The 85029-nt window shown below is 54.9% G+C and carries 81 protein-coding genes, 3 tRNA genes, 1 pseudogene, 1 riboswitch and 1 other annotated feature; of the genes and pseudogenes, 41 read left to right on the plus strand and 44 right to left on the minus strand.

From position 1 onward, the window contains the following. A pseudogene (locus ABFB09_RS05830) lies at positions 1-923 on the plus strand (hypothetical protein); the annotation flags it as partial. An 88-nt stretch (positions 924-1011) separates the two neighbouring features. Here the strand turns inward: ABFB09_RS05830 and ABFB09_RS05835 are convergent. Then, positions 1012-2595 carry a S8 family peptidase gene (locus ABFB09_RS05835; RefSeq protein WP_347000564.1) on the minus strand — a complete coding sequence of 528 codons (1584 nt, stop codon included), beginning with the start codon at positions 2593-2595 and terminating at the stop codon, positions 1012-1014. A 191-nt stretch (positions 2596-2786) separates the two neighbouring features. Between ABFB09_RS05835 and prfA the strand changes: the two genes are divergently transcribed. From prfA to ABFB09_RS05870, 7 genes are all read left to right on the plus strand, one after another. Next, positions 2787-3857, plus strand: coding sequence for a peptide chain release factor 1 (gene prfA / locus ABFB09_RS05840; protein WP_347000565.1), 1071 nt, complete (start codon positions 2787-2789; stop codon positions 3855-3857). Positions 3858-3871: 14 nt separating this feature from the next. Then, a complete protein-coding gene (prmC, locus tag ABFB09_RS05845) occupies positions 3872-4675 on the plus strand; it encodes a peptide chain release factor N(5)-glutamine methyltransferase (protein WP_347000566.1) in 804 nt (267 codons plus the stop codon). Positions 4676-4746: 71 nt separating this feature from the next. Then, positions 4747-5550 carry an electron transfer flavoprotein subunit beta/FixA family protein gene (locus tag ABFB09_RS05850; protein WP_347000567.1) on the plus strand — a complete coding sequence of 268 codons (804 nt, stop codon included), beginning with the start codon at positions 4747-4749 and terminating at the stop codon, positions 5548-5550. A gap of 66 nt (positions 5551-5616) precedes the next feature. Further along, on the plus strand, positions 5617-6594 hold the full coding sequence (locus ABFB09_RS05855) for an electron transfer flavoprotein subunit alpha/FixB family protein (protein WP_347000568.1): 978 nt from the start codon (positions 5617-5619) through the stop codon (positions 6592-6594). A 44-nt stretch (positions 6595-6638) separates the two neighbouring features. Next, a riboswitch (molybdenum cofactor riboswitch) is annotated at positions 6639-6787 on the plus strand. Between the two features lie 77 nt (positions 6788-6864). Next, the gene (locus tag ABFB09_RS05860; RefSeq protein ID WP_347000569.1) at positions 6865-7782 is read left to right on the plus strand and encodes a substrate-binding domain-containing protein; all 918 of its coding nucleotides are present in this window, start codon (positions 6865-6867) and stop codon (positions 7780-7782) included. 6 nt (positions 7783-7788) lie between these two features. Next, positions 7789-8505, plus strand: a complete 717-nt coding sequence (locus tag ABFB09_RS05865) for an ABC transporter permease (RefSeq protein ID WP_347000570.1) — start codon at positions 7789-7791, stop codon at positions 8503-8505. Between the two features lie 3 nt (positions 8506-8508). Next, on the plus strand, positions 8509-9600 hold the full coding sequence (locus ABFB09_RS05870) for an ABC transporter ATP-binding protein (protein WP_347000571.1): 1092 nt from the start codon (positions 8509-8511) through the stop codon (positions 9598-9600). Positions 9601-9655: 55 nt separating this feature from the next. Here ABFB09_RS05870 and fusA read toward each other — a convergent pair whose 3' ends face one another. The 5 genes from fusA to xerD form a co-directional block, all read right to left on the minus strand. Continuing rightward, positions 9656-11725, minus strand: a complete 2070-nt coding sequence (gene fusA / locus ABFB09_RS05875; protein WP_347000572.1) for an elongation factor G — start codon at positions 11723-11725, stop codon at positions 9656-9658. 142 nt (positions 11726-11867) lie between these two features. Continuing rightward, positions 11868-12419: a stage II sporulation protein M gene (locus ABFB09_RS05880; protein WP_347000573.1), complete on the minus strand. Its 552-nt coding sequence runs from the start codon at positions 12417-12419 to the stop codon at positions 11868-11870. Then, positions 12416-12979: a nitroreductase family protein gene (locus ABFB09_RS05885; RefSeq protein WP_347000574.1), complete on the minus strand. Its 564-nt coding sequence runs from the start codon at positions 12977-12979 to the stop codon at positions 12416-12418. Before ABFB09_RS05885 ends, ABFB09_RS05880 begins: the two co-directional genes overlap by 4 nt. 123 nt (positions 12980-13102) lie before the next feature. Continuing rightward, entirely contained in the window at positions 13103-13384 is a 282-nt protein-coding gene (locus ABFB09_RS05890) for a hypothetical protein (protein ID WP_347000575.1), read from the minus strand. Between the two features lie 26 nt (positions 13385-13410). Further along, positions 13411-14322, minus strand: a complete 912-nt coding sequence (xerD, locus tag ABFB09_RS05895; protein WP_347000576.1) for a site-specific tyrosine recombinase XerD — start codon at positions 14320-14322, stop codon at positions 13411-13413. Between the two features lie 139 nt (positions 14323-14461). Between xerD and uvrC the strand changes: the two genes are divergently transcribed. Then, complete coding sequence (uvrC, locus tag ABFB09_RS05900) at positions 14462-16279, plus strand: excinuclease ABC subunit UvrC (protein ID WP_347000577.1); 1818 nt, start codon at positions 14462-14464, stop codon at positions 16277-16279. A 25-nt stretch (positions 16280-16304) separates the two neighbouring features. Next, a complete protein-coding gene (locus tag ABFB09_RS05905) occupies positions 16305-17138 on the plus strand; it encodes a DUF6544 family protein (protein ID WP_347000578.1) in 834 nt (277 codons plus the stop codon). A 27-nt stretch (positions 17139-17165) separates the two neighbouring features. On the opposite strand, the gene ABFB09_RS05910 is transcribed toward ABFB09_RS05905, so the two are convergent. Then, positions 17166-17999 (minus strand): Cof-type HAD-IIB family hydrolase, encoded by an 834-nt coding sequence (locus ABFB09_RS05910; RefSeq protein ID WP_347000579.1) that lies wholly within the window; start codon positions 17997-17999, stop codon positions 17166-17168. 103 nt (positions 18000-18102) lie between these two features. Between ABFB09_RS05910 and mutS the strand changes: the two genes are divergently transcribed. Next, positions 18103-20667: a DNA mismatch repair protein MutS gene (mutS, locus tag ABFB09_RS05915; protein WP_347000580.1), complete on the plus strand. Its 2565-nt coding sequence runs from the start codon at positions 18103-18105 to the stop codon at positions 20665-20667. A 66-nt stretch (positions 20668-20733) separates the two neighbouring features. On the opposite strand, the gene ABFB09_RS05920 is transcribed toward mutS, so the two are convergent. The 5 genes from ABFB09_RS05920 to pyk all read right to left on the minus strand — a co-directional run bounded on the left by ABFB09_RS05920 (position 20734) and on the right by pyk (position 25832). Continuing rightward, positions 20734-21444: a CDGSH iron-sulfur domain-containing protein gene (locus ABFB09_RS05920; protein ID WP_347000581.1), complete on the minus strand. Its 711-nt coding sequence runs from the start codon at positions 21442-21444 to the stop codon at positions 20734-20736. A gap of 234 nt (positions 21445-21678) precedes the next feature. After that, on the minus strand, positions 21679-21864 hold the full coding sequence (locus ABFB09_RS05925; RefSeq protein ID WP_347000582.1) for a hypothetical protein: 186 nt from the start codon (positions 21862-21864) through the stop codon (positions 21679-21681). Between the two features lie 415 nt (positions 21865-22279). Then, positions 22280-23554: an ABC transporter permease gene (locus ABFB09_RS05930; protein ID WP_347000583.1), complete on the minus strand. Its 1275-nt coding sequence runs from the start codon at positions 23552-23554 to the stop codon at positions 22280-22282. Further along, positions 23544-24224, minus strand: a complete 681-nt coding sequence (locus ABFB09_RS05935) for an ABC transporter ATP-binding protein (RefSeq protein WP_347000584.1) — start codon at positions 24222-24224, stop codon at positions 23544-23546. Before ABFB09_RS05935 ends, ABFB09_RS05930 begins: the two co-directional genes overlap by 11 nt. A gap of 171 nt (positions 24225-24395) precedes the next feature. Next, the gene (pyk, locus tag ABFB09_RS05940) at positions 24396-25832 is read right to left on the minus strand and encodes a pyruvate kinase (RefSeq protein WP_347000585.1); all 1437 of its coding nucleotides are present in this window, start codon (positions 25830-25832) and stop codon (positions 24396-24398) included. Between the two features lie 365 nt (positions 25833-26197). Between pyk and ABFB09_RS05945 the strand changes: the two genes are divergently transcribed. From ABFB09_RS05945 to ABFB09_RS05985, 9 genes are all read left to right on the plus strand, one after another. Next, positions 26198-26428 carry a hypothetical protein gene (locus ABFB09_RS05945; protein ID WP_347000586.1) on the plus strand — a complete coding sequence of 77 codons (231 nt, stop codon included), beginning with the start codon at positions 26198-26200 and terminating at the stop codon, positions 26426-26428. A 9-nt stretch (positions 26429-26437) separates the two neighbouring features. Beyond that, on the plus strand, positions 26438-27004 hold the full coding sequence (locus tag ABFB09_RS05950; protein ID WP_347000587.1) for a YkgJ family cysteine cluster protein: 567 nt from the start codon (positions 26438-26440) through the stop codon (positions 27002-27004). Between the two features lie 122 nt (positions 27005-27126). Continuing rightward, entirely contained in the window at positions 27127-28257 is a 1131-nt protein-coding gene (gene dnaN, locus ABFB09_RS05955; RefSeq protein WP_347000588.1) for a DNA polymerase III subunit beta, read from the plus strand. Between the two features lie 72 nt (positions 28258-28329). After that, on the plus strand, positions 28330-29574 hold the full coding sequence (locus tag ABFB09_RS05960) for an ATP-binding protein (RefSeq protein WP_347000589.1): 1245 nt from the start codon (positions 28330-28332) through the stop codon (positions 29572-29574). Continuing rightward, complete coding sequence (locus ABFB09_RS05965; protein WP_347000590.1) at positions 29567-30151, plus strand: DUF4276 family protein; 585 nt, start codon at positions 29567-29569, stop codon at positions 30149-30151. The genes ABFB09_RS05960 and ABFB09_RS05965 overlap by 8 nt, the downstream gene beginning before the upstream one ends. A 1012-nt stretch (positions 30152-31163) precedes the next feature. Continuing rightward, on the plus strand, positions 31164-31442 hold the full coding sequence (locus ABFB09_RS05970) for a hypothetical protein (RefSeq protein ID WP_347000591.1): 279 nt from the start codon (positions 31164-31166) through the stop codon (positions 31440-31442). A 16-nt stretch (positions 31443-31458) separates the two neighbouring features. After that, positions 31459-32496: a hypothetical protein gene (locus tag ABFB09_RS05975; protein WP_347000592.1), complete on the plus strand. Its 1038-nt coding sequence runs from the start codon at positions 31459-31461 to the stop codon at positions 32494-32496. A gap of 11 nt (positions 32497-32507) precedes the next feature. Beyond that, entirely contained in the window at positions 32508-33803 is a 1296-nt protein-coding gene (locus tag ABFB09_RS05980; RefSeq protein WP_347000593.1) for an MBL fold metallo-hydrolase, read from the plus strand. 328 nt (positions 33804-34131) lie between these two features. Continuing rightward, entirely contained in the window at positions 34132-35205 is a 1074-nt protein-coding gene (locus ABFB09_RS05985; protein ID WP_347000594.1) for a M42 family metallopeptidase, read from the plus strand. A 103-nt stretch (positions 35206-35308) separates the two neighbouring features. Here the strand turns inward: ABFB09_RS05985 and ABFB09_RS05990 are convergent, their stop codons facing one another. Then, a complete protein-coding gene (locus ABFB09_RS05990) occupies positions 35309-35548 on the minus strand; it encodes a hypothetical protein (RefSeq protein WP_347000595.1) in 240 nt (79 codons plus the stop codon). A 284-nt stretch (positions 35549-35832) separates the two neighbouring features. Between ABFB09_RS05990 and ABFB09_RS05995 the strand changes: the two genes are divergently transcribed. Continuing rightward, positions 35833-38709 carry a hypothetical protein gene (locus tag ABFB09_RS05995; RefSeq protein WP_347000596.1) on the plus strand — a complete coding sequence of 959 codons (2877 nt, stop codon included), beginning with the start codon at positions 35833-35835 and terminating at the stop codon, positions 38707-38709. Between the two features lie 26 nt (positions 38710-38735). On the opposite strand, the gene ABFB09_RS06000 is transcribed toward ABFB09_RS05995, so the two are convergent. Continuing rightward, positions 38736-39179 carry a YqhA family protein gene (locus tag ABFB09_RS06000; protein WP_347000597.1) on the minus strand — a complete coding sequence of 148 codons (444 nt, stop codon included), beginning with the start codon at positions 39177-39179 and terminating at the stop codon, positions 38736-38738. Between the two features lie 176 nt (positions 39180-39355). On the opposite strand from ABFB09_RS06000, the gene ABFB09_RS06005 reads away from it, so the two are divergent. The 3 genes from ABFB09_RS06005 to ABFB09_RS06015 all read left to right on the plus strand — a co-directional run bounded on the left by ABFB09_RS06005 (position 39356) and on the right by ABFB09_RS06015 (position 43381). Further along, a complete protein-coding gene (locus tag ABFB09_RS06005; protein WP_347000598.1) occupies positions 39356-40969 on the plus strand; it encodes an AAA family ATPase in 1614 nt (537 codons plus the stop codon). 174 nt (positions 40970-41143) lie between these two features. After that, positions 41144-42661 carry a YifB family Mg chelatase-like AAA ATPase gene (locus ABFB09_RS06010; RefSeq protein ID WP_347000599.1) on the plus strand — a complete coding sequence of 506 codons (1518 nt, stop codon included), beginning with the start codon at positions 41144-41146 and terminating at the stop codon, positions 42659-42661. Positions 42662-42691: 30 nt separating this feature from the next. After that, positions 42692-43381 carry a DUF502 domain-containing protein gene (locus tag ABFB09_RS06015; protein WP_347000600.1) on the plus strand — a complete coding sequence of 230 codons (690 nt, stop codon included), beginning with the start codon at positions 42692-42694 and terminating at the stop codon, positions 43379-43381. Here the strand turns inward: ABFB09_RS06015 and ABFB09_RS06020 are convergent. From ABFB09_RS06020 to ABFB09_RS06090, 15 genes are all read right to left on the minus strand, one after another. Continuing rightward, on the minus strand, positions 43367-43615 hold the full coding sequence (locus ABFB09_RS06020) for a hypothetical protein (protein ID WP_347000601.1): 249 nt from the start codon (positions 43613-43615) through the stop codon (positions 43367-43369). The two genes, ABFB09_RS06015 and ABFB09_RS06020, sit on opposite strands and share 15 nt — an antisense overlap. Before the next feature lie 152 nt (positions 43616-43767). Further along, positions 43768-44145 (minus strand): 50S ribosomal protein L7/L12, encoded by a 378-nt coding sequence (gene rplL, locus ABFB09_RS06025; protein ID WP_347000602.1) that lies wholly within the window; start codon positions 44143-44145, stop codon positions 43768-43770. A gap of 32 nt (positions 44146-44177) precedes the next feature. Then, on the minus strand, positions 44178-44720 hold the full coding sequence (gene rplJ, locus ABFB09_RS06030; RefSeq protein WP_347000603.1) for a 50S ribosomal protein L10: 543 nt from the start codon (positions 44718-44720) through the stop codon (positions 44178-44180). Between the two features lie 16 nt (positions 44721-44736). Beyond that, positions 44737-44879: a sequence feature (ribosomal protein L10 leader region), on the minus strand. Between the two features lie 59 nt (positions 44880-44938). Further along, positions 44939-45652, minus strand: coding sequence for a 50S ribosomal protein L1 (rplA, locus tag ABFB09_RS06035; protein WP_347000604.1), 714 nt, complete (start codon positions 45650-45652; stop codon positions 44939-44941). Between the two features lies 1 nt (position 45653). Beyond that, complete coding sequence (rplK, locus tag ABFB09_RS06040) at positions 45654-46076, minus strand: 50S ribosomal protein L11 (RefSeq protein WP_347000605.1); 423 nt, start codon at positions 46074-46076, stop codon at positions 45654-45656. A gap of 33 nt (positions 46077-46109) precedes the next feature. Then, positions 46110-46643 carry a transcription termination/antitermination protein NusG gene (nusG, locus tag ABFB09_RS06045; protein ID WP_347000606.1) on the minus strand — a complete coding sequence of 178 codons (534 nt, stop codon included), beginning with the start codon at positions 46641-46643 and terminating at the stop codon, positions 46110-46112. A gap of 45 nt (positions 46644-46688) precedes the next feature. Further along, positions 46689-46916 carry a preprotein translocase subunit SecE gene (gene secE / locus ABFB09_RS06050; protein WP_347000607.1) on the minus strand — a complete coding sequence of 76 codons (228 nt, stop codon included), beginning with the start codon at positions 46914-46916 and terminating at the stop codon, positions 46689-46691. Between the two features lie 23 nt (positions 46917-46939). After that, positions 46940-47104 (minus strand): 50S ribosomal protein L33, encoded by a 165-nt coding sequence (rpmG, locus tag ABFB09_RS06055; RefSeq protein WP_347000608.1) that lies wholly within the window; start codon positions 47102-47104, stop codon positions 46940-46942. A gap of 1 nt (position 47105) precedes the next feature. Beyond that, positions 47106-48308, minus strand: coding sequence for an elongation factor Tu (tuf, locus tag ABFB09_RS06060; RefSeq protein ID WP_347000609.1), 1203 nt, complete (start codon positions 48306-48308; stop codon positions 47106-47108). Positions 48309-48342: 34 nt separating this feature from the next. After that, a tRNA-Thr gene (locus tag ABFB09_RS06065) sits at positions 48343-48418 on the minus strand. 58 nt (positions 48419-48476) lie between these two features. Further along, positions 48477-48561, minus strand: a tRNA-Tyr gene (locus ABFB09_RS06070). Positions 48562-48575: 14 nt separating this feature from the next. After that, positions 48576-48648 (minus strand) — tRNA-Thr (locus ABFB09_RS06075). 130 nt (positions 48649-48778) lie between these two features. Further along, entirely contained in the window at positions 48779-49471 is a 693-nt protein-coding gene (locus ABFB09_RS06080; protein WP_347000610.1) for a PIG-L deacetylase family protein, read from the minus strand. Continuing rightward, positions 49464-50693: a glycosyltransferase gene (locus ABFB09_RS06085; protein WP_347000611.1), complete on the minus strand. Its 1230-nt coding sequence runs from the start codon at positions 50691-50693 to the stop codon at positions 49464-49466. Before ABFB09_RS06085 ends, ABFB09_RS06080 begins: the two co-directional genes overlap by 8 nt. Further along, positions 50686-51669 carry a GNAT family N-acetyltransferase gene (locus ABFB09_RS06090; RefSeq protein WP_347000612.1) on the minus strand — a complete coding sequence of 328 codons (984 nt, stop codon included), beginning with the start codon at positions 51667-51669 and terminating at the stop codon, positions 50686-50688. Before ABFB09_RS06090 ends, ABFB09_RS06085 begins: the two co-directional genes overlap by 8 nt. A 156-nt stretch (positions 51670-51825) precedes the next feature. On the opposite strand from ABFB09_RS06090, the gene ABFB09_RS06095 reads away from it, so the two are divergent. Next, complete coding sequence (locus ABFB09_RS06095) at positions 51826-52461, plus strand: DUF4389 domain-containing protein (protein WP_347000613.1); 636 nt, start codon at positions 51826-51828, stop codon at positions 52459-52461. Between the two features lies 1 nt (position 52462). Here the strand turns inward: ABFB09_RS06095 and ABFB09_RS06100 are convergent, their stop codons facing one another. After that, entirely contained in the window at positions 52463-52828 is a 366-nt protein-coding gene (locus tag ABFB09_RS06100) for a Rieske 2Fe-2S domain-containing protein (protein ID WP_347000614.1), read from the minus strand. Positions 52829-53161: 333 nt separating this feature from the next. Here ABFB09_RS06100 and ABFB09_RS06105 point away from each other — a divergent pair, with 333 nt between their 5' ends. Next, positions 53162-54553, plus strand: coding sequence for a cytochrome c biogenesis protein ResB (locus ABFB09_RS06105; protein ID WP_347000615.1), 1392 nt, complete (start codon positions 53162-53164; stop codon positions 54551-54553). A 3-nt stretch (positions 54554-54556) separates the two neighbouring features. Continuing rightward, on the plus strand, positions 54557-55381 hold the full coding sequence (gene ccsB / locus ABFB09_RS06110; RefSeq protein ID WP_347000616.1) for a c-type cytochrome biogenesis protein CcsB: 825 nt from the start codon (positions 54557-54559) through the stop codon (positions 55379-55381). A gap of 118 nt (positions 55382-55499) precedes the next feature. Here the strand turns inward: ccsB and ABFB09_RS06115 are convergent, their stop codons facing one another. Genes ABFB09_RS06115 through rd form a run of 4 tightly spaced genes read right to left on the minus strand, consistent with a single transcriptional unit; the run spans position 55500 to position 58711 of the window. Continuing rightward, positions 55500-55904 carry a CoA-binding protein gene (locus tag ABFB09_RS06115; RefSeq protein ID WP_347000617.1) on the minus strand — a complete coding sequence of 135 codons (405 nt, stop codon included), beginning with the start codon at positions 55902-55904 and terminating at the stop codon, positions 55500-55502. A gap of 10 nt (positions 55905-55914) precedes the next feature. After that, on the minus strand, positions 55915-56793 hold the full coding sequence (locus ABFB09_RS06120) for a thiamine pyrophosphate-dependent enzyme (RefSeq protein WP_347000618.1): 879 nt from the start codon (positions 56791-56793) through the stop codon (positions 55915-55917). Positions 56794-56795: 2 nt separating this feature from the next. Further along, entirely contained in the window at positions 56796-58523 is a 1728-nt protein-coding gene (locus tag ABFB09_RS06125; RefSeq protein WP_347000619.1) for a 2-oxoacid:acceptor oxidoreductase subunit alpha, read from the minus strand. Between the two features lie 26 nt (positions 58524-58549). Further along, a complete protein-coding gene (rd, locus tag ABFB09_RS06130; RefSeq protein WP_347000620.1) occupies positions 58550-58711 on the minus strand; it encodes a rubredoxin in 162 nt (53 codons plus the stop codon). A 469-nt stretch (positions 58712-59180) separates the two neighbouring features. Here rd and ABFB09_RS06135 point away from each other — a divergent pair, with 469 nt between their 5' ends. Then, a complete protein-coding gene (locus ABFB09_RS06135) occupies positions 59181-59579 on the plus strand; it encodes a hypothetical protein (protein WP_347000621.1) in 399 nt (132 codons plus the stop codon). Positions 59580-59657: 78 nt separating this feature from the next. On the opposite strand, the gene ABFB09_RS06140 is transcribed toward ABFB09_RS06135, so the two are convergent. Further along, positions 59658-61787 carry an acetate--CoA ligase family protein gene (locus ABFB09_RS06140; protein ID WP_347000622.1) on the minus strand — a complete coding sequence of 710 codons (2130 nt, stop codon included), beginning with the start codon at positions 61785-61787 and terminating at the stop codon, positions 59658-59660. Between the two features lie 147 nt (positions 61788-61934). On the opposite strand from ABFB09_RS06140, the gene ABFB09_RS06145 reads away from it, so the two are divergent. Further along, positions 61935-63311 carry a TIGR04283 family arsenosugar biosynthesis glycosyltransferase gene (locus tag ABFB09_RS06145; RefSeq protein ID WP_347000623.1) on the plus strand — a complete coding sequence of 459 codons (1377 nt, stop codon included), beginning with the start codon at positions 61935-61937 and terminating at the stop codon, positions 63309-63311. Beyond that, on the plus strand, positions 63295-64275 hold the full coding sequence (arsS, locus tag ABFB09_RS06150; protein ID WP_347000624.1) for an arsenosugar biosynthesis radical SAM (seleno)protein ArsS: 981 nt from the start codon (positions 63295-63297) through the stop codon (positions 64273-64275). Before ABFB09_RS06145 ends, arsS begins: the two co-directional genes overlap by 17 nt. A 153-nt stretch (positions 64276-64428) precedes the next feature. Here arsS and ABFB09_RS06155 read toward each other — a convergent pair whose 3' ends face one another. Beyond that, a complete protein-coding gene (locus ABFB09_RS06155) occupies positions 64429-67017 on the minus strand; it encodes a glycoside hydrolase family 38 C-terminal domain-containing protein (RefSeq protein WP_347000625.1) in 2589 nt (862 codons plus the stop codon). Between the two features lie 203 nt (positions 67018-67220). Between ABFB09_RS06155 and ABFB09_RS06160 the strand changes: the two genes are divergently transcribed. From ABFB09_RS06160 to nifU, 10 genes are all read left to right on the plus strand, one after another. Further along, a complete protein-coding gene (locus tag ABFB09_RS06160) occupies positions 67221-67592 on the plus strand; it encodes a DUF1622 domain-containing protein (RefSeq protein ID WP_347000626.1) in 372 nt (123 codons plus the stop codon). Between the two features lie 154 nt (positions 67593-67746). After that, on the plus strand, positions 67747-71499 hold the full coding sequence (locus ABFB09_RS06165; protein ID WP_347000627.1) for an MASE3 domain-containing protein: 3753 nt from the start codon (positions 67747-67749) through the stop codon (positions 71497-71499). 82 nt (positions 71500-71581) lie between these two features. Then, positions 71582-71989, plus strand: a complete 408-nt coding sequence (locus ABFB09_RS06170; RefSeq protein WP_347000628.1) for a response regulator transcription factor — start codon at positions 71582-71584, stop codon at positions 71987-71989. Between the two features lie 235 nt (positions 71990-72224). Further along, positions 72225-72668, plus strand: coding sequence for an Rrf2 family transcriptional regulator (locus tag ABFB09_RS06175; RefSeq protein WP_347000629.1), 444 nt, complete (start codon positions 72225-72227; stop codon positions 72666-72668). A 51-nt stretch (positions 72669-72719) separates the two neighbouring features. Further along, on the plus strand, positions 72720-74018 hold the full coding sequence (locus tag ABFB09_RS06180) for an O-acetylhomoserine aminocarboxypropyltransferase/cysteine synthase family protein (RefSeq protein ID WP_347000630.1): 1299 nt from the start codon (positions 72720-72722) through the stop codon (positions 74016-74018). Between the two features lie 10 nt (positions 74019-74028). Next, positions 74029-75171, plus strand: coding sequence for a homoserine O-acetyltransferase (locus tag ABFB09_RS06185; RefSeq protein WP_347000631.1), 1143 nt, complete (start codon positions 74029-74031; stop codon positions 75169-75171). Beyond that, the gene (metW, locus tag ABFB09_RS06190) at positions 75168-75761 is read left to right on the plus strand and encodes a methionine biosynthesis protein MetW (protein ID WP_347000632.1); all 594 of its coding nucleotides are present in this window, start codon (positions 75168-75170) and stop codon (positions 75759-75761) included. The genes ABFB09_RS06185 and metW overlap by 4 nt, the downstream gene beginning before the upstream one ends. A gap of 12 nt (positions 75762-75773) precedes the next feature. Further along, on the plus strand, positions 75774-76784 hold the full coding sequence (gene cysK, locus ABFB09_RS06195) for a cysteine synthase A (RefSeq protein ID WP_347000633.1): 1011 nt from the start codon (positions 75774-75776) through the stop codon (positions 76782-76784). A gap of 37 nt (positions 76785-76821) precedes the next feature. Continuing rightward, positions 76822-78003, plus strand: a complete 1182-nt coding sequence (nifS, locus tag ABFB09_RS06200) for a cysteine desulfurase NifS (protein ID WP_347000634.1) — start codon at positions 76822-76824, stop codon at positions 78001-78003. An 11-nt stretch (positions 78004-78014) separates the two neighbouring features. Continuing rightward, the gene (nifU, locus tag ABFB09_RS06205; protein WP_347000635.1) at positions 78015-78446 is read left to right on the plus strand and encodes a Fe-S cluster assembly scaffold protein NifU; all 432 of its coding nucleotides are present in this window, start codon (positions 78015-78017) and stop codon (positions 78444-78446) included. A 109-nt stretch (positions 78447-78555) separates the two neighbouring features. Here the strand turns inward: nifU and ABFB09_RS06210 are convergent, their stop codons facing one another. The 6 genes from ABFB09_RS06210 to ABFB09_RS06235 all read right to left on the minus strand — a co-directional run bounded on the left by ABFB09_RS06210 (position 78556) and on the right by ABFB09_RS06235 (position 81769). Further along, positions 78556-79239 carry a TIGR00730 family Rossman fold protein gene (locus tag ABFB09_RS06210; protein WP_347000636.1) on the minus strand — a complete coding sequence of 228 codons (684 nt, stop codon included), beginning with the start codon at positions 79237-79239 and terminating at the stop codon, positions 78556-78558. Positions 79240-79258: 19 nt separating this feature from the next. Continuing rightward, complete coding sequence (locus ABFB09_RS06215; RefSeq protein ID WP_347000637.1) at positions 79259-79831, minus strand: DNA-3-methyladenine glycosylase I; 573 nt, start codon at positions 79829-79831, stop codon at positions 79259-79261. 58 nt (positions 79832-79889) lie between these two features. After that, positions 79890-80708 carry an AAC(3) family N-acetyltransferase gene (locus ABFB09_RS06220; RefSeq protein WP_347000638.1) on the minus strand — a complete coding sequence of 273 codons (819 nt, stop codon included), beginning with the start codon at positions 80706-80708 and terminating at the stop codon, positions 79890-79892. Positions 80709-80726: 18 nt separating this feature from the next. Next, positions 80727-81101, minus strand: coding sequence for a metallopeptidase family protein (locus ABFB09_RS06225; protein ID WP_347000639.1), 375 nt, complete (start codon positions 81099-81101; stop codon positions 80727-80729). A gap of 55 nt (positions 81102-81156) precedes the next feature. Continuing rightward, positions 81157-81375: a hypothetical protein gene (locus ABFB09_RS06230; protein WP_347000640.1), complete on the minus strand. Its 219-nt coding sequence runs from the start codon at positions 81373-81375 to the stop codon at positions 81157-81159. Positions 81376-81553: 178 nt separating this feature from the next. Then, positions 81554-81769: a copper ion binding protein gene (locus ABFB09_RS06235; protein WP_347000641.1), complete on the minus strand. Its 216-nt coding sequence runs from the start codon at positions 81767-81769 to the stop codon at positions 81554-81556. Between the two features lie 182 nt (positions 81770-81951). Between ABFB09_RS06235 and thyX the strand changes: the two genes are divergently transcribed. Continuing rightward, the gene (gene thyX, locus ABFB09_RS06240; protein WP_347000642.1) at positions 81952-82536 is read left to right on the plus strand and encodes an FAD-dependent thymidylate synthase; all 585 of its coding nucleotides are present in this window, start codon (positions 81952-81954) and stop codon (positions 82534-82536) included. 12 nt (positions 82537-82548) lie between these two features. Here thyX and ABFB09_RS06245 read toward each other — a convergent pair whose 3' ends face one another. Both ABFB09_RS06245 and ABFB09_RS06250 read right to left on the minus strand, forming a co-directional pair. Beyond that, a complete protein-coding gene (locus ABFB09_RS06245) occupies positions 82549-83394 on the minus strand; it encodes a radical SAM protein (RefSeq protein WP_347000643.1) in 846 nt (281 codons plus the stop codon). 76 nt (positions 83395-83470) lie between these two features. Next, complete coding sequence (locus ABFB09_RS06250) at positions 83471-84778, minus strand: radical SAM protein (protein ID WP_347000644.1); 1308 nt, start codon at positions 84776-84778, stop codon at positions 83471-83473. Between the last annotated feature and the right edge of the window lie 251 nt (positions 84779-85029).

The following is an 85029-nucleotide window of genomic DNA, read 5'->3' on the forward strand; positions in this document are numbered from 1 at the left end:
CCACTACCTTCACCGGCAGTTATGCCATCACTCAGGCCGATATTGACGCCGGCTTCGTCTATAACACCGCTACCGTCGATACCGATGAGGATGCTACTGACACCGACGACAACACCGCTAGACTGCCTCAGAATCCGGCTCTGGTCATCGAAAAAGCCACCAATGGTGAAGACGCCGACCTACCGACCGGCCCAGAAATCATCGCCGGTGAAACGGTTACCTGGACTTACGTAGTAACCAACACCGGTAATGTAACGCTTTCAGGCATCGCCGTTACCGATGATAAGGGTGTTATCCCGGTCTACGTCAGTGGTGACGATGGGGATGGTTTGCTGAACGTTGGTGAGTCCTGGACCTATGAAGCCTCAGGTATCGCCGTAGCTGGTCAGTACGCTAACATCGGCACCGCTTCCACCATGTTCAACGATGCTCCTGTCAGTGATACTGATCCGTCCCACTACTACGGCCTACAGCGCTACGATGAGACCGCCTGGGCAGGACCCGGCACAGAAAACAGTTCTGTTGATGGTAATTCATCTACCGCCTGGGGCTGGACCAACGACATCGGAACCGGAGATGGGGAATGGACTTTCGATCTCTGGGCAGCCGCCGGCCAAAACGATACCAGCAAAGGTATTCTGGTTGGTACGGTCACCGTCACCAGAGTCGGCAATACAGTTGAAGTCACCTACGAGATTGACACTTCATTAGATGAAGAATACACCATCATTGAAGCTCATCTGTGGGTTGGCGACACGCCATTGCCGATCACCAAGAAAGGCACTCCTACCTCTTCACCCGGCCAATTCCCATTCAGCCCGTCAATAGAATCTGACGGATTATCGGCGACTTGGTCAGGTACCTTTGACGCGAGTGATGCACTCTACGTGTCAGCGCACGCAGTCATCGAGTGGTACGAGTAAAAACACCCGGAGTACTTAATGTACTCGTAGGTGTAAACCAGAAGGAGGGCTCTTCCGAGCCCTCCTTCTGGTTTAACCTTTGTTTCGGTTACTTGGTTTTTGGCAGTTTGCCAACTACAGAACTGAATATTATTTCATAAGAAGCCTTCACCAACCCATTAGCATAATCCCACTCATACTTCTCAAGGTTCATCTCATTAATCGTTACTACATAAATTCCGGCAGCAGGTTTAATGATGGTAACAGCCAAGCTACCGACGTTATCCGTAATACCATTATATTGCCAGGTGCTATTGCCCATACTAACGGTGAAGCAAATGACAGCACCCGTGACTGGACCAACTTCATTTATCGCCTTGACGCTGATAACCAGATTTTTACCGTTGACAACAAAGCTGATATCGCTAACCCACATGTTTGTAACAACGGGTACTTCCAGTTCAGGAGCCGGTTCGGGTGGTGGTTCCGGGGTTAGCTCGGGAACTGGCTGTATCGGAGTAAAAGTAAATGAAGTGACAGCTGCAGCCGCATTTATGCGTCCGGCGCCGATTCCGTTGACCCCGATATTGTCGGCTGAGGCCTCAATTATGGCACGTATTTCATCGTTCAAACGCCCGTTGCTATTGCTATCGGCGACACTGGATGCGACTAGCGCAGCTAAACCAGATACGAATGGCGCGGCCATAGACGAACCGCTCTTGTACCCGTAACTGCCGTTAATCAGGGTGGCCATGATGCTGGATCCAGGAGCCGCTATATCTACCCAGTCTCCAAAGTTAGAAAAACCAGATAAACTGTCAGTACTATCAGTAGAAGCCACCGCAAAGGCATTAGCATAATAAGCCGGGTAGACCGGCGTAGAATTACCGTTATTACCGGCCGAGGACACCACGACAACACCATTGTTCCAGGCGTAATTAACAGCATTCTCCAACGTTATTGAGGCTGCACTACCGGAGAGACTCATATTAATCACATCAGCGCCGTTGTCCGCCGCCCAGATGATACCGTTGGCAATAGCCGAATATGAGCCCGTACCGTCATCGCCCAACACTTTAACATTCATCAAAGACGTAGCGTAGCCCAAACCAGCGACACCCAAACCGTTATTCGGAATAGCCGCGGCAATACCAGCCACATGAGTGCCGTGCCCTTTCACGTCATCCGAGGTGGTACTGGTGGAATAATTAATGCTGGCCACAATTTTAGCGGCCAAATCCGGATGATCCAGGTCAATACCGGTGTCCAGTATGGCAATTTTAATTGTATTGGATCCGGTATTTACCGCCCAGGCTTCGGCGGCGTTAATTTTTGCCAATCCCCATTGCTGAGCCGTATAGGTATCATCAGAGACCTCATCTGCTGTCGCCGCAGCATCAAATTCCGCGTAGATAACATTCGGATTGTTTTGATACACTTTAAGCATACCAGCCGCTTTACCGGGGGCGAATGACAACACCTGGATTCTTAGCGCCGGAATCAAATCCTTAACCACGGCATTATTGTTGTGGTTAAGCGCAGCAATTTCAGCAGTCGAAGCACCGGGACGGAAGGCTACCAGAATTGTATCGGCACCTTCACTTACTTCCGGTGGAGCAGCGGATATAATCGCCGCCGGCACCAGCAACACCAATGAAAGCGCAGCCATAAACACTTTTCTTAGAATTTTCATATTGGATTCTCCGGTCGTGCGTGTCAACACGACTTGGATATATTTACTCGATGCAGTCTACAGGTTTATCCCACATCGGGTAATCCCCCATTAGTACCGAAATCACATAATATTTAGTACTACGTTTTATACAAATTCACCGGAGGGTCACAAGATGAGAAGCCCCACGCCCCATGCTATAATATGAGCTTATGTTGAATCAGCTTGAAAATATCGAAAAACACTATCAAGAGATAGAGGAATCAATCGCCGACCCGGCGATCGCCTCGGATATCGCCGCGCTCACCAAGCTGGCTAAAGAGCGGTCTTCCATGGAGGATCTGGTCAACTTGTACCGCAATTACAAGCGTGTCGCCAGGGCCTTTGAGGATACTGAGCATCTGCTGAATACCGAGCGAGACGAGGAGATGCTGGACATGGCGCGGGAGGAATACCGCAGCCTCAAGGAACAGCAGGAATCCCTCTACGAAGAGCTGAAACTGGCTCTCCTGCCCAAGGACCCCAACGCTGACCGCAACATCATCATCGAGATCCGCGCCGGCACCGGCGGTGACGAGGCCAAACTTTTTGCCGCCGATCTCTTCCGCATGTACACCCGTTACGCGGAGATCAAGGGCTGGAAAGTGGACGTCATCGACCTGACGGAATCCGCCGACGGCACCTTCAAGGAAGCGGTGGTTGAGATCGACGGCGAGGATGTCTACAACCGCCTTAAATATGAGAGCGGCGTCCATCGCGTCCAGCGCGTGCCGGTAACCGAGGCCGCCGGCCGCATCCACACCTCCACCGCCACCGTGGCCGTATTGCCGGTGGCCGAGGAGGTGGAAATCGACATCAAACCGGAAGACCTTAGGATAGACATCTATCATTCCGGCGGCGCCGGCGGCCAGAACGTCAACAAGGTGGCTACCGCGGTGCGTATGACCCATTTGGCCAGCGGCATCGTCGTCGCCTGCCAGGAAGAGCGTTCCCAGCTTAAAAACCGGCAGAAGGCCATGGCCCTGTTGCGCTCCCGCCTGCTGGCCATGGAACAAGCCAAGGCGGACAATGAGATGATAGACGCCCGGCGTTCCCAGGTCGGCACCGCGGAACGTTCGGAGAAGATTCGTACCTACAACTTCCCTCAGGACCGCCTGACCGACCACCGCATTGGCTTGTCCGTTCACAACCTGCCCAAGATTCTTGAAGGCAACCTGGACGACATTATCGACGCTCTGGCCACAGATGAACAGGCCCGCCTGCTGCAATCATCCGGCCTATGACCCTCGGCGACATTTTGAGAGAAGCTGGAGCCCGAGTATCCGGTCCGGCCGCCGCCATCGAGGTTGAAGCCCTATTGCGCCACGTCACTGGGCTTTCGCGAGCCGGACTGTATTCCAGGCTCGATCAGATCATCGACACCGCTGCCGCCGAAGAGTACTTCGATCTCATCGAACGGCTGAAAAACGGCGAACCTTTACAATATCTAACCGGTCATATCGAGTTTTACGGCCTTGATTTCACCGTCTCTCCCGACGTGCTCATTCCCCGGCCTGAAACCGAGCTTATGGTCGAAAGAGCCCTCGATATCGCCAAGGGGTACTCAAGCCCGGTCATTGCCGATATCGGCTGCGGATCGGGCGCCGTGGCAGTGACGCTGTCCAAGCACCTGCCGGGATCGACGGTTATCGCCGTCGATATTTCTTCCGGTGTCCTTGATCTCACCCGCCGCAACGCCGCCTTTCATGGGTGTAGCAACATTGAGTTCGTAGAAAGCGACCTGCTGGAATCTCTTGGCGACCGGCGGATCGATATCATCTGCGCTAACCTGCCCTACGTTCCCGCTGTCGAGGCGCAGGGCAACCGCTTCGAGCCGCAACTGGCACTCGACGGCGGCCCCGACGGTCTGGACATCATCCGCCGCCTGGTAAGCCAGGTCGCCGGGCGGCCGAACAAACCCGGCTGGCTGCTGCTTGAATTTGGCACCGGCCAGACAACCGCGGTACAAACGATCATCGACAAGTACTTGCCCGGGAGCCGTACCGTAATCCACCGCGATTTGATACCGCTCGATCGTCTCTCGGTCACCGAACTGATTTGACCGTACCCCCGCCCCGGTGCTAAATTAATCAAGTCGTTGAGCAAGCGTTCAATATCATCGAGGAGACAACCTTGAACATCATAGTTCTCATTAAACAGATCCCCGACCCTGAGATACCGCCGGCCAGTTTCAAGATCGACGCCGCTGCCAATAAGGTGGTGCCGCCATCCGGAGTGGCCCCGGTCATCGACCCTTATTCAGAGCATGCCCTAGAGGCCGCTCTTAAGCTCAAAGACGCCAACCCCGGCAGCACCATCAAGGCAGTAAGCCTGGGCAGCGGTCTCAACAAGGAACTCCTCAAGAAAGCACTGGCCCTCGGCGCCGACGAACTCATCCTCGTCGATGACTCCGTCTTCGAGGGCAGCGACAGTGCCGGCACCGCTCACGCCCTGACCCTGGCCGTGAAGAAGATCGGGCAGTTCGATGTCATCCTTACCGGCCGTCAGGCCGCTGACTGGGACGCCGGCCAGGTCGGCTTGCTGGTCACCGGTGCGCTGGACCTGCCCGTGGTCAGCCGCGCTCGCAAAATCGATTCAGCCGGCGGCAGGCTCCGCATCGAAAGAGTAACCTCCGATGGCTACGAAGTCGTCGAAGCGCCAATCCCGGCGGTCGTCACCGTAGCGAGCGAGATCGGCAAGCTGCGCCTGCCCAACATCAGGGGCGTGCTGGCCGCCAAAAAGAAGGAACCGGCGGTTTGGAAAGCGGCGGATATCGGGACTGAAATCACCTCGACAGGTGAGGCAGGACGCAGGGTGAAACTCCTGAAACTGTATCAACCGCAACGCGAAGCCAAATGTGAGATTATTTCCGGGGATACCCCGGAAGAACAGGGCGTCAACCTCGCCCTAAAATTGCGCGAACTGAAACTGATTTAATATTTCTCAATTTTTTCGAACTAAAGGCTCGCACTGAGCGAAGCGAATGTGAGAGGGTGAAATCCCATGAACCACAACAAAGGTATCTTAATCATCATCGAAGTCAAAGACGGCACACCATCATCATCCGCCGCCGAGCTTATGGGCGCGGCTCAGGCCATCGACACCGGATCGAACGAAGGTATCGACATACTGCTCATCGGCTCCAACGTCCAATCCGCCGCCACAATTCTCGGCAGCCTCGGCGCGACCAAGGTCTTCACCGCCGAGGCCGGCGCCATCATGGACGACACCGCAGCGACCATCGTCACCCGGCTGGCCAGTGATGTAAACCCCAGGTTCATCCTGATGGTGGAGAATGATCTGGGCCGGGACCTGGCGCCTTTGCTCGCCGCCAGACTCCAAACCGCCGCGGTAACCGACATCGTTGCCGTCCGCGCCGATGGTGATGAGATCGTATTCACCCGCCCGGTCTACGGCGGCAACGCCCTGGCTGATTTCATCATCGAGACCGGACCCGGAATCGCAAGCATCCGCCCCAAGGCGTTTTCCCCGGCAACCGTCAATGAAAATCGCCAAGCCGAGATCATCGAACTGCAGCCGGCTGACTCGACGACAGCGATCCGCGTCCTTGAACAGATCAAGATCAAAGAAGAAGGCCCCCGTCTGGAAGATGCCAAGGTGGTCGTCGGCGGCGGCCGGGGATTAGGCGGGCCGGAAGGTTTTACCCAGCTTAAGGAACTGGCCGACCTGCTCGGTGGAGGTGTCGGCGCCTCCCGCCCTCCTTGCGACCAGGGCTGGTGGCCGGAGAGCGGCCAGATCGGCATCACCGGTAAGGTGATCGCCCCTGAACTATATATTGCCGTCGGCATTTCCGGTTCAAGCCAGCACCTGTCCGGTGTTTCCGGCACCAAGACCCTAGTCGCCATCAATAAAGACGCCGAGGCCAACATCTTCAAGGCGGCGGCGTACGGCGTCACCGGCGACTGGAAGAAGGTACTGCCGGCGCTTATAGGCAAGGTAAAGGAGATGACCGGGAAGTGACATCGGTTGACCGGTACTAGTACCCTGTGTTAACATAGCTCTAATTTAATATCTGTCTCCGAAGTCTTGGAACCTAAATCCTTCTCCGAAGGCCATGGTGAAAAGACCGGTGGGTGGGGCAAACCACCCCAAGGGCGATGCTGAAAACGGCGCCGCCTCCCGCGATTTGGAAAGGAGAAAAAGCCATGACTGAGACATTGTCTGGCCGCGCACCTCCTTAAAAAAGAGGTGCTTTTTTATCGGGAAAATATAATGAATAAAGGGTGTGTTATGAAAAAATTCTGGTCAAAACTGGCAGCGGTGATGTTCTCACTGATGCTGATTTCTTTTGCCGCCATCGGTTGCGGCACCGAAACCCCCAACCCCGACCCTACTGCCACGGACGATGAAGGGCTGAGTGTTCTCGACCCGAGCATCAGGTTAAGGGTCTCCACCACCACCAGTCTGTATGATACTGGCCTGTGGGCGCTTCTGGAGCCCATGTTTGAAAAAAAATATGGCGTTGAAGTTGACGTCATGTCCAACGGCACCGGTATAGCGTTGGAATTTGGTAAACGCGGAGACGTGGATATCGTTGTTGTACATTCAAAGTCACAGGAAGAAGCTTTCATCGCCGGTGGTTTCGGCACTCAGCGTTATGTTTTTGCCAGCAACTATTTTGTCATTGTTGGCCCGGCTAATGATCCTTTAGGATTGAAAGGGTTATCTCCGGAAGCGGCTTTCAAAAAACTGGCTGACTCCGGTACAGCTAAATTTGTTTCCCGTGGTGACAATTCCGGTACTCACGCCAAAGAAAAGGCTATCTGGGCGGCTGCCGGCTTTAACTACGAGACAGTTCGTACTTCTGGCTCATGGTACATTGACGCCTCAGGCGGCATGGGTGCAACACTCCTCAAAGCCAAAGAGTTCGGAGCTTATACTATAGCTGATATCGGCACCTTCCTGGCGTACAAAGCCGATACCGGCTTGACCATAGCCGTTGACCAGGGGGCCATCCTCTTAAACGTGTATGCGGCCATTCCGGTTAACCCGGCGAATGTCCCCGGCGTTCGTAACGCTGAGGCAGCCAAGATCATGGCTGAGTGGTTGATGTCTAAGGAAATACAGGATATCATTGGACAGTACGGCGTTAAAGATTATGGCGCCCCACTATTCAACCCAACCTATGGCGTAGAACCGACAAGTTAGGATAAATTGGACGCAATTTGGCAAGGCTTGCAAAAGGCTGTTGAGCTGATCATATCGCTTGACTCTGAAGTTTTCGAGATTTCCTGGCGGTCGCTGAGCATATCAGCGACCGCCAGCGTAGTTGCGGCATCCATTGCGTTACCCTTGGGAGCCCTTATCTTTCACTCCACTTTCCGTGGAAAAAGGGCTCTCATCAGTTTCATCAATACCCTGTTCAGCCTGCCGACAGTTCTCGTCGGCCTGCTGGTCTTTATGCTGTTTTCCCGCGCCGGGCCGCTGGGTGAATTCGGTCTGTTGTTCACTCCCACCATCATGATTATCGGTCAGGCATTACTGGTAACTCCGCTAATGCTTGGCTTGGTAATCTCCGCTCATTCCGGTATTGACCGCCAGGCCAAGGAAACGGCCGTAGCGCTGGGAGCCAGTCGCTGGCAGATGGGTGTGATGATGATCAAAGAGGCCCGGTTTGCTATATTTACCGCCTTTATCCTGGGGTTCGGCCGCGCCATTTCCGAAGTTGGTTTGGCGTTGATGATCGGCGGTAACATCAGCGGATACACACGTGTATTAACCACTGCCATCTCTCTGGAAACCGGACGTGGCGATATTGAACTGTCTATTGCCTTAGGTATAATTCTGTTGGCGATTGCCCTTATCATCAATTTCGGGCTTGGCTGGCTTCAGCAACGAGAAATTCATATGATCAAAAGAGTGGAAGAATAGTCCATGTCTATTCTGCAGACCCACAATTTATCCCGACGATACAACCAGACTGAAGTCTTGAAAAACGTTATTCTAGACATTTCAATGGGAGAAACTTTAGCCGTCATCGGCCCTTCCGGAGCGGGTAAGAGTACACTGATCCGCCTTCTGGATCTGCTGGAATCGCCTTCATCCGGTAGTATCACACTGTTCAACCAAACCGTGAGTAACAAAACTGATCGTTTGCCTTTGCGCCGGCGTATGGCCTTTGTCCACCAGAAACCGCTGGTGTTCTCCACCAGCGTCTTTGAGAACGTGGCTCAGCCGTTGCGCTGGCGAGGAATGAAAAATACCTTCATTGAAGAACGGGTAACCGATGCCCTGGCGCTGGTGAAGATGGACAGCTATGCCGGCCGTCATGCCAAAACTCTTTCCGGTGGCGAAACCCAGCGCGTCGCTCTGGCGCGGGCACTTGTAACCCACCCGGAAATAATATTTCTGGATGAACCGACTGCTAACCTTGATCCCCTAGCCACCACTATGGTTGAGGAGCTGATTTCCAGTGTAATTCAAGCGCGCAACCTGACCGTAGTGATGACAACACATGACCTGGCTCAGGGACAGCGGCTGGCTGATCGCATCGGGGTACTGGTAGCCGGGGAATTACTGCAACTAGGCAAGCCATCAGAAATATTCATGTCTCCGGCTTGTCGCGCCGTAGCGGAATTTATTGGCGTGGAGAATATCTGGAACGGCACTGTCACCGGATCAGATAACGGGCTATTCACCGCTGCCGTAAACGGACATATTATTCAGGCTGTCGGATATTTCAACATCGAAGATACCGTTGATCTTTTCATTCGGCCGGAAGATATCATCATCTCAATTACCGATGATAGAACCAGCGCCCGTAACCGTTTGCCGGGCACCATCACCCGCCTAAGCCTGGTCAGTCCGCTAGTCCGGCTTGAATTAGACTGCGGTGGCTTGCCGTTGATGGCAGTCGTCACCCAACAGGCGGCCACCGATCTGGGGCTGGTTATCGGTAAACACGTCTTTGCTAGTATGAAAGCCACCGCCATTCATACAGCTAAAGGTAATTGCCCCGGCCAATAGAAAAGGGAGGGTAAAAACCCTCCCTTTGTTTGACGCCCCAGTAACAATGCGTGTCTTAATGGTTGCTCTGAGTCGCCGCCGTTTCCGCGGCACGTTCGGCCACCAGTTTCTGTGTTAGGTGGGAAGGCACCTGCTGATAATGATCGAAAACCATCTTAAAATAGCCTCGGCCATGCGTCAGGCTCTTAAGGTCGATCGCATAGCGCTGCACCTCTGCCAAGGGCGCTTTCGCGTCGATCATACTGAGGTCGCCTTCCGGGTTGATGCCCTGCACTTGGGCGCGCTTGGTATTCAGATCGCCGATAACATCGCCGACCACGCTGGAAGGTACCGTAATATGCAGCGATACGACGGGTTCGAGGAGAATCGGCCCCGCCGACTCCATGCCCTTTTTGAGCGCGCCCGCGCCGGCGATTTTGAAGCAGATCTCTGAGGAATCCACCGGATGGAAGCTGCCGTCGCATAAAATAGCGCGTACGTCGACAATGGGGAACCCCAGGGAGCCGCCTTCCTGCACAGCTTCTTTGATGCCTTTTTCCACCGCCGGGATATAGTTCCGAGGCACCGAACCGCCAACCACCTTATCCACAAACTCGACGCCGCTGCCGGAGGGCAAAGCTTCAACCTCTAGCACCACATGTCCGTATTGGCCGTGGCCGCCGGTCTGCTTTTTGTGTTTGTATTCGGCTTTGGCTGAACCGGTAACCGTTTCCTTATAAGGCACCCGTGGTGGTTTGAGTTCCACCGCCACGGAGTATTTCCGGGCCATTTTCTCCGCCATTACGTCTATCTGGGTGTCTCCCAAGCCAGATACGACGGTTTCAGCGGTATCGGCATCACGGTGGCTTTCGAGCGTCGGATCTTCTTCCAGGAGTTTAGCTACCGCATGTCCCAACTTATCGACATCGGCCTTAGACTTGGGATGGACCGCCACCGAATAGGTCGGAGACGGAAAGGCGATAGGCTCGATAACTACCGGCGATTCCTGGGTGGTGAGCGTATCGTTGGTACCGGTGACCGATAATTTAGCGACCGCGCCGATGTCGCCGGCACCGATCTGTTGCACGGGGTCCTGGGTCTTCCCGCGCATCACGTACAATTGCCCCACACGCTCGTCAGCTTTCTTTACACTGTTCCACACATGGGAATTGGCCGCTATCGTACCCCGGAACACTTTGAAGTAAGTCAGTTTGCCGACATAAGGGTCAGCGGTCGTCTTGAACACCAGAGCCGCCAGACCATCACCCTCACCAGTTTTGACTGTGCCGCCTTCTTTGAGCGCCACTTCGCGATGTTCAGGTGACGGCAGGAAACTGACGATAAATTCAAGAAGGGAGTCGATACCGGTGTTGTTGAGCGCCGCTACGGCGATGATCGGTACAATCTCCCCGGAGATGATCGCCTTTTTCAATCCTTCCGTTAGTTCTTCTTCAGTTAATTCCTCGCCGCCGAGGAATTCCTCGATCAACTTGTCGTCTTGTTCCGCGATCGACTCCACCAGTTTATCATGGTAATCTTTAACAGCGGCTGCGAGGTTACCTGGAATAGCGGCTTCCTGCGCCGGATGACTTCCGGTAAAGGCTTTCGTCGTGAGCACGTTTATAACGCCGTTGAAATCCTTGGACGCACCAATTGGTACGACCAAAGGGATGCATTTGTGACCGAATTTGGACTGGATACCAGCGACAACCGAATTAAAATTGACGCTTTCACGATCCATCTTGTTAACCACGATGCATCGTGGCAATTTGGCTTCTTCAGCGATGTCCCAGGCATTTTCGGTACCAACTTCGACGCCTGAGGACGCAGCGACTACGATAGCGGCTGATTCCGCCGCCTTGACCGCTACCCTGGCTTCACCGGCAAAGTCGGCGTATCCTGGCGCGTCAAGGAGATTGATCTTGGTATTTTGCCACTTAAAAGGCAGAAGCGAAAGATTTATACTAATCTTTCGCTTCACTTCATCGGGGTCATAATCCGAGGTGGTCGTGCCGTCATCGACTTTACCCATCCGGCTGATGGCTCCGGCGCTAAAAAGCATCGCCTCGGCCAGGGTGGTTTTACCGGCGCCGCTGTGCGACAGGAGCGCCACGTTTCGGATACTGGCTATGCCATAGTTCTCCATGTATCACCTGCCCTGTTATTTAGTCATTGTCGGCTATTATAGCCAGCGGATGCGGATGGGGCAAGTCAGAGGAGATCCGCGACAAAAGGCTAGGTATTAAATAACCGAACCCGGAATCCTGCCAATATTCACCAAAGAAGTCTTAATTAAAAAAGCCGATGAAAACCGGGGTGATGAAACTCTCGATCAATGCCGCGGGTATGAGCAGCAACAAGGCTAAGCCCAGTCGCCGCAGATTAGCCTTCAGTTCCGGGGCAACTCGATCGCGGTATCCGCTCTTGAAAAGACCCCGCAGAACGGCGAAGCCAAAACTGAGCGAGGCGGCCAGAGCAAAAATGAATGCAGGTATCTCGATAATGCCATGTGGCATGATGCCGGCTATCAGGAAGCCTATCGATCGTTCCTCCAGCACCAGGCGGCTGACTATCGTGATGAAGGCACCATTCAACAACAACGATCCGATTGGCACCAGTAACAGCAGCGGGCTGAAAAAGAATGCGGTTAGAAAAGCGGTGACGTTCCGGATCAGGATAAAGAAGAATATTTCTATGCCGGACATCGAAGACACTTCTTCGGCCAGATTGTCGAATACTGTGAGTTCCTCCGCCACGGCATCGGCGGGCAGCACTGTACCGAGCAGTAATCCGGCAGCGAATAATCCGGCAGCTATATAAAGCCAGACTCGAAAATTCACGCTAGCGGAGTCCCGAAGACGTTATATGAGACCAACTCTTCGATGGCCTTGCGCGGCGGCGCCACCGGAAGCGCGTTCTCTGGTGGATAACCCAGCGGCGTCATTGAAACCGTCACCATATTGGGCGGCAGATTGATGATAGCACCAACGGTCGCGGCATCGAAACGTCCCAGGTGGACGGTGCCGAGTCCTAATGAGTGGGCAGCCAGCGTGAGGTTTTGCATGGCCAGCGCTACGTCGTACATATACCAGGAAAGGCCTTTATCCGTCACCGGCGCGCCGTCGTAGCAACCTGACTTGCCGGGCTCGGCGCAGGCGATAATGAGCACCGGTGCCTGCTGTACCGCCTGGGCGGAACGGTTGCCGGAAAGAGACTCGGCGATCTTGGATTTTATGGCTTTATCGGTCACCACGACGAAGTGCCAGGACTGGCTGTTAGCCCAGGAAGGCGCCCATCGCGCGGCTTCCAATACGGCGTTGATCTGTTCTTCTGTGACGGCCTCGTTGCGATACTGCCGATGGCTGCGGCGGGTCTTGATTGCCTGAATCGCGTCCATCATCGCCTCATTTGAAGTTCGTTAATACCAGTTTACCATCTGATCAGGGTAAAAGGTAACATTTTTCATGAGGTAATTACGCCGGTACATCCCCCACTAATCGCCGATTAGATTCCAGGCCGTTGGCTAAAACAGTAGCGACGCCGCTACCAGCACCACCAGCAAAGACCCGCCGATCATGCCGACTCTCTTAAGTTCGGACCCAAGATCGAGTGAATACGTTGGCTGTTTCTCGGCGCGGGGGGCCGCGGCGGATTTGGCCGGGATCGGAGCCGCTTTAGCCGCGGGCGCCGCCGGAGCCGGGGTTGCGGCGCGAGCAGGAGCGGCGGCTTGAGCCGCCGGTTCAGCCGTCATTCGGATTGGAGATTTCTTCTTCTTACCCTGTTTGTAGGAGTATTTATCAGCCATCGCGTTAATCCTATTCGTATTCAGTTTTATTTTCGGGCGCGGGGATGGGCATTGTCATAGGCTCGGCGGATATGCTCCGATGTTAGATGAGTATAAATCTGGGTCGTGGAGATGTTGGCGTGACCCAGGAGTTCCTGCACCGAGCGCAGGTCGGCGCCGCCGTTCAGCATGTGAGTGGCAAAACTGTGGCGCAAGGTGTGAGGCGTCACCACCACGGTCAATCCGGCGGCCTTGGCGTATTCTTTGAGTATCTGCCACAATCCCTGGCGAGTGAGACGTTCGCCGCGCCGGTTCAGAAACAGCGCGTGCTCCGCTTCATCACGCAGTAAACGGTGGCGCACCTCGTTCACGTACTCCCCGACGATCTTCGCCGCCTGGGGATAAATGGGCACGATGCGTTCCTTGCTGCCCTTGCCGAAGCAGCGCACCTGGCCCTCATCGCAGTCCACATCCTGGACGTTCAATCCTATAAGTTCGCTGACCCGCATGCCGCTGGCATAGAGCAACTCCAGCATGGCCCTGTCGCGTTTGGATTCAGGGCCGCCGGCCTTGGTCGGTTGTTCAATAAGCATCTTAACCTGGGTCACCGTGATGGCGTCAGGCAGCGGTTTGCCGACTTTGGGAGACTCAATGTTATCGGTGGGATTCTGTCTGACTCTTTTCTCTTCGATCATAAAACCGAAGAAACTCTTGGCGGCGGCAAGTTTCCTGACCACCGTGGTCACGGCGTAATTGCGTTCCTTCAGATCCAGGAGATAGGCCAACATATCCTGGCGGTTAAAATTGTCCCACAAATCCTGATCGCCGCGTCCCTTCATGCACTTGTTGCCGAATTCAGCCAATTGGCATAGGTCGTTGTGGTAGGCTTCCTTGGTATTAGCAGAGAAACCTTTCTCCACTATCAGGTAATTCAGAAAATTGTCGATATCGGTTTTCATTCAAGCCACCTCTTTATCGGCTCTGCTTTATTGTTATGTATTCTAACATAACTAGAGAAATGGTCAAAGCGGACGCGGTCGCGGGTTGATAACGGCTTTGAGTTTATCCACCATTTCACCGTTATGTTAAAATAACAACGTGACTACGCCATTTATCGACGAACAAGTTCGTCAACTGCCACTCAGTCCCGGGGTTTATCTGATGAAAGATGAACGAGGACAAATAATCTATGTCGGAAAAGCGGTGGTACTCCGTGCCCGCGTCCGCTCCTATTTTCGTGGCACTGGCAAGCTGGATGAAAAGACGCGACTCCTGGTGGATGAAGTACGCGATCTGGAGTACTTTGTCACCGCCTCGGAACAAGAAGCGCTTATCCTGGAACTCAACCTCATCAAGCGTCACCGGCCACACTACAATATCATGCTCAAAGATGACAAGAGCTACCCGTATCTCCGTATCACCCCCGGAGAATGGCCCCGTCTGGAAGTGACCCGGCGATATATTGAAGGCGAGGGCCGCTACTTCGGGCCGTTTACCGATTCGCGCAGCGTTCATGCTGTGGTGGAACTCATTCGGCGTATCTTCCCTTTCCGCTCCTGCACTAAAAACCTGAAGACCGTAAAACGCCCCTGCCTCGAATATGATATGGGCCGCTGCCCGGCGCCTTGTACCGGTAAAGTCGTGGCCGAGGACTACCAAAAGTCGATCGATCAGATCGTACTTTTCCTTGAAGGGCGCCAGGAAAAAGTTGTACGGCAGCTGAACAATCAAATGACGGCGGCAGCGGATAAGATGGATTATGAACGCGCCGCCTCACTGCGGGATCGCATCCGTGACATTGAAGAAGTCATCGCCGCACAGCGTGTCGCCACCCGGGTCAAGGGTGAGTTGGACGCCGTGTCCTTCGCCCAGAACGGTGACGAGAGTTACGTAATGGTCTTTTTCATCCGCGGGGGCAAACTCATCGGTCGGGAACATTTCCTGCTAAAAGGGACTAAGGATCAGCCGGCGTCTGAGGTAGTATCAAGTTTTCTCGGCCAGTTCTACAGCGGTGCGGCTCATCTGCCGCCGCTTATCCTCCTCGAAAACCTGCCCGGTGACCAGAAGGTGCTGGAAGACTGGCTGTCCTCTCGCCGGGGTACCCGGGTAAAATTGACGGTACCCCAGCGCGGACCGCGTATGGAACTGATGCAAACCGTGGCCGAGAATGCCCGGAAAGGCCTGGAACAGTATAAGTTGAAACGCTTGCTCACAGGGGCCGACGACGCCCGTGCCGCTCTCGAAGAACTGGCGGTGGTGTTGAAGCTCGATCGGCCGCCGGAACGCATCGAAGGGTACGATATTTCCAATATCCAGGGGCAGTTAGCCGTAGGCAGCATGGTGGTGTTCAACGATGGTAAACCGGACTCCCGGCATTATCGCCGTTTCCGAATAAAGACGGTTCCCGGCGCCGACGACTTCGCTATGATGAAAGAGGTGATCGGCCGGCGATTCACCCGCGCCACCGAGGAAACCGATGGTAAATGGGGAACCCTTCCTGATCTCATACTGATTGATGGCGGCAAAGGTCAGCTCTCGGCGGCGGTCGAGGCTCTCAAGGAAAGGAATACCGATGATGTGCCGATCATCGGTCTGGCGAAGGAGCGGGAAGAGATCTTCCTGCCGGGTCAATCCAAGCCGATAACCCTCGAAGAGCGCTCTCCAGCCCGCCGCCTGCTGCAACGGGTCCGCGACGAAGCCCACCGGTTCGCCCTGGGTTATCACACCAACATGCGGCAGAAAACGGCGGTCGGCTCCACACTGGACACTATACCCGGCATCGGTCCGGCGCGGCGGAAGACGCTTATCAAACAATTCGGCTCAGTGGCCGGCGTCAGGGCAGCCTCGTTTGAGGAACTTTCCAAGATAAAGGGGATCACGGGACAGCTTGCCCGGTTAATCAAAGAGAGCTTATAATCCTCGACAAGCCAAGGAGTGTGCAATGAACTGGTGGTTGTTATTCTTCGCCATCGATCTCATCCTGGGGATTCTGATCGCAGTCTGGCTGACGCGGCGGGTAAAAGACTGGACAACGGCGCGGCGGAAAGAAGTCGATGAACTGCTGTCCGATGCGCAACCGATCGACAAAACCTTCCGCCAGACCGACGTGACCCGGTTGCCCCCTCCCGTACAGCGGTACCTTAAAAAAGTTGTCAAGGAAGGCACTCCATACATCAGCACCGCGCACCTGAAGCAAAGCGGAAAGATACGTTTTAATAACCGCTGGATCAACCTGAGTGCCAATCAGTATTATACGGTGGAGCCGACCGGCTTCATCTGGAACGCCAAAATGAAGCTTGGTCCGGCCTGGCTTACCACCCGCGACTGCTGCCAGAAGGGCAAAGGCAACATGCTCATCCACGTCCTGTCCGCGCTGCCGCTGTTCGATGTTACCGGCAAGGAGATGGACCACGCTTCAATCCTAAGATACCTATCCGAACTGCCATGGCTGCCAACGGCGTTTCTTCATGATAGCATCCGGTGGGAAGCCGTCGATGACTCATCCGCCAAGGCTACGATCACAGACGGCGGTCTTTCCGCTTCCGGCGTCTTCCATTTCAACGGCAACGATGAGATCACTTCCTTCACCTCATCCGGCCGGTTCCGCTCAGACACAGGTAAGATAACACCCTGGTCCGGCACCTTCAGCAATTACCGGGAATTCGGCGGCATCCTGATACCCTCGGAAGGCAGTGCCATCTGGAACGCGCCCGGGGAAGATTTCGAATATGTACGTCTCACGATTGAAAGCGTCGAGTATAACAAAAAGGCTTAACTTTGTACTCGAACGCCCGCTCCTCGATCAGGCATCCAGTATGAAGCATTTGATGGCCGCGCCCACACCGGATTCATCGACACTTTTCGTGATATGGTCGGCAACAGCTTTTAGTTCTTCGCGGGCGTTGCCCATGGCCACCTTGAGTCCCGCTTTCTCCAGCAGCGGCAGGTCGTTTGTGCCATCGCCGACGGCCATCACCCGGTCGAGACCGATGCCGAAGTGTTCCGCCAGTTTCTTGAGGGCGACCCCTTTGGAAACGCCGGGATCGACTACGTTGACGAATCTCATATCCGGATAAGCCGGGGTGCGAGCATCGGAACCGCGCAGGCGCCCATCAAAGTGGTCCATGAACAGCCGGGCTTTAGCGTCTTCCACATCATTATGGACCATCAATTCACACTTGATAACCGTCTCCCGGCCGATGATGTCATCGAAGTCGGCCAAGGTGCTCTCTAAGCCGAAAAACTCCCGGTGCACCGCGTCAGCCCAGGTGATCTCCTCTACGAAGTAGCGATCGATGGCGTACAGTTCCAGGTATATGTCATTCTCCCGGGCGAAGGCGACGGCGAACTTGAGCGTTTCATTATCGACCGGCTGAACATATACGGTCTCACGGCGGCTCAGGTCATAAACCAGCGCCCCATCAAAGAAAATATGAACGCCGTCCAGCCCCAGTTCAGCGATGAAACCGCGGCAGGCGTCGATGACCCGCCCCGTCGAAAGCGCCACTTTAACCCCCCTGGCCTGTGCCGAAGCGACGGCTCTCTTATCCGCCTCCGAGATACGGCCGCGAGCATCCACCAGCGTTCCATCCAGGTCCAGGACCAAAAGTTCATATCCCCGGTTCAAGTTAGTCATGCCCCTATTGTAGCATCGCCGGATAGAAGGGATAAATCCCGCCAGAGATATCGTACGGCACCGCAAGCTGACACCGCAGACGCCATCGGGTACAATATGCGGCATGAGCGATAAGAACCTCACCCCTCTGCGAGCCCAGTACCTCAGCATAAAGAAGCACTACCCGGAAGCCATCGTCTTCTTCCGGCTGGGCGATTTTTACGAGACCTTCGACGGAGACGCCGAGATCACCGCCAGGGAACTGGAGATCGTGCTCACCGGCCGAGAGATGGGTAAAGGGGTGAAGGTGCCCATGGCCGGAATCCCCTACCACGCGGTCGATAACTACCTAGCCCGACTGATCGGCCGGGGCCACAAGGTGGCTATTTGCGAGCAGACGACCCGCCCCGGAGGCGACGGCAAAGGCCTGATGGAGCGTGAGGTGGTCAGGCTGATAACGCCGGGCACGGTCGTCGAGCCGGGGTTGCTGGACGGTAAGCGCAACAACTACCTGGCGGCGGTGGCGCCGGGCGCTGAAGAAGCGGGCATCGCCTTTATCGACATCACAACCGGAGAATTTGCCGCGGCTCAACTGCCGCTTTCCCGCCTGGAAGCGGAACTGGAACGCCTGCGCCCGGCGGAGATCATCCTGCCCCGGGATTCCGGCTACCAACCCAGGTTCAAAGCGCCGGTAACGGCGATCGACGAGCGAGATTTCGAACCCGAATCCGCCGCCGGAACGCTCAAAGATAATTTCGGGGTAACCACGCTGGAGGGCTACGGGGTGGCGCGGCTGCCGCTGGCCACCGCCGCCGCCGGAGCGATCATCGCCTATCTGAAAGAAACCCATAAAGGGGCTGTGGCTGGTATCAGCCACCTGACCACCTATTCCGTCGGCGACTATATGGCGCTGGATGAAAGCACCGTCGCCAACCTGGAGATCTTTCAGAACGCCACCACCCGCGCCGTGGCCGGTTCTGTTCTGGGCGTCCTCGACGTCACCCGCACCCCCATGGGCGCCCGGCTGCTGCGGCGCTGGCTGGGACAACCGCTTTTGAGCACGGCGGCCATATCTGAGCGGCAGGACGCCGTGGACTGGTTGTTCCGTAATAGCCTCGTGCGCTCGGAGATTGAACGCTGGCTGAAATCCTTCGCCGACCTGGAACGGCTGGCCAACCGCGTCCGTTCCTTCACCGCCCTGCCGCGGGAGATCATCGCCCTCAAGCGGTCGCTGGAGGCGGTGCCGGAGCTGGGACGCGCGCTGAACGACGCTTCGGTGGCCGGGCTCAAATCAGACCTCAAAGACCGCGCCGACATCGTCGCTTTGATCGAGAACGCCATCGAATACGACCCGGCGACGGCGGTAGGCGAAGGCGGCGTCATCCGCGCTGGCTTTTCCGCCGAACTGGACCAGCTCCGGGACATGGCCACCGGCGCTAAAAGCTATATCGCCAAACTGGAAGCCGAGGAACGCGCGACCACCGGCATCAAGAATCTCAAGGTGGGCTACAACCAGGTCTTCGGGTACTATCTGGAGGTGTCCGCCGCCAACCTGGGACAAGTGCCGGAGCGCTTCATCCGCAAACAGACCCTGGCCAACGCCGAACGCTACATCACCCTGGAACTCAAGGAATACGAGTCTGCAATCCTGTCCTCCCGCGAGCGCCTGGCGGAAATGGAAACCGGGCTCTACCGGCGGGTGCTGGGGCAGATAGCCGAATCGGCCGAAGCCCTGCTGGCTATAGCCGACGCCGTAGCCCGGCTGGACACGCTGACCGCCTTCGCCTCGGTGGCCGCGGATAATAATTATGTCAAACCGCTCATCGATGACAGCGCCGACTTGTTGGTCACCGCCGGACGTCACCCGGTGGTGGAAGACAGCCTTTCGCTGGGCCGGTTCATCGCCAACGACAACACGCTATCGAAGGACGAAGGCCGGATCGTCATCCTGACCGGCCCCAACATGGCCGGAAAATCGACCTATCTCAAACAAACGGCGCTCATCGTACTGATGGCCCAGATCGGCGCCTTCGTCCCCGCCACCGCCGCCCGGATCGGCCTGTGCGACCGCATCTTCACCCGCATCGGGGCGCATGAGGACCTGGCGACGGGCAAATCCACTTTCATGGTGGAGATGGTGGAGACGGCCAACATCCTGGTCAACGCCACGTCGAAGAGCCTGCTCATCCTCGATGAGATCGGCCGCGGCACCTCCACCTATGACGGCCTGGCTATCGCCCGAGCCGTGGTGGAATATATCCATGACCACCTGGGCGCCCGGACGCTGTTCGCTACCCATTATCACGAGATGGTGGCCATGGCCGAAACCCTCTCCGGTGTCCGCAACTGCAACGTGGCGGTGTCCGAGGACAAAGGAGAGGTGGTCTTCCTGCACCGCATCCTGCCGGGTGGCGTCGATAAGAGCTACGGCATCCACGTAGCCAAGCTGGCCGGCCTGCCGAAACCGGTCATCAAGCGCGCCAGCGAAGTGCTGCTGGAACTGGAATCGACCAGGGACAGGTCGATTACTACCGGCGGCAGAAGATCCGCCCCGGCGCCGCAATTGTCCCTGTTCCAGCCGCCGCCGTCCCCGGTGACCGGCGAACTGTTGAAGCTGGACATCGACGCGATGACGCCGCGGGAGGCGTTGGAGAAACTGTATGATCTCAAGCGGCGGGCGGGGGAATGACCGGGGTGGGCGAGACCGGTTCTCGCCCCTGCAGCGCCTGGTGGGTTTCGCTACGCTACACCCACCCTACACTGGCTCGGCTGAATTGAATTTTATCTCAACATGAGTGCCGTCGCAGAAGGGCTTGTTTTTGGAATGGCCGCAGCGGCACAACGTTACCCGGTTCCTCGTCTCATAGACAAACCCGTCTTCCGATTCTATGGGGATGCCGCCGCGTACCCAGATGGGGCCGGAAAACCCGTCGGGAACGCCTTCGATGAGGCCGATGGATGGCGGCAGGTCCGGCTCGATGACGTTGCCCGCCTTGTCGTACAGGACGATCCGGCCTGAGGGACACTCCCCCGCTTCTTCGATGGCTGTCTGCCGGGCCGCCGGGTCATCCGACCGTTCCACCAGATGCCAGGTATCCCCGGCGCGCTGGCAGAAACGGGCATGGGCGCACAACGCCGGCAACTCGGCGAGAGTAAGCTCCGGACCGACGAGCTCCTGAGACTGCGCCGCGAAAGTCTCCCGGCTGGCTGTCTCCGTGCCGTCAAAGCCGTTGGTGAAATGGGAACCGTCGCAGAAGGGCTTATTTTTGGAGCCGCCACAGCGGCACAGGGCGTAGGTCTCCGGCGTCTGGTAAACCTTGCCCTCGCGCCAGCCGTGGCACTCACCGTCCGGATCGCGGCAGATCACCTGCTCCGAAAGCGGCGGCCCGCCGTTGACGATATATGGTCCGTTGCGGGTTATCCTTATGCGATAATTAGCTGGAGCCGGTTTCACTTTTTCGTCCATACTGCTTTCTTCATATTATACCGCGTCACTGCCACTTATCCAGCTGTCAGCCATCAGCTTTCCGGCTACCCGGAACGGTGCCACGTAAGGGAAATTGTTTTTTCACAGACCATTTTTCAGGAAACAATCCCGATTTTTCACGATTGGGATCCAGCGGCTCAAACGTGAGGTTATTTGGCAGAAACAAATAATTCAAGTGAAGCAATTCCATCGTCAATTGTCAGGTATCAGTCGTCAGTCATCAGTTTTTAAGATGCGCTTGATGGGCGAGGTTGTTTCCGCTCCGGTGACATTTTCGGGAGATAATCCCAGAGCGCCCGGCGATATACCCCAAGACCGGCGTCGTGCAGGTCCGGACGCCGGATTGTTCTTGGCGGGGAAAACAATGGAAACAATTATCCCGGTCAAACTTTCAGTCATCAGCCTTCAATGCCGGATCGGGCTGGTGGATTCGTGTGCATAGCGAAAACGAATGAAACGAACAGCCCCTCCCCAGGGCAGAATTGAATTCTGCCCCTACGCCAGCGTTTATGAGTTGTGATCCGTGGATTGCCATAGTGGTTCGAAAGGCCTTGTTTTCGATCTTCCCCGGAAACGGCGTCGAAAATGCGAACACGCAACGAGATATCTGGTTTTCTAACGGGGAGAACACATGATACCACACGTTCACTCGTGGGTTGTCAATAGGAGTTTGGCGGGTTTTAGAGATTTTAGAAAATATTTCTGGCGAGCGGCATTCGGTGTGATGGAGGCATCTTAAATCCCTCTTAATCTCCCTTTACGAAAGGGAGAGACGCGAATGGGCGACTCGCGACCCGCGACTCACAACTCTCGCCTACTCGTAACGGAGGGCGTCCACGGGATCCAACCTGGCGGCGCGGCTGGCGGGGTAGCGGCCGGCCAGCAGGCTTACGCCGGTGGTCAGCAGGATGACTCCGGGCACCAGCCAAAGGGGGAACGAAGTCAGGTCGAAGCCGGGGAAATCGGTTAGGAAGGTGCGCGCGCCGATGAAGTTGAGCGCCCGTCCTAAAAGGAGCGCCAGGCCGCCGCCGATAGCGCCGCCGAGGAAGCCCAGGGCCGCGCCTTCCATGGTGAACAGGGAACGGATATCTGAGCGGGTAGCGCCGACGGCTTTCATGACGCCGATCTCACGGGTGCGTTCATGGATGGCCATCAACAAAGTGTTGATGATGCCGATGGCGGCCACGATCAGGGCGATGACGCCGAAGGCGGAAAGGCCGATCTGGATGACGCTGAAAACGCTGTTGATCTGGGCCAGGATGTCGTCCGGGGTGGTGGCGACAAAGCCGAGGTCGCGCACCGCCTGGGCGACCGCCCCGACCTGGGAAGCATCATTAGCCTTGAGTTGCAGGAAAAAGCCGGGCTGGGACTCGGAGTAGCGCTCCGGGTTGCTCTGGTAGAAGCGCCCCATCTCGATGGCGTCGGCCTGGGGGATCAGGAGTTCGGCGCTGGAGACCTGCTTGTCGATTACCCCGACGATGGTGAAGGTGTAATCCTGGGAGGAGAAATCATAGGCCACCTGCTTGCCGACGTTCACCGTGACGGTGCGCCCGATAATCGACGAATCGTCCGCCCAGCCGAAAGCCTCCAGGTAGTTGTAAGCGATGAGCGCCACGCCGCGGTCGTCGTCGCTGAAACTCGTGCCCAGGAAGAGCGGCCGGATGCCGGCTTCGTACGCCGCCACGCCGGAAACGCTGACGGTGAAGATCCGATCGCTGTCGTCCGGTTTGACGTACCGGGCGGAGGCGCTCACCAGGTAATCGACGCGCTCCACGCTGGGAATAGCTCTAAGTTTTTCGACATCTTCCGCGGTGAATGGGCTGATGACGGTGGTCTCCGTGGTGCGGATCTCCTGCGGCCCGCCGCCGCCGAAACCACCGATGTCGCGGCCGGAAGAAGCGATAACGGCGGTGTCCGGAAAGCTCAGGCCGAACTGCCCGACGACGAAGGACTGTAGCCCCGAGCCCAGTGACACCACCAGGGAGATGAGCGTGGCGCCGATAACCACCGCCGCCACCGTCAGCGCGGTGCGCAGCTTGCGCCGCCACAGGTTGGAAAAGGCCATGCTTAAAAGCTCGTTAATTTTCACGATGGTCTCCGACTATCAGTCCGTCCCGCATGGTGACGACGCGGCGGGCCCGGCGGGCCAGTTCCGCGTCGTGAGTGGCCACGATGAGGGTGATGCCCTTTTCCGCGTTGAGTTTGCCCAAAAGGTCCATGATCCGCCCGCCGTTGGCGGTGTCCAGATTGCCGGTGGGCTCGTCGGCGACGATGATAGCGGGATCGGTGACCAGGGCGCGGGCGATGCTGACACGCTGGCGCTCACCGCCGGAAAGCTGATTCGGCCGGTGGTCGGCCCGGTGTCCCATACCCACCGCCTCCATGGCGACCAGCGCCCGCCGCAGCCGCTCCGCCTTGCTAATGCCGCTGAAGATGAGCGGGATGGCCACGTTCTCCAGCGCAGTATAGGTCGGATGCAGGTGAAAGGCCTGGAAGACGAAGCCGATGTTATGGTTGCGGTAGGCGGCCAATTCCTTGTCCGACGCGTTAGACAAATCCCGGCCCTCCACGATGATGCTGCCCTCGGAAGGCGTATCCAACCCCCCGATCAGGTGGAGCAGGGTACTCTTGCCGGAGCCGGAAGGCCCGACGAATGCGGCGAATTCACCTTTGGGCAGTTCCAGGCTGACGCCGGCCAGGGCGTGGACGACCTCGGAGCCGAGGATGTAGTCTTTTTTTAGGTCGGTTACTTTTATCATATTAGTTATCTCTGCTTTCGGGTTATCCCCGCTCAACAAATCTCGTTTTCGTGAGGTGCCCCCTCACTCCTTCGACTACGCTCAGGACAGGCTTGATCCTCTCCCCGTGGGGGAGAGGAAATTAGCACCGGGCGGGCGAGGCATGCCTCGCCCCTACACAATATTTTGGCGCTATCCTACTTCCTGTACTTTCAAGAGGTTGGTGGTGCCTGCTACTCCCAGCGGGACGCCGCCGGTGACGATGATGTTGTCTCCGGACTTGGCCAGTTTGAGTTTCTTGCACAAGCGCACCGCAGTGGCGAAGAGGTCGTCGACGGTTTTGGGGGTGGGGATCTGGCTGGCCTGGACGCCCCAGTTCAGGATGAGGCGGCGGCAGATGTCGCCGTTGGGTGAAATGGCGAGGATCGGGGCGCTGGGGCGGTATTTGGCTACACGTCCCGCCGTGGAGCCGGACGAGGTGAAAGCCACGATGGCCGCGGCGCCGAGCTTGCGGGCGGTCAGGCAGGCGTTGTAGGCGATGAGTTCCTCGGGCTGGTTGATGATCCAACTGTCCCGCTCGGCGATCCACAGGTCGTAGGGCAGCGTTCTCTCGGTCTCCATGGCGATGGCGGACATCATCTCCACCGCCAGCACCGGGTATTTGCCCACCGACGTCTCCGCCGAGAGCATGACCGCGTCGGTGCCATCGAGAAGAGCATTGGCAACGTCGGACACCTCGGCGCGGGTCGGGCGGGCGGCGTGGATCATCGATTCGAGCATCTGGGTGGCGGTGATGACCGGTTTGCCGGCCCGGTTGGCCTTGTGGATGATCTCCTTCTGCACCAGCGGCAGGCGCTCCAGGGGGATATCGACCCCCAGATCTCCCCGCGCCACCATGACGCCGTCGGCCTCGGCCAGGATGGCGTCGAACACCGCCACCGCCGCGCCGCGCTCTATCTTGGCAATGAGGGGGATATCGGCGTTGCGCTTCTTCAAAATCTGTCGCACGTGAACGATATCCGCCGCCCGGCTGACGAAGGACAGCGCCAGGAAATCCGGCCGCTGCCCGATAGCGAAGTCAAGGTTGCTCTTGAGCAGGTCCGACATGAACGGCATGCTGGACTTGCGCCCCGGTATGGCGATGCCCCGTCCGGACGTCAGCAGTCCCCCGACCAGCACGGTGCAGGTGACATCGGTATCCGTGACATCCCGGCATTTGAGCTGCATAGCTCCGTCGTCCAGAAGCACCGTGTCCCCGGCGCGGACGTCCTTGGGCAGCGTCGGCAGGTTGACCGGAACCTCGCCGCCGTCGCCGGTTACGTCCCGGGTGGTCAAGACGATGGTATCGCCTTTTTCCAGTTTGATACCCGACGAGGACAGCGCGCCGACGCGGTGCTTGGGTCCCGGCAGGTCGATGAGGACCGCCACCGGCACCCCCAGCCGTTTGCTCTCAGCGCGGACACGTTTCACCTGCTCCGCGTGTTCTTCCAGCGTGCCGTGGGACAGGTTCAGCCGCGCCACGTTCATGCCGGCGGTGATGAGTTCCGCGAGTACCTCGGGGGAGGCTGAGGCGGGGCCGATGGTGGCCACGATCTTGGTGCGGCGGGCGGCGTTGGGTTTATGCTTCATAATCGAATTATCACATATGAGGGATGGTTGCTCAAGAAAGTGGAGCCGGGGGAATTACTTTCTGCTCTAAGATAAGTCCAAAATCCCCCTTAGTCCCCCTTTGCAAAAGGGGGAAACAGAACGATGTTTCACGAGAGCGCCACGAGGGATGAATAAGGTTTTTCTGCTCCAAGATAAATCCTAAATCCCCCTTAGTCCCTCCTTCGACAGGCTCAGGACAGGCCTTTGCAAAGGGGGAGACAGAACGCGCCCCAGGGTCGATCTGAGATCGAGCCCTACAGGGATCGACAAGGGGTCTTTGATATTGCGCCGGGTGATATAATATATGGTATCATCCGGTAATTCCTGAATTTGAAGGGTAGAGCATGCTCAAGAAGGGCGACCGTGTTTCCATCTCCTACCGCGCCGGCAAGGATGCCAGGGGGAACTATATACTGGAAACCCTGAACGATGCCGAGGTGGAAGAGTACACCGGCAGCATCCTCCGGGTGAGGACTTTCGATCAGGTACCCGGACCGCACGGCGACGAGGTCGAGATCAAGCATTTCACCTTCGACGTCAACTCCCCGGAATTCGTCGGGGCTATGCCGGAGTAGCTCCGGGAAATGCTACCAGACCTGTCCGGTTTCGATCTGGCCAAACACGGCCTTTCCGGGCTCGACCTCAAACCCAGCCATCTGTGGACCGACGACGAGATGGACCGTTTCCTCGACGCGCTGCGCCTCGAGTGCGCCGACCCGGTACTGGGCATGCGCTACACCAAAAAGGTGGCCCAGGCGCTCCTGGACCTGTCGCAATGCCGCCGCTGCGGCCGCTGCTGCGACGCCGACCCGGATCACCCGGAGAACAACGGGGTGATCGTCCAGGAAGAGGAACTCAAGACTATCGCCAAACATACCGGCATAGGGTATTCCGTACTCATCAAAAACACCTACCGGGAGAAGAAGCCCGGCAACCGAAGCATCCGCTATCTCAAGCAGCCGTGTCCTTTCCTGAGCCCCCAGGGTTGCAAAATATATCGCAGCCGCCCCACGGTCTGCTGCAGCTTCCCGATAACCAATGTCGTCGATGACGGTAAAACGCTGGTCAAGATCAGCGTCCGCTGCGACTACGGCCGCGACATCTACAAAACCGTGCTGCGTATGACCCATGACTCCGCCCCGCCCATCTGAAAACCAAAGTCCGAAGCCGCCGTCCACTGGTTTCAAATTCACCCAAAATAATGATTGCCTCCCCGCCCGTTGCGTTATATAATCATAGACCAACTCGAATTCAGAACCGGAGGAACATCCAAATGCGCTTATCTTGTCTCCAGGAAAACTTGGCTAAAGGCCTTAACATCGTCGGCCGCGTCGCCGCCGTCCGCTCCACCCTGCCGATAACCACCAACGTGCTGATCTCCACTGACGAGGGCCGCCTGAAACTGGCCGCCACCAACCTGGAGATGGCCGTTTCCTGCTGGGTCGGCGCCAAGATAGAGGAAGAAGGCTCCACCACGGTACCGTCCAAGCTCATGGCCGAATTCATCGCCTCGCTACCCAACGATAAAATAGATATGACCTTGTCCGCCAAGAAGATACTGACCCTCAAGTGCGGCCGGTTCGAGGCGCGCATGACCGGCGTGGACGCCAGGGACTTCCCCCCCATCCCCCGCGTCGAGAGCGGCGTGACCGCCAAAGTGGACGTGGCTGAGTTCAAGAAAGGCGTTTCCCGCGTCGTCTTCGCCGCCGCCACCGACGAGTCCCGCCCGGTACTGACCGGCATCGACGCTGAATTCGACGGCTCCGTCCTGACCCTGGCCGCCGCCGACGGTTTCCGCCTGGCCGTTTACAAGATGGCCCTGGCCGAGCCAGTGTCCCAGAAGGTCAAGGCGATCATCCCCGCCAAAACCCTCTCCGAGGTCAACCGCCTGATCTCCGACGGCGATGATGCCATCAGCATCACCATCGACACCCAGAAGAGCCAGATCCTCTTCAAGCTCAAGAATATCGAGCTGGTGTCCCAACTCCTGCAGGGCACTTTCCCGCAATATTCCCAGATCATCCCGCAGTCCCACACCACCCGCACGGTGCTGGACGTGCCGCAGTTCCAGATGGCCGCCAAAACCGCCCAGATCTTCGCCCGGGACGGAGGAGGCATCGTCCGCCTGATCATGACCCCCGGCGGCGCCAAGACCCCCGGCCGCCTGTCCATCACCGCCCGCTCCGAAGAGATCGGCGACGACCAGGCCGAACTGGACGCCGCGGTCTCCGGCGACGAAGCCAAGATAGCCTTCAACGGCAAGTACCTGCTGGACGTGTTGAACGTGCTTTCAGAAGACCAGGTAGCCCTTGAAGTAACGGGACCGTCAAGCCCCGGGGTGATCCGGCCGGTGGGGACGGATAACTATATTCACGTGGTGATGCCCATGTTTGTGCAGTGGTAGCATAACTGTTTTTAAGTTACCGATGAAGGGCGGCGTGATTGCCAGAGGTACGGGCGAAAGGGTTTTGCCAATATGCATTTGACATCATTTAAAATTAACTCATATCGATCTTGTATCAATACGCGATTTCCGCTCAACAAAGAACTCACAGCTCTAATAGGAGCAAATGGTTCTGGTAAAAGTAATATTCTCAACGCAATCGTCCTGCTGACGAAGCTTATAAAATCGCGTATAGATAGAGATATTGATACCTCAACACCTAAGAAATGCAAAATAGCCGTAGAGATTGATTGTGACGGAACCCCTGTCCAGATAAAAGCAGATATCGTATTCGAGACCGATGAACGTAATATTGACGACGTATATGCCACAGATTTGAAATTCAATTTTCAAGGAATCACCAACGAGTCCGCTTGGGTCAGATTCCCATTCCCGTTTTCACCATTTCACTATCAGCGTCAGTTTAATTTTAAGTTCGACGAGTTCCTTACCATGGGTGAATTGAGGAGAATTGCTCCATTCATCGATAAATCTCAAAAAGCCATACTTAGCAATAAAAAAATAATGGCTGTATTGAGTAAAATTACTGATTATTTGAATAGTATTAGTTATTATAGTGCAAGCCAATTTTCTGACCCATCTCGATGCCCAGTTTCAATTGAACTTGAAGAAGGCAGACCAGTACGAAGAGTAAGGTGGATTGGGCATGAACAATTTATCTTAGATCTATACAAGTCTTATAAAGAAGGAAATACCCAATATAAACGATATATCAATACTGTTGGACCTGATGGCATTGGGTTGGTGAATGAAATCGAATTCACCGAGGTGGAAATGCCATCGAGTTCTTATGAAGTCAAAACTGGTGGAAAAATTAACAAGGTTGAAAGAACGCGCCTTTTAATCGTTCCACGAATAACAATTAACGATAATGAACTGTCTCCCAATCAGTTATCAGAAGGCACGTTTAAAACCCTAGCTTTAGTGTTTTACATTTTAACTGATGATAGTCGCCTATTGCTGATCGAAGAACCTGAAGTGTGTGTCCATCATGGTCTCCTTAATAGCATCATTTCGCTCATTGAAACACAATCTAAACAGAAGCAAATTATAATGAGTACCCATTCTGATTTCGTTCTTGATCGCTTACAACCCGAGAACCTGTTGCTGGTAAAGAGGTCTCAAGACAAAGGGACCGTAGCCAATACTCTTAGTAGCGTCATGAGCAAGGATAATTACAAATCACTTCATACGTACTTGGACAGGATCGGTAATCTCGGTGAATATTGGCGTGAAACAGGATTTGAGAGTGAGTAAACATATTAAACTAGGGTGCATCGCCGAAGATGACTCTGATGTAGATGCTATTAAGGTGTTTGTTAGGAAAATAACCAATAACGATAGAGTCGTTTTTGAGAGGTTTGTTGGGCAAGGGTGTGGTAAGTTAAAAAGGAAATGCCACGATTGGGCTGACCTCTTAAAGGAGAAGGGGTGTACACGTTTAGTTATCCTACATGATCTTGACAATAACACGATCAAGACCCTAGAAGCTGAAATCAATAGTTCCCTGTCACCCTGTCCTATCAAAAAACAAATAGTTTGTATACCCATTCAAGAATTGGAAGCATGGCTTTTAAGTGATCCTGAAGCTATTAAAACGAGCATGCACTTACCGTCAACGCCGAAAATTAAAGGGCTGCCTGAGACAATCGACTCACCAAAGGAACATCTTGGAAGATTAATTGCCAGAGCTTCGAAAAACGAAATAATATACATTAATACAAAGCACAACGCAAAAATTTGTAATGCATTGGCCATTGACAAAGTCTTAAGGCGCTGTCCTTCTTTCATTCCTTTTCATACGTTTATTAAAAGCCACTTCCCTTGCACCTAAGTGGGCGAAGGCATATAGCCGTGTAGATTCTCCATCCAGCTCTAAGTCCAATGTTGAGGCGACGCGTGCAAGAATCGAGTTATTGCTTTCGACTCCCTCTCTAGTTGTACTGTCTGAATAGTTGTATAGCTTTGAGCATTAAGCTGATATAGCACCTTGAATCTGATGATAAGTTTACCTTTATCAATCAGACGATCAATGGTCTTATAGTATTTCGAATCGTTGGGAATAATACTCGCAGCGACGGTCTCACTGCTTGGGAATAACGGTACTAATAATTCCATTGGTTCATAAGATATGGGAATTCTTTGACTAAAATTATCCAATGTGATTTTTTCGCCGACTTCAAAATACGTGATTTCCAAGGAGGATATCTCCCCAGGTAGAACCCCGTCATTCCTAAGGCATAGTTCGAACCTTATCTCAGTGTCCAATAAACTCAGAATTGACTTTTCATTCTGAATATAGACAAACGGTCTTACATTTAGACGCGCTATTTCAAGTGAATTGGACGCCAATTTTACGGACCTCGATGAAAAATAAGTTGATACAAATAGACTTAACATCGCAATAGCAATAGCGATGCTTTCATTAACCCCGATGTACACTATGAAACCGATCGTGGCTAGTATGGCAATTGCACTAAAAAGACCAGAGACAACACGTAGGAAAGTGAATTCACGAAGTCTGGTTCGTCTAAGTCTTAAAAATTCCATGATAGCGGCCATTATACTACTTACCTAGGAATGGCGGAAATGACCTCATTGCATGACTGCCTTTCTTAGGCTATTTGGATCCCCCTTAATTCGTATCGACGTAATGTTTAAAGCCCTCCACCTCATGGGGTGTTCGTTGGAGTCTTGACCCCCCCTCCCCGCCACGTTTAACCGTCTCTCCATCTCGCCCCGAGGCTGCAGCTCATATTTTGAAGTTGGCCAATGGCTTAATGAAGCGTTTGGTCGGCTTGTATAAATTGTCTTGACCTTCGTCACTGCAGGAGTATAATGACGCAATGTCTTACTACCTCCATGATATCAATGGGTATGTCGGCGATCTCGCTTCCACTCACGCCCTTAATTTATTGTCAGATTTCGCCCTGGCTGAGTCCGATTCAGAGACGGTCAAGCAGTTTTTCATCGAAGGACATTCTCCGATTACCCCCGACCTAATCGATGGGATAAAATCCCTTTCGAGCGGGGATCGGGATATCCAGATTACCCTGGACAACCTAGTCTTGCTACTCGGGAAGTCCAAAGAAGTGGCCATCATCACGGATGGGATGACAGCATGAGCAACCTCTTGGATATGTGGAAGAAGCCAGCCGGCATTTCAAAGGTGTAATGCTAAAATCGAGGGTTAAAGAAGAGATGCCGAAAAACGATTTTATCGAGGTTGTCGGAACCACCCAATCACTTTTAAAGAATGAGGGCGAATGGCGGGACCGTTATGCCAAGTATGCGGAAAAGATCCAAGATAATCTTGATCTAATCAGGGATGTACGTAGCAGGTTTCATGAATGGTCACCCCTTAACGTTTACATGAACATATCCTCGGCTAAAAATGCCAGAACCTCAGTTAGTTTTGAACTGAGATACCTCGGGCAGACCGTTGCAAAACTCGTGAGTAATAGAGGTATTGGACAGAAGCTGACTACAAAACCCTACGATAAAACCAACTTGCGTGACTTCGGTTGTCCCATATGTTTTTCAAATATGGATTGGCGCGGAGATAATGCTAAAAACTTCCGTGACCATTTTAAAACGCTGGGTGCACTCAAAAATGAGAGTAACGAAGAACACCGGTTGCAGGATCTATTATTAACGGAGTTTTCCAGAAAGACAGACAAGACTCTCCGCCATATCAAGCCAGTAACGATAGCAAGAACGCGATTCCCTATGCCCACACCTATCAGCGCGAGCGACCACAAACAGGTAACTTACTCCGAAGCACATGGCGGAGGCATAGACATACTTGCAAGGACTGGCACCGGTGGAAAAACTCACTTGTGTATTTTGGAGTTGAAAGACGAAAACACGAACCGTGAGCCGCCTAAAGACGCAATGAAACAAGCGGTGGCTTACTCAATTTTTATCCGGGAACTCCTTCGCAGTGATTCCGGGGCAGCCTGGTGGAAACTGTTCGGTTTCCGCCGAAATATCCCGAAACATCTTGAACTATTCGCGATCTGTGCAATGCCCTCGGGACACAATAACGACTACTCATTCCGCGACATGAAAATAGACATGGGCGGCGATACAATCAAACTCCATTACATGTATTTTACTGAAGAAAACAACAAAATAAGAGTTGATCCTATCAATACCTCGCTCGGGATCCTTGAGTAGCGGAGAAATCAGTGCACCTCACCATCCACCGGGGGTCAAAGGAAATCGGCGGCACGCTGATCGAGCTCAAAACTGAAACAACACGGATATTAATCGATGCGGGCTACCCCTTGTTCCTCAATAATGCGCCGATTGAAGACAATATCGCCAACCTACCTCCTACCGAGCTTCTTAATCTTGGAGTTCTTCCCAAAATAAAAGGACTATACTCTTGGGACAGTCCAGATTTCAACGCAGTCGTGATTTCGCACGCACATATTGACCACTATGGGCTTCTGAAATATATCAACCCAGCAATCCCCGTTTACATGTCTAAGGGCACTGAAAAACTAATACAAATCTCTCAACGTTTTCACATTTGCGATTGCTTCGATTTGGACATCAGAAATTTCTCAATGCACAAGCAAATTCAAATTGGGGACATGAGGATAAAACCCCATTTGATGGATCACTCAGCTTTTGACGCTGCTGCATTTGAAATCACCAATGAAGATAAAACGATTGTCTATTCAGGTGATTTTCGCGGACATGGACGAAAGTCTAAATGCCTCGACTATTTCATTCAAACGGTAAAAAAACATCCCGAGATACTTCTCATCGAGGGATCCATGCTCGGACGCCTTGACGAGCAAATGATGACTGAAAGCGAAATCGAGGCAGCAATCGTTGAGCGAATGGGGAGCCGCAAGGGACCTCTGCTTTTTCAATGTTCAAGCCAGAACATAGATCGCCTTGTCAGTTTCTACAGGGCTGCTTTGAGGTTAAATCGGAAATTTGTGGTCGATGTTTACACGGCCAATATACTTCACGAGCTCCGAAAACTCGGGAATAACCTGCCTTATCCATCACCGGAATACCCGAACATCAAGGTGTTTTTCCCTTTTAAGCTGACGAGAAAAATATTTAACGATATTGGCGAAGAGTACGCCCTGCGCTTCACGGACTACTATATTTCCCGAGATCGACTTAAAACCGACCAGGAAAGTCTAGTCATGGGATCGCGTCCTTCCATGCGCGTGGACATAGAAAAGTGCGGGTTGCATGACGGTGTGTTCCTGTATTCCTTATGGAAAGGTTATCGCAACGAGTCAAACCAACAATCTTTTGAAAAGTCTTTGGAGGAAAGAGGCTTTTCGTTAGAAGCCCTCCACACTAGTGGACACGCCTCTGTCATTGATATAAAGCGGGTCATCAACAGTCTTGATCCTCAAAAGGTGGTACCGATTCACACGTTGCACCCTGGTGCCTTTTGTGAGTTTTCGGACAGGACAGAACTCCAAGAGGATGGGGTCGCGTTCGAGGTGTAAAAGGGACTGGTTGGTTATTCCCGTACGAGACGCTTCCGATGAATGCGCAAGGGTGAGGGAAGAAGTCGGCAAGCTACCACGCACTTCAATCCACTACTCTATTATCTGGATTAATTCGTCACTGACCCCGCAAAGTCCCATATGTACTGGACTCTAACAGGTCATTGTAAAAAGTTCTTTGGATTGTTAGACTAACCATCAATCCAATGACTTCAAGTATATTTACCGAACTGTTTGGCTCGTTAGAATTATCACTAATCGAGCGCCCTAGATTTAAAGAGTGTAAACCGTCAGCGATAAACGAACACTTTTAGAAGAGGCAAAATATATGGATAAAACTGAATTATTGTTAAAAGAACTTACCGAAGCCAGCGGTATTCCCGGTTATGAGGGCGGCATTCACTGCATCATGAAACGACACTTTGGTAAGTTGGGAGAAGTATCAGGTGACAAACTGGGCAGTGTCATATGTGTTCAGAAGGGTACGCAAGCAGCACCGCGCATTTTAATGGCCGCTCACATGGATGAGATTGGCTTCATGGTGAAACTCATCACCCAGGAAGGATTTTTAAAGTTTGTGCCGCTCGGTGGTTGGCCTAACCAGCACATGGTGGCCCAGCGAGTGTGTATCGAGACATCAATTGGGCAGGTTGTCGGCGTTATAGGTACACCACCGCCGCATCTCTTACCCGAAAAAGAACGCAATAAGACCATTGACAAGAAAGACATGTACATTGATATCGGTGCCACCTCCAAAGCCGAGGTTGAGGCTGCGGGAGTGAAAGTCGGTGATCCTATCGTTCCCATAAGTGAATTTACCGTGTTATCGGTCAAACAGCCGACTTATATGGCAAAGGCTTTTGATGATCGTGTCGGCTGTGCCATACTGATTTCAGCGATGGAATCGCTGACTGGCGAAGATCACCCCAATACCCTCTTTGGCGTGGGCACAGTTCAGGAAGAAGTGGGATTACGAGGCGCCACCACCAGCGTTGAGTTGGTAGCACCCGATGTGGCAATAATTTTGGACATCGGGCCAATAGGTGATGTTCCAGGAATCAAGGCCGATGAATCAGTGACGCGTCTTGGAGGCGGGCCGAATCTGGTGGTTTATGACACAAGAATGATCCCCAACCTCAAGCTTAGAGATTTAGTTATCAGCACCGCCAAAGAATTAAACATCCCGTTGCAATTGGACACGCTGGAGTTTGGAGGCTATGACGGTGGCGTCATCCATCTGTATAAGAGCGGTGTTCCGACAGTGGTTATTGCACTACCGACGCGACACGCTCACAGTCACAATTCAATTATCCGGCGTGATGATTTTGACCTTGCTGTATTATTAGTAACGGCTCTGGTGCGGAAGTTAGATGAGGCAACTGTGGCCGGTTTGTGTGATTAGTACGAGCAGCACTCCATGTGTTCGTAATATACACGACCGCTTATTATCTGGGCTATCCGGCAGGGAGTTGAGTCTCAATGCTGGTGCAATAATCCATCATCCCTCAAATCACCATGATCTCCGACTGAGGCACTTCAAACTCCGTGGAACATATTTCGCATTTGAAGATGACTCTTCCCAAAGAATGGCCTGTTTTTTCAAACCTTGTAACGGAGGCGTATTCCCCGTCCACAGGGCATTTTGCAGTGAGCGAGTAGCGGTATTTTGTTTCCGGGTCTATTGTGCTGAGTTCCCCAAGATCGAACATTTTCTTGATCATTTTCGGGGCTTTCTTGGCTTCCATTGTTGGCCTCCTTCACGTAATACAAGTGGGACACTCTGATTGTATGCCTTCGTCGGGCTTCAGGCAAAGCGACGAAAACGAAAATCCCACCCTATCACCATGTTTAATCGCTTCACCACCTCGTCCTAGTTCTTCAGCTTCTGATTTAAGCGGGGAATCTCACGTTCTCGGCGGCGATAATAATTGTTGGGAGGAGGTAGGATAAAATATATTTTTATTAACCATTGAATCCGCTCAGGTGATGGCTTAGAATGAACTCAATCCCCGATAGAGGAGTTTTTTTAATGGCCGAGTATATCAAACCAGTTTCCCGGCGGCGTTTTGTCAAAGGGGTAACGGTGGCCGGCGCCGGCATTGCCATGTTCGGATTGGATGCCTGTGTAGGGGATGCAGACAAATCCGAGGGGCAACCTGAAGACGATCTTTTACACTTCCAGGGATTTGGCAAGACGGCCGGGGGAGAATGGGATGCTGAAGCTGCTGTCAGCGCGCAGGGGTTCAAGAGCGGTGACGACGTTGAGTTGTCTCTCACCCTGATGGTGCCAAATTCAATGATCACAGCTCTGGCACAATCCAAAATACTCGCGGACGGCTTCTGCCTGCTGGTCACTGCCGAACGAAGTTTCGATTTCAACGGTATTCAACGATTGCCGTCCGATGAAAAAATGTCAACGCTCATTACCCCGACCGGCCTGGCCATTGAAGGCGGAGTGCAGGGAGCGGTTACCAAGAGATACGGCTACACCTGGAAAACACCGGTGGATGAATACGTTACTGTACCCATGACGGCGAGCACAGCTTCACTCGATGAGCGCAAAGTTGATTTTACGGTTAAAACGACTATGCCGGCGGATATTCCCCCGGGCATTTACCGGTTGAGGCTGGACCTGGGGGTTACGGCGCAGGAGAAGCGTTACAGCATGGCGGGGTATAAATTCGCGACCCGGCCATCAGCGGCGAACAACCCCGCCGAATCCCATTTTTATTCGCCACCTATCCGGGTAAGCGGGACCGCCTCAGACGGCCGTCCGGTTGACGCAACGGCGATCAAACCCAGGATACCCTGGACTTTATTGTCCGCCTATAATTCCAATGGGTATGCCGGGGTTGTGGCCGATGAAGATAAACCGAATTTTGCCCTGTCGCCCCGCACCATTATACCCGACGATGTGATACTACCGATGTACGGAGACGACAATAAAACTGTTGCCTCATATTCTCTGGAGCCGCGTTTTCCAACTCAAACGATCGAGGCACGAAATGGCATACCCTTGAACAACCTGGCCGGAGAGTTGGCCTTGTCTGTAAATGGGCCCGATGGTCAAATGGTTGACCTGGGAAAAGCGCAGTTCACGGGCAAAGCGGGGGATTGGCCTACGACCAAGAATCCGACCTTCACTGCCTGGAAACCCTGGGCTTACGGCGATTACATCGTAAAAGCCGCCGGTTTCATCGTCGATACCTGGGGTAACCGGTACGAAGGCGGAGGGACATATCATTTTACCATCGCCAAACGCATGACGCTGGCTACAGCGACGTTCCAGGGCCATGCTTTCGCCGTCGGCGGCAGGTACGGGCGGGACCTGGGGTTTGCCCCGGCGGTGCCGGCCGAGGTCAAAGGCACGGCAACGCTATTTGTTAATTCCAACCCGGCGGATAAACGCACCATCACTTTTTCCGGTACAGCATCGCCATCTGGCTTGTTCACCGCAGCGCAGGGAAATGCCCAACTCATCCTGGACGCGCCGGGAGAATATGCCGCCTATATCACCGCCCGGTATACCGATCAGGAAGGCCACCTGTGGGCCTGCAGCATGCGCCATGCGGGTATCGTTTATCCAACAGACTCGAGTATCGTGGCGCATGGCAAAAAACTCACCATCTCAGGCAAGTACGTCGACCGCGGGGAAACCCATTTCGAAGGTTATGTCGATAGCGACGGAGAAAACCACCTGGCTCATATCAATTTCCCCTATAACGCCGGCGATGTCCTACTGATCGGATCGGAGCAGCAGGGGGCAAATAAGATCGAGCCGATGCTGCTGTACGACATCAAGGCGAAGCCGTTCACTTATGAAGCCGGCTGGCAAACTATCGGCGCGACAAATGTGCAGATCAAGACTTCGAACGGACTGTCGCCGCACCTGTTTCCCGAATACATAACCGACCGGGCATATTTTTACGGCGCCGCGCCGCGGCCGGGATTCATGTCGCGATTCATCGTCGGCGAGAACGGGGTGAAAGCTCCCTACTGGCCGGTTTCACCAAACTCGTTCGGCGGCCAGATCAACGCCTCTTCCAACGGCGATTTGCCGGGCACGATTTATCGATTGATCGGCGGTGTGGCCGTTTTCAACCAGGACGAGCCCCCAGCCTATGCGGGCTACCTGGCGTCCAGCTTTGTCATGCCGGGCAAGAGCAATAATAACCGGGTGATCGCGGCAGGGAGCGAGGATTTACTGGGAGCCGACGGCACCAGGGCCCGGCTCTTCATGGTAAGCATCCGCCCGGGGATGACCTACGAAACTGGGGCTTCATTCACGCCGGTGGCTCAGATCGATCCGGTGCTGCCGGCAGCGGTCAAATTCACCCTGACCCGCCCGGACGGGCGGGTGTTAGTAGCCGAGAATACCGGTGATGCCGGCGGATCCTTCGTCGGGAAAGAAAAATGGATACTGGATATACCGGGTGTATATACTTTTTTCATCGAAGCGGACTGGCAGGGCAACAAAGGCTATATGCCGGGATTGCCCAAAGACGGCGGTAAAATCTTCGTCGTCGAGCGCGAACAATTGCCTCAGAGCCTGAATTTAAGGCTGGTATTGCCGGAACAGACTGTTTTTGCCCAAAACGGGTCCATGAACATCAATGGTTTGAGCACCGGCAGCGAGGTTCATTATGCCGCGGTGACGCCGGGCGCGGTCACCATCCAGGGAGTTATCCCGGTGAAGTCCGGCAAGTTCAACTTGGTCTTTGATCCGGCAGTCATTGCCCAAGGAACACCTCTGTATGATATCAAAAACCTCAAAACGGGCAAGCCGGAGGTGAAAAGAGTTATCCACCTCACCCTGTTCAGCAGGGAAAAGGCCGCTGACGGAACAAGCTATCACTCGTTCGTACGGCTTATCATCCGGGGCACGACGGTTTTATATACGTATTAGCTGCCAACGCTGAAAGATGAGGGCAACTAGTCTTTTTTACCGCCGATATAACTGAAGCCGACGAGGGCACCGGTGACCACCGCGATGCTCAGTCCAAAAAACAGCGTCCCCTGCGGGTCTTCCCACACCACCAGGTGCTTCAGGAACACGATGCCCATGACCATGATGACGACGCTGGAAAGCTTCACCTTCAGATCATGCAGGTTCCTGATAATCAGCCACTCAGGCAGCGTCAGGTTACCGAGGAACAGTTCATAGATGCCAAGGGAGAAAATGAGCAGCACAGTGGCGATAAGGAAGATGTCCATCAGCTCGATGAGCGGAACGACATCGATGCCGCCGTTGAAGAAACCCAGGAGCACTTCAACAGAGTGCACCAAGCCCCAGCCGAAGGCCACCACCGAGGCCAGCAGCGACGCGGCAACGGCGATCAGGGTGATGTACTTGCTTTTCTCCAGTAAAGTGCGCAACAGACCGGCTTTCTCCGGTTCGGAAGGACCGGTTGTTTGTGGGTGAATCACCGGCGGATTATATCAGATTCCCCGGCGGGGCGGCGAGTAGCCTCGCATGACTATTGTTGGGGGTTTTAGCGGTGGAGTTGGGTTCAGTGTCTTAAAACACCGAGATACTGAAGAAAAAGGGAATAATGCCTCCGGCGTGTGGTACTATTACCCCCATGTCCCCCGCGATTGAAGGCCTGTCTCACGTAGAACTGAACGACCGGTTCGTGCAGGCGCTGGAACTCATGGAGCGGACGGATAAAAGCGTCTTCATCACCGGGCGCGCCGGGACGGGCAAGTCCACGCTCCTAACCTGGTTCCGGAAAACCACCGCCAAAAAGGTGGCGGTACTGGCGCCGACCGGTGTGGCGGCTTTGAACGTCAAGGGGCAGACCATCCACTCCTTCTTCGGCTTCAAGCCCAACGTCACCCTGGATAAGGTCAAGAGGAGCAAGGGGAAGGGCGGCGGCCAGAGCCTCTACCGCAAGCTCGACGCCATCGTCATCGACGAGATATCCATGGTGCGGGCCGACCTGCTCGACTGCGTCGATAAGTTCATGCGGCTGAACGGCCGCGACCCGGAGGCGCCCTTCGGCGGCGTCCAGATGATCTTCATCGGCGATCTCTACCAGTTGCCGCCGGTCATCAGCGGCGAGGAACGGGGGGTGTTCGGGTCACTCTATGAAACCCCCTATTTCTACGGCGCCCGGGTCTTCAGTTTGTTCAAGATGGAACTCCTGGAACTGGAGAAAGTCTACCGGCAGAGCGACCAGGGGTTTATAGATATCCTGAACGCCATCCGCAACAACTCCATCACCCCGGAAGGCCTGGAGCGCCTCAACCGGAGGTGTTTGCCGGACGAGATACTGGGGCCGGACGAAGGTTATATCTGCCTGACCACCACCAACGCCGCCGCCGGGAGCATCAACGAATCCCGGCTGGAGAGCCTGGCGGATCGCTCTTATCGCTTCACAGCTAACATCGAGGGCGATTTCGGCAAAGAATACCTGCCGACCAAGGTCGAACTCGAAGTGAAACCCGGCGCCCAGATCATGCTGCTCAATAATGATGTCATGGGACGCTGGGTCAACGGCAGCATCGGGCGGATCACGGAGATCGAAATTGACGGCGATGATTATGTCATCCACGCCGAACTGACCGATGGCAAAACCGTCGAGATCACCCCATTCACCTGGGAGATCTCCCGCTTCTTTGTGGAGGACGGCCAACTGCGCTCGGAACCGGCGGGCTCCTTCACCCAGTTCCCGCTGATGCTGGCCTGGGCGGTGACCATCCATAAGAGCCAGGGCAAGACCTTCGACAAGGTCATCGTCGATATCGGCCGCGGGGCTTTCGCCTGCGGCCAGACTTATGTCGCCTTGAGTCGCTGCACGGCGCTGGAGGGACTGATACTCAAGAAGCCGATACTCAAGCGCCACGTTATGACCGACTACCGCATCATGGATTTCATGACCCGGTACCGCTACGGTGAGGCGGCCGCCGCCTGCCCTGTAGACGATAGAAGGGCGATGATCGAAGACGCCATCGAAAGCGGCACCGCGCTCAGGATAACCTACCTCAAACCATCCGACGAGAGATCCGTCCGCACCATCATCCCCCGCGAGGTTGGGGAGATGGGGTACGGCGGCAAGTCATATTTGGGGGTCCGGGCGTTCTGTTTGACGCGAAAGGAAGACCGGGTTTTCCGGGTGGACCGGATATTGGAGATGGAGGGGGTGGGGTTGCCGGGTGGGGAGTGATGACACTCGCCCAGTGAGACGAAAGTCGAGCTCGCGGCATTCGATGTGATGGGGGCATCGCAAATCTCTCTTAATCTCTCTTTACGAAAGAGAGAGACGCGAATTGGGTCGAAGGCTGAATGAAGCTATGCGATTATTGACACCTTGTCCCGGTCCGGTTAACATAGGGAACACATGTTAGCCCGCGTCATGACCTGCGCCTTACTCGGCCTCGAAGGCACCATCGTCGAGGTTGAAGTGGATATTGCTCCCGGTTTGCCCAGCTTTACCGTGGTGGGACTGCCCGACGCGGCCATCCAGGAAGCGCGTGAACGGGTGCGGGCCGCGGTTCGTAATTCCGGGTTCTTTTTTCCCATGAAACGGGTGGTAGCCAGCCTGGCGCCGGCGGATTTCAAGAAGACCGGCCCAGCTTATGACCTGCCCATCGCCCTGGGTATCCTCTTAAGTTCCAATCAGCTTACCGCCGACGTTTCCGGTATCGCGTTCCTGGGCGAACTATCGCTCGAAGGCAAGCTGCGCCATACCGGTGGGATCCTGCCTATGGTGGCGCTGGCTTACCAGCATGGCTACCGCCGGGTCACCGTACCCGCCGAGGACGCCGCCGAAGCCTCCATGGTGGAAGGCGTGGAAGTCATCCCCATCAAGACCCTGGCCGAACTGGCGGCTTACCTCTCCGGCGAGATTGCACTGCCGCTGCCGCCCGAGCGCCCCGCCCCGCCCGAGCTTCCACCCGACTACGGCATCGATATGTCTCATATCAAAGGCCAGGAGCACGTCAAGCGGGCGCTTGAAGTGGCTGCCGCCGGTACCCACAACGTGGTCATGTCTGGCCCGCCCGGCTCCGGCAAGACTATGCTGGCGCGGGCTTTAACCACCATCCTGCCGCCCCTGTCCAACGAGGAGGCGCTGGAGGTGACCAAGATCTATTCCGTCTCCGGCTGCCTGCCGCCGGGGATACCCATGATGAAGGAGCGGCCGTTCCGCTCACCGCATTACACTACTTCCGCGGCGGGGCTGGTGGGCGGGGGGCACTGGCCGCGGCCGGGTGAGATCACCCTGTCGCACCGCGGCGTGCTTTTCCTGGACGAGCTGCCGGAGTTCGGCCACAATATGCTGGAGGTGCTCCGGCAGCCGCTGGAGGACCGGGTGGTCACCATCAGCCGCTCCCAGGGATCGGTGACCTTTCCGGCCAATTTCATGCTGGTGGGCGCCATGAATCCCTGCCCGTGCGGTTATTACGGCGACCCGCTTAAAGAATGCCGCTGCGCCCCGGCCCAGATCACCCGCTATCAGAACCGCCTGTCCGGGCCGTTCCTGGACCGGGTGGATATCTTCATCGAGGTGCCGAGGGTGGATTATGACAAGCTGTCCGGCAATCACCAGGGGGAAGCGTCGGCGGCCATTTCGGAACGCGTCAGCAAAGCCAGGAAGCGGCAATCGGAGCGTTTTACCGGCTCCCGGCTGGTGGCCAACAACGATATGACGGCGGCGGATATCAAGCGGCACTGCGCCCTGGATACCCCGGCGGAGAGCCTGCTGAAGACCGCCATGCGGCAGTTATCTCTATCCGCCCGCGCTTTTCACCGGACGCTGAAGCTGGCGCGCACCATCTCCGACCTGGATGGCAGCGACCTGATCAAAGCCCACCACATGGCCGAGGCGTTGCAATACCGGCCGCGCCTGACTGTTTAACTAATCAGCCGAATGAGCTAAGATAAGACGATGGCGACAGATAGCGGAAAAAATCCGATCACTGATGAACCGGATAAAGATGAGTCCCAGCCCTGGCTGGTGCGGAACGTCCGTCGCAATTTTCTAACCGGCCTCCTGGTGACGGTCCCGGCGGCGCTGGTGGTCATCGCCCTGTTGTGGTTCTTTACTACCATCGACAGCGTCCTGCAACCCTTTATCCAGTTCTTTTTTGGAGAACCGATCACCGGATTGGGTTTCGCCATCACCCTCGTTCTTATCTACCTGGCCGGGATACTGGCCTCCAACATCGTCGGCAAGAGACTCATCCAGTTCGGTGAAGCGATCGTCGGCCGGCTGCCGATACTGCGCCAGATCTACAACGCCGCCAAGCAGGCCATGAACAGTATCTCAGGGGCCAGCAGGGCCAAGGCGGCCTTCCGCGAAGTGGTGCTGGTGGAATTCCCGCGGAAAGGCATCCGGGCGGTGGCTTTCATCACCAACGAGATCCAGGACGCCGACGGCCGGCAGCTTATCGCGATTTATATCCCGACGGCGCCGGTGCCGACATCAGGCTATTTTGCCCTGGTTACTGAGGAAGAGATCACCCGCACCAATATATCGGTGGACACGGCGATGAAGATGGTTATTTCCAGCGGCATCGCCTCGCCGCAGGAGCTGGACGCCCGTATCGGCGGGCGGGTACCGCTACGACCCGAATAACAACCCTAGAACCACCACCAGCACACCGATAGCCACAGAAATCCAGCCACCGGTCCGCAGCGACCCAGGTTCCGGCCTTACCGGATTGTGGGTCACAAACTCCCGGAGGTCCCGTTTCCCGGCAAGAGCGTTGTAATACCCCTTTTCCTCACGGGAACCGAACAGTAAAAGCACTACACCGACGACGATAAAAAAGGCGCCCAGGCCTAAAACTATCGCGTTGTCACCGGACATGGGGTTCCCCCTTTATTCCGTCGAGTTTGAATCTGTCCATATGCCGGAATTATAGATTGTTGCCGTAACGTTAGCAAGGAGTGGTACCGATTAATAACGAGAGGCGGCTCCCCGATCGGGGAGCCGCCTCTTTGAATCCTGATTGACGCCGGTTATTTGACTTGAACGGTGGCGCCGACGGCTTCCAGCTTCTCTTTGGCGCTGGCCGCCTCTTCCTTGCTGACCGCTTCTTTGACCGCTTTGGGGGCGGCTTCGACCAGATCCTTGGACTCTTTGAGGCCGAGGTTGGTCAGTTCGCGGACGACGCGGATGACGTTGATCTTGTTGGCGCCGATGTCCTTGAGGATAACATCGAATTCGGTCTGCTCTTCAACCGGAGCCGCCGGTTCAGCCGAGCCGCCGGCAGCGGGAGCCGCAGCCATCTGGACCGCCGCGCTGACGCCGAACTCTGCTTCGAGAGCCTTGACCAGCTCAGCCAGTTCCATCACATTCAGTGCCTTGATTTCCGTGATAATGTCGTTAACAGCCATGGTTTCTAATCCTCCGTTTTTATATCTCTATTTTATTTGGCTTCTTCTATTTGCTTGAGGCGTCCGTTCAAGACGGTTACCAGTCCCTGGATAGGCGCGTTGAGAGTGCCTACCAGCCGGTAGATGGGGGTCTGGATACCGCCCAGGACCTTGGAGATCAAGACCTTCTTGGGCGGCAGTTTGGACAGGGTGGTCACGTCTTCGGCGCTCAGGGGGCTGGATCCAAGAAATCCTCCGGCGACCGTCATCACCGATTTGGAGGTTACGATGTGCTCCAGAACCATTTTAGCCGGCGCAGCCACATCTTCACCGAAACCATACGCCATGGCGATGGGGCCGTCGAACACCGGAGCCAGCTTGTTTTTGCCCGCGCCGTTGGCGGCGTTCTTCACCAGGGTGTTCTTCACCACTTTATAACCGACCTGGGACTGGCGCAGCTTGGTGCGTAGTTTAGTCAGTTCCGCGGTGCTGACACCACGGTAATCCGTGATGATGGCCACGCTGGCTTCTGAAATGATCTTTTCCAATTCATCGATAGTCTGCTGTTTTTTGAGTCTTACTTTGGCATTGGGCATTCTCTACCTCCTCAGGTTAATAATAAAAAAAGTCCCTGCACGCGCAAGGACTTAAAAATGCGGACCATTCACAGATCCCTATCTTTTTCCTCGGCGGGCATTGCATTAAGTCCCGGAAACCGGGACACCGGCTGTCTTCGGATATTCTTTTGTAAAACGGTGTCAATCTTAACACTAATTGTCGCCCCCCGGCAAGGGCGGGCCGGCTACGATGCCGTCTAAACTCCGGCCAGGGCCATAACCGATCTCATATCCAGCTTGATGCCGGGACCCATGGTGGTACAAACGTAGGCGCTTTTGATGTACTGACCCTTGGCGCCCGGCGGCTTGGCGCGTACAATGGCGTCGACCAGAGAGGTCATGTTGCCGAGTATCTTGTCTTCCTCAAAGCTGGCCTTGCCCAGGATGACATGGATGATGGCGGTGCGGTCCAGTTTGAACTCTACGCGCCCCATGCGAGCTTCTTTGATGGTCTGCGGTAAATCCGACGCGGGCACGACGGTGCCAGCTTTGGGGTTAGGCATAAGACCTTTGCGGCCCAGCATCTTACCCAGCTTACCGACCTTGCCCATCATCTCGGGAGTGGCGATAGCCACATCGAAGTCCAGCCAGCCTTCGTTGATCTTGGCGATCAGGTCATCGGCGCCGACATAATCAGCTCCGGCGTCGCGGGCGATCTTTTCGGCGTCGCCCTGGGCGAACACCAGAACCCGTACCTGCTTACCCAGACCGTGCGGCATCAGGGCTACGCCACGGACGACCTGGGCGGAGTTGCGGGGATCGAGCCCCATCTTGAGATGCATTTCAAATGTCTCGTCGAATTTGCAGGTGGCGGCCTTGCGGGCCAGGCTGATGGCTTCCGCCGGGGCGTAATCCTTACCGGATTCGACCAGTTTTTCTACGGCTTCAAAACGTTTACCATGGTCTGCCATTTTATTTTACCTTTATCCCCATACTCCGGGCTGAACCTTCAATAATGCGTTCGGCGCCGGTTACATCTACAGCGTTCAGGTCTTTCATCTTCATCTGGGCGATCTCACGCAATTTAGCGCGGGTAATCACCGGCGGTTCATTATGTCCCGCGTTGCCGGCGCCCTTGGGTACACCGGCGGCTTTCTTGAGCAGGTCGGTAGCCGGGGGGGTCTTGGTGACGAAGGAAAACGACCGGTCATCGAAGATGGTGATCTCTACCGGTACCACCGTGCCTTCCATGGAGGCGGTACGCTCGTTGTATTCCTTGCAGAAGCCCATGATATTGACGCCGTGCTGACCTAGCGCCGGACCGATCGGGGGTGCCGGATTAGCCTTACCCGCCGGGATTTGCAGCTTTACTATTGCCTTAATTTTTTTAGCCAATGTTTATCTCCTTGAAACGCCGTAGGAACCCTACTAGAGTTTCTCCACCTGTAAAAAGTCCAGTTCCACCGGTGTCTCCCGGCCGAAAAGGGAAAGCAGAACCTTGACCTTGCCCTTTTCCGTGTTTACCTCATCAACCATGCCGATGAAATCTATGAACGGCCCGTCGATCACCCTGACGCTCTGTCCCTTCTTGAAGCCCACCTTGACCCTGGGAGCCTCGGCTTCCATCTGGGTGATGATGCGGTCAACTTCATGAGGCTGAAGCGGCGTCGGTTTACCGCCGGTGCCGACAAATCCGGTGACTCCCGGAGTATTGCGGACGATATTCCAGTTCCGGTCGTTCATCAACATCTGAACAATAACGTAACCGGGCAGTATCTTGCGCCGGATGCTCCGCCGCTGGCCGTTTTTAACTTCGACCTCTTCCTCGGTGGGTACCTCAACCCGGCCGATCTCTTCACTCAGATCCAGTGTCTGAATGCGTTCGCCCAGATTTTTCTTCACCCTTTCCTCATGACCGGAGTAGGTGTGAACCACGTACCACTTCTTATCGTTTTCCGTCAACTCAAGTACCCTTCAGGTTGCGCCTTAAAAAGACCGTCTGCGCTGTTAATCTAAAAGAAACGTATCCACCAGGAAAGACAGGCCGTAATCCAGCGCACCAAGAACCAGTCCCACGCTTGCGGCCACTACCAGCACCATAACGGTCAGTTTCTGTGTCTCCCCGCGAGTCGGCCAGGTTACCTTCTTGAGTTCGGCGATGATATCACCGAAGAAGCTGGGTTTGGGGGGAGCCGCCGGCCTGGTGGCCGGCGGCTTATTCTGCGACTTTTGCATCGTTTGCTTTCGCCCCTGTTCCGTTACTTGGTTTCCCGGAATAAGTGGTGCGTCCGGCAACGAGGACAATACTTATTGATTTCCAGGCGCCGCGCATCATTGCGCTTGTTCTTGGAGGACGTATATACCCTCTCGCTGCACGTGGTGCAGGCGAAGGTGATGATGATCCGGTTCTCTGTCTTAGCCATATTACTCCAGAATTTCGGTGATGGCGCCGGCGCCTACGGTGCGGCCGCCCTCACGGATGGCAAAACGAAGACCCTTTTCCATTGCCACCGGGTAGATCAGATTGATCTTCATCTTGATGTTATCACCAGGCATCACCATTTCCACGCCGGCAGGTAGTTCGATGTTACCGGTTACATCGGTGGTGCCGATGTAGAATTGCGGTTTGTAACCGTTGAAGAACGGAGTGTGGCGGCCGCCTTCGTCCTTGGACAGTACATAAACCTCGGCCATAGCGCTGGTATGCGGTTTGATGGAGCCGGGCTTGGCCAGTACCTGGCCGCGTTCAAGGTCAGTGCGCTCAACGCCACGGAGCAGCAGACCGACGGCATCGCCGGGCTCGGCGCTGTCAAGCAGCTTATGGAACATTTCGACGCCGGTGACCACGACCTTGCGGGAATCATGGTGCAGACCGACGATCTCGACTTCTTCACCGACCTTGACCATGCCGCGATCGACGCGGCCGGTGGCCACGGTGCCGCGGCCCTTGATGGAGAATACGTCTTCAATCTGCATCAGGAACGGCTTGTCCTTGGGACGTTCCGGCATGGGGATGAAGGTGTCGACGGCATCCATGAGTTTCAGGATGCGGCCGCACCACGGGCATTCTTTCTTGCCGCAGGCGCATTCCAGCGCTTTGACGGCGGCGACCCGAACGACCGGGGTATCATCGCCGGGGAACTTGTATTTGTTGAGAAGTTCGCGCACCTCAAGTTCGACCAGTTCCAGAAGCTCTTCGTCTTCCATGATGTCGACCTTGTTAAGAGCTACCACGATGGCCGGAACCTGCACCTGACGGGCCAGCAGTACGTGCTCGCGGGTCTGGGGCATGGGGCCGTCGGGAGCGCTGACCACCAGGATAGCGCCATCCATCTGGGCGGCGCCGGTGATCATGTTCTTGACGAAGTCGGCATGGCCGGGGCAGTCGATATGAGCGTAATGGCGGGTGGCGGTCTCGTACTCCACGTGGGAGATAGCGATGGTCATACCGCGGGCTTTTTCTTCAGGCGCGTTATCGATGGAATCGAAACTGCGCTTCTGGGCCAGACCGGCGGCGGCCAGCACCGTGGTGATGGCGGCGGTCAGCGTGGTCTTGCCGTGATCGACGTGACCGATGGTGCCGACGTTGGCATGAGGTTTGGAACGATCGAACTTCTGTTTAGCCATTGTATTATTTTTCCCCCTTTAGATTTCTTTTATCTGGAGCCCACAATCGGATTCGAACCGATGACCCCGTTCTTACCAAGAACGTGCTCTACCTGCTGAGCTATGTGGGCAACCGTAACATTATAGGTTTTCCCAACTGTGTTGTCTAGCCACCAAGGTATAAAAAACTGGAGAGGACTGGGTTCGAACCAGTGAAGCCCTTTCGAGCGGCAGTTTTACAGACTGCTCCGATTAACCACTCCGGCACCTCTCCACGTGCGGCGGCTAAGCCCGAGAGGGGATTCGAACCCACTAACCTACCGATTACAAGTCGGTTGCGCTACCATTGCGCCACTCGGGCAGACGCTGGTCATTCTTCCGAACGGCCAGACCTCTGCTTTTTCAAACAGAAAGACATTATATGTAATCTGGCACGTCTACGTCAAGAAACGTACGACCCGGCAGCATAGTATGATTACGGTTTGTCGGGGTTACCACGGTATCTCGATGCGCCGGAAAGCCTCGGCCATGATAAACTCTTCGCCATCAGCGGCCGCCGAGGCCCGTGCCTTGATCCGGTCCAGCCGGTCCATGAAATCGGCTTCCACCTGGCTTTTGTGGCATTTTATGGCCTCAAGTTTAAGGGTAAAGGTCGATGTAATATCAGACTTGTAATTGGAGTCTTCAGCGCCGGCCAGCCAGACCTCGCCCACTTTATGCGGTTCATAGCCGTTAGCCAGGAGGTCGGGGTAGGCCAGATGGTCGCGAGAATACGGGAAAACAGCGTCCATGACCGCCTCTCCGCATTGCCGGTGATCCCGGTGCCACCAGATGTAACGCTGGTAGGGGGAGTGAGTGATGACCAGGTCCGGACGATAACCTCTAACGAGGCGCACCAGTTCCTTGCGCAGATCCGGCGTGGCTTCGAGTCCCTGGTCGGGATACCCTAAAAACACCACTTCGGCCACTCCAAGTACCGCCGCCGCCGCCCGCTGTTCCACCATGCGGATTTCGACTAGCTTTGCAGGGGTCATATCGCGGTCGGAAGTGCCTTTATCCCCCGCGGTGCAGATGACATACACCACCCGCTTGCCTTCCCGGGTCAACCGGGCGATGGTGGCGCCGGAAGAAAACTCCGGGTCATCCGGATGGGCCATTATTACCAGAACGTCAGCTTTATCCATTACGCGTTACCTCGATAGTCCTCGATGCCAGAACCTTCCGGTAAACGCTAACGGCGCGTTCGGCAACGGCATCCCATCCGAAATCCCGCACGGAAGCATGCAGAGCATCCCGATCGATAGAATCCCTATTCAACCATGCCTCCAGCGCTTCCGCCATGTCCGCAGGGTCGTTGCCCGGCGTCACCGTTCCGGAGAAACCTTCCTTTATAAGCAACCGGGCGGCGCCGACATCGGCGGAAACCACCGGTACGCCGCAGGCGACGGCTTCAAGCGCCACCATGCCGAAGGTCTCGGAATAGGAGGGTACCGCCACCACATCGGCAGCGCTGTAATAACGCGGCAATTCACGCTGGGGAACAGCACCGATAAATTGAACCTTCTCATCGATTCCGAGCACGGCGGCCTGTTGTTTCAACCGTTCGAGAGCCGCCCTGCCGTATTCATCACCGCCAATGACGATCAGGCGGCAGTCCGGGGTCTTTACTAGACTCATCGTTCGGATCAACCGGTCGATGCCTTTGAGCTTGTCCAACCGGCCGACGTAGAGAACAGTGGGTGCCGCCGAAAGACCCAGTTTTTGCCGAGCCGCCGTCTTATCGACCGGACGGAAAAGATCGAGGTCAACGCCACAGGGCACGACACTGATCTTGCCCCCGGCGCATTCATGGTGCCGGATAACGGAAACTCTCTCTTTTTCGGTGCCGGAGAGGATATGGCAGCAGCCGGAAACGATATCCTGCTCCGTCACTAACCGCAAGGCTGGTTCAGGCTCGCCTAAACCCAGCTCATCCTTTGCCGCCCCGACCGTGTGGAAGGCGAAGACGTGCGGTATTTCCCAGTCCGCGGCCAGTTTCAGCCCCACTTCACCGGACAGCCAGTAGTGGCTGTGGATGAGATCGTAATCCGCACCATCCTGCGCCCGGAAGTCCTCGAGGTTTTCACAGAACTCCCGCAGGTGGTTGTACTGCGTGAGTTTACCCATTTCCTCGACGGCGCCGGCGCGGATATGGATCAGGCGAACCCCCGGGGCCAGGCGTTCCCATTCGGCGTCTTTCGGATCATGGGCACGGGTATAGATATCCACCGAATGACCCCGCCGCCCGAGCGCCGCCGCCAGTTCCCGGATATACACGTTCATGCCGCCGGTATCGCGCCCGCCCGGCTGCCCGATCGGACAACTGTGCACCGACAGCATGGCGATACGCAGAGACTTATCAGCCACCGGACAGCTCTATCCGGCAACGGGAGATCGGCATCTCCCGCCCGCCCAGATGGTATTTATATACCTCGGCGCCCTTGAGAAAATCGTATCTGATCATCTTTTGCTCGATAGCATCCTGAATGGAATAAACCTTGGATAGCAACCCGACACTGAGGCCGGAACGCTCCGGCTCGTAACCGCTGTTATAAAGATATCGGGTTCCATTATAATCGAAACACATGATACTGGCTACCGTTTGACCGTCCAGTTTCAGGTGACCGAAGCGCAGCCAACCAGCTTCATGCATCGCAGTCGATAGTTGATTGAAGTAAGACTCCATCTCTTCAGTCATGAACTCGGCTTTGTCCTGACGGCTGATACGCAAGAGGCGCAGGAGCGTGCGCAATTCACCCGCGATATCCTTTGGTGGCTTTATGTCAAATTCCAGGCTTCCGGCATCCCCCAGGCGGCGGCCTTTCCTTTTTAACTCATGGCGCTGGTGGGTTGAGAGCGCCGCCAGATACCCGACCCAATCATCCGGCAAAGGCATTTCAAGGGTAACATCGGTGTCTTCGGATTCGACCGGAAGGGATCGCTCCCGCGCTAACGGCAGCAGGTGTGTCATGACCTTCGAATCCGGCCGCAAGGACTCCAATTCGAGCCTCCGGACACCGGCGGATTTCAATTCATCGAGCACCGTGGTGAAAAATTCGGATTCCTTGCCATCAGCGACGATAAAATCAAGATAATCGCAAACATTGGCGCTGCCGATAAATCGGACGGTATCGCCTTTCCTCCGTAGCGGGGCTATACCGATGACCGTATCGTCACGGAGGACCAATCTGAGGAAAAGCTCATCGTCCCCCCCGAAGCTCTTCCACCAGGCGTCGATCCATTGCGGTGATACGAAGGGATGAGGCGCGGTGAGACCGTGTGAGATACCCGGCCACTCCGAAATGAACTCGCCGGTGCTTAGAGGTTTATGGGTAAACGGCATATAAATAAGGATAGCATGAGGCTTTCGACTTGTCATCCCCGGAACGTGTAGCATCCAACACTGTAGATTAAGATGCGACTATTAAAAATAACCATTGCAAAAACCTATTCCCAGGCATAGACTTATTCTTGAAATTTCCACGAGGAGGACAAACCGGTGGTTGAAAACATCAATTCCTACCCAGCCAGCCTGTCGATCGATTACCCGGATAAACCGCGAGACAGGGTGAGCGTCGCCTTCCGCCTCTTCATGGTTATCCCCATCGCAATAATTCTGACTTTAATCAGCGGCGGAGTCTCACAATACACTGTCGACAAAATAACCTACTCCTGGGGTAGTGCCGGGGGCATAATTTTCGCGGCCGCTGTAGCGATGATACTCTTCCGTCAGAAATACCCGCGCTGGTGGTTCGACTGGAACCTGGCTTTCGCCCGTTTCAATTACCGGGTCACGGCCTATATGGGGCTGCTGCGCGATGAGTACCCCTCAACCGACGAGGAACAGTCCGTTCACCTGGATCTGGTCTACCCTGATGTTAAAAAAGACCTGAACCGCTGGTTGCCGCTGGTAAAATGGTTCCTGGCCATCCCGCACTATATTGTGCTGGCTTTCCTGATGATAGCCGTCATCGTTTGCGTCATCTTTGCCTGGTTCGCCATCCTGTTCACAGGTTCCTATCCCAGGGCGCTCTTCGACTTCGTTGTCGGCGTGATGCGCTGGGGGCTGCGGGTTTCCGCCTATTCGGTCCTGCTGATTACCGACCGCTACCCGCAGTTCAGCCTGGAACCGTAGCTTAGGGCATCATGTTCTTGTCTTCGACGCCGACCAGGATGTCGTTGCCTTCCACCTTGACCTGATAAGTCAGCTCATCGGCGGTGGAGGGGAACTGGATCGGGCCCATTTTCGGTCCGCGCAGGTTTTTGCCGGTGGTGATGTCGAACTGGCTGCCGTGCCGGGGACAGGTTACGACATTGCCCTCGATGGCGCCTTCCGACAGGTCACCGCCCATGTGGGTGCACCACCGTCGTAAGGCATAGAAATTACCCCCGTGATTGAAAACGACCACATCATGTTCACCGATTCTGGCTGGCTTGCTCGCGCCCTCGGCGATCTCATCTTTGGCGGCTACTGTAATAAATTCCACGATGTCGTTTTCCATCCTTTTTCAGGTATTTATTCCTTCTTCATCATAAACCTGAATGTAAGTTAAGGCAAAAATTCCCGTGAAGACGCCGACCCGCTGCAACAATGACCAGTGGGTGTTTTACCTTTATGCCACAAAGGGCGAGGTTAACAATAGGAAATTGACCTAACTTGAAATATAAGTCAAGATTAATGATATGAAGTTATATACGGAGCAAGGACCGGGGTCCGGCCGCCATTCAGGCACCGACTTAACTCTAACCCCACTGCTCAGATCGTCTCGACAAGGGGACCGGGCAGCCATGTATCAGGATGAGAGTCCAAATAACATGAAGGAGACCTATCAACCTTGAAACCCGTCTGGCGCATTTTCAGTTCGGTTCGGTTGGCATTATGGATCATCCTGCTTCTGGCACTGGTGAGTATAGCCGGAGTTCTTCTCAGGCAGATGCCACCGGCGGTAACCGCCGACCCTGAATTAGTAGAACTGTGGTTGGAACAGATCGCTCAACCGGCATACGGCGGTATGACCAGCGTCTATAATTTCTTTGGTCTCTTCGATGTGTTTCATTCACCGATTTTTCTGATATTGGGTGGGGTACTCATCATCAATATCACCGTCTGCTCATTGAAACGGTGGCCTTCCCTGGTAAAAATCGGCCGGGGCGTGAATACGGATAGCGCCGCCCGGTTGCTGGATAAAGGTAACGCTACCAGAGGCACCAGCAAACTATCAGCTGCAGAAGCAACCACCACCTCAAAAGGTTTCTTCACAAGGCGCGGCTACCGTGTAAGAGAACATTTGGCAGACGGCGGCACGGTTCTGGTAGCAGATAAAAACCGTTTCGCGCCCTGGGGTACTTATGCCATCCACTTGAGCCTAATCCTGCTGATCGCCGGATACATATTCGGAAGCTATTCGGGCTATACCGATGACGCTTTTATTGTCGTGGAAGGCGAAACCCGGGCGGTAGGTTTCCCCTACGATGTCTCCATCCGCCTCGAATCGTTCGAGGACGAATATTATACCGACGGTTCCCCGAAAGACTATCGTGCCCAGGTGGAGTTGTTAGTCAATGCCCAGGTGGTTGAAGAAGGTTTGATCCGTGTGAACTATCCAATGGATTACGACGGACTGAAAATCTATCAATCTTTCTTCGGCCCCGCGGTAACATTGCTGATCAACGACGGTGAAGGACAGGAGATATTTCACGGACCCGTCACCCTGCCCAATCCATTTACAGTTGATGGGTTGTCGCGAAGCTCCGGCAGGTTGGACCTTCCCGGTAATGATATCTTTGTTTTTATCATCAATTCCGCCGGTCCCGCCGACCCAATAATCCCCCCGGGCGAGGTCCGCCTTGAGTTTTATGAGGGTTCCCTCCCGGAAAGCGAATTCATCGACGGTCTGAATACCCAGGTAGGCACCGCATTAGAATTCCAAGGCAACTCCTTCACTGTGGAAAACGAGTTACAGTTCTCTGGTTTCCAACTCAGAGAAGACCCCGGTCTATGGATGATCTGGACTGCCTTCACCCTGTTTATGATCGGCCTCGGTGTTGTCTTTTACTACCCCCATCGGCAGATCATCATCGCCGTTCATCCTGAAGTTAAGGGCAGCCGTTTTTCCTACAACATCCTGGGTAAGAAAGACTTAAATCCGGAAGAAATTCAGTCTTTCACCCAGGCCATTGGTGCAACCGGCCAGATCCAGCCGAAAAAACTTGAAAGGAAGTCATAGTCCATGCAGGCTATCTTTTTCTGGGCCAGTCTTCTTGCCCTTGGTTTCATCACCCTTTTGTTGATCGCTTACATCATAAGTCTTCGGAACGCCCGGGCGCAGGGCACGGGTGGCGGAACGATTCAGCAGATTCTCCTGGGCCTGATGGTCCTCGTTTTTATCCTACTGACAGGTGTTATTGCCACGCGCTGGATAGACACCGGCCATGGTCCTTTTTCAAGCATGTATGAATTCGCCATCGCCTTCTCCTGGGGTATCGTGGGTCTGGGGATCCTCTATTGGGCGCGTTTCCGGGTAATGCTGGTTTCCGGTGCATCCTCGTTGATTGCCCTCGCGCTGTTAGCTTACGCCGCCTTCCAACCGTCGGAAGCCTCGGAACTGGTACCCGCTCTGCAGCAAAGTTTTCTGCTATCTACACATGTCGCCGCCGCCGCGCTATCCTACGGTGCCTTCACCATCGGTTTCGTCTGCGCCATAATGTTCCTGATGCAGCGAAAACAGGTTAAACGCTGGATGCCGTCACCGGAAACCCTCGATCGCATCAGCTATCACACGGCCATCGTCGGGTTCCCATTACTCACCCTGGTCATCATCCTGGGGGCAATTTGGGCCGAGTATTCATGGGGGCGCTACTGGGCGTGGGATCCCAAGGAAACAGCTGCCCTGATCACCTGGTTCTTCTATGCCGCGTATCTGCATACCAGGGTACTCAAAGGCTGGCAGGGCACCCGTTCCGCGATACTGCTGGTTATTGCTTTCATCGCAGTCATTTTCACGTTTTTCGGCAATTATTTCTTTTCGGGACTGCACGCTTTCGAGGTAGTGTAACCGGTCGCGAGTCGGGAGTTATGAGTCGCGGGTGAAAACCGAAAACAAAAAAGGCCGGTGGCGAGAGCCAACCGGCCTTTTATATTCACCCTTCGATATGATTAAGGGAACGGGGTTGCTAGTGTTTTTTCCCCGCCATTGCGGCGTGCGCCTTGGCGATGCACCGGTCCATGATCACCGTCAGGCCGGCCTCACGCGCTTTCGCCGCCGCGGCCTCATTGATCACACCCTCTTGAAGCCATAACACTTTCGCTCCGACGGCGATAGCCTCATCCACAATGGGCATGACCTTGTCCGAAGCGCGAAACACGTTTACTACCTCTATCGGGCCCGGCACGGACGCCAAGTCCGGGTAGCTTTGCCTTTCCAGGACTTTGTCGACGGTGGGGTTGACCGGTACCACCCAGTAATTGTTATCGCGCAAGTAAGCAAAGACCTTGTTCGAGTGCCGTTCGGGATCCGGCGAGGCACCAACAATGGCGATATTGCGATATCGGGTCAGTATCTCTTTTTCAACATTCATAACAATCACCTCAAATAAAGTCTTTCAACAATCCGGTGATGCTCTTCGGGTCCAGTTTTTCTTTCATCACAGGTGATTGTCCAGCCACACCGACATATTCATCGAACGTCTCGCGCTCGTTTCGGTAGATAACACCGGTGGGTATCTTGTCGCCCCACTCCAAAGCTTTTTGGAAAGCCGCTGCCCGATCGCCGGGATCGTAGCCTTTCTCATCCTCTAACTTGTACACCCGCTCACGGTACCAGTCATATGTATTCTTCTTGTTGAAGCTGACACACGGCTGGAGGATCTCGATGAGGGCGAAGCCTTTATGCTTGACCCCCTGCGCTATCAGATCAGCCAGATGTTCAATATCTCCGGCAAAGCCGCGGGCGATAAAACTGCAATCGCAGGCCACGGCGACAGCCAGGGGATGCATAGCCACCCAGGCCCCATCAGGATTCATTTTAGTGGTAAAACCCAAATCTGTGGTAGGTGACGCCTGTCCTTTGGTCAGGCCGTATACCTGGTTATTATGCACCAGATAGGTCAAATTCGGATTGCGGTTCACGGTGTGCAGAAAGTGATTGCCGCCTTCGCCGTAAGCATCGCCGTCGCCGCTCTCGGCAATAACCACCAGGTCGGTGTTGACCATCTTGGCTGCCAGCGCCGCCGGCAGCGGGCGGCCGTGAAGTCCGTTGAAAACATTAGCCCGTGTATAATGGGGCAGCTTAGCCGCCTGGCCGATACCCGAGACCATGAGTACTTCATGGGGCGCCAGTTGCAATCCCACCAGCGCTTTGTCGACCGAGCGCAGGATTCCAAAGTTGCCGCATCCGGGGCACCAGGCACTTTCGGAAGCCGGGCTGTAGTCGTCGATGGTCACCTTTTCTTTTTGTTTGGCCGGCATGTTCACGCCACCTCCCGTTCGAAGTGCTCAACGATGTACTCGGCGGACAACGGCCGCCCGTCATAACGGGCGATATGCCCATCCATCTTTATGCTGGTCTCGGTCCGGATGAGGCGTCCGAGTTGTCCAGTAGCGTTGCTCTCGATAACAATGTTCTTGGCTACTCCGGCCAGATTCTTGACCAGCACTTCAGCGGGGAAAGGCCAGAGTTCATTGAAATGAATGACGCAGGCGCTGACGCCATTAGCTTCCAGCAGGCAAGCCGCTTCCTCGATAGCCCCGCGACTGCTGCCCCAGCCGATTAGATTGAATTTTGCCTTTTCCCTGTGGTGGAAGGCCGGTTCGCCGACCTCTTTTTGAAGTCCTTCATGCTTACGCATCCGCTTTTCCACCATCAGCCGCCGGGTCTCGGCGTCTTCGATGATATGGCCTGCCTCGCTATGTTCATCGGAATCAGCGACAACCAGAGCTTTGCCCTGTCCGGGGAAAGCCCGCGGTGAAATCCCTGATTTGGTATACGCGTAGCGCTTGTATTCTCCGGCTTTATTCGCCTCTTTATCGGTCAGCAGGTCTCCGCGTTCGATGACGACCGCATCAAGATCGAAGGGCGTGACGGTGTAGTAGGAATCAGCCATCTCATGATCGGTCAGGATGATGGCCGGGCTCTGATACTTTTCGGCCATGTTGAAAGCCTTGACCGTCAGCCAGAAAGCCTCCTCAGCATTGGCCGGCGCGGCGATGAAGCGGGGAAACTCACCGTGACCGGCATGCAGAGCAAAGAGCAGTTCCCCCTGCTCGGTGCGCGTCGGCAATCCGGTAGACGGGCCGGCGCGCTGCCCCAGGACGATAACCACCGGCGTCTCGGTCATACCCGCCAGGGACAAACCCTCCACCATGAGGCAAAAACCGCCGCCGGAGGTAGCTACCATGGAACGCGCCCCGGTGAAACCGGCGCCGACGGCCATGTTGATAGCCGAGATCTCGTCTTCAGCCTGTATCACCAGCACCCGGAACTCTCTTCCCTTATCGGCCAGGTATTCCAGAATCGGCGTCGAAGGGGTCATCGGGTAACCGGCCACAAACCGGCAACCGGCGGCCAGCGCCCCCAGGGCTACGGCTTCATTCCCGGAGATCAGCATTTTACCGGAGCTTTTTCCAGCCTTCAGGCGTTCTGTATAATCTTTCGGGCGATGCTGTTGAGCAAATTCGTAACCCGCTTTCGCCGCCTTGATGTTGCCCTCAACCACCTTATCGCCGTGACGCCCATATTCCTCCCGCAACACCCCGATCAGTATCTCAAGATCGTAATCGAGCAATCCGAGCGCGGCCGCGCTGGCCACCGTATTGGTCATGCGCAGGCTGCCCGCCTTCTCCTCGGCGATCTTTTCAATGGGGATGTCGAGGGTGAGGACACCTTTGTCCGGTTTAGATCCGGTCTTCTCCCCGTCATAGATGATGATGCCGCCGCCCCGGATTTCAGAGAGATGAAGGTCTATGGTTTCGGCATTCAGCGCCACCACCATGTCGGCCTTCTCCAGTGGTGACTGCACGGGGTCGCTGGATATCCGCACCCGGGTGAAAGAATTCCCGCCACGGATCCGTGATTCAAAATCCTGGTCGGCAAAGACCTCATAGCCGCCGCGCATCATCGCCCTGGCCAGTACCGACCCTACCGATTGGACGCCCTGTCCGGCTTCGCCCCCGACGAGGATATTCAAGTCCGTTGACATCAAGGCACCTCCAGTTTGCTCAGGGTTTAATCTTCTTTGACGAACTGGTCCTTGGCGGCGCCGCAGACCGGGCAAACCCAGGAATCCGGAATATCCTCAAATGCCGTGCCGGGCTCGATACCGCCATCCGGGTCACCTTTTTTGGGGTCGTAGATGTAATTACAGATAGTGCAACGATATTTAGCCATAACGGTTCATTCCTCCTGTCCTTTTTAGAATAGAGGCCCAGGTGGCTTATGTCAAAACGGGATCCGATCGGATCATGAAAGCATTTTCGTTCAGCCGCGGCTCCGTCAAATTTCCGACACAGCTTATAGTAAAATCAATCCCGATAGATATTTCCGGTACGATGTGATCTTGCTGCTATGATTGTGTTTGGCTATCAATGATTAGTTCATACAACTTGTTTCATTCTCTACCTGGTTGGATATTTTACACTTTCTGTCACGATCCAATCTCAGTACTAATACAATTGATGGGAACCTTACACTTCATAAAGATTTAGTTACCAAGGAATATAATGGTGACCACGTATTCTGAAATACGTCAGCACCGTTCCTAAATTTATTTTTCAAAGTAGCTTCTAACCCCTTTACTTTTAATATATTCTTTCGATATACTTGTTGATAACAGAATAATTAATTGGGAGATTATAAAATGCCTGAAGCAAGAGTCCTGATCGATCTACAAGAAGGTGTCATCGAACTAGAGGGACCGATCGAATTTGTCGAAAAACACATGGCTCTTTTTATCCCTGAAATGATGGGGGTCGAAGAGCTGGAAGAAGAAAAACCCGTTGTTAAACGGGGCCGCCCGGCTAAGGCCGGTAAACCCAAGAAAAAGAAGAGAGTGTCCTGCGATAAAATCATCGACGCCCTGGCCGGTGAGGGATTCTTCGCCCAGCCCCGCGGTTTCGGCGCCATCAAACAGGAAGTGCTGAAGACCGACCCCGGCTGCTCTGATAACAAGATCAGGCAGACCCTGAAAAAGGCCATCGCCGGAGAAAAGATAACCGCCAGCGGCGCCGGCCGTGGAATGAAATACACCCAGGTATAAGTTGTTCGATTCCTTCTGCTACAAACATGAAGCGCCGGGGTTAAGCCCCGGCGCTTTTTCCTTTATACAAGTATTGTTTTAAGCAAGCAACACTCGCGCGTCCACTACGGCGTACCCCTGACCTGACGCGAAGGCTTTCACCGGATTAAGATCGAGTTCCTTGATCCGGGGCAGATCTTCCGCCAGTGCGGACAATCTCAGCAACAGGTCTTCAAGGGCGGCGATATCCGCCGGTGGCGCGCCGCGGAAGCCTTCCAGTAACTTGTAGGCCTTGACCGAACGCACCATCTCCCGGGCGTCGGTATCCGTAAGCGGTTGAATACGGGTTACCGTGTCCTTGAACAGTTCGGTATAGATGCCGCCCAAACCGAAGAGGATGAGCGGGCCGAAAACATCATCATGGGTAACGCCGGCGATGACCTCGATGCCCTCAGGCGCCATACGCTGGACGCTCACCCCGCCCGCCTCCGGCAGGCGTCCAGCCACTGTCAGCCGTTCCATCATCTGTTCATACGCCTGCCTGAGTTCATCCGGCGACCGGATGTCGAGCCTTACCCCGCCCACCTCCGTCTTGTGAATGATAGTCTTCGAGTCCAGCTTCAGTGCCACCGGGAAACCGAGAGCTTCAGCTGTTTCCAACGCTTCGTCGAGGTTGGCAGCGAACCGGGGCGCCATGGCGGTGATGCCGTATGCGTCAAGAAGATCATAAACATCACCGGGCGGCAGCCAACCGGGGGGCGCTTCATCGACGATCTTCCTGGCTTTAACCAGGTCGATGCCGGATAGTTCCGGAACCGTTCCGCGTGGTTTCTGTCGGTTCAGACTGTAATCCCGCACGCGGGCGAGAGCATAGACGGCAGCCTCCGGGAAAGAAAAGGACGGGACGCCGGTAGCCCCAACCGGCATGACGGTACCGGGCACACAGCCTCGTTTCCCCATGAAAGAGGCCAGCAGCGGTTTGCCCCGGCGCCTAAAGTCCGGGGCCAGTTCCTTGATAACTGCGGCTACTTCTTCCGGGCAGGCGAACACCGGCGGGATAAAGATGACGATAACCGCATCGATGTTGCCGTCAGCGGCCAGCAGCGTCAGCGCACCGCGGTATTCGGCGGCGCCGACGTCCGTAATATCCACGGGATTGCCCAGTGAGGCTCTGACCGGCAGCAGTGTCTTAAGCCCGGCCATGGTCTCGTCTCTTAGGGATGGCAGTTCCAGTCCCCTCGCGGCGCAGGCGTCGGCGGCCAGCGCCCCCGGCCCGCCGCCGTTGGTGAGGATAGCCACCCTGGAGCCCCGGGGCAACGGCTGGCGCGACAGCACGTCGGACACGTCGAAAAGTTGTTCCAGGCTGTCCACCCGGATGATACCGGATTGGGCGAAGAGAGCGTCCGCGGCCACATCCACGGTCGCCAGGGCGCCGGTATGGGAGGCTACCGCCCGGGAACCGGCGGCTGAACGACCGCTCTTGACCGCGACGATGGGCTTTTCAGGTGAGATCGAACGGGCCAGACGTGCGAATTTCTTGGGATTGCCGAATGATTCCAGATAAAGCATGATGACATCGGTGGCCGGATCGTCCCGCCAGTACTCCATGAGGTCGTTCGAGGAAACATCGGCCCGGTTACCGACGCTGGCAAAAGAGGAGAGGCCGATATTGAGATTATTAGCGTATTCCAGTATCACTAAACCGAGCGCGCCGCTCTGGGTCGCCATGGCAATATTGCCTTGAGGCGGAAATACGTGACCAAAAGTAGCGTTCAGACTGACATTCGGAGCTGTATTGAGAACACCCATACAGTTAGGCCCGACGAGGCGCATACTGTAACGGCGGCAAACCGAGACCAGTTTCCGCTGCCGTTCGACACCGGCATCATTGTTCTCGCCGAAACCGGCGGAAATCACGATGATGGATTTGACTCCCCTGGCGCCGCATTCTTCCGCGGCGTCCAGCACCTTTTCGGCGGGCAGTACGATAACAGCCAGATCGACCTGTTCAGAAATGGCGGTTATCGACGGGTAAGCCCTAACGCCCGATATGACATCGGCCTGTGGGTTAACCGGAAAGACCGGACCATGGAAAGCGGCATCAAGGAGATTCTGAAAGATCTTGTGGCCGATGCTGCCTTCACGCCGCGAGGCGCCGATAACCGCCACTGAACGCGGATTGAGCAGCGCCTCGATCGAAGTTGCTTTCAGATCATCTGACACGATCATAAGGACTCCTGAACAGACCAAAGGGCGATTTCCACACTTCGATTGTAAGCCACCGGCAGCGGTTGGGCAAAACGGCGCGCACTGGTATAATCCAAAGAACCAAAATGCATCGATGTGGAATGCGGATGGGCCGAAGGGTATCGATTATTGAAGACACCTCAGAACTCTGATGGCCTTAATATCGGTCCAGGCAGGAATGGATCCCGTTTTTCAGTCGTTATTCCGGCACTGAACGAGGAAGCGGCCATCGGGCGCTGCCTCGATGCCATACGTGCCATCGACCCTCACGTTGAGATTATCGTCGCCGACGGGGGGTCCACCGACCGGACGGCAGAGATCGCCGCGGGCCAGGGGGCCGTTGTCGTTCACTCACCGCGAGGCCGCGGGAGGCAGTGCAACGCCGGCGCGAACCGGGCATCGGGCGAGGTCATTCTCTTTCTTCATGCCGACACGATATTGCCCGAAGGGGTTTTCACAAGGTTAAAGTCGATCTTCACAGACCCGGACATCAAGGCGGGTACATTTAGAGTCGCTTTCGACCGCAAGCACTGGTTACTGGATATCATCACCTGGAAGGCCACGTTCGAGTTGGGCTGCCAGCGGTTCGGTGATTCCTGTATAACAATGCGAAAAGACTTTTTTCGACAGCTTGGAGGTTTTCCGGACCAGAACCTGTTTGAAGACCTGGAACTGCTGCGCCGCGCATGCCGGCAAACCCGGATTCGCCGCTTTCCGATGAAGGTGGTCACTTCAGCCCGCCGTTTCACCGAAAACGGTGTCTTGCGCCAACTGCTTCGGAACTCATGGTACATCAGCAGATACCTGGCCGGGACTCCGGCGAATAAACTGGCGGAAGAATATGAGAGTCGAAACCGCCGTGTAAAGCGACCGGTGTTGCTCATGATGGTGCGGTATCCGGAACCGGGAAAGGTTAAATCCCGCCTGGCTGCCGCTGCCGGCGATGAAACCGCCGCGGATATTTACCGCTCTTGCGCGGGACGTCTGTTTGCCGCGGCGGACGGCCTGCCGGAAGAGATCGATAGGTGCCTGTATTGCGCCGACGCCGGCGATATGGAACGTATCGGAAAATGGGCCGGGAACGGATTTGGAATCGATGCCCAGCGCGGCGACGGCCTCGGCGAACGCCTCGATCAAGGCTTCACGACATCATTCAACCAAGGGGCCGTTAAAACAGTCATCGTCGCCAGCGACGTTCCCGGTATTTCATCGAGCATTCTCCGGGAGGCATTCGACGCTCTTGACCGTCACGATATCGTCATCGGCCCCTCACTGGACGGCGGTTATTACCTGATCGGCCTTAAACGACCCGAACCGAGGCTTTTCCGGAATATCGACTGGAGCACTCCCACAGTACTTGACCGGACCCTCCAGACAGCCAAGGAATGCGGCCTTAACCCCTGTGTGTTACCGGTGTTACTAGACATCGACACCGCCGATGACTGGCATCGATGGATTGAATCTCAAAAAGAATCGAACGAGGTCGGCTATGCCAAAACTCGATAATTCGCTATCAGAAAAATATGATTTCGGCGCCTGGCTGGACTCCCGCAGGCTGGACCTTTCCCCGACCGGCATCGACACCCTCTGGCTGAACATCACCCGCCTGTGTAATCAGGCGTGCCGTCACTGCCATGTCAACGCCTCGCCCGAAACCCCGCTTCACATGAGTGAGGATGTAATTAACGCGTGTTTAGCTGCACTCGAAACAAATGATCAGATCTCAAAGGTGGATATCACCGGCGGCGCCCCTGAGTTACATCCGCGGTTCGAGCACCTGGTGAAAACGATCCGAGCCGCGGGCAAGCAGGTTATCGTGCGTCATAACCTGACGGTGACTATCGACGGCCACCCGCTTTCCGGCGAGCCGAAAGACCATCTGCCCCGCTTCTTCGCCGAAAATAACGTCCAGGTGCTGGCTTCATTGCCTCACTATTCCGATATAGCCACCGATATGGTACGCGGACGGGGTGTCTTTGAAAAAAGCATCGAATCGCTCCGCAGACTTGCCGCGGCGGGTTACGGCATTACTCCGGGCCTGTCTCTGAAGCTGGTGACAAATTGCGACGGCCCTTTGAGTTGCGCCGGCAGAGCCGCTCTGGAAAATGGATTTCGTGATTCCCTCGCCAGATACGGCATCAACTTCGATGATCTCCTGACCGTGACCAACATACCGGGCGGCCGCTATGCTGAGACACTCCGGCGGGAAGACGCATACGAGGCCTACATGACCAGTCTGTTCGATTCGGCGAGCGAGACAGCGGCCCGGGTCGCCGTCTGCCGCTCACTTGTAAGCGTCGGCATCGATGGCCGCCTCTACGATTGTGATTTCAACCAGGCAGCCGGTTTACCCATCGGTTTGGGGCGCCCGGCGACCATCTTCGATTTCGATTACAACGCTCTGCTTGAGCGTAAGATCAATTTCGCCAGCCACTGCTTCGGTTGCATCACCGGAGCCGGCAGCGGCTGAAACGGCGATCACAAACTGCCCGTGTAGGCAGTGTTACGAATACTACAATAGGCTGATCCGAAATCCCTCTTAAATCTCTCTTTACGAAAGGGAGAGACGCGAACAAGTGTCTCGTAGCAGAGATAGAGGCGGACGCGTCAACGACTTGGAATTTTAGAATATGACTTTCAAACTCACGATTTCAAAGGGTTTGATTTTCAGTTTAATAACGCCTTCCGCGCAAGCAACATCACCTTCCTCATCTTCCAGCAAATTCACCAGACGCACCGCAGAAGGATGACGGATCAGGCTTTGTTCTTCCGCACTGAGTTCGGTCGTACCCCGGGCTGATTTGAAAAAGTGGATATCGGCGTCGGTCTTCTCCCCATTAGCTTCATAAAGGCGCAGGATGATGCCGCTGCCGTCTTCCGCTTTCTTACAGGCGGTTAAAATGACGTTGCACGGATTGATCTCGATGAAGGAGAAGGCCTCCGGAAATACTTTACGCCGCCGCCGCGCGGGATGAAGTTGAAAAGCCATCAAACCGGTGTTCACTTCATGCCCATGTTTATAGGATTGCCCGTCCTGCCAGCCGCCCCGGTGGGGATACAGTGAGTACTCGAATTTATATTTTTTGAATTCCTGGGCATCGGGGGTGGGCACCGCCGGTCCGGTAGTACCGTCGGATGACAGCATGAGGATGCTCCTGAGAAGAGTCGTGTAAATCGCGCCGCCCTTGACCTCATGCGAAGGTAACCCCCTGTTGATAAGCGTAATCCCCCGGTCGGCATCGGAATAATCCACCCAATTGAGCGCGGGAAAGATGCCGCACGGTTTTTCCTGCCAATCTTCCTCTACTATCGCCGCCGACTGATCCGTGTTGCGGCTGACCGCGCCGAACTGGATCTCCGACGTATATTCCGGGGAGCGGATATCGGTAGCGAATTTGACCCGGAGTTGAATCTGCGGATGACGGTTATCTATCTTAGTAATGCAATCAATGCGCGGAATATCATGATAAACCACGATAGTTTTAGAAACAGACAGATAACTGTGACGCCACAATACCGGCCGCAATTTATCCTGCATCCGATACGGCCAGATCAGTGAATAATAATCGCTCTCCAACCGGATGATACGCCGCAACGGCGTTTTTTGAATATCGAAATGCTTCATCCGGAATTTACCGAAAGTGACCCCGGCTTCACTCTCCGTCCGGATATCGCCCGCCAGATTCTGCCGGTGATAATAGAGGTCGCCGGTCTCTTCCTCGATGACCAACTCATTACCGCGTAAGAGATGCTTGCCGTCCAGGAACACATCGAGAAGTCCGGTACCCGGATCGATCTCAAGGCGGAAAAACTGGTTCTGGATGCTATTGCCGCGGGTCTTGAGCCGGGATCCGGCGGCGGGCTGGATGCGATTTTTGTGTAAACGGTAGGTCCGGAAACCGAAGGCCGGCACGGAAGCGACAAATCCGAGTTTGATCGAATGGACGGAATCGTCGGAATAGCGAGTGGTCTCCAACACCTCGATCTCGATTTCATCTCCGCCGCTTTTAAGCCCGCCCAGACGCTTCACGATCCCAGGGTCAAAGCCCAGTTCAACCTCAACCCAATTCTTGACCGGCCAGGATAGAGGATTGAAGACGATGATATCATCCGCCGAAGCCAGATTGTCCTGGATCAATTCCAGGAAACTATTCAAGATCTGGGAAAGATGAATCTGCAGATATTCAAAATGATGATGGGCTTCCTCGTAGCCTTCATCCATACCGGTACCCGGCGCCACATCATGGAAAGCGCCCCACAGGATTTTTTTCCAGTTATCGCGAAACTCATCGGTGGGATAAGGCACACCCAGGAGCCAGCCGATGGTGACCCATTTTTCACAAGCCAGAATCATTTGTTCATAATGGCGCAAATTCTGTTTGAGCCAGATGCGGCTGGAGGTGCAATACGGGAAAACCCGAGAGTAGCGCCCGGAATACTGCTCGCCGTGGCGAACTTCCAATCCGCCCGCTGATTTTTCCATCGCCTCGAAAAAATCGGAGGCCCGGGCGACGACCATGCGAGCGTCCTCATGAGCACGATTCCACTTCCTTACGGCGGAAATGGTTTCCGGCTGGGGCGGTATCGATCCGCTGCCGGAAGGCATCAGGATATGATCCGTGGCGGCCACCGATTTCAGCCGGTGATAGCTGTCATCTAGTTCTTCCAGGAACAGTCCAGCCCGATACCCCAACGGCATCCAATGAGTCAGAATGCGGCTTCCATCCAAACCCTGCCACCAGAATTCGGTCGGCGCATCCCGGTCCGCGCCGCGGCGAAAAGCGAAATACTTGTATCCTGATTTCAAATAAATCTGCGGCATCTGCGCGTTGTAACCGAACGCGTCAGCGCCCCACATCACTGGCGTTTCAACGCCGAGCTTCTCGCGGACATAGAGCTTCCCGAACAGTATCTGCCGGACCAGCGTCTCCCCGCCGGGCAGCATGGTGTCGGACATCAGGTGTTCGCCCCCGGCGATCTCGATCTGACCGGTCTGGGCATACCTTTTAATGCCGTCGAACAGGCTGGGGCTCCGGCGTTCTATCTCCTCGATAAGCGCAGTCTGCTCGATAAGAAACCGGTAGCCCGGATCAGCCATCAAATCTATAGCTGGCTTAAGTATTTTTTCGATATTGATATAAAAATAGTCTTCTTTGGTGAAAGCCCAAACGGCGTCATAGTGGCTATGGGGCACTAAATAAACAGTGTGCAAATCCGTCTCCTTCGCCGTGAGACTAAAACTTTACCTTTCTATTATAGCGCGTAATAACTTTTTGCCAACATAAATATTTCCATAACCGGTACGGTCATCGGAAATCGAATTCGATTTGACCTTAGTTCCCGTGTGGTTTAGCATGGTATCTGTAATGAAACAGGCGCCATGTTCGGAAAAACCGTCGGAAAGGCTCCGGAATTATGCTTGATACCCTGTCACTGGCAGTCGGCATAGCCGCACTGGCGGTAATCGTCTGGGGAGTCCTGCTGGGCGGCGGCGAATTGATCCAGTACGAATACTACCGTTTAAGATCTATCCCTACCCGCCTCAATTTGAATGAGATCCGCCATATCGTCGCCTCTTACCTCCTCCTGGGTCTGGAATTTCTGATCGCCGCCGATATTATGCGCACGGTGGCCGGTCCGACCCTGGAGGAACTGGCGGTACTGGGCGGACTCGTGGTGATCCGGACGGTCATAAGCTTCTTCCTTGGGCAGGAAATAAGCGAAATACGCCCAACGCCCCACGAGCGGATCGCCAAGGGAACTGGAAAAGAGAAGAAGCCTTTTTAATCCCAATACATCAGTCACAACAAACCGCCATCAACATGGGATAAACATCCCGGGGTGTTCCATACGATTGAACCGCTCAAGCGGTTATTATATACTTGCCAAAAGCTTATCTCTGTTGTCGTGTATATAATCCCATTAATGAACCGAATGCAGAATGAAAGATAACGCCAGACCGAGTTCCATTCCACTCCCTGTCCGGCCTGTAATCGCTGGAATTCTGGCTTTTGCCGGAATGTATATCCTCAGCCGCAATGATTATCTGCTTTTTCACAGCTTCATCGAACTCATCAGCGTGGCTGTGGCATTCGGGATTTTCCTTATCGCCTGGAATGCCCGCCGTTTTTTAAGCAATGATTACCTCTTGTTTATCGGCGTCGGATTTTTGTTCGTCAGTATTCTCAGCGCAATGCATACCCTGTCCTACCGGGGTATGGGAGTGTTTGAAGGCTATGAACCGACCGACCTGGCGGCCAAGTTCTGGATCGCCGCCCGATATCTCCAAAGTATCACCCTGCTCATGGCGCCGGTATTCATTTACCGCCGCCTGAATACAAACGCCGCCGTCGGTATATTCGGCCTGATAACCGGTTTGGTGATCGTCTCGGTGCTGGTATGGCAAATTTTCCCGACAACCTTCGTCGCCGGAGAGGGATTGACACCGTTCAAGGTAACCAGCGAATTCGTTATCTCCGGGATTCTGTTGGGGGCTATCTTGCTGCTCCGCCGTAACCGGGACCGTTTCACCGGCAGTGTGGTGCCTTACCTAACTGCAGCCATGGGAATCAATATCGCCGCGGAGATGGCCTTCACTCTCTATTCCGATGCCTTTGGTTTTTTCAACGCATTAGGTCATTTCCTATTGATAGTGTCCATCTATTTTATTTACAAGGCTCTCATCGAGACCGGCCTGACCCGACCCTTCGCTCTCATGTTCCATGACCTGAAGCAAAGGGAAGAAACACAAAAAGAACGGGCCGCCGAACTGACCAGGGCGAACGACCAGTTGGCCATGGAGATCTCCGAACGCAAAAAAACAGAAAGCCTTCTCGCCCAGCGCGAAGCCCAATTGCAGCTCAAGCTGGATTCCATCATGTCACCGGAGATGGAGCTGGGTGACCAGGATCTAGCCGCCATCTTTGATCTTCCAGTAGTTCAGAAAATGATGGAGGATCTGTACAGAGTCACAGGGGTCGGGTTTTCGATAATCGACCTCAAGGGCACCGTGCTGGTTGGCACCGGATGGCAGGAAATCTGCACCGAATTCCACCGCAAGAGCCCGGCCGCTTGCGCCAACTGCATCGAGAGCGATTTGGCGCTGACCCGGGGGGTTAAAAAGGGAGAGTTCAAGACCTACAAGTGCAAGAACAACATGTGGGATATCGTCACGCCTTTGTACATCGGCGACAAACACATAGCTAACGTTTTCACCGGTCAGTTCATGTTCGATGACGAAACACCGGACCTGGAAACTTTCTCCCGCCAGGCTGAGGAATTCGGTTTCGACAAAGCGGCATACCTCGACGCGCTGAACCGGGTGCCGCGCCACAGCCGTGCGAAAGTAGCCGATCTGATGGACTTTTTCACTCGTTTTGCGACCATGATCTCCGACCTGGGCTACGGCAATCTCAAGTTGGCCAAGTCGATCGCAGACCAACAACAAACCGCCAAGGCTCTTGGAGAGATACAGGCTGATCTGAACCGCGCCCAAGAGGTGTCCCACCTGGGAAGCTGGCGCATGGACATCCAAAAGGATGTCCTCACCTGGTCGGACGAGACCTACCGTATGTTCGAGGTGCCTCCGGGAGAATCGATGACTTACGAGCGATTCCTGGGTTCCGTTCACCCCGGCGACAGGGAATTTGTCGATCAGAACTGGCAGGCGTCGATCAGGCGAGAACAAAAATACGATATTGAACACCGGATCATAGTGAACGGTAAGCTTAAGTGGGTTCGAGAGAAGGCGGAACTTGAATTCGCTGACGACGGGTCGCTCCGGGGCGGCTTCGGCATCGTCCATGATATCACCGATCGTAAAAAAGCAGAAGAAACGATTAGAGCCGCGGCGGAGGAATGGCAGGCGACATTTGACTCCATCACTGACAGCATCATGCTGTTAGACCCCGAACACCGTATCATCCGGGCTAACCGCGCCTTCTCGGAGACTTTCGGTCTGTCGAGCGAAGCGGCGGTGGGTAAACACTGCTACGAGATCGTCCATGGCACCGCACATGCCCCGATTTTTTGCCCTCACGCGCGGACAATGGATTGCGGCGCCGAAGCCAAAGAAGAATTCCTGGAACCAAAGTTGGGCATCTACGTCGAAGCGACAACACTGCCCATTATCGACAACGCGGGCAAATGCACCGGCTCGGTGCACATTGTGAAGAACATTCACGAGCGAAAGACTGCTGAGGCCGAACGGGAGGAGTTGCTGCGGCAGGTAGAGAACCAGCGACAGCTATTAGAAAGCACCCTCGACCAGCTTCCTTCAGGCGTGGTCATCCGTGACGTCACCGGCAACCTGGTCATGGGTAACAGTGAGATCGTCAGGATCTTCGGGCCGCTGCCGCATAATATTTCGGAATTCGATTCGAAATGCTGTTATCACAAGGACGGGACGCAATACACTCCGAACGACTGGCCGATGAACCGTACCGTGACCACCGGCGATTCAATAGAGAATGAAGAAATAGAGATCATCCGCGATAACGGTGACCGCCTGACCATCCTGGCAGCCACCGCCCCGGTGCGTAACCAGGCCGGAGACGTCATCGCTCATGTCGGCGTCTTCCACGACATCACCGAACGAAAGGTGATCGAACAACAGGTAGAGGTTCTCTCACGGTTTCCGGCGGAAAATCCCAACCCGGTGTTGCGGGTTAACGCCCAATGTATCCTGTTGTACGCCAACCCGGCCAGCGTCCATGTCGTGGAAGGCTGGAATGTTACTGTGGGCGGAAAGCTGCCTGATGGTCTATGCAAGGTAGTCACCGCAACATTGGAGTCTGGGGACGATAGGATAATCGAAGAAGATTGCGGCGGCCGGACTTTCAGTTTCGTCTTCACCCCCATCAAGGAGTACAGATACGTCAACCTCTATGGAAGGGATATAACCGAACGCAAACGAGCGGAACAGGCATTACTAAACCTCACATCCGAACTGGAAAACCGCGTCGAGGAACGCACCTTTGAATTGGAAACTGCCCATACCAAGCTCCTGGAGCAACTGGAATTCCGGGTCCAGGCCGAGGAGTCCCTGAGGTCATTGTCCAGCCGTCTGCTTAATATACAGGAAGAGGAGAGACGCAATATCGCCCGGGAGCTTCACGATCAGACAGGACAAAGCCTGACCGTCCTGAAACTGATGCTGGGACGGGCAGACCGGGTTGCACCGGATGAGATGAAACCCCTCCTCAAGGATATTTCCGGCATGACGGCTGAGATCATCAAGCAAGTACGCACGTTGTCGCTCTCACTTCGGCCGGGCGTCCTGGACGACCTGGGCTTGGTGGCTGCCATGGAATGGTTATTTAAACAGCTTCACTCCCAGGCTGGACTCTCAGTGCATTTCGAACACGATGCCCCTGACCGGTTCTCACCGGAAATCAGCATCGCCGTCTACCGGATCACCCAGGAATCACTGACCAACATTATGCGTCACGCTGGTGCCAAAGAGGCGGCGGTGACACTGACTTTAAAGGGCGGAAAGCTAATATTACGAATAGAAGACCGGGGGCATGGGTTCGATGCCGCTACGCTGAAATCCGGAGGTTCCACCGGTTTATCCGCCATGCGTGAGCGCGCCGCGCTGCTTGGCGGTACCTGTGTTATAGAATCAGAGCCGGGCAAAGGTACGGTTATCACCATTTCGTTGCCTCTTAACGCATCATATTTACGTACCAGCTGATACAGAATTAGGTACCTTTACGGATTCACATCAGGTGAAGTTCCGTTATAATTAGAGCATGAACAATTAGGGTGTGTTAGACATGACAAGCATATTATTAGCCGATGACCACAAAATCGTCAGGCAGGGCGTCAGGGCCCTTTTAGAATACGAGCCGGACTTTGACATTGTGGGCGAGGCCGGCGACGGCGCCGAAGCGCTGGCGATGCTGGATAAGATCCGGCCGGACGTGCTGGTGACCGATCTATCAATGCCAGCTTACACGGGAATTGAGCTGGCAGAAGAGATCAGGAAGCGACGATGGCCGACCAAGGTCATCATCCTTTCCATGCACGGTGATGACCCATATGTGCTCCGGGCGCTTTCTTCCGGCGCCAGTTGTTATGTGCTGAAAGAATCCGGGGTCGAGCATACGGTGATCGCCATACGCAAGGCGTTGGCGGGAGAGCGGTACGTCAGCCCGCCGCTGGTGATGCCGTCGCAACAATAGGTTTGTTCGATACCGCTGATTCCGGCCGACCCAATATCCTGCGGATTTCACAACTGATGTGCTATGCGATCTCTCATGTGATCTAATTCCCGTAACCCCCTTTCAAAATACCATTTTTGCACTGCGTCTTTAATCGAAGATTCGATTGGGACAAACTGCTTGCCTTGACATTAGTCCTATTTGTTGTTAATATCAGTTTGTTGATGAGTTTTATCAACTTTCGGTGGAGGAACCAATGAAACTAAGCACCCGTGCCCGATACGGCACTCGCGCCCTTTTGGACCTGGCGCAACACTACGGCGATCAGGTCATCCCTTTGAAGGACATTGCCCGGCGGCAGGAGATATCCCTGCCTTATCTGGAGCACCTGGTTGGACCACTTGTGGACGCCAAGCTCATTCAATCCATCCGTGGCGCCCGGGGGGGCCTCAAATTAGCCAAATCCCCCGATCGTATCCGGATGAGCGAGGTGGTCTGCCTGCTGGAAGGCCCCATCGAACCGGTGGACTGTATCCAGAGCCCCGACAAATGCGATCGGGCCAAGTTCTGTGCGACCCGGGACATCTGGGGTGACCTGGGCCGGGCGATGAACGAGGTTCTGGAACAAACCACATTGGCCGACCTGGTGCGCCGCCAGGAAGCTAAGCTGTCTCCCGATGCGGAGATGTATTACATTTGAAAATCCGAAATCCGAATGTCGAAATACGAAACAAAGATCAGGAGATTTGAATTGAGCGCTCACAGATTGGAAACCATCGTTGTTCATGCCGGTCAGGAAACGCCCGACCCGGCTACCGGCGCCCGCGCCGTGCCCATATATCAGACGACCTCCTATGTTTTCAAGGACAGTGATCACGCCGCGAACCTCTTCGCACTGAAGGAGTTCGGCAATATCTATACCCGCATCATGAACCCGACCACCGATGTCTTCGAGCGGCGGATAGCCGCAATCGAGGGGGGAGTCGGCGCACTGGCGGTAGCCTCCGGTCAGGCGGCGGAGACGCTGGCTCTTTTGAATATCACCCGCGTCGGGGATGAGATCATCGCTACCAACAACCTCTACGGCGGCACTTACGAACTGTTTCATTATACGTTTCCTAAACTTGGCCGTGAAGTTAAATTCGTCCCTTCCGGCGATTTTGACGCCATCAAAAAGGCGATAACGCACAAAACCCACGCCATCTTTGCTGAGACCATCGGCAATCCCAAGCTGGACGTGCCGGATTTTGAAGCTATCGCAAAGATTGCCCATGACGCCGGCATCCCATTCGTGGTCGATAACACCGTCGGCGTCGGCATAGTCAAACCCTTCGATTTCGGCGCCGATATCATCGTAGCCTCAGCCACCAAGTATATCGGCGGTCACGGCACCAGCATCGGCGGGGTTATCGTCGATTCCGGCAAATTCGACTGGGGCAACGGCAAATTCCCTGATTTTACCGAACCCGACCCCACCTACCACGGCTTGAAGTTCTGGGAAGTTTTCGGAAATTTCCCAGGCATGGGCAACGTGGCTTTTATTATCAAAGCCCGGGTACAGATGTTACGCGACATCGGCGCCTCGCTTTCACCCTTTAACGCCTTTCAGTTCCTGCAAGGACTGGAAACCCTGGCGCTAAGGCAGGAAAGACACTCCGGGAACGCACTTAAAGTCTCCCGGCACCTGCAACAGCACCCGTTGGTGGAGTGGGTGGTCTATCCCGGTCTGCCGGACAATCCCAACCATCCGATAGCCAAAAAGTACCTCGGCGACAAATTCGGCGGGCTGGTGGGTTTCGGCATCAAAGGCGGACTGGAAGCCGGCCGGAAATTCATCAATTCGGTGAAGTTGTTCTCCCACCTGGCCAACATCGGTGATGCCAAGAGCCTGGTCATTCACCCGGCCTCAACCACCCATCAGCAACTTACACCTGAGGAGCAGGCGGCTACAGGCGTCAGCCAGGATTATATCCGGTTGTCGGTGGGTATCGAACACATCGACGACATAATCGCCGATATCGACCAGGCGCTGAAGGAAGCGACTCTCTAGCGAGTTTTCCATGACAGAGAACGTTAAGGCCCTCGATATCGTCCGAACCGAATATTTCACAATCGACCGGCTGGAATTGGAATCCGGGGAAGTCCTGGCGCCGGTGATCCTGGCTTATGAGACCTGCGGCAAACTTAACGCCGCGCGGTCGAATGCTGTCCTGATCTGCCATGCACTGACAGGAGATGCCCATGTGGCCGGAACTAACACCGCCACCGGCAAACCCGGCTGGTGGGATACCATGGTCGGTCCGGGCAAGGCTTTTGATACCGATGAATTGTTCATCATCTGTTCCAATGTGATCGGCGGCTGCCAGGGATCCACGGGTCCATCATCCCCCAACCCGGCCACCGGCGAAGCCTACGGCCTGGATTTTCCGCTCATCACCATCGGCGATATGGTAAATGCGCAGGCGAAACTCATCGAACACCTGGGCATCGAGAAACTATTAAGTGTGGCCGGCGGCAGCATGGGCGGCATGCAGTCCCTTACCTGGGCAACCAGCTACCCCGAACGCATCGGTTCGGTCATCGCCATCGCCACTACTGCCCGGCACTCTCCTCAGCAGATAGCTTTCAATGAGGTCGGACGCCAGGCGATCATTGCCGACCCGAATTTCAATAACGGCCGATACTACGGGGGCAAGACTCCCGAACGCGGGCTGGCGATGGCCCGGATGGTGGGCCATATCACCTACATGAGCGACGAGTCGATGGCCGATAAGTTCGGCCGCCGTTTCCGCGAAGGTCACGGGGGGACCGGGAAGTTCGCCGCCGATTTCGAGGTAGCGACTTATTTGCAGTATAAAGGCGACAATTTCGTCAAGCGCTTCGACGCCAATTCCTATCTCTATATCACCCGGGCTATCGACCTGTACGACCTGGCCGGGGAGCGTGATCTGCCCTCGACACTGGCCGGAGCCCGTCATGCCCCGTTTCTGGTATTGGCCTTCAAGAGCGATTGGCTTTACCCTGCCCACCAGTCCAGGGAGTTGGTGCGCGGCTGTAAACTTGCCGGTATCGACGTCACCTACTGCGAGATCAATTCCACCTACGGTCACGACGCTTTTCTGCTCGAAGTTGAAGAGGAGACCCATCTGATCAAACATTTTCTGAAGAAAATCAGCCGGGATACGGCGGGGGGCACCCGATGACGGAAGTCGTAAGAAAAGACCATGAACTCATCGCCGGATTGATAAAACCGGAAGCCACGGTGCTCGACCTCGGTTGCGGCGATGGTGTGCTCATGGCATTTCTTCAGGAGCACAAAGCCGCCAGGGTGCGCGGTATCGAGATATCCGAACAGGCCATCTATAGCTGTGTCGCCCAGGGTTTATCGGTGTCCCATCAGGACATAGACAACGGGCTTACCGAATACGGCGATAAATCGTTTGATTATGTCATCCTGAACCAGTGCTTACAGCAGGTCAAGGACCCGCAAACGGTCATCGCGGAAGCCGTACGGGTGGGCAAGAAAGCTATCATCGGTATTTCCAATTTCGCCCATATCTCGGCGCGCTGGCAATTAGGCGTAACCGGCCGGGTGCCGGTAACCCCGGCCTTACCCTACCAGTGGTACAACACTCCGAACCTTCATTTTTTGAGTCTGGCTGATTTTATGGTTTATTGTCAACGTAATGGAATATTGATCGAAAAACAGTTATTCGTCAACGGAACGTCGAAGGTCCGGCTGCTTCCCAACGTTTTCGCCCAAACTGGTATCTTCCTTATCTCAAAAAAATAAAAGGAGAATAACATGGCGATTGGAAACATCAAGACAGTATCCTTCCGCAATAAGCAATTTCCGGCACTGACGCGCGGTATTGCCGCCGATATCACCGAAACCATCGGTAACACACCGCTGGTGCGCTTGAACCGGGTTACCGACGGCGCTGCCGCCGAAGTTGTGGCTAAGCTGGAGTCTTTCAACCCGCTGCATAGCGTCAAAGACCGTATCGGAGTGGCTATGGTCACAGATGCCGAAGCCAGGGGAAACCTGAAGCCCGGGGCTACCATTGTTGAACCGACCTCCGGCAATACCGGCATCGCCCTGGCCTTCGCCGCCGCTGCCCGCGGCTACCGGCTCATCCTGACCATGCCTGAAACGATGTCCATGGAGCGCCGCCAACTTCTGGCTATCCTGGGGTCGGAAATCGTGCTCACTCCCGGAGCCGAGGGCATGGGCGGGGCGATACGGCGAGCCCAGGAAATGGTGGATAAAAACCCCGGTTATGTCATGCTGCAGCAGTTCAATAACCCGGCTAATCCTGAGATTCACCGCCTGACTACCGCCGAGGAAATCTGGCGCGACACCGAAGGCCGGGCTGATGTCCTGATCTCAGGCGTAGGTACGGGCGGCACCATTACCGGAGTCGCCGAGGCTTTGAAAATTCGCAAACCGTCGTTCAAAGCTATCGCAGTGGAACCGGAAGCCTCCCCGGTGTTGTCCGGCGGCAAACCCGGACCGCATAAGATACAAGGCATCGGCGCCGGTTTCGTGCCCCAGGTTTTGCGCACGGACCTCATCGATGAGATAATACAGGTAAGTAACGAGAATGCGGGCACCACCGCCCGCCGCCTGGCCCGGGAAGAGGGTATCCTGGCCGGCATTTCTTCCGGTGCCGCTGTCTGGGCGGCGGTGGAAGTGGCCAAACGGCCGGAGATGAAAGACAAGCTCATCGTGGTGGTACTGCCGGATACAGGCGAACGCTACCTTTCCACCTGGCTGTTCCAGGAGGTCTATCCCGCCAATCAGGTGAGTGTATAGGGATATATGCTTCGGATTTAACTTAAGAGAGCTCAGTATGAGACAAGTATATCTCGATAATTCGGCAACGACACCAATCGACCCTCGGGTCAGATCGGCTATTTTGCCGTATCTTGAAGACCAATTCGGCAACCCTTCCTCTGTCCACAGCGCCGGCCAAAACGTTCGCGCCGCGGTGGAGGAAGCCCGTGAAAAAGTGGCAGCTCTGATCGGAGCCCGGGCAGATGAAGTCTTTTTCACGAGCGGGGGTACCGAGGCCGACAACTGGGCCATCAAGGGCACCGCCTGGGCAAAGCGGGAAAAAGGCAATCACATCATCACTTCCGCCATCGAACATCACGCCGTTATCGAATCCTGCCACTACTTGTCCAAGCACGGATTCGATATCACTCTTCTGCCGGTGGACGAATACGGACTGGTTGATCCTGAAGAGGTCAAACGGGCGATCACCGAAAAAACGATCCTCATCTCGGTGATGCACGCCAATAACGAGATCGGCACCATCCAGCCGGTGACGGAAATAGGCCGGATCGCCAGGGAACGCGGCATCCTGTTCCACGTCGATGCGGTGCAAACCGCCGGCCATCTCCCGGTGAATGTCATTGAAATGAACGTCGATCTGCTTTCTGTCTCCGGACACAAACTCTACGGGCCCAAAGGCATCGGCGCCCTGTATATCAAAAAGGGCGTCAGGATCGATCCCCTGATGTCCGGCGGAAGCCAGGAACGCGGTAAGCGGCCCGGCACTGAGAATGTTCCCGGTATCATCGGTTTCGGTAAAGCGGCGGAATTGGCCTTGGAGGACATGAGCGGGGAAACAGAAAGACTCACCGTCCTACGGGATAAGCTGGCAACGGAACTCCAAACACGCATCCCGGACAGCCACTTGAACGGCCATCCGACACAAAGGCTGCCCAATAACGTCAACATCTCTTTCAAGTATGTGGAAGGGGAATCCCTGGTGCTCAACCTGGATTTCGATGGTATCTACGCCTCTACCGGCTCAGCGTGCAGTTCGTCCAGCCTGGAGCCATCGCATGTCCTGCTGGCCTGCGGGCTTATCGCCGAAGAAGCCCACGGATCCCTGCGCTTCAGCCTGGGCAAGTTCACCGAGGCGGAAGATATCGAAAAAGTTATCGAAGTACTGCCCGGCATCGTGAAGAAATTGAGAGCCATGTCGCCGCTTGCACCTTCGGCAAGCTCGGGCGCAGGCAAATAGGAGAAAACAAAATGGCAAGCGGACCCGCTTCCTACAGCGAAAAAGTCATCGACCACGTCAAAAACCCGCGCAATATCGGCGAGATGGAAAATCCCGACGGCGTCGGACGCGTCGGCAACCCCGTCTGCGGTGACGTCATGGAGCTTTACATCAAGGTCAAGGACGGCATCATCACCGACGCCAGTTTCAAAACCTTCGGCTGCGGCGCCGCCATCGCCACGTCTTCAATGGTGACCGAGATGGTCAAAGGCAAGACCATCGAAGAAGCCCTGGAAATATCCAACAAGGCTGTCGCCGAAGCCCTAGGCGGCCTGCCGCCGGTCAAGATGCACTGTTCTGTGCTGGCCGAGGAGGCTCTCAGAAAAGCCATCGAGAACTACTACGAACGGCGGGGTGAGAAGCCGCCGTTCGAGATGACGGTCAGCGAAGAACATCATCATTAAATCCAGTAAGGTTTCTTTTCAAAGAGACTGCCCGTAAGGCAGTCTCTTTGTTTTTCCATAGTGAGTTCCCCGGAATAACTCCGGGTCAAATCGACAATAGATATCGGATTTATTTTTCCAACGCCATTCTGCCCAACACCTTGTGCTCCTCATACCAGGTCTGGATCACGGAGACCACTTCGGCGGGGTCATCGCAAACTCGCAGAAGTTCAAAATCACGCTCGGAGACATAGTTCCGGGACAAAGCCGTGCTCTTCAGCCATCCCAGGAAACCGTCCCAGAATCGGCTGCCGAAGAGGATCACCGGGAAGGGCTTGATCTTCTCGGTCTGCATCAAAGTCAGCACTTCGGTAAGCTCATCCAGCGTACCAAGGCCGCCGGGCATTATGACGAAAGCGATGGCGTACTTCACCAGCATCACCTTGCGGGTGAAGAAATGGTTGAAGGTCAGAGATATGGTGGCGTACTCATTTTTGACTTGTTCTTCCGGCAGGACGATATTGAGGCCCACCGAAGTAGCGCCCGCCCGCGCCGCCCCCTTGTTGGCCGCCTCCATCACCCCCGGCCCGCCACCCGTGATGATGGAGCAACCACCCTTCCCGAGGCCATAGGCGATGGCTTCAGTTTGAGCATAAAGTTCATCATCCTCTTTTATGCGGGCTGATCCGTAAATGGTCACCGCCGGCCCGATCCCGGCCAGTTTGTCGAAGCCATCGACAAATTCGCCGATGATGCGGAACATCCGCCAGGACTCTTCTTTGCCCAGTTCGTTGATCTCGTAATCGTATGGCATGTCATTCTCTCCGTAAAAATTAAGCGCCGGTATTCAGTTCATTGAACCTAAAACAATCAATCAGGTGGTCGTTGACAATACCGACGGCCTGGAGGTGGGCATAGATGATGGTAGAGCCGACGAACTTGAAGCCACGACGTTTGAGGTCGGCACTGACATGGTCGGAGAGGTCAGTTTTAGCCGGTAACTGCCCAAGGCTGGTCCAGCCCCCCACCACCGGCCGGCCGCCGGTGAAACCCCAGAGGTATTGATCGAAGGTGCCGAATTCTCGCTGGACTTCCAGGAAGCGCCGGGCGTTATTCACCGCGGCGGTGATCTTCATCCGGTTGCGGATGATGCCGGGGTCGGCGACCAGGGTTTCAATCATGGCATCATCGTAGGCTGCCACAGCGATGGGGTCGAAGCCGGCAAATGCCTTTTCAAACGCCAGGCGTTTTCGCAGGACGGTTAGCCATGACAGGCCGGCTTGGAAAGCCTCGAGTACCAGGAACTCGAAGTGCTGGCGGTCATCGTGAACCGGCGTGCCCCACTCCTCGTCGTGGTACTTGATCATTATGTCACCGCCGGATTCCGGCCAGGGACAGCGTTTCATGCCGATATCGATGGTGTATCCCCCTTAGTCCCCCTATTTCAGAAGGGAAAATTCTGATCTATTTTCGGTTGGCGGTCATCCAGGCAACAGCGAAATCCACCAAATCACGCTGGGGCATCAGGCGGACCTCTGCCAGGCCGATGCGGCCGATGATCACCTTGTCGGGGTGGGTGGCTTCGAATGCGGCGCCGATAGCATCGAAATCATCAGAATCATCGCCGAAGTCCTCGAGTATCTGCCAAATGCGCCGTCCGTTCTCCATCACCGGCGCGCCTCCGCGTTCAACCTGTTTACCGGGATATTCGGCGCGGAATTCAGCCAGATGCAACGAGGTATTGTTGGCGTGTCCGGCACCCAGCATCAGGACGGAACCGCCTAAATCGTAAACCCTGCCAAGCGGACTGTTATCGCCGAAAGCGTAATCCAGTGGGTGATCGGCGGTGATGGCAGCCGCCAGCGGCCCCATAGCGGCAAAGGAGACCTGGGGATGGTTGCTTCTGACAACTCCAGGCCATTTCCGGAAAGTCTCCGGTATGACACCGATGGCGCGTGTCGGGGTGATCCCGGGGTCGAAGACCGGCATGGCGTCGCGGATTACCGGCCACCAGGATTCCGGCACTGGTGGGTTGCTCCAGGCCACCGGATCGGAATACTCGCCCGAATGAGCGGGCATGACCAGTGTCCCTTCTTGTCCCACCGCCGCTCTTAAAGCCTGGATGACCGCTACCGGACCACCGCAGACCCAGCCCAGGGCGCTCAACGACGAATGTACCAGTAGCAGCATACCAGGTTCGACGCCGAGGTCTATCAGGTCGGCAGTCAGCGATTCTATGGTTACCGGCATACCGCTGCGGCTGATCGCTTCAGCTTCAGACATGGGCATTCCGTCCGAAGGTCATGATTCCTTCTCCCAGCCTTCCTCGATCTCGTCGAGTTCCTCGTCGGTCATGCCGAAGTGATGGGCGATCTCATGCCTTACCGTTTTTTCAACTTGGTCGACGATCTCGGCGTCCGAGGCGCAAACAAGTTCTATCGGTTTCTGAAAGATAGTGATCTTATCCGGCAGCACCAGGCTGTAATGCGTATCGCGTTCGATCAATGGGATGCCTTCGTACAGGCCGAGGAGTCCGTTGCTATCCGAACCGTCAGCCTGTTGACGATTCGGATAGTCCTCAACGATCACTTCGACGTTATCAAGAAGGTCGAAGAACTCGTCCGGAAGTTTATCAAGGGCACGGGAGACGAGGTCGGAGAAGCGTTTTCTGTCCATGTGATCAGTGATTATTTCAGTTCAACGGTCTTTCGTAAGAACCGGTGCTCTTTAGTCAATTGTTACTGATGTTTTCGCCGAGGGCGGCCCGGATCTCCATGATGCGGCGTTCCACCTTGGATAGCTCCTGCTCCAGTTCCTTGCGGCGGCGGGCGGCTTCGGTGGTGAAGATGTGGTCGAAGAGGATTTTCTGACCCAACAGAGTTTTACGTCGCGCCAGGAGACCGGCTTCTTCCTGGTGGAATTGCGATTTATAGTCTCCCGCGTCCGGCATGATTGTTCCTCACTTGGATGCATTATAGATAACCGGGATGCAAGATACAATCGGTAGAGAAATTGGACACGATAAGACCAATCTTCTTTTCAGGATTATTGGCGAATACTGCAATTCCAGCTATTACTCGTTGGGTGTTTAACGGTGCCCCGACTTCGGCATGAGGAAGGCACACTACTCAACCCACGCCGTAACCCGCGTCCGTAACAGCTTTAGCTATATCCGTGAACATCGCCTGACCGGGATCGTACTCGACACTGAGTGTCCCAGACGCCAGGTCTACTTTAGCTTCACTTACGCCTTTCACCTTACGCACAGCCTTCTCTACCGCCGCCACACAATGACCACAGGAAAGCCCAGTTACTTTGATCGTTTCCTTTATGGTGTCAACCATGTGTGTACCTCCAACAGTGCCAATTTAAGAATGATGCCAGCTATTTTCCATTAAACCCCAGATTCCGCGTTTTGGCAAACTGCCGGCGCCGCCCAAAGACGATAAAAATCCCAATGTTTTATCCGGACCCTCCCGGAGGTTATAATAACCGGACTGATCCGCATGAACAGGGAGACAATACCATGGATTACAACGTCGAAGTCAGGCTGCTGGCGGTAACCCCGGACAGCGAATCCCTCACGGAACAGGCCGGACGGCTTTGCTATGCCAGCGGCGACAAGCTCGGCACCAAGGAAGGCTGGCTGGCGGCGCGGATCAAGCAAGGCCATGACAGCCTGATCGAGCACGCCTCCGCTACCTTTTTTATCAGGGCTTCACGCGTAGTGACCCATGAACTGGTCAGGCATCGTATCGGCAGCTATTCACAGCGAAGCCAGCGTTATGTCAAAGAAACCGAAGCGGAGTTCATCACCCCGCCCGAACTGGCTGCGTTCGACGGCGCCCCCGAGATTTATGAAGCATCGATGGCGGCAGCTTGGGAGGCTTACCGTAAGCTGTTGCAGGCCGGAGTGAAGGCAGAGATAGCCCGCTATGTGCTGCCCAACGCCTGCGCCACGGAGATCATCTGCACCTGGAACTTCAGGGAGATCCGCCATATAGTGAAACTGCGCTCCGGACCCGCCGCCCAACCGGAGATGCGCGCCGTGGCCGCCAAGATCAGGGACATCATGAAAGAGCAGGCGCCGGGGATCTTCGGGGATCTGTAAACACGCGCCTTATTAAACCAGTTTTATCGTCTCGTATATGGGTTTCTCATCTCCTCGGACACAAAAGACCTTGTCGAGATGTTTCCGGGCCACCACCCCAACTTTCTCCATATCCTCAGGTGTAGGGCGCTGCCAGGAATTACCGAGGGTCCGGATGTGGGGCAATATGATAAACGGGATGGTACGGTCGATGCTGGCGATGAATTCTGCCATGCGTTCGGTTTCTTCAATATCGACAAGACCGGGCACGAAAACCGATTCAACGATCAATTTCATCCCGGATTCATGCAGCTTTTTAAAGTTTTCCAGGATTACCTTATTCGATTTACCTGTATGAGCGATATGCAGATCGTCATCCATAGCCTTAAGGGATATCTCAATGGAATCCGTGTGACTCAAATCATCAGGCAACTGCAGCGCATTGGTCAAGAGGATGTTATGGGTCCCGTATCTGCGATGCAGTTCACGGGCAATCTCAGGATACAGGGGATCAAGAGCGGCCTCCGCTCCTTCCATGACCACGTGTTTTACTTCCCGTCCTTCAAACAGAGCCATGACTTCATCGAACGTCAGGAACTTAGTTGGCGGGCTGGCCCAGTTTACAGGCTCCTCATTCGGCACATTAATATATTCTTCAAGCATCAGGCTGTGGATATTTTTTTGGCGATAGCACCAGCGGCAGGCGAGATTGCATCCCCAGAAGAAGAGCACGATCTCTTTTGCGCCCGGGGTGTAGGTGACGTGATAGACGTTGGTAGTCCGGGGGGTTACGCCAGGTGAGGTATCGAATTGGGTAAGGCCGGCCAGGCCGAAACTCTCCGCCAGGTTTTTGGGAGGCGTACTATTTAGCTCTTCCATGATCTATTCGTGTTCTCCTGTCATTCATTTCGTAATAAAGTCAGAGTAAATGTTTTCCGGTGATTACCGAAAGTCGTTATGTAGGTCCTTTTCCCTGTCCGGGGCAAGCGACGAATGGTAAAGAAACCGTTGTTCGATCGGTATCCGCGGTTTCATCGTCTTCCCGGGATGGGATCTCTGCCATAAGCTCATTGATGCGTTTTTTTAACGCTATATCCGTAGTGACATCCTGGGCGTACGCGGCATAACGAAACGCTTTGGATGATTTCCCAAGGCGAAGAGCCGCGACGGACGCAAGATAGGTGGCCTCGGCTGTCTTGAACGGACGCGTGGCGCTGTCATAATTTTCAAGCGCGATTTCCGGGTGATCTGATTGAAGAGCGACGTTCATCGAATCCGTCAGACTGAGCGGGTTTGATGACACATCTTTTTGAGCGATGCCATCATTCCAGGCAAGGCACCCGCCCTGACATCTGCCCTCCTGGTGATGCACGCATTCCAAGCAATGCGTGAAGCAGCCTTTCATACGAAGACCGGAGTCCGTATTGTCCAGGAACCACTGCCGAATCTCATACTCGTTCCTGAAATCGGTTACTTTTCTTCGATCAGCGGTCGACAGGGCAAAGCATCTCAATACGTCCAATTCCGGAGTCACATCCAGGATTGGTTCACAGATACCCAGGCGGGACGCGGTTCCGGCGTGGTATTGCCTTACCCAGGCCAGATCTTCTTCATTAAAAAAGCATAACGGTAAGGAACAATCAAGCATCGCCTCAATACCCAGGCTTGCTGCCTTCCGAAGCATATCGACGCAGCGTTCAGCGACCAATTTGAAGTCCCCCGGATGCACCACATTGGAAGGCGCATTGAGTTGCGGGTTGGCAAGTGTCCATCGAAAACTGGAGCGGCCAAAGCGGTAAGCCAGTTCCGGCATGAAACTGGTGTCAAAATCCGGCCGCCAAACGTTAAATCCCAAACCGACAACAAAACCCTTGCGGATGGCCAGTTCGACATTGCGTATCACTTTGGCAAAATGCTTGGGATTTGCATAATCCCGAGGTTCATTGATATTAAACACGAGGGCTACCACGTTAGGAGATAAAGTATCAAGTAAGTGTTTATTGAATATCCCGCCTGTCAGAATATTCAATCCAGTCATTGGAGATATCTGGCGGAACTGCTTGACCATTTCACCCAGTTCAGGATGAAGAAATGGCTCCCCACCGAGCAATGAGAGATACTGGACCCCGGCACTACGAGCCCATTTTGCGAATTTCAGAAAATTATCCGGAGAGATTGACCCTTGCTTGCCCCGTTGACGTTCCCCGGCTTCAAAACAATAAGGGCAGGAATTATTACACGCCCTCACCAACACCAGATTCATGGTAAAACCTCTGACAATTCCTGACGCATATAACCTTCCTAGTTTATTACTTTAGGGGATTGTTGTCTATTCAACCTGCCAAACTAATATAAATCGAGGCCCGGTTAATCACCGGGCCTCGATTGTCGATACACCATTTCTTATTGTAGAAATTTGTATCAGGCGGTCTTTCTGTTTCTCCTCCAGACCAGCATGCCGGCTACCGCCAGCAGGATCAGAGAGGGAAGGCCAAGCGCCATGAGCAGATAACC

The sequence above is a fragment of the Dehalogenimonas sp. THU2 genome (assembly GCF_039749495.1).
GTDB lineage: Bacteria > Chloroflexota > Dehalococcoidia > Dehalococcoidales > Dehalococcoidaceae > Dehalogenimonas.

Excerpts from the sequence above, each read along its gene's own strand:
- ABFB09_RS05835 (WP_347000564.1), bottom strand. The coding sequence starts at position 2,595 with ATGAAAATTCTAAGAAAAGTGTTTATGGCTGCGCTTTCATTGGTGTTG.
- prfA (WP_347000565.1), top strand. The coding sequence starts at position 2,787 with ATGTTGAATCAGCTTGAAAATATCGAAAAACACTATCAAGAGATAGAG.
- ABFB09_RS05855 (WP_347000568.1), top strand. The coding sequence starts at position 5,617 with ATGAACCACAACAAAGGTATCTTAATCATCATCGAAGTCAAAGACGGC.
- ABFB09_RS05860 (WP_347000569.1), top strand. The coding sequence starts at position 6,865 with ATGAAAAAATTCTGGTCAAAACTGGCAGCGGTGATGTTCTCACTGATG.
- ABFB09_RS05870 (WP_347000571.1), top strand. The coding sequence starts at position 8,509 with ATGTCTATTCTGCAGACCCACAATTTATCCCGACGATACAACCAGACT.
- fusA (WP_347000572.1), bottom strand. The coding sequence starts at position 11,725 with ATGGAGAACTATGGCATAGCCAGTATCCGAAACGTGGCGCTCCTGTCG.
- ABFB09_RS05885 (WP_347000574.1), bottom strand. The coding sequence starts at position 12,979 with ATGATGGACGCGATTCAGGCAATCAAGACCCGCCGCAGCCATCGGCAG.
- ABFB09_RS05890 (WP_347000575.1), bottom strand. The coding sequence starts at position 13,384 with ATGGCTGATAAATACTCCTACAAACAGGGTAAGAAGAAGAAATCTCCA.
- xerD (WP_347000576.1), bottom strand. The coding sequence starts at position 14,322 with ATGAAAACCGATATCGACAATTTTCTGAATTACCTGATAGTGGAGAAA.
- ABFB09_RS05905 (WP_347000578.1), top strand. The coding sequence starts at position 16,305 with ATGAACTGGTGGTTGTTATTCTTCGCCATCGATCTCATCCTGGGGATT.
- ABFB09_RS05910 (WP_347000579.1), bottom strand. The coding sequence starts at position 17,999 with ATGACTAACTTGAACCGGGGATATGAACTTTTGGTCCTGGACCTGGAT.
- mutS (WP_347000580.1), top strand. The coding sequence starts at position 18,103 with ATGAGCGATAAGAACCTCACCCCTCTGCGAGCCCAGTACCTCAGCATA.
- ABFB09_RS05920 (WP_347000581.1), bottom strand. The coding sequence starts at position 21,444 with ATGGACGAAAAAGTGAAACCGGCTCCAGCTAATTATCGCATAAGGATA.
- ABFB09_RS05925 (WP_347000582.1), bottom strand. The coding sequence starts at position 21,864 with ATGACTGAAAGTTTGACCGGGATAATTGTTTCCATTGTTTTCCCCGCC.
- ABFB09_RS05935 (WP_347000584.1), bottom strand. The coding sequence starts at position 24,224 with ATGATAAAAGTAACCGACCTAAAAAAAGACTACATCCTCGGCTCCGAG.
- pyk (WP_347000585.1), bottom strand. The coding sequence starts at position 25,832 with ATGAAGCATAAACCCAACGCCGCCCGCCGCACCAAGATCGTGGCCACC.
- ABFB09_RS05945 (WP_347000586.1), top strand. The coding sequence starts at position 26,198 with ATGCTCAAGAAGGGCGACCGTGTTTCCATCTCCTACCGCGCCGGCAAG.
- ABFB09_RS05950 (WP_347000587.1), top strand. The coding sequence starts at position 26,438 with ATGCTACCAGACCTGTCCGGTTTCGATCTGGCCAAACACGGCCTTTCC.
- dnaN (WP_347000588.1), top strand. The coding sequence starts at position 27,127 with ATGCGCTTATCTTGTCTCCAGGAAAACTTGGCTAAAGGCCTTAACATC.
- ABFB09_RS05960 (WP_347000589.1), top strand. The coding sequence starts at position 28,330 with ATGCATTTGACATCATTTAAAATTAACTCATATCGATCTTGTATCAAT.
- ABFB09_RS05970 (WP_347000591.1), top strand. The coding sequence starts at position 31,164 with ATGTCTTACTACCTCCATGATATCAATGGGTATGTCGGCGATCTCGCT.
- ABFB09_RS05985 (WP_347000594.1), top strand. The coding sequence starts at position 34,132 with ATGGATAAAACTGAATTATTGTTAAAAGAACTTACCGAAGCCAGCGGT.
- ABFB09_RS05990 (WP_347000595.1), bottom strand. The coding sequence starts at position 35,548 with ATGGAAGCCAAGAAAGCCCCGAAAATGATCAAGAAAATGTTCGATCTT.
- ABFB09_RS05995 (WP_347000596.1), top strand. The coding sequence starts at position 35,833 with ATGGCCGAGTATATCAAACCAGTTTCCCGGCGGCGTTTTGTCAAAGGG.
- ABFB09_RS06005 (WP_347000598.1), top strand. The coding sequence starts at position 39,356 with ATGCCTCCGGCGTGTGGTACTATTACCCCCATGTCCCCCGCGATTGAA.
- ABFB09_RS06010 (WP_347000599.1), top strand. The coding sequence starts at position 41,144 with ATGTTAGCCCGCGTCATGACCTGCGCCTTACTCGGCCTCGAAGGCACC.
- ABFB09_RS06015 (WP_347000600.1), top strand. The coding sequence starts at position 42,692 with ATGGCGACAGATAGCGGAAAAAATCCGATCACTGATGAACCGGATAAA.
- ABFB09_RS06020 (WP_347000601.1), bottom strand. The coding sequence starts at position 43,615 with ATGTCCGGTGACAACGCGATAGTTTTAGGCCTGGGCGCCTTTTTTATC.
- rplL (WP_347000602.1), bottom strand. The coding sequence starts at position 44,145 with ATGGCTGTTAACGACATTATCACGGAAATCAAGGCACTGAATGTGATG.
- rplJ (WP_347000603.1), bottom strand. The coding sequence starts at position 44,720 with ATGCCCAATGCCAAAGTAAGACTCAAAAAACAGCAGACTATCGATGAA.
- rplA (WP_347000604.1), bottom strand. The coding sequence starts at position 45,652 with ATGGCAGACCATGGTAAACGTTTTGAAGCCGTAGAAAAACTGGTCGAA.
- secE (WP_347000607.1), bottom strand. The coding sequence starts at position 46,916 with ATGCAAAAGTCGCAGAATAAGCCGCCGGCCACCAGGCCGGCGGCTCCC.
- rpmG (WP_347000608.1), bottom strand. The coding sequence starts at position 47,104 with ATGGCTAAGACAGAGAACCGGATCATCATCACCTTCGCCTGCACCACG.
- tuf (WP_347000609.1), bottom strand. The coding sequence starts at position 48,308 with ATGGCTAAACAGAAGTTCGATCGTTCCAAACCTCATGCCAACGTCGGC.
- ABFB09_RS06080 (WP_347000610.1), bottom strand. The coding sequence starts at position 49,471 with ATGGATAAAGCTGACGTTCTGGTAATAATGGCCCATCCGGATGACCCG.
- ABFB09_RS06090 (WP_347000612.1), bottom strand. The coding sequence starts at position 51,669 with ATGCCGTTTACCCATAAACCTCTAAGCACCGGCGAGTTCATTTCGGAG.
- ABFB09_RS06100 (WP_347000614.1), bottom strand. The coding sequence starts at position 52,828 with ATGGAAAACGACATCGTGGAATTTATTACAGTAGCCGCCAAAGATGAG.
- ccsB (WP_347000616.1), top strand. The coding sequence starts at position 54,557 with ATGCAGGCTATCTTTTTCTGGGCCAGTCTTCTTGCCCTTGGTTTCATC.
- ABFB09_RS06115 (WP_347000617.1), bottom strand. The coding sequence starts at position 55,904 with ATGAATGTTGAAAAAGAGATACTGACCCGATATCGCAATATCGCCATT.
- ABFB09_RS06120 (WP_347000618.1), bottom strand. The coding sequence starts at position 56,793 with ATGCCGGCCAAACAAAAAGAAAAGGTGACCATCGACGACTACAGCCCG.
- ABFB09_RS06125 (WP_347000619.1), bottom strand. The coding sequence starts at position 58,523 with ATGTCAACGGACTTGAATATCCTCGTCGGGGGCGAAGCCGGACAGGGC.
- rd (WP_347000620.1), bottom strand. The coding sequence starts at position 58,711 with ATGGCTAAATATCGTTGCACTATCTGTAATTACATCTACGACCCCAAA.
- ABFB09_RS06135 (WP_347000621.1), top strand. The coding sequence starts at position 59,181 with ATGCCTGAAGCAAGAGTCCTGATCGATCTACAAGAAGGTGTCATCGAA.
- ABFB09_RS06140 (WP_347000622.1), bottom strand. The coding sequence starts at position 61,787 with ATGATCGTGTCAGATGATCTGAAAGCAACTTCGATCGAGGCGCTGCTC.
- arsS (WP_347000624.1), top strand. The coding sequence starts at position 63,295 with ATGCCAAAACTCGATAATTCGCTATCAGAAAAATATGATTTCGGCGCC.
- ABFB09_RS06160 (WP_347000626.1), top strand. The coding sequence starts at position 67,221 with ATGCTTGATACCCTGTCACTGGCAGTCGGCATAGCCGCACTGGCGGTA.
- ABFB09_RS06165 (WP_347000627.1), top strand. The coding sequence starts at position 67,747 with ATGAAAGATAACGCCAGACCGAGTTCCATTCCACTCCCTGTCCGGCCT.
- ABFB09_RS06170 (WP_347000628.1), top strand. The coding sequence starts at position 71,582 with ATGACAAGCATATTATTAGCCGATGACCACAAAATCGTCAGGCAGGGC.
- ABFB09_RS06175 (WP_347000629.1), top strand. The coding sequence starts at position 72,225 with ATGAAACTAAGCACCCGTGCCCGATACGGCACTCGCGCCCTTTTGGAC.
- ABFB09_RS06185 (WP_347000631.1), top strand. The coding sequence starts at position 74,029 with ATGACAGAGAACGTTAAGGCCCTCGATATCGTCCGAACCGAATATTTC.
- metW (WP_347000632.1), top strand. The coding sequence starts at position 75,168 with ATGACGGAAGTCGTAAGAAAAGACCATGAACTCATCGCCGGATTGATA.
- cysK (WP_347000633.1), top strand. The coding sequence starts at position 75,774 with ATGGCGATTGGAAACATCAAGACAGTATCCTTCCGCAATAAGCAATTT.
- nifS (WP_347000634.1), top strand. The coding sequence starts at position 76,822 with ATGAGACAAGTATATCTCGATAATTCGGCAACGACACCAATCGACCCT.
- nifU (WP_347000635.1), top strand. The coding sequence starts at position 78,015 with ATGGCAAGCGGACCCGCTTCCTACAGCGAAAAAGTCATCGACCACGTC.
- ABFB09_RS06210 (WP_347000636.1), bottom strand. The coding sequence starts at position 79,239 with ATGCCATACGATTACGAGATCAACGAACTGGGCAAAGAAGAGTCCTGG.
- ABFB09_RS06215 (WP_347000637.1), bottom strand. The coding sequence starts at position 79,831 with ATGAAACGCTGTCCCTGGCCGGAATCCGGCGGTGACATAATGATCAAG.
- ABFB09_RS06220 (WP_347000638.1), bottom strand. The coding sequence starts at position 80,708 with ATGTCTGAAGCTGAAGCGATCAGCCGCAGCGGTATGCCGGTAACCATA.
- ABFB09_RS06225 (WP_347000639.1), bottom strand. The coding sequence starts at position 81,101 with ATGGACAGAAAACGCTTCTCCGACCTCGTCTCCCGTGCCCTTGATAAA.
- ABFB09_RS06230 (WP_347000640.1), bottom strand. The coding sequence starts at position 81,375 with ATGCCGGACGCGGGAGACTATAAATCGCAATTCCACCAGGAAGAAGCC.
- ABFB09_RS06235 (WP_347000641.1), bottom strand. The coding sequence starts at position 81,769 with ATGGTTGACACCATAAAGGAAACGATCAAAGTAACTGGGCTTTCCTGT.
- thyX (WP_347000642.1), top strand. The coding sequence starts at position 81,952 with ATGGATTACAACGTCGAAGTCAGGCTGCTGGCGGTAACCCCGGACAGC.
- ABFB09_RS06245 (WP_347000643.1), bottom strand. The coding sequence starts at position 83,394 with ATGGAAGAGCTAAATAGTACGCCTCCCAAAAACCTGGCGGAGAGTTTC.
- ABFB09_RS06250 (WP_347000644.1), bottom strand. The coding sequence starts at position 84,778 with ATGAATCTGGTGTTGGTGAGGGCGTGTAATAATTCCTGCCCTTATTGT.